The organism is Rathayibacter sp. VKM Ac-2762 (genome assembly GCF_009866585.1).
GTDB lineage: Bacteria > Actinomycetota > Actinomycetes > Actinomycetales > Microbacteriaceae > Rathayibacter.
The window spans coordinates 955,235-1,070,577 of the sequence record NZ_CP047419.1 but is presented as its reverse complement, the minus strand read 5'-3'; the positions used below and the strand labels follow the sequence as shown (position 1 = coordinate 1,070,577).

The window sequence follows — 115,343 nt, the reverse complement described above, 5'->3', positions numbered from 1 at the left end:
GATGCCGGAGTTGACCACGAGCGACGAGCCGGCCACGAGCAGGGCGTCGGCGCCCGCGACGATGGCGCGCGCCTCCTCGAACCGCTCGGTCGGGATGAACTCGCCGAAGAAGACGATGTCCGGCTTCAGGATCCCGCCGCAGACCGTGCACTCAGGGACGGTCATCGCCGAGACGTCGTGGACCTCGGCGTCGCCGTCGGGGTTGAGGGAGGAGACGTCGGGGTCGTCGAGCCAGGGGTTGAGCGCCTCGATCCGCTCGGCCACCGCGTCGCGGGCGAAGTACTGGCCGCAGGTCATGCAGCGCACACGGTCCGCCGAGCCGTGCAGATCCACCACACGGCGCGAGCCGGCCCGGACGTGCAGGCCGTCGACGTTCTGGGTGACGACGCCCGTGAGCAGGCCGCGCTCCTCGAGCCGGGCCAGGGCCCGGTGGCCGTCGTTGGGGAGCGTGCTGGTGAAGCGGCGCCAGCCGAGCTGGCTGCCGGCCCAGTACCGGCGGCGGTAGTCGGGATCGGCGACGAACTGGGAGTAGGTCATCGGGCTGCGCACCGGGGCCCCGGCTCCGCGGTAGTCGGGTATGCCCGAGTCGGTGCTCATGCCCGCGCCGGTGACGGCGGCGATGCGGCGCCCGCTGAGGAGTTCGACGGCCTGCTCGACCGCGAGCGCCTCGGGGCCCTCGGCGACCGGTGTCGGACTCGACTCCATCCGCGCCTCCTTCGAGGGCCGTTCGAGCGGCCCCTGGACGAGTTTAGTCCGCGCCGTGCCCTAGATTGCCGGGATGCCGATCGTGCACATCACCGACCTCGACCACCCGCTCCTCGCCGACTACCACCGCCTCACCGACGTGGCGCTGCGGCGGGTGCTGGAGCCGGAGGGCGGTCTGTACATCGCCGAGTCCGCCAAGGTGATCGAGCGGGCGCTCGACGCCGGGCACCGTCCCCGCTCGGTCCTGGTGCAGGAGAAGCGGCTGCCGGACGCGGCCGGGGTGCTCGAGCGTCATCCCGAGGTGCCGGTCTTCGTGACGCCGGATCCGCTGATCGAGGAGCTGACCGGGTTCCACCTCCACCGCGGAGCGCTCGCCTCGATGCACCGTCCGCCGTTGCGGCCGATGGCCGAGCTGCTGGAGGGCGCGCGCCTCGTCGTGATCCTGGAGGACCTGGTCGACCACACGAACGTCGGCGCCGTCTTCCGCGCCGCGGCCGGCATGGGCGCGGACGCGGTCCTCGTGACGCCGCGCTGCGCGGACCCCCTGTACCGGCGCAGCGTCCGGGTGAGCATGGGCACGGTCCTGCAGGTGCCGTGGACGCGCACCCCCGAGTGGGCACCGGCTCGCCGCGCTCTGGAGGAGGCCGGGTTCTCGGTCGCCGCGCTGGCGCTCGCTCCGGACGCGGTGCCGCTCGACGAGTACGCGGCGGCTCGCCCCGAGCGCGTCGCGATCGTCCTGGGCGCCGAGGGGGACGGGCTCAGCCGCGCGGCGCTGGACGCCTCGGACACCGTCGTCACCATCCCGATGCTGCACGGCGTCGACTCGCTCAACGTGGCCTCGGCGAGCGCCGTCGCACTGTGGGCGCTGACCCGCGGGCGCTGACCGCCGGGCTCCGGCGCTCGGCGGCCCGGCGGTGACCCGCCGCTGACGCTCGCGACGCGGGATCGGGGTCGGTGCCGCGCGTCACCCGCCGCGTCCGACGACGGGGCGGCGTCCGGGACGGGTGAGAGGCCCGCCCGTACGATGACGGGGTGACCTCCCCGACCCGATCCGACGACGCCCTCGACCTGTTCGGGGAGCCCGCCGCGCCGGAGCCGCGACCGCGCCGACGGCGCGGGGCGGTCGTCGCCGGTCTCGTCGCCGCGACCGTGCTGGTCGGTGGAGGCGGTGCCTACGCGACCAACGCGGCGACCGCGGAGCTGCCGACGGCGAGCGCCGTCGCGGTGGACCCCGTCTCGAGCACCGTCGACGCGCCCGCTCTGGCCTGGCCGGCCTACGGCTCCGGCGCCGTGGCGGCCGTGGGCATCGACGGGACGGAGGAGGACGGGCTGCTCGCCCGCTACGGCTCCACCGGAACCGTGCCGACGGGGAGCATCGCCAAGGTCGTCACCGCTCTCGTCGTCCTCGCGGCGAAGCCGATCGCAGAGGGGACGGACGGGGAGACCATCACCTTCACGAGCGCGGACGTGCAGTACTACAACGACACCCTGGCCGAGAACGGCTCGAACGCTCCGGTCACCGCGGGTCTGCAGCTGACCGAGCGGGAGGCGCTGACCGCCATGATGCTCCCGTCCGCGAACAACTACGCGAAGTCCCTCGCGATCTGGGCGTACGGCTCGGAGGACGCCTTCCTCGCCGCGGCGCGCGGCTGGCTCGACGGGCAGGGGCTCGAGCGGACCTCCCTCGCCGACACCAGCGGGCTCTCGCCGGCGACGGTCAGCACGACGGCCGAGATGGTGCGCCTGGGCGAGCTGCTGATCGCGGACCCGGTGCTCGCTCCGATCGTCGCGACGCCGACCGCGGTCATCCCGGGGGTCGGCGAGGTCGACAACACCAACTCGCTCCTCGGCCGCTCGGGAGTGGACGGTATCAAGACGGGGACGACCGACGAGGCGGGCTCGTGCCTGCTGTTCTCGCTCGACGCGACCGTCGAGGGCCGGCCGGTCACCCTCGTCGGCGTGGTGGTGGGCGCGCGCACGCACCCGCAGCTCGCCGCGGACGTGCTGACCCTCGTCCCGACCGTCGAGGCGGGCTTCCGGACCGTCCCGCTGACCGTCGAGGGCCAGGACTACGGCACCCTCACGAGCGCCTGGGGGGAGACGGCGACGGCCGAGACCGCGGAGGCGCGGTCCGTGCTGGTGTGGGGTGCGGTCTCGACGACGACCACGGTCGCCCTCGATCCGCTCGAGACCGTCGCCGACGGCGAGCGCGTGGGGACCGCGACCGTCGACGTCAACGGCACCCCGTACGAGCTTCCCCTCGTCGCCGACGGGTCGATCGAGGACCCGGGCTTCGCCTGGCGCCTCGGCCACCCGGCCGAGCTGTTCGGCTGAGCGCGGGGCGAGCCGCCGCCTCCCGGGAGCGGATCAGGCCAGGGGATCCGCGGCCCGGTCGTCGATGATCCGCACGCCCGCGGTCGCGATGTCCTCGGCGACCTCGTCCGGCGTCGCGTTGCCCGGCACGACCGAGCCCGGCTCCGAGGCCGCGGGATCGGTGCTCCAGCGCTCGGCGGAGGGCCGCTTGGCGGTGATGAAGTCGCCGGAGGACTGGTGGCGGACGCGGCGCAGCACCCACGGCACGAGGTACTCCCGCGCCCACTGGATGTCCTCCGTGCGGGCGGCACGCCAGGTGCGGGCGTGCAGCGGCTCCGGGGCCAGGGGGCGCAGGTCGTTCTCGACGTTCAGCGACTCGAGGACCATGCGCGCGACCTCGTGGTGGCCGTGCGGGTTGAGGTGCAGGCGGTCCGGCGCCCACATCCGCACGTCCTGGATCTCCTGGAGGGACCACTGGTCGGCGACGATGCAGTCGTACCGCTTGGCCAGCGCCCGCAGGTTCTCGTTGTAGATCGCGACCTTCCCGCGGATCCGCCCGAACACGGGGGAGAAGCCCACATCCACTCCGGTGAAGAGGACGACGGTCGCCCCGTCGGAGCGGAGCCGGGCGAGGCCCGACTCGAAGCGGGACGCGATGTCGTCGGGGTCGGTCCCCGGGCGGATGACGTCGTTCCCGCCCGCGGAGATGGTGATGAGGTCGGGGCGCAGCTCCAGGGCGGGCTCGACCTGCTCGTCGACGATCTGCTGCAGGAGGCGGCCGCGCACCGCCAGGTTGGCGTAGGCGAAGTCCTCGTTCTGGCTGCCCAGGACCTCCGCCACGCGGTCCGCCCAGCCGCGGTGCCCGCCGGGGGTGCCGGGCTCGGGATCGCCGATCCCCTCGGTGAAGGAGTCGCCCAGGGCGACGTAGCGGGACCACGGATGACGCTGCTCGACCATCCCTCCATCATGCTCCGCACCCGGCCGCCGGTGGCACGGCGCGACACGCCGTGCGCCTCCCGGCGGACCGCGGAGACCGAGCCGCTGTCGGTGGCGTCGGCTAGATTCGGTCCACGTGAACAGTCCCTCGAGCTTCGGTCATCAGGTCGGCACCTCCGCCGCTGAGCACCTGTCCCCGTCGTTCCCGGGCAGGGCGCCGTGGGGTACCGCGAACAAGCTCCGCGCCTGGCAGGCGGAGGCGCTCGAGGCCTACTTCGAGCACGAGCCGCGCGACTTCCTGGCCGCCGCGACCCCGGGCGCGGGCAAGACCACCTTCGCGCTGCGGCTGGCCGCCGAGCTGCTGCACAACCGCACGGTCGACCGGATCACCGTGGTCGCGCCGACGGAGCACCTCAAGCGCCAGTGGGCCGAGGCCGCGCACCGCGTCGGCATCCGCCTGGACCCGACCTTCACCAACCGCATGGGCCGTCACGCCCGCCACTACCACGGCGTCGCCGTCACCTACGCGCAGGTCGCCGTCCGCGCCGAGCTCCACCGCGAGCTCACCCTGTCCGGGCGCACCCTCGTCATCCTCGACGAGGTGCACCACGCCGGCGACGCGCTCAGCTGGGGCGACGCGGTGCGCGAGGCCTTCGAGCCCGCCGTCCGCCGGCTCTCGCTGACCGGGACGCCGTTCCGCTCGGACACGGCAGCGATCCCGTTCGTCAGCTACCTGCCGGACGAGGAGGGCATCCGCACCTCGCTCACCGACTACGCCTACGGCTACGGCCGCGCGCTCGCGGACGGCGTCGTCCGGCCGGTGCTGTTCATGGTCTACGCCGGGCAGATGCGCTGGAAGTCGAAGGCCGGCGACGAGATGGAGGCGCGGCTCGGCGAGGGCAACACCAAGGACATCACCTCGCAGGCCTGGCGGACCGCGCTGGACCCGAAGGGCGACTGGATCCCCTCTGTCCTCCGCGCCGCGAACACCCGCCTCACCGAGGTGCGGCGCGCCGTGCCCGACGCCGGCGGCCTGGTCATCGCGACCGACCACTACACCGCGCGCGCCTACGCCGCGATGCTCCGCGAGATCAGCGGCGAGACCGTCACCGTCGTGCTCTCCGACGAGAAGGAGGCGAGCGACCGGATCGAGGAGTTCGCGAAGGACACCAGTCGCTGGATGGTCGCGGTCCGCATGGTCTCCGAGGGCGTCGACGTGCCGAGGCTCGCCGTCGGCGTCTACGCGACCTCGGCGTCGACTCCGCTGTTCTTCGCCCAGGCGATCGGCCGCTTCGTGCGCGCGCGGCGCCGCGGCGAGACCGCCTCGGTGTTCCTCCCGAACGTGCCCGGCCTGCTCGCGCTGGCGGGCTCGATGGAGCTGCAGCGCGATCACGCCCTCGACCGCAGGACCTCCGACGACGAGGAGTACCCCGAGGCCGATCTGATGGCCGACGCCGAGCGCAGCGAGAAGGCGTCCTCGGATCTCCTGGAGGAGGGCCGCTTCGAGTCGATCGGCTCGGCCGCCACCTTCGACCGCGTCGTCTACGAGGGCGCCGAGTTCGGGATGGAGGTCGAGGTCGAGAGCGAGGAGGAGCTCGACTTCATCGGCCTGCCGGGGCTCCTCGAGCCCGACCAGGTGCGGGAGCTCCTCCAGCACCGGCAGCAGCGGCAGGCCAAGCGCGCCGGCAGCCGCGCGGGGGCGGCGGCCCCGGCCGAGCCGGTGAGCGAGATCCCGGCACCGCTCTACCGCACGCTCAAGGAGCAGCGCAGCCTGCTCAACTCCCTGGTCGGCCTGTGGGCACGGGGGACGGGCGAGTCGCACGGCCAGGTGCACACCGAGCTGCGCCGGCTCTGCGGCGGACCCGCGGTGGCGCAGGCGAGCGTGACCCAGCTGCAGGCGCGGATCGATCTCCTGCGGCGAAGGCTCGGCTCGCACTGATCGCGGTGAGGCGCCCCGGTACGTGGCGCCGCGCTCTCGACGACGGAGCCGATCGCTGCTCCTGCCCGGCCCGGCCGGCCCCTCCGCGTGCGCCGGACAGTCCCTCCGGCGCGTTCTAGCCGATGCACCCGGCGCGGCGCCAGCCCTCCCCGGCGGACCGGGCGCGACCGTACTGTTCGAGCGTGACCCACCGGAACGACCTGCCCGCTCACGCGCCCGCAGGACGAACCGGACGGCGGTTCCGGCCGCCGGTCGTGACCACCGGAGGAGGACCGCGCGATGAGCGCTGACCGTCAGGGGAATGCTCGAGACACGCTCGCTAAGCTGAGCAGTCGGTCCGTCGCGGAAGTGACGGACCATCACCCCCGACGTCGGGCATCCGCAGACCGCACATCGGCGTCTCCCGGACTGCCCGAGAACAATCCCCTGAGGAGTCTCGTGGAGACCTGGCCCGGAACCGCCTACCCGTTGGGCGCGACGTTCGACGGAAGCGGCACGAACTTCGCCCTGTTCAGCGAGATCGCCGAGCGCGTCGAGCTGTGCCTCTTCGAGGAGGACGGCACCGAGACGCGCGTCGAGATCCAGGAGTCGGACGCCTACGTCTGGCACTGCTACCTCCCGCAGGTCCAGCCGGGCCAGCGCTACGGCTTCCGCATCCACGGACCGTACGACCCCGATGCCGGCCACCGCTGCAACCCGAACAAGCTGCTGCTGGACCCCTACGCGAAGGCGATCTCGGGGGAGATCGACTGGGACCAGTCCCTCTTCTCGTACACCTTCGGCGACCCGGACTCGACGAACGACGAGGACTCGGCGCCGCACATGATGATGGGCGTCGTCATCAACCCCTTCTTCGACTGGGCCGGTGACCGCCGCCCGCGCACCTCCTACGACAGCACCGTGATCTACGAGGCGCACGTGAAGGGGCTCACCAAGACGCACCCCGACGTGCCGGAGGAGCTCCGCGGCACCTACGCCGGAGTCGCCCACCCCGCGGTGATCGACCACCTCAAGCACCTGGGCGTCTCGGCGATCGAGCTCATGCCCGTGCACCAGTTCGTGAACGACTCGACGCTGATGGACAAGGGCCTCTCGAACTACTGGGGCTACAACACGATCGGCTTCTTCGCTCCGCAGAACACCTACTCCTCCACGGGCGACCAGGGCCAGCAGGTCCAGGAGTTCAAGAGCATGGTGAAGGCGCTCCACGCGGCCGGCATCGAGGTCATCCTCGACGTGGTCTACAACCACACGGCGGAGGGCAACCACCTCGGCCCCACGCTGTCGTTCCGCGGCATCGACAACGAGGCCTACTACCGCCTCGTCGACGACGACAAGCGCTACTACATGGACTACACCGGCACCGGGAACACCCTGAACGTGCGCCACCCGCATTCGCTGCAGCTCATCATGGACTCGCTGCGGTACTGGGTGACGGAGATGCGCGTCGACGGCTTCCGCTTCGACCTCGCCTCGGCGCTGGCACGCGAGTTCTACGACGTCGACCGGCTCTCCACCTTCTTCGAGCTCGTCCAGCAGGACCCGGTGGTCTCGCAGGTGAAGCTGATCGCCGAGCCGTGGGACGTCGGGCCCGGCGGCTACCAGGTGGGCAACTTCCCGCCCCAGTGGACCGAGTGGAACGGCAAGTACCGCGATACGGTCCGCGACTTCTGGCGCGGCGAGCCGTCGACGCTGGGGGAGTTCGCCTCACGCCTCACCGGCTCGGCCGACCTCTACGCGCACTCGGGCCGCTACCCGGTCGCCTCGATCAACTTCGTCACGGCGCACGACGGCTTCACCCTCCGGGACCTCGTCTCGTACAACGAGAAGCACAACGACGCCAACGGCGAGGACGGCAACGACGGCGAGTCGCACAACCGCTCCTGGAACCACGGCGTGGAGGGGCCCACGGACGACCCGCGGGTGCTCGCGCTCCGGGCGCGCCAGCAGCGGAACTTCCTCGCGACGATGCTGATCTCCCAGGGCGTCCCGATGATCCTCCACGGCGACGAGCTGGGCCGGACCCAGAACGGCAACAACAACACCTACGCCCAGGACAGCGAGCTGACCTGGATCGACTGGGCGCACGCCGACCGGCCGCTGCTCGAGTTCACCGCGGCGCTCATCCGCCTGCGCGCCGAGCACCCGACCTTCCGACGCATGCGCTTCTTCGACGGCCGCCCCGTCCTGCGCGGCGACGGCGAGCCCCTGCCCGACATCGTCTGGTTCACCGCTGCCGGCACCGAGATGTCCCCGTCCGACTGGGACTCCGGTCTCGGCCGATCGGTGGGCATCTACCTCAACGGCAACGGGATCCGCGAGCGCGACCAGCGCGGACGCCCCGTCACCGACGACAGCTTTCTCCTGTACTTCAACGCCGACGACGTCGACGTCGAGTTCGCGATCCCGAGCGACGAGTACGCGCTCGAGTGGAGCGTCCTCGTCGACACCGCCGGCGCCGAGGCGGACTCGATCCCGCGTCCGGCGGGGGCGATGCTCACCGTCCAGGCGAAGTCGCTCGTCATCCTCCAGGAACACAGCACCCCCGAGCCCGAGGTCGACCACTCGGTCGCCGCCTCGCTCGCGTCCCTGGCCGCCACCTCGGCCATTCCGATCGTCTCCTCGACCGGACCCACCAGCCCCCACGCCGAGTCGACCGACTCCGCGACCGCACCCTCGACAGGAGCCTGACGTGCGTCTGCCCGCCTCCACCTACCGCCTCCAGATCCGGTCGGCGTTCGACCTCGACGACGCCGCCCGCGTCGCCGACTACGTGCGCGCGCTCGGAGCGGACTGGCTGTACTTCTCGCCGCTGCTGAAGGCCGAGCCCGGCTCGGACCACGGCTACGACGTGGTGGACCACACCGAGGTCGATCCCGATCGCGGTGGCGCGGCCGGCCTGGCGAACGCCTCGGCCGCGGCGCGGGCGGAGGGCCTCGGCGTCCTCATCGACATCGTCCCCAACCACATGGGCGTCGCGACCCCGAGCGAGAACTCGTGGTGGTGGGACCTGCTGAGGAACGGGACGTCCTCCCGCTACGCCACCGCCTTCGACATCGACTGGGAGGCGGGGGGCGGGAAGCTGCGCGTGCCGATCCTCGGCGACGGTGCGAGCGAGGGAGACAGCGACAGCGAGCTCGACGCGCTCGAGGTCGTCGGCGACGAGCTGCACTACTACGAGAACCGCCTGCCGATCGCGCCCGGCACCGCCGAGCCCGGCGACTCCGGCCGCACGGTGCACGAGCGCCAGAGCTACGAGCTCGTGAACTGGCGCCGCGCCGACGCCGAGCTGAACTACCGCCGCTTCTTCGCGGTGAACACCCTCGCCGCCATCACGGTCGAGCGGCCCGAGGTGTTCGACGCCTCGCACGCCGAGATCGTCCGCTGGTTCACCGAGGGGCTCGCTGACGGCCTGCGCGTCGACCACCCGGACGGCCTGGCCGACCCGGGCGGATACCTCGACGACCTGGCCCGCGCGATCGGCGGCGCCCCGGTCTGGGTCGAGAAGATCCTCGAGGGCGACGAGGAGCTGCCGCCGCACTGGGCGACCGTCGGCACCACGGGCTACGACGCCCTGGCAGACGTCGACCGCATCCTGGTCGACCCCGACGCCCGCCCCGTGCTGGAGGGCCTCGACGCCGAGCTCACGGGGAAGGGCGCCCCGCTGCAGTGGGCCGACCTCATCCACGACACCAAGCGCGGCATCGCCGACGGGATCCTCCGCTCCGAGGTCCTGCGGCTGGCCCGCCTGATCCCCGGCATCGAGGGAGCGGACGACGCGCTGGCGGAGCTCCTGGCGACCTACCCGGTCTACCGCAGCTACCTCCCCTACGGAGCGGAGCACCTCGAGCACGCCCGCGTCGACGCCGTGCGCCGCCGTCCCGAGATCCGCGCGACCATCGACGAGGTCGCCGCGGCGCTCGGCGAGACCGGCACTCCGGTGTCCGTGCGCTTCCAGCAGACCTCCGGCATGGTGATGGCGAAGGGCGTCGAGGACACGGCGTTCTACCGCTTCAGCCGCCTCACCTCGCTGAACGAGGTCGGAGCGGACCCGGACGAGTTCGCGATCGACCTGGTCGAGTTCCACCGCCGCCAGGCCGTGCGCCAGGCCTCGTTCCCCGCCTCGCTCACCACGCTCTCGACCCACGACACGAAGCGCGGCGAGGACACCCGTGCCCGCATCACCGCACTGGCCGAGGACCCGGAGGCGTGGGCGGCGACGCTCCGCGAGCTCCACGACCTCGTCGGCTTCGGCGACGGCCCGATCGAGCACCTGCTCTGGGAGGCCGTCGTGGGGACCTGGCCCGCGAGCCGCGAGCGCCTGCACGCCTACGCCGAGAAGGCGTCGCGCGAGGCCGACGACTCGACGCACTGGACCGCTCCTGACGAGCAGTTCGAGAAGCGGATGCACGCGGCGATCGACGCGGCGTTCGACGAGCCCGCCGTCCGCCGGCTGGTCGAGCAGACCGTCGAGCGGGTGTCGGCCGCCGGCTGGTCGAACGGCCTCGCCGCGAAGCTCGTGCAGATCACCGCCCCGGGCATCCCGGACGTCTACCAGGGCAGCGAGCTCTGGGAGACCTCCCTCGTCGACCCGGACAACCGCCGCGAGGTCGACTTCGGGCAGCGTCGAGCGCTGCTGGAGCGGATCGACGGCGGCTGGAAGCCCGCGATCGACGCCGAGGGAGCCGCGAAGCTCCTCGTCACCTCACGCGCCCTCCGGCTCCGCCGCGACCGCCCCGAGCTGTTCACCCGCTACGCCGCCGTCCCCGCGATCGGGCCCGCCGCCGAGCACGCGATCGCTTTCGACCGCGGCGGCGCGCTGACCGTCGCGACCAGGCTCCCCGAGGGCCTCGCCGCTTCGGGCGGGTGGAACGGCACGGTCGTGGTCCTGCCCGGGCACCCGATGGAGGACGTCCTCACCGGCCGCACCTTCGCGGGAGGAGTGACTCCGGTCGCCGAGATCCTCGCCGACTACCCCGTGGCACTGCTCGCCCCGGTCTCCTGACCGGTTCCGCACCGCACCGCAGACCGATCCGACCCCTCCTGGAGACAGCAGTGATCAGCACGACTCCCTACCGCTACGCACTCCCGACGACCGGGCCCGAGCGGTTCGACGTCTGGGCCCCCGAGGCCTCGACGGTCGAGCTCCTTCTCGGCGACGACTCGTCGCTGACGATGACCCGCCACGGAGACGACGGATGGTGGCGGGCGCCCGCGTCGGCCCCGGCCACCGGCGAGGTCGACTACGGGTACCGGGTGGACGGCAGTGGTCCGCTGCCGGACCCCCGCTCGCGCCGCCAGCCGAAGGGCGTGCACGAGCTCTCGCGCACGTTCGACCCCTCGGCGCACGAGTGGGGCGACTCCGCCTGGACCGGGCGCGAGCTCGCCGGCGCCGTCATCTACGAGCTGCACCTCGGCACGTTCACACCCGAGGGCACCCTGGACGCGGCGGCGGAGCGCTTCGAGCACCTGCGCTCGATCGGCGTGGACTTCATCGAGCTGCTGCCGGTCAACGCGGTGAACGGAACGCACAACTGGGGCTACGACGGCGTCCTCTGGTACGCCGTGCACGAGCCGTACGGCGGACCCGAGGCGTACCAGCGCTTCGTGGACGCCGCCCACCGCGCCGGCCTCGGCGTGGTCCAGGACGTCGTCTACAACCACCTCGGCCCGAGCGGCAACTACCTGCCGGAGTTCGGCCCCTACCTCAAGAACGAGAAGGCCAACACCTGGGGCAGCTCGATCAACCTGGACGGCGAGGGTTCGGACACCGTCCGCGGGTACATCATCGACAACGCTCTGATGTGGCTGCGCGACTACCGCGTCGACGCCCTGCGCCTGGACGCGGTGCACGCCCTCTCGGACGAGCGGGCCGTGCACGTGCTCGAGGAGATGGCGAGCGAGGTGGCCGTGCTGTCGGCCCACGTCGGGCGCCCTCTGACGCTGATCGCCGAGTCCGACCTCAACGACCCGACGCTGATCACTCCGCGGGAGGCGCACGGCTACGGGCTCGACGCGCAGTGGAGCGACGACTTCCACCACGCGGTCCACGTCGCGCTGACCGGGGAGACCACGGGCTACTACGAGGACTTCGCGCCGCTCGGCGCCCTCGCGAAGGTGCTGACCCGGGGCTTCTTCCACGACGGCACCCTCTCGACGTTCCGCGGCCGTCACCACGGCCGTCCGGTGGACACCGAGCACATGCCGACCTGGCGCCTGGTGGTCTGCAGCCAGAACCACGACCAGATCGGCAACCGGGCGGTCGGCGACCGTCTGACGGCGTCCCTCGACGAGGGCCGTCTCGCGATCGCCGCTGCTCTGACGCTGCTGGGCCCTTTCACTCCCATGCTGTTCATGGGCGAGGAGTGGGCGGCGTCGACCCCGTGGCAGTTCTTCACCTCGCACCCGGAGAAGGATCTGGGCGAGGCGACGGCGAAGGGCCGCATCGAGGAGTTCGCGAAGATGGGCTGGGACCCGGAGGTCGTGCCCGACCCGCAGGACCCGGAGACGTTCCTGCGCTCGCGGCTCGACTGGTCCGAGGTCGGGGAGGGGCGTCACGCCCGCACCCTCGAGGTGTACCGCGAGCTGGCGGCGATCCGCCGCCGCTACCCCGAGCTGACGGACCCGCGCTTCGGGTCGCTCCGCGTGGAGTTCGACGAGGAGGCCCGCTGGCTGACTCTCGGCCGCGGTCGGGTGACCGTGGCGATCAACGTCGGCGAGTCCGCCGCCCGCATCGCCCTGCCGGAGGTGGCGGAGACGCTGCTCGGCGTCGGGGAGTACGCGGTGCAGCCCGGGGACACCGAGGTGGACCTCGGCGGTTCCTCGCTGCTGGTGACGCTGAGCGCCTGAGCGCCTGAGGTCAGTGGCGGCCGGCTGTTCAGGTGGCCGGCCGCCGCTGTCCTGAACGGCCGCCTCGGGCCCGAGCGCTCAGAGCGTGACCGCGGCGTACTCCGTCGCGGTCACGACCCGCACTCCCTCGTCGTGGACGAGCAGGAGCGCGCGGAGGGGGATGGCCCGCTTGTGGCACGCCGCCGCCAGGTGACGGGCGAGGACCCGATCGGTCTCGCCGAGGAAGGCGCGCCCGGGACGTTCCAGGGCGAAGGCGAGAGAGCCCACGTCCTGGTGCGCCACGGCCTTGGCGAGGGTGGCGACGATCCGCTCGGTCTTCTCCTCGTCAGGGTGCACGGGGAATCCGTCCACCGGGTAGAGGATCGGCAGCTGCACGCCGTCGCGGTCGAGGAAAATCGGCCACAGGGCCCGGCGGTAGGCCGGTCCGATCAGCGAGGAGACGCGCTCGCGCAGCTCGCGGTCGTTCAGGAGCGGCGCATCGAGGTGCGGAGCGGGAGCGGCGTGGTCGAGAGTGGTCATGGTGTCGCTTTCTCGTGGGCGAGCGGGCGGTGCCGCTGAGGGGTCATCGGAAGTTGCGGGAGGTGGTGCGAGCGCCGACCGTGAGGGTCTCGAACCTGTCGGCGAGGAGGTTCGTCACCCCCTCGTCGGAGCGCTCAAGGATCCCCCTGACCAGCAGGGCGGGTGCCTCGCGGGCCACGCGGCGGTAGCGGTTCCATACTCCGACGGAGCAGATCACGTTGAGGATCCCGTGCTCGTCCTCGAGGTTGAGGAAGGTCACTCCACCGGCTGTGGAGGGACGTTGGCGGTGGATCACGACCCCGCCGACCTCGATCCGGGTCCCCGAGGGGATGCCGGGGAGATCGGCCGAGGAGCGGGCGCCGCGGCGAGCGAGCCCCTCGCGGAGGTGGCGCAGCGGATGGTCGTCGGGCGAGATGCCGGTGGCCCAGAAGTCGAAGACCACGCGCTCCTGAGGGGAGAGCATCGGCAGGAGCGGGGGCTGCACGACGACCGTGGAGCCGGCGAGGAACTCCTCGCGGTCGCCTGCGGCGGTGCCGGCCTCCCAGAGCGCCTGCCGACGCTGCAGACCGAGCGAGTCGAAGGCGCCCGCGGCGCCGAGGGCCTCCAGCTGAGCCGCGGTCGTGCCGACCCGACGCGAGAGGTCGGCCATGCTCGCGTAGGGTCCGCCGCGTTCGCGCTCGGCGACGATGTGCTCGGCGAGCGCGGTGCCGATGCCCTTCACCCCTGCCAGCCCGAGCCGGATCACGAAGCCGCTGTCGCGCCTGTGGTCGTCCGTGTGGAAGTGCTCGGTGCGGTCGAACAGTCCCGTGGGCGGCTGATCGGCGCGGAGGCAGTCGTCGCTCCCGTAGGCGGCGCCGCCCCTACGGGGTGCGGGGGCGTCCTCCTTCGCCTCGAGCCCGGGAGGCGCCAGGGAGCGGTTGACGTCGGGCGAGACGACCTCCACTCCGTGACGTCGGGCATCGGCGACCAGGGTGTGCGGGGCGTAGAAGCCCATGGGCTGCGCCCTCAGCAGCGCGGCGGTGAACGCGGCGGGGTAGTGCAGGCGGAGCCAGGCGCTCGCGTAGACCAGCAGGGCGAAGCTGATCGCATGGCTCTCGGCGAAGCCGAAGTTCGCGAAGGCCTGGATCCGGAGGTAGATGTCGTCCGCGACCTCGCCTGTGATGCCGTTGCGGGCCATCCCCTGGTAGAGCCGCTCGCGGAGGGTCTCGATCTTCTCGGTCCCGCGCTTGGACCCCATCGCCCGGCGCAGCAGGTCGGCGTCCTCCGCGTTGCAGTCGCCGACGGCCACGGCCACCTGCATGAGCTGCTCCTGGAAGAGCGGCACGCCGAGGGTGCGCTTGAGCGGCGTCACGAGGAGGGGGTGCTGGTACGTCACCGGCTCCTCGCCGAGCTTGCGGCGGATGTAGGGGTGGACCGCACCGCCCTGGATGGGGCCGGGGCGGATGAGCGCGACCTCGATCACCAGATCGTAGAAGCGGCGCGGCTGCAGCCGGGGGAGGGTGCCCATCTGCGCCCTGCTCTCGACCTGGAACACCCCGATCGAATCGGCGCGGCAGAGCTGGTCGTAGACGCCCTTCTCCTCCCGGGGGAGGGTGGAGAGGTCCCACTTCTCGCCGACGTGCTCGGCGACGAGGTCGAACGTGTACTGCAGGGCGGCGAGCATCCCGAGCCCGAGGAGGTCGAACTTGACCAGGCCCATCCAGGCGCAGTCGTCCTTGTCCCACTGCAGGACGGTGCGGTCCTCCATCCGGGCGGGCTCGATCGGGCAGACCTCGCCCACGGGCCGGTCTGTCAGCACCATGCCGCCGGAGTGGATGCCCAGGTGCCGGGGCGTGCCCAGCACCCGGGTGGTCAGGGCGACCACGTCCTCGGGGATGTCGTGGTCGGTGCTCTCGGTGACGGACCCCCACCGCTCGACCTGCTTCGACCAGCCGTCCTGCTGCCCGGCGCTGTATCCGAGGGCCTTGGCCATGTCGCGCACGGCGAACTTGGGCCGGTAGGTGATGACGTTGGCGACCTGGGCCGCGTTCAGACGTCCGTACTTCCGGTAGACGTACTGGATCACCTCCTCGCGTCGCTCCGAGTCGAAGTCGACGTCGATGTCGGGCTCCTCGTCGCGGATGCTGGAGAGGAACCGCTCGAACGGCAGGTCGTAGAAGATCGAGTCGACCGCCGTGATGCCCAGGACGTAGCAGACCGCCGAGTTGGCGGCCGAGCCGCGTCCCTGGCAGAGGATGCCGTTCCGCTTGGCGTAGTGGACGATGTCGTGGACGATCAGGAAGTAGCCCGGGAAGTCCTTCTGCTCGATCACCGCGAGCTCCTTCTCGAGGCGCGCGAGGACGTCGGCGTCGGCGCGGGGGTACTTGGCCGGCACGGCCTCGCGTACGAGCTCGCGCAGCCAGCTCATCGAGGTGTGCCCCTCGGGGACCTCCTGGCGCGGCAGCCGGGGCCGGACTCGGCCGAGCTCGAAGGCGATCTCGTCGGCGACGCGCACCGTGTTCTCCACGGAGCCGGGGTAGCGGCCGAAGCGCTCGGCCATCTCGGCGCCGGAGCGCAGGTGGGCGCCGCCCGCTGCGGGGAGCCAGCCGTCCATCTCGTCGAGGCTCCGGCGTGCTCTGACCGCGGCGAGGGCCGTCTGGAGGGGGCGCTCCTCCGGCCGGGCGTAGTGCACGTTCCCGGTGGCGACCGTCCGCAGCCGGAGCTTCTCGGCGATCGCCGCCAGCTGGTCGTTGGCGCGCGAGGCGAGGGGATCCCCGTGGTCGTACAGCTCCACGAGGACGTTGGCGGGACCGAAGAGCCGGACGAGCTCGCAGACCTCCTGCTCGGCCGCGGCCACTCCTGCGGCGGCGAGCGCTTGACGGACCGCTCCCTTGCGGCAGCCCGTCAGCACGATCCAGTGGCCGTCGGCGGCGCGCGCGAGCTCCTCGAGGTCATAGCTCGGCTTGCCCTTCTCGGCTCCGGCGAGCTGGGCGGTGGTGATCGCACGGGCGAGGCGGTGGTAGCCCTCCTCGCGGCGCGCGAGGACGAGCAGGTGGGTCCCCTCCGGATCGGCGACCCCGTTCTGAGGCGAGGTGAGCCCGATCGAGAGCTCGGCTCCGAAGGCCGTGCGGACGGCGTGCCCCTGCGCGGCCTCGGCCATCCTCACGATGCCGTAGAGGCCGTCGTGGTCGGTGAGCGCGAGAGTGTCGATGCCGAGCCGGACCGCCTCCTCGACCAGCTGCTCCGGCTTGCTCGCCCCGTCGAGGAAGCTGAAGTGGGAGTGCGCGTGCAGCTCGGCGTAGGGCACCGGATGAGCCGGCGGCCGGACGTCGTCCCCTGCCACGTAGGCGGGGCGCTTGTGCGACCAGGCCGGGCTGTCGCCGCCGTCGCCCCGGACGACCGTGCCGTCGGCGCGCTTGCCGCTGGAGAGGCGGCGCTCGAACTCCGACCAGGGGATCGGCGGGTTGTTCCAGCCCATCGGGGCTCCTTCGGTGCTCGTTCGCGGTGGTGGAGGGATGCTCCGGTTCAGTCGTAGCGGGCCTCTGCTGCCCAGACCCCGTCGAGGCAGAGCAGCAGCCAGGCGACACCGGCGGCGTCGACCACCTGGAAGCGGTCGTAGCGGACGGCGGTGCTCGGATCCCACCAGCGCTCGTCGATCGGCCAGGGACCCGCCCATCCGGCGAGGGGCTCCAGGCGTGCCTGAGAGGTCCCGGGGGTGAAGTAGGCGGGCACGGAGCTGAGGGCGCCGCGCTCGTCGACCGCGACGGGTTCGCCCCTCGGTCCGCGGACCAGCACGGCCGCGGGCTCCGCGAAGACCGTCGGCGGGAGGGGCGGCGGCAGGGAGCCGGGCCAGGGCAGGGTCCTCGGCCGTGCGTCGCCCGGCTCCCGGTCGCCCCAGGGGATCAGGTGCTGGCGGTCGCGGAGGGATCGACCCCCTCCGATCGACGCGGTCATCACGGCCTCGTGCCCGAGCATGCTCTGCACGCGGCTCAGCCCGTGGTGGACGCGCTCCTCCGGAGCGGTGCCCCAGAGACCCTGCTCGTGGTTGCCGATCGCGTCGACCGCCTCGGGCTCGACGCAGAGCCGCGAGATCGGCGCTCCGAGACCGGTGTCGATCTCCCCGCTGCCCTGCAGCTGCCAACGGACCCGGTCGAGCACGTCGCCCGGGGTGAACCATCTCGGGTGCAGCCAGCTCCGGGAGAAGACCTCACCGCGCTCGCTGACGACCTCGATGCGGATGGCGGTCGCGACCAGCCGTGCGCGGGTGAGCCCGGCGACGAACTCCTCCGCGGGGACGCGGAAGGCGAAGGCGGCCTGGTCGATGCGGTCCAGAGGGGGCTCGAACTCCATCGCCCGGTCGAGGCGCTCCGGCGGGAGCCGGGGCACCACCGTCTCCGACTCCGCACCGGCGGCGAGGAGGTGCGCGTGGGCACCCTCCGGTCCGAACCGGGCGGCGACGTCCTCGCGAGGGAGGGCGGCGAAGGCGCCGAGGGTGCGGACGCCGAGTCTGCGCAGGAGCGCCACCAGGTCGTCCCCCCGGCGGGGAGCACGGGCAGGGGCTGCGACGGACTCGGTCTCGAGGGCGTCGAGCGGGAGAGGGGCGAGGAAGCCTGCCGCTGCTCCTGGGGGCACGACGGCGACGGGGCGGCCGGAGTGCTTCGCGGCGAGCTCGGAGGCGAAGAGCCCGTCGGCGATCCCGATGCGGGCGTCGGGGAGACCCAGCTCGGCCAGCCGTTGCAGGATCGCCTCGGCCGCGCTCTGCTCGCTCCCGTAGTAGCGGCGCGGACCGCGGGCACGGATCGCGCACAGACCGGGCCGGATCAGCTGGACGCCCGGGGTGATCTCCTCGAGCGCCTGGATGAGCGGCTCGAACGCCCGGTGGTCGAGCACCGGGTCGTACGGGAGCACGGCGAGACCCGTGCAACGGGACTGCGCCTCGCGCACGCGCATGCCCCGCCGGACCCCCTCCGCCCGGGCAGCGGGGGAGGAGGCGAAGACCAGGCTCTTCTCCGTGAGGGCCAGGGGGTGCTCGGCGCCGAGGCCGGCGTCGGCGGCGGCCGCGAGGAGGGGCCAGTCGGGGCACCAGACGAGGATCGTCCGCCGCAGCTCGGGTGCGCTCGCCATCTCAGACCGCCCGCTCGTGCAGGCGGCCGTGCTCGACCCGGGAGCCGAAGGCGCTCTCGACGCCGGGCATGCTCATCCGCACCGTGCGCACCCGGGTGCCGGCCCGGCCGACCACATCGACCATCGCCTCCCGGGAGCGCAGGTAGCCGTGGCCGTCGCCGAGCCCCTCCCAGCGGCTGCTGCGGATGCTGAGCCGCGCCTCGGCCTGGGGCCACTCGCCGAGGACCACGAGCGCGGCACCCCGCTGGCGCAGTCGTGCTCCCAGACGCGAGACGTCGGTCGAGGAGACGGAGGCGGGCGGACGGGTGAGCACGACGGTCAGCACATCGACCAGAGCGGCGGTGACGGTGAGCCAGTGCTCGGCCGGTGCGGGCACGAGCACCAGGCGCTCGAGGTCGATCCCCATGCCTGCCGCGGCCTCGGCCCCGAACTCCGGGACGCCCACCACGCCGCACCACGAGCCCTCGGCGGACGGGCCGGCGAGCAGCCCCATAGCCAGACTCATCGAGCCCTCCACCGAGTAGGCGGCACCCTGCTTGAGCGAGCCGCCCGGGAGCACGGAGGAGAAGGCCGGCAGGGTGGCGAGGCTCCTGGTCTCGAGGGTGGTCGCCTGCATGTCCCGGATGCGGGACTGCAGCTCCTTCACCGACGCGAGCTGCCGCAGAAGGGGCTCTGCGGCCTCGGCCGTCTCCGCGGAGACGAGGGATGAAGGGGGGCTCATCTGCCCATGTTCGAACATGTGTTCGAGTATGTCAATCGCCACCGACATCCACCGGCGAGCCGCACGGACCCTTCCGCGACCGCCCGGCGAGGCGCACTGAGGAGGAGGTACCAGACGTCCCGGGCAGTCTCGCATCCGCCCCCGACATCCCCGTCCGGGGGCGTTCTCCACCGGGTCTCGGCGAGGAAGGGCCTCCTGCCGCGCCTCTACCATGGGAGCCATGTACGACGCCCTGCCCGACCCCGCCGACTCCGACGCCACCGCCCCGGCCGCGCCGCGCAGAAGGACCCTCGTGGTCAAGATGGGGTCCAGCTCGGTCACCAAGCAGTCGGGTCCGGATCCCGTTCTCCTGGCCAGCGCGCTCGAGAGCGCCTTCGCCGCCCGCGCGCTGGGCTGGGACGTCGTGCTGGTCTCCTCCGGCGCCGTCTCCTCGGGCCGGGCGCTCTTCGCCCGCTCGCAGGAGGAGCCGATCAGCGCCCGCCTGGCGGCAGCGGTGGGCCAGACCGTCCTGATGGGCTTCTACCGCTCGGTGGCCGAGCTCTCGGGCGCCCTGGTCGCGCAGATCCTCATCGGCGAGTCCGACCTCGCCTCTCCCCGGCAGATGGCACACGTAGCCGAGGCGATCCGCCACGCCCTCGACGCCGGAGTCGTGCCCGTGGTCAACGGCAACGACACGATCGACTCCGCCGGCTCGGACAACGACGGCGTCGCCGGCGGATTGGCGATGCTCCTCGGCGCGGACCTGCTGCTGCTGCTCACCGACGTCCCAGGCGTCTTCGCCGGCAGCATCGCCGAGGGCGTGCACCTCGAGGAGCTGGGCATCTCGGAGCTGCGCCGCATCGGCGTGCAGAAGGGCGGTACCGGCCGAGGGGGCATCCGCTCCAAGCTGCGGGCCGCCGAGCTCGCCGCGCACAACGGCGTCTCGACCAGGATCGCCGGGGCGCGCACCCCCGAGGTCATCCTGGGCGCCCTGGGAGGGCCGGGCCCGGGCACCCTCGTCCGCGCCGTGCACGCGCATCCGCCCGTGGAGCAGCGCTGGATCTCCGGAGTGGCCACCGGCCGCGGCCGCGTCGAGATCAACCTCGAGGCCGAGCGGAGCATCGGAGCCGGCTCGAGCCTGTTCGCCTCGGGCATCAAGCGCGTCTCCGGCGAGTTCGGCGGCGGCGACGTGATCGAGGTGCGCGCCCTCAGCGGAGAGCTCCTCGCGCGCGGCGTCTCCCGCGTCTCCTCGCGTCTGCTGACCCTGGTCCGCGCACTCCGGGTCGACGAGATCGCTCGCGTCTTCGTGGCGGTCCTCGGGCATGCCGCCACGACGGCGCCGTCGGCGAGTCCGGAGGGGGAGGAGAGGCCGCAGCTGACCCGCGCTCTGGAGTACGCGCGCACTCTCTCCTCCGAGCACGCGCGGGCCGTCGCGATGGAGATCGTCTCCCTCTTCCCTGCCGAGAGCATCTCGGCCCTGCTGGGACAGGGCGCGGGGGAGGGCGAGCTCGTCGAGCGCTACACCCGCCTCGTCCGCACCCTCGCCATCGTGGAGAACGAGAACCTGGCCGTCTTCCGCTCCTGACCGCCGGTGGCGCGCCACTTCTCAGTGCAATTCGCGCCTTCGCGTCATGATCGCTGTTCTCCGGTGTCTTCCTGGTGATGGCGCCGCTCCTGGGCGCCCCCGACGGAACGGATCATCGATGAGCGTCCCCACTTCCACAGCCGGCCACTTCCGCGAGTCCGACATCACGCCCGAGAGCTTCGAGACCGAGAGGCTCGAGCGGCGGCTCGCCCTGCTCGAGGCCTCGATCGCCCAGGGGGAGCGGGCACTGCTGAGCCGGGTCGACCCGAGCAGCGGAGCTCCCCTCCCAGGCGCCTGCGGGGGGCACCGAGCCCAGCTGGTCAGCAATCTGACGACGGAGCGGGCCCTCGCCGACCGCATCCGGGAGATGCTCGCCGCTCGGAGCTGACGGGGTGCGTACGGCACGATGGGGCCATGGTCACCATCACCGTCGCCGGTCTCGCCCAGCACTTCCACCCCGCCGAGCGGGGCACCGTCCGCCTCGAGATCCGGCGCGAGTCGCGATCCCGGCCCCAGGCGCTCGCCGAGGTCACCGCCCTGCACGCGCGGGTCCGTGAGGAGGCGGCCGCCGAGCAGGCGTCCGGCGCCGCCACCTGGTGGTCCTCCGATCAGATCTCGGTCTCCTCGATCCGCCGGTACATCAAGGACTCGGACGTCTCGCAGCTGTTCCACGTCGCGGCCGCCGGGGTCCGGGTGAAGTACCGGGACTTCGCGGCTCTCGGGCGCTGGGTCGGCTCGATCTCGGAGGTGCCGGGCGTACAGATCTCGGGGGTCGACTGGGACGTGACGGCGGCGCGACGGGCGGGCATCGAGCGCGAGGTCCGCGCCGCTGCCGTGCGCGACGCGCGCGAGCGGGCCGAGGCCTACGCGGCGGCCCTCGGCCTGACCGAGGTGCGGGTGCTGACCCTCTTCGAGCCGGGACTGCGCCCGCACACGCGCATCGAGGGCGGCTCGGCGATGATGAGCCGCGCCAAGGCGTTCTCCTCTCCTGAGGAGCCGCTGGCCCTCAAGCCGGAGGACATCGAGGTCACCGCCTCGGTCTCCGCCGACTTCGAGGCGCACTGACGCGGAGACGCGACCGGGCGCCCGGTTCCGCTGCGGACGGAGAGCGCCTGCCTGCACCTGCGACCCGCTGATCGTCTGCATGGCGACCCCGAGAGTCGCCCCGAGGCGACCGACCATCCGCTCCATGACGACCCCCTCCGCCCCGATCAGCGGGCACGCGACCACCATACGTGTATTGAGGACTCCTCGGGAGCGCTGTCGCGGTTCGGCGACCGCCGTGCACACCCTCCGGGAATAGCGGGGGACCCCCGGGCGCTGAGGCAGGCATGGTCTCGCGCATCGGCTTCCTCTCCTTCGGCCACTACCAGTCCGTCCCCGGGTCTCAGACCCGCTCTGCTCGCGACGTCCTCCTCCAGACGATCGAGCTCGCGGAGGCGGCGGAGGAGATCGGCATCGACGGCGCCTACGTCCGCGTGCACCACTTCGCGCCGCAGCTCGCCTCGCCGTTCCCGCTGCTGGCGGCGATCGCCGCGCGCACCCGCCGCATCGAGATCGGCACCGGGGTCATCGACATGCGCTACGAGAACCCGCTCTACATGGCGGAGGAGGCGGCCGCCACCGACCTGATCTCCGACGGCCGGCTCGAGCTCGGGGTCAGCCGGGGATCGCCCGAGACGGCCCTGCGCGGGTCCGAGGCGTTCGGCTTCGTCCCCCCGGAGGGGATGACCGACGCCGACCTCGCCCGGCAGAAGGTGCGGATCCTCCGGGAGGCGCTCGCCGGGGCGCCGGTCGCGCAGTCCGATCCTGCGATGACGCGCCAGTCGCTCCCGCTCTCGATCGAGCCGCGCTCGCCCGGCCTCGAGGACCGGATCTGGTGGGGTGCCGGCAGCTTCGCGACCGCGCGCTGGGCGGCCGAGCAGGGCATGAACCTGCAGTCGTCGACCCTGCTCCTGGAGGAGGAGGGCGTGCCCTTCGACGAGCTGCAGGCCCGCCAGATCCGCGAGTACCGCGCCGCGTGGAGCGAGGCGGGCTGGGAGCGCACCCCGCGCGTCTCCGTGTCGCGCAGCGTTCTTCCGATCACGACCGATCTCGACCGGCTGTACTTCGGCGGCCGCGGCGAGCAGGACCAGGTCGCCACCCTCGAGGGCGTCCGCGCCCGATTCGGCCGCAGCTACACGGGCGAGCCGGACGCCGTCGCCGCCGAGCTCGCTGCGGACGCCGCCGTGCAGGAGGCGGACACGCTGCTGCTCACCGTTCCCAACCAGCTCGGGGTCGAGTACAACGCGCGGCTCCTGCGCACTGTCGTGGAATCGATCGCTCCGGCTCTCGGCTGGTCGCCGGCGACAGCAGGCGTCTGACGCCGAGGCACGGTCTGTGCCGGAGGGCCCTGCGGTGCAGGAGCGCCCGTGCGGTGCAGGAGCGCCCGTTTACTGCAGGAGCGCCCGTTTACTGCAGGAGACGCCCCGCCTCTTCGGGAAAGAGCGGGGCGTCTGCTCTCTCCGCCCGCCGCATCCCTCCCACCGACACGAGGAGGGAGGTGCCGGAAACGACGGAACCCCCCGCCTCTCCGAGGAGAGACGAGGGGTTCCGATCAGTGTGTCCGAGGGGGGACTTGAACCCCCACGCCCTATACGGGCACTAGCACCTCAAGCTAGCGCGTCTGCCATTTCCGCCACCCGGACGAGTGTTTCCTTCGACCTGCGTTTCCGCGGCCGAAGAAGACATTAGCACGGTTCCGGAGCCTCTCACGCCACCTCCCGGCCCACCGGCCTCCGCGCGCCGTCGAGCCCGCGCCGGTACCGTTGCCCGCATGTCCGACAGCATCGACAGCGCGCCCGTGACCGACAGCACCCTCGACGAGACGGCGCTCATCGCGCGCGATCTCATCCGCTTCGACACCAGCAACTACGGCGACGGGAAGGCGGAGCCGGAGCGCCCGGCCGCGGAGTACGTCGCGGCGAAGCTGCGCGACCTCGGCCTCGAGCCGGAGCTGATCGACTCCGACCCGGGACGCACGAGCGTCGTGGCGCGGGTCGCGGGGGAGGACCGCGAGCGCGGCGCCCTCGTCGTCCACGGGCACCTCGACGTGGTGCCCGCCATCGCCGACAACTGGAGCGTCGACCCGTTCGGCGGCGAGATCAAGGACGGCATGCTCTGGGGCCGCGGCGCGGTCGACATGAAGAACATGGACGCGATGATCCTCGCCTCGCTCGGCGACATCCTCCGCGAGGGGCGGCGCCCCTCCCGCGACCTCGTCATCGCCTTCTTCGCCGACGAGGAGGCGGGCGGCGTGCGGGGATCGGGATTCCTGGCCCGTGAGCGGCCCGAGCTGTTCGCCGGAGCGACCGAGGCGATCAGCGAGGTCGGCGGCTACTCGATCGAGCTGGCCGGCAAGCGCGCCTACCTCGTGCAGACGGGCGAGAAGGCGCTGATGTGGCTGACCCTCCGCGCGCACGGCACGGCGGGGCACGGCTCGCAGATCAACTCCGAGAACGCCGTCACCCGGCTGGCGCAGGCGATCGCCCGCATCGGAAGCGAGGAGTGGCCCACCCGCCTCACCGACACCACGCGCGAGCTGCTCGACGAGGTCGCCCGCCTGCTCGGCCACGACCCTCAGCGCAGCACTCCGGAGGAGCTGGCACTCGCCACCGGCACCGCCTCGCGCTTCATCGCCGCGACGCTGCGCACCACCGCCAATCCGTCGATGCTGTCGGCCGGCTACAAGGCCAACGTCATCCCGGACACCGCGGAGGCCACCATCGACGTGCGCGTCCTCCCCGGCGAGGAGGATGCGGTGCTCGAGCGCCTGAAGGTCCTCGCGGGCGAGCACGTCGAGATCCTCGTCCAGCACCGCGACATCGGACTCGAGGTGCCCTTCGCCGGCCCCCTCGTCGAGAGCATGGCCGCCTCGATCCGCCGGTTCGATCCGGGCGCCGAGGTCCTCCCGTACCTGCTCTCCGGAGGCACCGACAACAAGGCGCTCTCGACGCTCGGCATCACCGGATACGGGTTCGCGCCGCTCCAGCTGCCGTCGTCCCTGGACTTCCCGGCGCTGTTCCACGGGGTCGACGAGCGCGTTCCACTGGACGCACTAGTGTTTGGCAGGAAGGTCCTGACCGATCTCCTGCTGAGCTCCTGACGGCGCCGCGGACCGGGTCAGCACCGACCGATCCCGACCGACTGCTGGCCGACGACGCCCCAGCCCTCCTCGAAAGTGACGCATGGGCCTGCTCGACGCGCTGATCCTGGGACTCGTCCAGGGTCTGACCGAATTCCTCCCCATCTCCTCCAGCGCCCACCTCCGGATCGTCAGCGAGCTGCTGCCCGGTCTCGGCGGCCGCGACACCGGAGCCGCTTTCACCGCGATCACGCAGCTGGGCACCGAGACCGCCGTCATCATCTACTTCTGGCGCGACATCGTGCGGATCGTGTCGCACTGGGCGCGCTCCCTCGTCGGCCGGATCCCGCGCTCGGACCCGGACGCACGCATGGGCTGGCTCATCATCCTGGGCAGCCTTCCGATCATCGTCCTCGGCCTCGTCTTCCAGGACGCGATCGAGACGACCCTCCGCTCCCTGTGGGTGGTGGCCACCACCCTCATCCTCTTCGGAATCCTGCTCGGCATCGCCGACGCGGTCGGCGCGAAGAAGCGCCGCCTGCGCGACCTGGGCGTCCGCGACGGCCTGATCTTCGGAGGCGCGCAGGCGCTCGCCCTGATCCCCGGCGTCTCGCGCTCGGGAGGCACCATCACCGCCGGCCTCTTCCTCGGCTACGAGCGCAAGGCGGCGGCGCGCTACTCCTTCCTCCTCGCGATCCCCGCGGTGTTCGGCAGCGGTCTCTACCAGCTGTACAAGAGCATCAGCGACCCGGTCGTGCTCCCGAACCAGGTCCAGGTCGGCGGGCTCGAGACCCTCGTGGCGACCATCGTCGCGTTCGTGGTCGGCTTCGTCGTGATCGCGTTCTTCATGAGCTATATCTCCCGCCGCAGCTTCCTCCCGTTCGTCGTGTACCGCATCGTGCTCGGCGTCGTCCTGATGGTCGCGCTCGCCACCGGCCTGATCGCCGCCTAGATGCGCGCCTGGACCGCCGCCGACGTCCCCGCCCTGCCCGGCCGGGGGAGCGCACCGCGCCTGCACGACACGGCGACCGCGGGCCCCGTCGAGCTCGACGCGCCCAGCGGAGTCGCGAGCCTCTACGTCTGCGGCATCACGCCCTACGACGCCACCCATCTGGGGCACGCGTCGACCTACCTCGCCTTCGACACGGTCCAGCGCGTCTGGCTCGACGCGGGCTACACGGTCGAGTACGCCCAGAACGTGACCGACGTCGACGACCCGCTGCTCGAGCGTGCGACGGCCACCGGTGTCGACTGGCGCGACCTCGCCGAGGAGCAGGTCGAGCTGTTCCGCGGCGACATGGCCGCCCTGCGCGTCCTGCCTCCGCAGCACTACGTCGGAGTCACCGAGACCGTGGATCCCATCGCGGAAGCGGTCGCCCGCCTGGAGCGCGACGGCGTCGCCTACCGCGTCGCTGCTCCAGACGCGGCGGAGGAGGGCGCGAGCGACCTCTACTACGACATCGCCGCGGCCGAGAGCGCCGTCTGGCACCTGGGCAGCGAGAGCCGGCTCGACGCGGAGTCGATGGCCCGCTTCTCGGCGCTGCGCGGGGGCGACCCGGAGCGCGCCGGCAAGCGCGACCCCCTCGATCCGCTGCTCTGGCGGGCCGAGCGCGCCGGCGAGCCCGCCTGGGACGCCGAGGTCGGCCGCGGCCGTCCGGGCTGGCACATCGAGTGCTCGGTGATCGCCCTCGACCGGCTCGGACCCGAGTTCACCCTGCAGGGCGGCGGGAGCGACCTGGTCTTCCCGCACCACGAGTTCAGCGCAGGCCACGCCGCTTCGCTGTCCGGCCGTCCTCTGGCCCGCGCCTACGCGCACGCCGGGATGGTCGCCTACCAGGGCGAGAAGATGAGCAAGTCGCTCGGGAACCTGGTGCTGGTCTCCCGTCTGCGGAGCGAGGGCGCGGACCCGCGGGCGATCCGCCTCGCGCTCCTCGCGCACCACTACCGCTCCGACTGGGAGTGGCTGCCCGAGGACCTGCCGTCGGCCGAGGCGCGACTGGCGCGCTGGGAGTCGGCCCTCGCCGCCGTGGGACCGCGCTCGGCGCTCGAGGTGCTGGCGCAGCTGCGCGAGGCGCTGGCCGACGACCTCGGCACTCCGGCCGCCCTCGCCGTCGTCGACGCCGCACTGACCGAGGGCGTGGACGACCCGTCGCTCCTGCGCGACGCGGTCGACGCCCTGCTCGGGGTGCGCCCGGCCTGAACCCCGTCAGGCTCGAGTCCCGTAAGCCTCGAGTCCCGGACGGCTCGAGTCCCGAACGGCTCGAGTCCCGTCAGGGCGGCCGGGAGGGTCATCGGTCGGGAACAGTCCAGTGATCGACGACCGTCTCGGACGAGCGGGCGCCGGCGGAGGCTACGGCCGCCAGGGCTCCTCGCCGGAGCGGCCGTCGCCGCGGCGGCGCAGGTAGCGCTCGAACTCCTGGGCGATCGCCTCGCCGCTCGCCTCCGGCGAGTCGACGGTGTCGCGCGCCTGCTCGAGCTGGGCGATGTACGACGCCATCTCCTCGTCCTCGGCGGCGAGGGCGTCGATGCCGCGCTCCCACTCCTCCGCCTCCTCGACGAGGTCGCCGCGGGGGATCGCCAGGCCGACGACCTCCTCGAGCTTCTCGAGCAGCGCCAGCATCGCCTTGGGCGAGGGCGCGTTGTGCACGTAGTGCGGGACGGAGGCCCAGATCGAGACGGCGGGGATGCCGACCTTCTGCGCGGCCTCGCCGATCACGCTGAGGATGCCGACCGGCCCCTCGTAGCTGGAGCGCTCGAGCTCGAAGGAGCTCCGCAGCTCCGCGTTCTCGCTCGAGGCGAAGATCGAGATCGGCCGGGTGTGCGGGACGTCGGCGAGCATCGCGCCGAGGAAGACGACGGCGGAGATGTCGATCGCGAGCATGGCGTCGACGACCTCGGCGGCGAAGCTCTTCCAGCTGCGCGAGGGCTCGGTGCCGATCATGAGGTACAGCGCGCTCTCGGCGTCGACCGAGGTGTCGGCCGGGCCGAAGATCTGGGTGCCGGGCCAGGCGAGGCTGCGGCGGCCGTCCTCGCCGATCGAGAGCATGGGGCGGGTGTACTGGAAGTCGTAGTACTGCTCGGCGTCGACGGCGAAGAGGGGCACGTACTCCCCGGCGTCCTTGACCAGCCGCAGCGCGCCGCTGGCGGCGTCCCCGGCGTCGTTCCAGCCCTCGAAGGCCACGACCAGGACGTTCCCCGTGATCACGTTCATAGGCAGGATCTCCGCGTTCGGCTCGATGTGCGGGGAGCGCACACCGCGCCTGTCCCTCCGTCCAGGATAGGACCGCCCCCGGCCGCGCCCGTCCCGTCCGGCGGGATCGGCCGCGCTGTTCGCTCTCGGCCCGCGGCCGGGGAGGGGCGCGGCCCTGCCGGTACCATGGTCGCTCGTGACTCCCGAGACCTCCGCCCGGCCGCTGTCCTCCGAGTCGCTCGGAGGAGCGTCCGCCCCCGCCGCCGTCCTCTGGGACATGGACGGGACGCTCGTCGACACCGAGCCGTACTGGATGGCGTCGGAGCACGCGCTCGTCTCCTCCTTCGGCGGAGTGTGGACCCACGAGGACGCGATGGGACTCGTCGGCTCGGGCCTGCCCGCCGCCGCCCGCATCCTGCAGGGCAAGGGCGTCGACCTCTCCGTCGACGCGATCATCGACCGGATGACCGACGAGGTCGTCGACCAGCTGGCCGTGAGCATCCCGTGGCGACCGGGCGCGCTCGAGCTGCTGCGCGCGGTGTCCGAGGCGGGTGTGCCGCAGGCGCTGGTCACGATGTCGATCTCGCGGATGGCCGCGGCCGTCGTGGACCGGATCCCGTTCCCCGCCTTCGCCGCCGTCGTCAGCGGCGACATGGTCGAGCGCAGCAAGCCCCACCCCGAGGCGTACCTCCTCGCCGCGAGCACCCTCGGCGTCGACATCGCCGCCTGCGTCGCGATCGAGGACTCCCTCACGGGCCTCGGCGCGGCCGTCGCCTCCGGAGCCGCGGCGATCGGCGTCCCGCACCAGCTGGAGCTGGACCCCGCCGCCCCCTACGCCCTCTGGCCCACCCTCGCGGGCCGCACCGTCGCGGACCTCGCGACGGTGTCCTCCGAGCACCGCGGCTCCGGCCCGGCCACGACCGAGACGGAGGCCCGCCGATGACCGGTGAGGCACTGCAGCATTCCGGACCCTTCCGCGCGGGGGACCGCGTCCAGCTGACGGGACCCAAGGGGCGGATGAACACCATCACGCTCGTTCCCGGCAAGGTGTTCCACACGCACCGGGGCGGCATCGAGCACGACACGGTGATCGGGCTGCCCGACGGCTCGGTGGTGACCAACACCGTCGGCGTCGAGCACCTCGCGCTGCGCCCTCTCCTCGCCGACTTCGTGATGTCGATGCCCCGCGGCGCGGCGATCGTGTACCCGAAGGACGCGGCCCAGATCCTCGCCCTCGCCGACGTCTTCCCCGGCGCCCGCGTGGTCGAGGCCGGTGTCGGCTCCGGCGCGCTCTCGCTCTGGCTGCTGCGGGCGGTGGGTCCGACCGGCCGGCTGTCGTCGTTCGAGCGGCGCGAGGAGTTCGCGGATGTCGCACGGGCGAACATCGAGACCTTCCTCGGCTACACGCCCGACAACTGGAGCGTCACCGTCGGCGACCTCGTCGAGGCGCTGCCCGGCACGGTCCCGTCCGGCGAAGCCGACCGCGTCGTGCTCGACATGCTCGCGCCCTGGGAGTGCCTCGACGTCGCCGCCGAGGCTCTCACGCCCGGGGGAGTGCTCCTCTGCTACGTGGCCACCGTCACGCAGCTCTCGCGGACGGCGGAGGCGATCCGCGCCTCGGGCCTGTTCACGAACCCGTCGTCGAACGAGACCATGGTCCGCGGCTGGCACGTCGAGGGCCTCGCGGTCCGGCCGGACCACCGGATGATCGGCCACACCGGCTTCCTCATCACCGCTCGCCGGCTCGCTCCGGACACCGTGCTCCCCGAGCTCAAGCGCCGCCCGTCGAAGACGGACTTCAGCGACGAGGACGTGGAGGCCTGGACCCCCGGCGCGCTCGGCGAGCGCGCCGTGAGCCCCAAGAGCCTGCGCAAGCGGGTCCGCGAGTCCGCCACCAGCGCCGAGCTCTCCCGGGCCCGCGGGTTCGGCGAGGAGACCGCGGAGCCCGACGACGAGGGCATCCTCTAAGCTGTTCCCGGCCTCCGGGCCGTCTCCACCTCGGGCGTCACCGCTCCCCTTCTCTCGAATCGAGGACCCGTGCGCAGGACCACCGCGCTCATCGCCGGCATCGGCATCGTCGCCGCTCTCACCGGATGCACCGCGTCCTCCTCGCAGGCGGACTGCGACGCTCCGTTCTCCTCCGGCGACTCCTCGGCGGCGGTCAGCGCCACGGGCGACTTCGGAGCGAAGCCGGACGTCAGCGTCCCGACGCCGCTGAAGGCGGACGGCACGCAGGTCAGCACCCTCATCGAGGGCTCGGGCGCACCCCTCGAGAAGGGCCAGCTCGTCACCATCGACTACACCCTGGTCAACGGAGCGGACGGCACGGTCCTCGAGACCTCGCCCTACGACGGGTCGAGCACCGCCCGCTTCGGCGTCGGCGGAGCCGGGCTCGTCGGCCTGAACGAGGGCCTCCTCTGCACGCAGGTCGGCTCGCGCGTCGCCATCGCGATCGCCCCCGAGGACGGCTTCGGCCAGTCCTCGTCGCAGCTCGGCATCTCGGAGGACGACACGCTCGTGCTCGTCGCGGACGTCCGCGAGGCCTCGCTGGCCCGCGCGAACGGCGCCGTCCAGCCCGCGCCCGACGGCTTCCCGACGGTGACGCTCGGCGACGACGGACGCCCGGGGCTCGCGAAGCCCTCGGGCGACGCGCCGTCCGACCTCCGCATCGCCCAGCTCAAGAAGGGCGACGGCGACGTCGTCGCCGAGGGCGACCAGGTCGTCGTGGCCTACACCGGCTGGCAGTGGAGCGACGGGAAGGTGTTCGATTCCAGCTGGGAGAAGGGCGCTCCCGCCGTCTTCACGGCCGCCGACGGCTCGACCACCCAGGGCGGAGTCATCGCCGGATTCGCCGACGCCCTCATCGGCCAGCCCGTCGGATCCCAGGTCATCGCGGTCATCCCGCCGGACCAGGGCTACGGCGACCAGGGCTCCCCCCAGGGCGGGATCCCCGGCGGCGCGACGCTGATCTTCGTCGCCGACATCCTCGGAAAGGTCTGACCGAGCCCGGCCCTAGACTGGAGGGCGTGCCTTCCGACGCCCCGTCCTCGAGCCGCGTCCCGGCCGAGGAGCGTTTGTTCAACCTCGTGCTCGCGCTCGTCGCGGCCGAGAACGGACTGACGAAGGCCGACGTCCTCTCCACGGTGCAGGGCTACCGGCAGCGGGTCGGCCGGGGCGACCGGACCTCGCTCGAGCGCCAGTTCGAGCGCGACAAGGACGACCTGCGCGAGCTGGGTATCCCGATCGAGACGGTCGACGCCCCGGGCGACCCGGGCAACACCCAGACCGTCCGGTACCGCATCGCGAAGCGCAGCTACGACCTCCCGGCCGACCTGACCTTCGATCCGGAGGAGCTCGCGCTGCTCCGCCTGGCCGGGGCGGTCTGGCGCGAGGGGACGCTCTCGGCGGAGTCGCGGCGCGCGCTGATCAAGCTGCGCTCGATCGGGGTCGAGTCCGTCGACCCCGTCATCGGCATCAGCCCCTCGATCCGGGTTCGCGAGTCCTCGTTCGAGCCGCTCAACGCCGCGCTCGACCGCGGCCAGGTCGTCCGCTTCCCCTATCTGAAGCCCGGCGGCGAGGAGCCGCGCGTGCGCACCGTGCAGCCCCGCGCCCTGGTGAACCACCAGGGGCGCTGGCACCTCCACGGTTGGGACGAGGGCGCCGAGGGCACGCGGACCTTCCTCCTGTCGCGGATCGTCGGGCCGGTCGCCTCCACCGGCCGCACCGCGCCTCCCGCGGAGGGGGACCACGCGGCGACCGCTCTCGCCCAGCTCGACGAGATCCTGCAGCGCAACAGCGCGCTCCTGCGCGTCGCCCCCGACTCCGACGCCGCCCTCCGTCTCGGCGGGCGTGCCGAGGCCGAGGGCGAGGGCCAGGGCCTGCTGCGCCTGCACTACACCGACCCGGACGTGCTCGCGGACGAGCTCGCCGGTCACGGTCCCGAGGTGCGGGTGCTCGAGCCGGAGGAGCTCCGCCGCCGCGTCCTCGACCGCCTCCGCCGCACCCTGGACGACCATGGAGGGGATCCCCGTGGCTAGACCCCGCTCCCTGCAGGCGCGCGACCGACTGGCCGTCCTCCTCTCCCTCGTTCCCTATCTGCTCGACCGGGGTCGCGTCTCCGTCGCCGAGGTCGCCGCGCACTTCGAGATCCCGGAGGAGGAGGTGCGCCGCGCGGTGCGCCTCATCGCCGTCTCGGGCATCCCCGGCGAGACCGCGCAGTACCAGGCGAACGACCTCTTCGACATCGGCTGGGACGACTTCGAGGAGAACGACCACGTCGTCCTCACCCACCAGGTCGCGATCGACGACTCGCCGAGGTTCTCGGCGCGGGAGGCCGCCGCCCTCATCGCCGGCATGCAGTACCTCGCAGCGCTGCCCGAGAACCAGGGCAACGACCGGATCGCCTCGCTGATGGGGAAGCTCGCGCGCGGCGCCTCCTCGGCCCCGAGCGCGGTCGCGGTCTCGCGCGGCACGGGCGCGGACAGCGCTGTGGCGCTCCTGCGGACAGCGATGGGCTCGGCGACGCAGGTCGCTTTCGACTACCGCAGCGCCCGCGGCGAGACCGAGTCCCGGCTCGTCGACCCCTTCGTGCTCGAATCGGTCGACCGGGACTGGTACCTGCGCGGATGGGACCACCTCCGCGAGGGCGTCAGGACGTTCCGGGTCGACAGGATGCGCTCCCTCCGCGACACGGGGACGCCGATCGTCCGGCGTCGCAACGAGGTGACCCTCTCGGAACGGCTCTTCGAGGCCTCCGCCTCCGATCTCGTCGTGGACCTGCGCGTCGCCCCCAGCGCCGTCGTGCTGCTGGGCGACTACGCGGCCGACGCCGAGTTCCCCGATCCCGTGCCGGGGGAGGAGGACCACGGTGTCCTCGTCCGTCTCCGCGTCGCCCATCTGGAGGGATTGACGCGCCTGGTGGCGTCGTTGGCGGGTCTCGTCACCGTGGTGGCACCCCCCGAGGCGCGCTCCGCGGTGGCGCACTGGGCGGCCTCCGCGCTCGCCGCGAACGAGGGGGAGCCGTCGTGACCTGGTGGTCGTGGATCCTGATCTGGCTCGGCCTCGCGCTGGGCGCTCTGGCGATGCTGGTCCTCTTCGCCCTCTCCTACTGGCGCAAGGGGAAGGTGCTCCTCGGACAGCTGTCCGAGGTCACCGCGAAACTCGAGACACTGAGTCCTGGAGTGACGGACGACCTGCCGCCCCGGCCGCCCTCGTCGCTGTTCGCCGATCGCGACGACGTGAGGCGTGCGCACGAGGGCCGGCGTGACGCACGTCGCGACAGGATCGATCTCCGCCGGTCAGGACGGGTCGAACGGGGTAAGCTCCTCGTACACCGCAACCGACAAGTGAAGTGAGTCTGCAATGTTCGCTGGCCTCCAGGGGTGGCACCTCCTCATCATCCTCGCCGTGATCCTCCTCCTGTTCGGTGCGCCCAAGCTCCCGCAGCTGGCCCGTAGTGTCGGGCAGTCGATGCGGATCTTCAAGAGCGAGGTCAAGACCATGAAGGACGAGGACGGCACCGAGCGCCGTGAGTCGACCGAGGGGACCACCGGCACCGTCGCCGGATCCACCGGCACGACCACCGGCACCGGCACCACCACGCCGCCCGAGTCCCCGCTCAAGTAATGACGTCCGTGGCACCGAAGAAGCCACGGACGAAGCGGACGAAGAACCCCGACGGGCGCATGTCGCTCGGGGCGCACCTCGTCGAGCTTCGCAACAGGCTCTTCAAGTCGGCGATCGCGATCGTCATCGCGTGCGTCGCGGGGTGGTTCGTCTCGGAGTGGGTCTTCGAGGCCCTCAAGGCTCCGATCTCCGAGGTGGCCTCCACCCAGGGCAAGGAGGCGATCCTCAACTTCCCGACGATCGCCGGTGCCTTCGATCTGCGGCTGCAGATCGCCATCACGGTGGGCATCGTCCTGGCGAGCCCGGTCTGGCTCTACCAGATCTGGGCGTTCCTCGTCCCGGGCCTGACCCGCAAGGAGATGCGGTACGGCCTCGGCTTCATCCTCACCGCCATCCCGCTGTTCTTCGCGGGCTGTGCGGCCGGCTGGTTCGTGTTCCCGCACATCGTGGAGCTCCTGACGAGCTTCACCGGCAGCAACGCGGCGAGCTTCCTCGACGCCAAGATCTACTACGAGTTCGTTCTCAAGCTCGTGCTGGTCGTCGGCATCGCCTTCGTGCTGCCCGTCTTCCTGGTGCTCCTCAACTTCCTCGGCATCCTCCCCGGCATGCTGATCCTCAAGTCGTGGCGCATCGCGATCATGGCGATCGTGCTCTTCACGGCGATCGCGACCCCCGCGGCCGACCCGATCTCGATGTTCCTCCTGGCCATCCCGATCATCTTCCTGTTCTTCCTCGCCTGCGGGATCGCGATCCTGCACGACCGGCGCGCCGCCAAGCGCCAGCTGGTGTTCGACGGCAGCCCCTCCGACCTGCCCGCGTGACCGGACCGTCTCCCGCCGAGCGGTTCGCCGCGTTCCGGACGCGCCAGGGCCACGCGAGGGTCGAGGCGTTCCGCTCGACCCTCGCGTTCGACCTCGACCCCTTCCAGTACGAGGCCTGCAGCGCTCTCGACGACGGCCACAGCGTCCTCGTCGCCGCGCCCACCGGCGCCGGCAAGACGGCGGTGGCCGAGTTCGCGATCCACCTGGCCATGCAGGACCCGACGGCCAAGGTCTTCTACACGACGCCGATGAAGGCGCTGAGCAATCAGAAGTTCCAGGAGTTCGTCGAGGACTACGGAGCCTCCGAGGTCGGTCTGCTGACCGGCGACTCCAACGTCAACGCGCGCGCCCGCATCGTCGTGATGACGACCGAGGTGCTGCGCAACATGCTGTACGCCGACTCGGACCTCCTGCGCGACCTCGCCTACGTCGTGATGGACGAGGTGCACTACCTCGCCGACCGCTTCCGCGGCGCCGTCTGGGAGGAGGTCATCATCCACCTCCCGCAGCGCGTGCGGCTGGTCTCGCTCAGCGCGACCGTGTCGAACGCCGAGGAGTTCGGCGACTGGCTCCAGACCGTCCGGGGCGAGACCGAGGTCATCGTCTCCGAGGAGCGGCCCGTCCCGCTCGACCAGCACGTCCTGGTGGGCGGCAAGCTGGTCGACCTCTTCGACTCCTCCGGTCGGGCGGCGACGAACCGGGTGAACCCCGAGCTCGCCCGCATGGCCCAGGGCGGCTCCCGGGTCGAGCGCGGCGGCAGGGGCGGCCGCAACGGCCGAGGCGGTCGCGGCCGCTACCCAGAGCAGCGCACCGAGGAGCTCGTGCTGCGCTCGGAGGTCGTCGAGATCCTCCGCGGCAAGAACCTCCTCCCCGCGATCTTCTTCGTCTTCAGCCGTGCGGGCTGCGACCAGGCCGTGCGCCAGGTGCTGCGGTCGGGCGTGCGCCTCACCGAGCGCCACGAGCGCGACGAGATCCGCGCGATCGTCGAGGAGCGGTGCCGGACGATCCGCGACGAGGACCTCGCGGTGCTCGGCTACTGGGAGTGGCTCGACGGACTCCAGCGGGGCGTCGCCGCGCACCACGCCGGGATGCTCCCCGCCTTCAAGGAGGTCGTCGAGGAGCTGTTCCTGCGCCGGCTCGTGCGGGTGGTCTTCGCGACCGAGACGCTCGCGCTCGGCATCAACATGCCGGCCCGCACGGTCGTCCTCGAAAAGCTCGAGAAGTTCAACGGCGAGGCGCGCGTCCCGATCACACCGGGGGAGTACACCCAGCTCACCGGCCGGGCGGGCCGACGCGGCATCGACGTCGAGGGCCACTCGGTGATCCAGTGGCGCGGCGGGATGGACCCTCAGGCGGTCGCGTCCCTCGCCTCCCGGCGGACCTACCCGCTCAACTCCAGCTTCCGCCCCAGCTACAACATGGCCGCGAACCTGATCGAGCAGTTCGGGCGGGTGCGCACGCGCGAGATCCTCGAGTCGTCGTTCGCGCAGTTCCAGGCCGACCGGTCCGTCGTCGATCTCGCCCGCCGGGTCCGCCAGCAGGAGGAGTCGATGGCGGGCTACGTCACGGCGATGCAGTGCCACCTGGGCGACTTCGAGCAGTACGCGGCGATCCGCCGTGAGATCGGCGACCTCGAGCGCCGGGGCGCGGTGCGCGGCGAGTCGGCCTCCCACGCCGAGCGCGAGAAGCGCCAGGGACAGCTCACGAGCCTGCGGCGTCGGATGAAGGCGCACCCGTGCCACGCCTGCTCCGACCGCGAGCAGCACGCGCGCTGGGCCGAGCGCTGGTGGAAGCTGCGCCGCGAGACCGACGAGATCGAGCGCCAGATCCGCTCGCGCACCGGCGCCGTCGCCCGCATCTTCGACCACATCACGGACGTGCTGCTCGAGCTCGGCTACTTCCGCCGGGACGAGGTCGGCGAGCTCTCGCTGACGCCCAACGGTCGCACGCTCCGCCGGATCTACGGGGAGCGGGACCTGCTCGTCGCCGAGTGCCTCCGGAAGCAGGCGTGGACGGAGCTCGATCCGGCCGGCCTCGCGGCGATGGCGTGCTGCCTGGTCTTCGAGCCGCGACGCGAGGAGGGGACGCTCGGCGAGCAGTTCCTGCCCCGCGGCGCGTTCCCCGAGGCGCTGGAGAGGACCCAGCTTCTGTGGGCCCGGCTCGACGACGTCGAGCGGGAGCACCGCCTGCCGGGCAGCAACCCGATCTCGACGAGCCTGGCGCTGTCGATGAACATGTGGGCCAAGGGCATGCCGCTCGACATGGTGCTCCGCGAGTCCGACATGGCCGCCGGCGACTTCGTGCGCTGGGCGAAGCAGACCATCGACCTCCTCGACCAGCTCTCCGTCGTCGCCGAGGGCAAGGTCGGCCGCGCGGCCCGGACCGCCCTCGACCTGGTCCGCCGCGGCATCGTCGCGTACTCGACGGTCGCATGACGCCGATCGCTCCTCCGCCCGACGGGCGGACCGTTCCGCTGTGGGTGGCGCTGCCCCTCGCCGCCCTCGGCGGCGCCGTGCTCGACCGCGGCTTCCCCGACTCCGACGTCTGGCCGCTGGCGATCGTGGGCGCCGCGGCGATCCTGTTCGCGCTGGCGGGGCGCGGCTTCTGGAGCGGGAGCCTCGTCGGCCTCGTCGGCGGAGCGGTCTTCTGGGGCGTCCACATCGAGTGGCTGACCCTCTACCTCGGCCCGGTCCCGTGGGCGGCCCTCGCCGGCCTGCAGGCGATCTTCTTCGCGCTCTCCGCGGGGCTGATGGCGGTCGTCTCCACGCGCGGCCACCGCGTCTGGACGGGACCGCTCGGCCGGATGGTCGGCCTCCCCGCCCTCCTGGGGGCGCTCTGGATCGGGCGCGAGTCGATCACCAGCGTCTGGCCCTACGGCGGCTTCGCCTGGGGCCGCCTCGCGATCTCGCAGTCCCTCGGCCCGCTCTCCGGTCTCGCGGCGTGGATCGGCTTCGCCGGCCTCGGCTTCGTGGTGGCGTTCCTCGCGGCCGTGCTCGCGCAGGCCGTCCGCGAGATGTCCGTCCCGGCCTCCGCCCGGGTCAGCGCTCTCGCGGGCTTCGCGATCGTGGCGCTGGTGTTCCCCGCCTGGCCGGCACCGACGGAGGGCACGACCCGGATCGCCGCCGTCCAGGGCGACTCCGATGCGGGCCTCTTCTCGCAGAGCTACCGCGGGCAGATCCTCGAGGACCACACCTCGGCGACGCTGCCGATCCTCGACCAGGACGTCGACATGGTGGTGTGGCCCGAGAACGGCGTCGACATCGATCCGACCCGGAACGCCCAATCGGCCGCCGTCCTCGACTACCTCAGCCGGACGATGGACGCGCCGTTCATCGTGGGCACGATCACGAACCCCTCGGACGACGTCTTCTACAACAGCTCGCTGCTCTGGAAGGCGGGGGAGGGGGCGACGCAGGTCTACGACAAGGTGCATCCCGTCCCGTTCGCCGAGTACATGCCGGACCGCGCGTTCTGGCGGATGTTCGCTCCGGACCTGGTCGACCTGGTGAGCCGGGACTACTCGATCGGCACCCGTCCCAACGTCTTCGACGTGAACGGCGTCCTCGCAGGCATCGCGATCTGCTTCGACATCTCGGACGACGCGCTGACGAACGCGATGGTCGACGGGGGAGCCCAGGTCATCCTCGGGCAGACCAACAACGCCGACTTCGGCCGGACGGACGAGAGCGTCCAGCAGCTCGCCATCGCTCGCCTGCGGGCCATCGAGACCGGGCGCAGCGTGGTCAACATCTCGACCGTCGGGACGAGTGCGATCATCGGGCCGGACGGCGCGACGATCGACTCCCTGACATGGTTCGAGCCGGGTGCCATGGTGGACGAGGTCCCCCTCAGCTCCACCACGACCCCGGCTCTGGTGTGGGCGCGAGACCTCGGCTGGTACTTCCTGGCCGCCGGTCTCATCGGCATGGTCTCGTTCGTCCTCAGGACGCGCGAGCCGCGACGCCGTTACCGCTGACCGGCGCTACGCGCCGATCTTGTGCTCGCCGCGCCTGGCGCGCAGATAGGCGAGCCGCTCCTCGAGCAGCTCCTCCAGCTCCGCGCGGGTCCGACGCTCGAGCAGCATGTCCCAGTGGGTGCGCGGAGCCTTCTGCTCGCCCTTGTCCACGACGACCGGCTTCGAGTCCACCATCAGAGTGGCCTCGTGACCGCAGGAGCGGCACTCCCAGGTCTCCGGTGCTTCCGCGTCGGCCGAGAACACCATGTCGGTGTCGTGGCCGCAGTTCGCGCAGTGGTACTCGTACGTCGATCGCGGGGAGAAGACGACGCCTTCTTCGCTCTGCAGGCTCTGGGATCCGAGCCGCATTCCTCGCAGGCTTCGATCTGCCATTGTGTGGTCTCCTCTCGCTGTGCTTCCCCAGTGTCAACGTCGTACCTGGAGGTGGTCTTCCCGTCCCTGCCATTGCCAGAGAATCCTCAGGTCGGAGGCGTATTCCGCGGCTCCTGAGGGCGTGGCCGACGGGCGCTGAGGAAGGCGTCGACGGCCGCTCGGGCGAGGTCGGTGCGGTCGGTTACGAGCCCGTCGATCCCGAGCGCGAGGAGCTGCTCCATCCGCTCCGGATCGTCGATGGTCCAGAGGTGGATCTCGCAGCCGGTCACCCGCAGCCGGGCGAGGATCCGCGGCTCGGCGACGCGGAGGCCGAGCGCGCGCTCGGGCACCTGGAGCGCGTCGATGCCGCGGAGAGCGAGACGCACGGGGAGGGCGGCGCCGAGGTGGGCGGCGACCAGGGCGACGACGAAGCGGACCGCCGACGCCGAGGTCGCGGCGCCGGGAAGACGGCGGAGGGCCGCTGCTCGACGGATCTCGGAGAACGAGGTGATCAGGACGCGCTCCGCGGCGGCGGCGCCGGACACCGCCGCGACGACCGGGTCGATCGCGTCCCGCGACTTCACGTCGACATTGAAGCGCGCGCGGGGGAGTGCGGCGAGGGCCTGCTCGAGAGAGGCGAGCCGGGCGCCGCCCGCCAGTCGGAGGTCGGCGAGCTCCTCCCACCGGGTGGCGGCGACGACGTGGCGGCGGCCGGAGTGGTCGATCACCTCGGCGTCGTGGACGAGCACGGCGACCCCGTCGAGGGACGCGCGCGCGTCCGTCTCGAGGAGGTCCGCACCCGCGGCGAGGGCGCGCTCGAAGGCGGCGAGCGTGTTGCCCTCGGCCTGCGGGCCGAACCCGCGATGCGCGATCGCCCGGGGGGTCGGCCCACTCAGGACGAGGGGTCGCTCGGAGGCGCGCATCGCGGACCGGATCCGCGGCTCAGACGGCCGGCGGCGGGGGAGTGGGCGCGGAGTCCGGGGTTCCGTCGGTCGTCGCGGCCGCCACGGGGGCGGACGTGTCGGATCCGGGCACGACAGGCGTGGAGCCGACGGACCCCGATGCGGCAGGCGCGGACGCCGCAGGCGCCGACGGGGGTGCCGCGTCCTGCGGGCGGACCGCCGGGGCGGACTGGCCGCGCTGGCCGAGCGCGCCTCCGATGCCCTTCAGCGCCTCGGTGAGCTCGCTCGGGATGACCCAGAGCTTGTTCGCGCTGCCCTCGGCGATCTTGGGGAGTGTCTGGAGGTACTGGTAGGCGAGGAGCTCGCTGTCGGGGCGGCCCTCGTGGATGGCGTGGAAGACGGTGGTGATCGCCTTGGCCTCACCCTCGGCCCGCAGGACCGCCGCCTTCGCCTGGCCCTCCGCAGCGAGGATCGCGGCCTGGCGCTGACCTTCGGCGTTCAGGATCTGGGACTGCTTGGTGCCCTCGGCGGTGAGGATCACGGCTCGACGGTCGCGCTCGGCGCGCATCTGCTTCTCCATCGAGTCCTGGATGGAGAGGGGCGGGTCGATGGCCTTGAGCTCCACGCGTCCGACGCGGATGCCCCACTTGCCGGTGGCCTCGTCGAGGACGATGCGCAGCTGCCCGTTGATGTTGTCGCGGGAGGTCAGCGCCTCCTCGAGGTTCAGGCCGCCGACGACGTTGCGGAGCGTGGTGGTGGTCAGCTGCTCGACCGCGCCGAGGTAGTTGGCGATCTCGTAGGTCGCCGCGCGGGCGTCCGTCACCTGGAAGTAGACGACCGTGTCGATCGAGACGACGAGGTTGTCCTCCGTGATCACGGGCTGGGGCGGGAACGAGACGACCTGCTCGCGCAGATCGATCAGCGGGCGGACCCGGTCGATGAACGGCACGACGAGATTGAGGCCCGGCAGCAGGGTCTTGTGGTACTTGCCGAGGCGCTCCACGACCCCGGCGGTGGCCTGGGGGATGATGCGGACCGCTCGGAAGAGGACGACCAGGGCGAAGAGGACGACGGCGGCGACGACGACGATCGTCACGACGGAGGACGGTGTCACGGTGTGCTCCTTTCGGCGGGGACGACGACCGCGGTCGCGCCCTCGATGGCGGTGACGACGACTCTCTCGCCGACTCCGAGTGTGCGGTCCTCGACGAGCGGGGACAGGCGGACGGTCCAGGTCTCGCCGTTGGCGAGCTTGACCTGGCCGGCTCCGGGGCCGGCGAGGACGACGCTGCCGGAGAGCCCGAGGAGAGCGTCCGCTCCGCTGGGGGTGGGATCGCCGCCCCGCTTCAGCAGCCGCAGCAGCGGCGGCCGGACGGTGAACAGCAGGAGGGCGGCGAGGACGGCCGCGACGGGGACCTGGACCCAGAAGGGAGCCCCGACCAGCCCGGTCAGCAGTCCGCCGATGCTGCCGACGGCGAGCATCAGGAACGTGAACTCGAGAGTGATCATCTCGACGATCACGAAGATGAGGATCAGCGCGAGCCAGAGGATCCACGCGTACTGGGTGACAGCGTCCATGCTGTGTGCTCCTTCCCCTCGACGAGCATTCCCAGGCTATCAACGCCCCCCGGACGAGGGCTGGGAGAGGGGGTGCGCCGACGGTCTCGAGGCCCTTGGTAGACTCCTCCGTCGGGCCGTGGCCCGTCATCGTGCCCGATCCGGTCTCCGAGCCGGCGTCCTGGAGGAATACCCGTGTCCAATCCCCTCGCCCCCGGCTCCTTCGACGGCAAGCGCGCTCTCGTCACCGGGTCGTCCCGCGGCATCGGCGCCGACACGGTCCGCTACCTGGCCGAGGCCGGAGCCCGCGTCGTCGTCAACTACCGCTCGAAGGCGCCGCGCGCCGACAAGCTCGTCGCGCAGATCGTCGAGGCCGGCGGCACCGCCATCGCCGTCGGCGCCGATCTCACCGACGCAGACTCGCGCGCCGAGCTCTTCTCGCGCATCGAGAAGGAGTACGGAGGACTGGACGTGCTCGTCCTGAACGCCTCCGGCGGCATGGAGAGCAACATGGGGGAGGACTACGCGATGGTCCTCAACCGCGACTCGCAGGTCGCCGTGCTCGACGCGGCGCTGCCGCTGCTCTCCGAGGGCTCTCGTGTCGTGTTCGTCACGAGCCACCAGGCGCACTTCATCCGGACCACGCCCACGATGCCTGAGTACGAGCCCGTCGCGCTCTCCAAGCGCGCCGGCGAGGACGCCCTGCGCGAGCGGATCGGTGAGCTCGCCGAGCGCGGGATCGAGTTCGTCGTCGTCTCGGGCGACATGATCGAGGGCACCATCACCGCGACCCTGCTGGAGCGCGCGAACCCGGGCGCGATCAGCTCGCGGCGCGAGTCGGCCGGGAAGCTCTACAACGTGCAGGAGTTCGCGGCCGAGGTCGCTCTGGCGGCCGTCGAGTCGATCCCCGCGGACAACACCCGACTCGTCGGCGACATCTCCGACTTCGCCTGATCCTCTCCAGGGGCTGACGCCGGCGCACGGGTCTGCTCTCCTCGACGGATGACCCCGGTGGACGGCAGCGGACCGGCATCGGGGGAGTCCGATGCCGTCGTGGGTGAAGTCCGTTCGTCGGCGGACGCCGGGCGGCGTGAGCATCCTTCTCGATGCAGCCGCGGTGATGGTGAACCTGCGGGAGCGCTCGCAGGGCCGCTGACGCGCGTTACCGCAGGCGCCCGAGAGGATCGGGCCGACGACGGCGTCCGCGGCACGATGACCGTCGATCCGCAGCTGCGGCTGGTCACGCGCTTCGACACTCCGACCGAGACGTGCTGGTACGAGGACGTCGAGGCGTGGGTGGAGCATTCCCCGATCCGCTGATGACGTTCCGGACCGTCGGGCGGCCTCAATCCCGGTCCGTCCGGCCCTTCCGCCGTTATCCGATAATGCACATTATGTCAGTTCGACCGAAGCCCCGGTCGGCAGGATGGCGATCGACTCCCCTCATCGCTCCTGCGACAGGATGTCACCGGTCGCCGTCGAGCTCCGGTGACAGACCGGGCGCTTCGACGGTGAGGCCTCGGATCACCGCGGCGACGACCATGCGCTGCGTGAGTTCGGCGCTGGTGTCCACGGGCCACTGGCTCACCGACCCGACGTGCGCCGCGACGACCGCCTTCGCCAGGACGGCGGACTCGACGGCGGGGACGCGGCCGTGCACGGCGGCGAGGGCGGCGAAGCGCTCGCCCAGCTCGCGCGAGACGCGGTCGTCGTCGATCATCATCCGCTCGGCGAACTCCGGGTCCGCGGCAGCGCGTGCCAGGAGCACCGACCGCAGGGAGAACCACTCGCGGCTGGACGGGAGCGCGTCGAGGAGGGAGCGTACGGCGCTGTCGAGGGTCGCCGCGCGGTGCTCCTCCTGCAGCTGGACGTCGAGGGCCTCCTGCAGGCTCCCCCACACTCTCGCGGCCTGCTCCTCGTGGAGTGCGAGGAAGAGCTGGTCGACACCGGCGAAGTTCGAGTAGAACGCGCCGCGGGTGAAGCCCGCCTGCGCGCAGATGTCCTCGACGCGCTGGCCGATGGTGCCCGTGCTCTCGAAGAGCTCGGCGGCCGCGGCGAGGAGACGTCGTCGCGTCTCGCTCCTCCGCCGGACCGGAGCCTGCTCGCCTGTGACCACGCCCCCAGCCTATTCGGATCCTTGCGCTGAATGGGCCTTTTCAGTACGTTTCGTTTCCAATGCATACCGTATCGAGAACTGGAACGCCCGAACCTCGTCGGCGACGGTCCCCGCGGCTGCCGACCGCGACCGTCGTGCTCATCGGGGCGGTCCTCGCCTGGCTGAACCGGGTGGAGTGGTGGGGGTGGCTCGTCGTCGCGGCGGCCGCGGTCCTGATCGCGGCCGTCTCGAGGAGCTGGCGGCACCGGCACTGGATGCTGCGTACGGCGGCCTGGGTCGCGTCCGCAGGGCTCGTCGGAGCCGTCGCCCTCGCCGCGGGTCCTCTCCCGGCGACGCGGACGCTCGCCGGTCCGCACACCGCCCCGGTCACGACCCGGCAGGGCGACGTCGTCGGTGTGCACGACGCCGCGGCCGGGGTCGACGCCTTCGCGGGGATCCCCTACGCCGCTCCCCCGGTCGGCCCGCTGCGCTGGGAGGCGCCCCGCCCGGCCCCGCAGCGGTCGGCGACCCTCGTGGCCGACGACTTCGGCCCCTCCGCCGTTCAGCCGGAGCCGACGTTCCTCTCCCGAGCGGCGACCCGCGTGCTCGACCTGCCGCTGGAGGAGACGCTCCTCGGCGGGTACGCGACGGACGAGGACAGCCTCCGCCTGAACATCTGGACGCCGGCCGGCGGGGCGGGCGACTCCAGCCCGGTCCTCGTCTACCTCCACGGCGGCGCGTTCGTCTCGGGGTCCGGCGCCCTCCCCGCCTACGACGGCGCGGCGCTCGCCTCCCGGGGCGCGGTGGTCGTCACCGTCGCCTACCGTCTGGGCGTCCTCGGTTTCCTCGCCGGTGATGTGCTCGGCGGCGGCATCCCGGGGAATCAGGGACTGCTCGACCAGGTCGCCGCTCTGCAGTGGGTGCAGGACAACATCGCCGCTTTCGGCGGGGACCCGGGGCGGGTGACGGTCGCCGGCCAGTCCGCCGGCTCCGGCAGCGCCTGCATCCTCGGGGCCTCGCCCCTCGCGGCCGGCCTCCTCCACGGGATCATCGGCGAGAGCGGAGGATGCCTGGGGTCGGCGGGAGACCGCGAGGACGGCGACCTCTACGACGACGCCGCCACCGCACGGGAGGCGGCTGCGCGCCTGAGCGAGGCGTTCGGCGGGGCGAGCCTGGCCGAGATGCGGGCCCTGCCGGCCGAGCGCATCGTCTCGGCCGCCGCGGGCCTCTCGCAGCACTGGTGGCCCTCGATCGACGGCGTCGTCCTCCCCGACACGCCGCTCGCCGTCTACGAGGCCGGTCGGCAGAACGACGTCCCCCTCCTGCTCGGCAGCAACTCCGACGAGACCTCGCTCGATCTGCTGGGAGGCGTCGACTCGGATCCGGACGCCTACGAGCAGGAGGTGCGCCGGGAGCACGGAGACGACGCGGACCGCTTCCTCGCGCTGTACCCGGGTTCCGTCGAGGACCAGGTCGTCGACTCCCGGCTGCGCGCCGGCAGCGACCGGACGATGACCGCCCCGATGCGGCTCTGGGCGCTGACGGCCGCCCGGACCGGGCGGGCGCACGTCCACGCCTACATCTTCACGCGCACTCCCCCGGAGAGCGGACTCGAGCGGTTCGGCGCGTACCACGGCGCCGAGGTGATGTACGCGTACGGGAACCTCGGGGCGGACGGCGACGCCGACTACACGGACGTCGACCGCCGGCTCGAGCAGGAGATGACCGCGCGCTGGCTCGCGTTCGTCTCCCACGGCGATCCGGACGCCGCCGGCCGCGAGCGGTGGCCGGCCGTCCAGGAGGATCCGGACAGCGTGCTCGAGTTCGGCGACGTCGTCCGGGTCGCCGGGCGCCCGTCCCCCGACGCGGTCGACTTCTGGCTCGCGGGGACGGGCTGAGGCGGGGCGCTCCTCGCGGCGGAACCCTCCGGTCAGCGGGGAGCCTCCGCTCAGAGCTGCCCGACGAGGTGCGCCTGCCGGCCGTCGCGCGCGAAGACCGGGATGACGGCCAGCGGCGCGTCGGCGACGATCCACTGCCCGCCCTCGTGCTCGGCGCCCGTCGAGAGCTCCGTCCAGCGCGCCCCGGCGGGCAGGTAGACCCGTCGGGAGACGTCTCCGGCGTGCGTGACCGGAGCCACCAGCAGGTCTGAGCCGAAGAGGTACTGGTCGGCCAGATCCCAGGCCTCCGGGTCCCCCGGGAACTCGTGGAACACCGCGCGCAGCACGGGCTGGCCCAGCTCGTGCGCCTCCCGCATCGCCTCGCGCGTGTACGGGCGCAGGGCCTCGCGCAGATGCAGCAGGCGGGTGAGGATCGGCGTGGCCTCCTCGCCGAAGCTCCACACCTCGTTCGCGGCTCCGGTCGCGGCGCGGCGGCTCCCGTCGGCGGCCGTGACCGGGGCCGACGGCGCGCGGTCGCCGTGGAGGCGCATCACCGGGCTGAACGCGCCGAACTGGAACCAGCGCACGAGGAGCTCACGGAACTCCGGATCCGACGGGTCTCCCCCGGCGAATCCTCCGATGTCGGTCGTGAACCACGGGATCCCCGCGACGCCCATGTGGATGCCGGCCGTGATCTGGTGGCGCAGGTCCGCGAAGGTCGAGTGGATGTCGCCCGACCACACGAGCGCGCCGTAGCGCTGGCTGCCCGCCCACGCGGTGCGGACGAGGTTCACGATCGCGGTCTCCCCGCCCTCGCTCTGCCCCTCGAAGAAGCCGCGGGAGAACGCCTGCGGGTAGAGGTTGCCGACCTGGACGGCGGGGCCGGCGGCGTAGCGGTAGTTGTCGAAGTCGTAGACGCCGTACTCGGGCTCGGCCTCGTCGAGCCAGAAGAGCCGGATCCCGTGCTCGCCGTAGTTGCGCCGGCACGCCTCCCAGACGAACCTCCGGGCGGCGGGGCTCGTCGCGTCGTAGAACGCGCTCGGACCCTCGAACTGCATGTGCAGGTCCAGGCCCCGCTCGGCCTTGACGAGGAGGTTCCCCTTCTTCATCGCGATGTAGTTCTCGGACTCGACCGACACCTGCGGCCAGACCGACACCATCAGCTCGATCCCGAGCTCGCGCAGCTCGGCGACCATGGCGGACGGATCCGGCCAGAACTCCTCCTCGAAGCGGAAGTCGCCCATGTGCGGCCAGTGGAAGAAGTCGGCCACGATCACGTCCATCGGCAGGCCGCGGCGCCGGTGCTCGCGGGCGACCTCGAGCAGCTGCTCCTGGTTCCAGTAGCGCAGCTTGCACTGCCAGAAGCCGAGGCCGTGCTCGGGCATCATCGGGACGTGCCCGGTCGCGTCGGCGTAGGCCCGGGTGATGTCGGCCGGGGTCTCCCCCGCGGTCACCCAGTAGTCGAGCTGCTGGGAGGACTCGGCGGACCACTCCGTGCGGTTGGCCGCGAAAGTCGCGCGGCCGATCGCGGGGTTGTGCCAGAGGAACCCGTAGCCGCGGCTCGACAGCACGAACGGGACGCTCGACTGGGAGTTGCGGTGCGCGAGCTCGAGCGTGCAGCCCTTCAGATCGAGGATGTCCTGCTGGTACTGCCCCATCCCGTACAGCTTCTCGTCGGGGGACGTCTCGAACAGCGCGGTCAGCCGGAAGTCGCCGCCCAGGTGCGGACGCTGCTCGCGGGCGCGCAGCTTGAGCGCTCCCCCGCTCCCGAGCTCCCGGAAGAGCAGCTCCCCCCGACGGTCGTAGAAGGAGAGGGAGCAGGAGAGCTCGTGGTAGCCGGTCTGGTACCCGTAGCCCTCCTGCTGCTCGAGGACGACGGTGATGCCGCCGGCGCGCAGCGTCGCCCGCGGTCCCTCGATCGAGACCTCCGGCGCGTGGCGCTCGGGGGCGATCAGCGCCCAGTCGGTGTCGAGGACCTCCCCGGACCGGCGGGCGCGGACCCGGACGCTGTCCCTCCCCCACGGCTCGACGACGACGGTCTCGCCGTCGCCGCGCCAGACGAGGCGGTCCCCCTCGAGCGCGAACGCGTCGGTGTCCATGTGCTCCTGCTTCCTCGAGTCGGGCACGGCGCTCAGTCCTTGACCGCGCCGGCGGTGACCCCGGCGGCGACGTAGCGCTGGGCCACGATCAGCAGCACGGCGGCCGGGATGGAGGCGATCACGGCGGTCGCCATGATCCCGTTCCAGTTGGTGGTGGTCGATCCGATGTAGCGGTAGAGGCCGAGGGTGAACGGCACGATGCTGTTGCCCGAGGTGAGCGAGTTCGCGTTGAGGAAGTCGGCCCAGGCGAACAGGAACGAGAACAGGCCCGCGGTCACGATCGAGTTCCGGCTCAGGGGGATGACGATCGAGACGAAGGAGCGCCAGTTGCTCGCACCGTCGATCCGCGCGGCCTCGATCAGCTCGTCGGGGATGCCGAGCATGAAGGCCCGGAGGATGATCACCGCGAACGGCACGGAGGCGGTCGCGTCGGCGAGGATCAGGCCCGGATAGGTGTTGAGCAGCCCCAGCGCGTTGTAGATCGCGAACAGCGCGGTGACCAGGACGATCCCGGGGATCATCTGGGCGAGGAGGAACACGAACATCACGACGCCGGTCCCCCGCACCCGGAACTTCGCCATCGCGAAGGCGGCGGGCAGGGCGATCGCCAGCGTCAGGATCACGCAGCCGATCGAGATCACGAGGCTCGTGATGAGGTTCGGCAGCTGCGTCGAGAACGCCTGCACGTACCCGTCGAGCGTCGGGTCGCCGGGGAACAGGCTCGGCGGGGTCTGGATCAGGTTCTGCGGCTTGGTCAGCGAGACGTTGACCATCCAGTAGAGCGGGAAGAGGAGGAAGCCGCAGAGCACGATCGCGATGACCACGTCGATCCCGCGGCGCAGCCCTGTGGTGTGCCGGTTCATCCGAGGTCCTCCTTGCGCTGGGCGCGGATGTAGATCACGCCGAAGACGAGGGCGACGATCACGAGGATCTGGCCGGCCGCCGCTCCGACTCCGAACTGCAGGTCGGTGAAGGACTGCTCGTAGGCCCACGTCGCCAGGGTGTGCGAGCTGTTGGCCGGGCCTCCCTTGGTGAGGATCCAGATGACGTCGAACACCTTGATCGTGTAGACGAGGCCGAGGAGGAGCGTGACGGAGGTCACCGGTCGCAGCAGCGGCCAGGTGATGCTCCAGAAGGACCGCCAGCGCGAGGCGCCGTCCAGTGCCGCGGCCTCGTAGAGGCTCTCGGGGATGCCCTGCAGGCCTCCGTGCAGCAGCACCATGTTGAACGGGATGCCCAGCCAGATGTTGGCGATGATGACCGCCCACAGCGAGACGGACGGATCGGTCAGCCAGCCGACCGGCGTGCCGATCGCGGCGTTCAGGATGCCGAACTGCTGGTCGAAGATCCAGCGCCAGGCCGTCGCCGAGACGATCAGCGGCAGGAGCCACGGCAGCAGGATGAGGGAGCGGAACGTCGCCGAGAGCGGGAACCGGCGGCTGAAGAACAGCGCCAGGGCCATGCCGATCGTGAACTGGCCCACCAGCGAGACCACGGTGAAGACCACGGTGTGCCAGGCGATGCTCGCGAAGATCGGATCAGTGACGACCGTGACGTAGTTGTCGAAGCCGACGAAGGGGGCGATCCCGGTCACGAAGGACGACGGTCCGAAGTCCTGGAGGCTGAGGACGACGCCGCGGATGATCGGGTAGACGAAGAAGACGGCGAGGAAGATCACCACGGGCGCCATGAAGGCGGCGGCGGCGAGGCGGAGGTGGGAGCGGGGTCGGCGGCGGGCGGGCGGCCTGGTGGCCGCCCCGCCCGCGACCGGCGCCGTGAGCACGGCGGGGTCGGTCATGCGGCCGCTACTTCAGGCTCGCCGCGGCGTCGTCGAGGGCCGCCTGCGGCGTCTTCGAGCCGGTCAGCGACTCCTGGATCGCGGTCCAGAGCGCCTTCGAGGTGTCCGGGTAGGCGACGCCGAGGTCGCTGGTGCGTCCCTGCGCGACCGAGATGGCCTCGACCCACGGCTGGAGCGCGGGGTCCTCGGTCGCCTGCTCGGCGGCCGCGTCGGCGTACGGCATGATGTACGACTGGCCGGCCGCCCAGGCCTTCAGGCTGTCGGGCTGGATGACGCACTGCGCGAACTCCGTGGCGAGGGTCTGCTTCGCGGCGTCGGAGGCGACCACCTCGACGAACTCGCCGCCGAGCGGGCTCGGTGCCGCTCCCCCGTCCTTCGCCGGGATCGGCACGACGCCGTAGTCGATGCCCGCCTCGTCGAGGGCGGAGAGCTGCCAGGTGCCGTTGACCATCATCCCGAGCTTGCCCGCGAGGAACTGGTCGCGGACGTCCTGCTGGTTGGCGTTGACGTTCGCCTGCGAGGCCGAGCCGCTCTTCACCAGGTCGGTCCAGAGCGCGAGCGCCGAGACGGCGTCGTCGGAGGAGATGTCCTCGAGGGTCGCACCGGAGCCCCAGAAGAAGGGCAGGAACTGGAAGGTGCCCTCCTCGGTGCCGATCGCGGAGAAGCCGAGCCCGGTGACGTCGCCCGCGGTGAGGGCCTTCGCGGCGGTGGTCAGCTCGTCCCAGGTCGTCGGCGGAGTGACGCCGGCGGCCTCGAAGAGCGCCTTGTTGTAGAAGAGCGCGAGGGTGTTCGAGCCGATCGACGAGCCGTAGGTCTTCCCGTCCAGCTGGCCGGCGGCGAGCACGTTCGGGAGGACGTCGCTCGTGTCGAGCCCGGAGGCGGCGTTGTCGACGAGCAGGCCGGTGTCGGCGAACTTCGCGACGTTGGGGTTGTCGAGGACGACCAGGTTCGGCGTGGTCTTCGACGCGGCCGACTGCAGGAGCTTGGTGGTGAGGTCGGGGTCGGAGGTGCGCTCGAGGGTGATCCCGGTCGAGGCCTCGCAGCCGGCCAGGAGCTGGCCGTAGGGGGAGGACGCGTCGTACTGGGTGAAGCTGTCCCAGAGGGTGAGCGACTTCGACGAGTCGTCGCCCGCTCCCTGTGCGCTGCACGCGCTGAGGGCGACTCCGGCGATGAGGACGAGGGAGGCGGCGCCTGCGGCCCGTCGGATGCTGTTCTTCACGGTATTCCTCTCTGAATACGGTCGGGACGAGCGGAGCGCTCGCGCCGGGAAGACCCTCCGGGGGCGCCCGCTGAGGCGGTCCGTCCGGAAGTCGTGGCGAGCCTAACCGAGTCGGAGAACCGGTTCAATAGATTTCGGAGAACCGGTTCACCGATCGTCCGCGGAACGCCCCGGGCGACCCGGTCGTCGTCAGCCGCGCGCCCGCCGCCACGACGGGACGACGCCGCGGCTGGTGCCCGGGGAGAAGGGCGCGGTGGTGCCGAGGTCCACGACCACCGCGGGCAGCAGCTCCGTCACTCCCGGAGTCGCGGTGCCGGCGAGCTCGTCGAGCACCAGGTCGACCGCCCGCGAGACCATCTCGTCGCCGGGCAGGTCCACCACGGTGACCGGCTGGTCGGCGTGCCGCATCACCGCCTCCGGGGCGATGGTCATGATCGAGCAGTCCTCCGGGACGCGCAGGCCCAGGCCGCTGAGGCGCTGCAGGAACGGCTCGAGCACGCCCGGCCCGTGCGTGACCACGGCGCTCAGGCCGGGGAGCTGCTCCTGCGCCTGCTCGAACCAGTCGTCGACGTCGTCGGTGCTGGGGATGACGGCGCCCCGCACGCCGCGCAGGCGGCACTGGTCGAGGAAGCCCTCGCGGAACCGCAGGGCGAAGGCGTAGCCGCTCTCGTAGGCGTCGGGGCCCATCCCGAGGACCGCGATCTCGACGTGCCCGAGGTCGGCGAGGTGGTCGACGGCGACCCGCGCCGCGCCGTCGAAGTCGAGGTCGATCGCGCTGAACGGGCTGCCCTCGCCCGGGTAGCCGACCAGCGCGGTCGGCAGGCCGATGCTCGCGAGGACCGGCAGCCGGGGGTCGTCCCGGCGGATGTCCATCACGACGAGCGCATCGGCGAGGACGTCGCGCGCGAGCTCCCCCTCGCCCGTGCCCATCATCAGCAGGTCGAAGCCGCGGGCGCGGGCCGCGTACATCGCCGCCCGCACGAAGCGCATGAAGACGTCGACATCGGTCTGCCGCGACTCCGGATCGACGGAGGCGAAGAAGCCGAGGATGTTCGTGCGCCGCAGCGCCAGGGCCCGCGCCATCGGGTCGGGCCGGTAGCCGAGCCGCTCCACGCTCGCGAGCACGCGCAGGCGGGTCGCCTCCGGGAGCTTCTTGTTGCCGGAGAGCACGTAGGACACCGTGCTGCGGGCCACCCCCGCATCGGCCGCGACGTCGCGAATGGTCACCATGGGCTCAGCGTAGTGAGGGCCCGGCGACGGGAGGGCCCGCCGGCGACCCCCTCGACCGGCGGGCAGCAGCGTGCATACCAGGGCGGTCCGGCCGTCCCGCCGTGGGGGGAGAGCCGTCCGCCGCGAGCCGCGCGACGGCGCCGACGGACGCAGGCCGCGGACGAGCAGTCGGTCACGGTTGCGCGTGTATCGACGGGCACGTACGGTCGTCGGGTGCCTCGTCGCGAGCCGCGACGTCGGTGCGGCCGCCACACCGGCCGATCCAGCGGCTCGCGGTCACGGGGGCCCCCCGCACGGAAGACGGACTCCTGCGCTCCAGCACCGGTACTGCGTCCACGACGCAGCAGCTGCTCTCGCACTGACGTCCCCCGTGCCCGCCCCTCAGGGGCGAGCCCCTGCTCCCTCGGAGCCCGGTGGTCGTCGTGCGCCGACACCGACCACTGGAGCACCGTGCCCTCCTCGTCCCGCACCACCCCGCCCGCCGTCGTCCTCCACGACTGCACGTTCGCCTGGCCCGACGGCTCCGTCGTCCTCGACCGCGTCACCGCTGCGTTCGGACGCGGGCGCACCGGTCTCGTCGGAGCGAACGGCGCCGGCAAGTCGACCCTCGTCCGCCTCGTCACCGGCGGCCTCTCCCCCACCGCCGGGAGCGTCTCGACGACGGGACCCGTCGACCTGCTGCCCCAGCGCCTCCGGCGAGGGCCCGACGACACCGTCGCCGATCTCCTCGGGATCCGGCATCGCCTGGACGCTCTGCACGCGATCCTCCGCGGCGACGCGGATCCGCGGCACTTCGAGGTGCTCGCGGACGACTGGGACCTCGAGGCCCGAGCGCTCGCCGCACTCGGCGACGCCGGTCTCGACCTGGAGGAGGCGGACCTGCTGCGGCCGGTCGCGACCCTCTCCGGAGGGCAGGCCGTCCTCTCGGCCGTGACCGGCGTCCGGCTGCGCGGCGGGCCGATCGCCGTGCTCGACGAGCCGACGAACGACCTCGACCGGCGCTCCCGAGGGCTTCTGCTCGACCTGGTCGACCGGTGGCGCGGGACGCTCGTGCTCGTCAGCCACGACCGGGAGCTGCTCGAGCACGTCGACGAGATCGCGGAGCTGCGCGACGGGGCGGTCCGCACCTCGGGCGGGACGTTCTCGGCGTTCGAGGAGCGGCTCGCCCTCGAGCAGGCGGCCGCGGAGCGCGATCTGCGCGACGCCGACCGGCTTCTCCGCGCCGAGCGGCGGCAGCGCATCGAGGCCGAGACGACCATCGCCCGCCGGGCGCGGGCGGGGGCGCGATCGGCGGAGTCGATGCCCGCGATCCTCGCGAACGCGCGGAGAGGACGAGCCGAGGCGACCGCGGGACGGCTGCGCTCCGGGCACGGGGCCGCGGAGGCGCGGGCGCGCGAGCAGGTCGACGCAGCGTCGCGGGCAGTGCGGGAAGACGACCGGGTCCGCCTCGACCTGCCGGACCCCGGGGTCGCGGCCGGGCGCCGTCTGGCGGAGGTGACGGTGCGCGGCCGGACGACGGTGCTCCAGGGGCCGGAGCGGATCGCCGTGGTCGGCGCGAACGGGACGGGGAAGACGACCCTGCTCGAGCACCTCGTCGGGGCGCCGGGTGCGCGGGAGCATCCGCTCGCCGGCACCACGGCCCGAGCGCTGACGGAGCGGGTCGGCTGGCTCCCCCAGCGCCGCGAGGGACTCCTCGACGAGGAGGCCACCGTCCGGGAGCACGTCTCCCGGGCCGCGCCGGATCGTCCTGCGGTCGAGCTGCGGAACGCCCTCGCGCGGCTCCTGGTGCGCGGCGACGTGGTCGATCGGAGGATCGCGTCGCTCTCGGGCGGCGAGCGGTTCCGCGTCGCGCTCGCCGGGCTCGTGCTGGCGCAGCCCGCTCCGCAGCTGCTCGTGCTCGACGAGCCGACGAACGACCTCGATCTCGCCACGACCGACCACCTCGTCGACGTTCTCGCCGCCTGGCGGGGCGGCCTGGTCGTCGTCAGCCACGACGAGGCGTTCCTCGACCGGCTCGGACTCCACTCCCGAGTGGTGCTCGACCCGGAGTGACGGCTGGTCCCCCGGCCCCCGGCGGTTCTGGCCTCGACCGGGCCCCTGCCGCCGGGGAGACTGGCCGGGCCCCTCCCGCCCCCAGCGAACGGACCGACGTGCTCACCGGACTCAGCGCCTTCCCCCTCACACCGCTCCGCGACGACAGTCTCGACGAGCGGTCGTTCGCCGCTCTCGTCGAGCGGCTCGCGCGGGCGGGAGTCGACTCGATCGGCGCCCTGGGCTCGACCGGCTCGGCTCCGTACCTGGACCGCGGCGAGCGCCGGCGCGCAGCAGAGATCGCCGTCCGCGGCGCCGGCCCGGTGCCGGTCGTGGTCGGGATCGGGGCGCTGCGCACCTCGCAGGTGCTGGCGCTCGCCGAGGACGCGCAGAGCGCCGGGGCGAGCGCGGTGCTCCTGGCGCCGCTCGGCTACCAGCCGCTGACGGACGAGGACGTGCTGGGGCTCTACGAGGACGTGACGGCTCAGCTCTCGGTGCCGCTCGTCGTGTACGACAACCCCGGGACGACGCGCTTCTCCTTCTCCGACGACCTCTACGGGGCCGTCGCCCGGCTGCCGCAGGTCGCCTCCCTCAAGATCCCCGGCGTGCCGGAGGGACCGGGCGCCGCGGCGGCGCGCGTCAGCGAGATCCGGGCGCGGGTGCCGGAGGGGGTCACTGTCGGGGTCTCGGGGGACGCCGCGGGTGCGCGCGGGCTGCTCGGCGGCTGCGACGCCTGGTACTCGGTGATCGGCGGCATCTTCCCGCGGACGGCGCTGTCGATCGCCCGGGCGGCGCAGTCGGGCGACGAGGCGGCGGCGATCGCGGGATCGGCACGCCTGCAGCCCGTCTGGGACCTCTTCGCGGAGCACGGCGGCAGCTACCGCGTGGTCGCGGCGATGGCGGAGCAGCTCGGTCTCGCCGAGGCGCGCTGCCTCCCGCGTCCGGTCCGCGGGCTCGGTGCACGGGCGCGGGCCCGGGTCGCGGAGGTCCTGGCGGAGCTGGGGCCTGTGCTGGAGTGATCCGCGGGCGGGTCGGCGGGAGGACGGCTCGGGCGGCGTGGTCGTTCCGGACAGCCGGCGAGCGCGAGGAAGCTGGGAGCCTTCACACCGGGGGGCCGGACCGGTGTGGGGAAGTGCTCCCGAACGGAGCGAAAGGGTCGGAATCGGCGGGGCGGGCGATCAGGAACGGGCCTCTCCTTCGCTTCCGGAGCGCCTCGATCCGCCGCCGATGCGGTCGCCGAGCCGCCGACCGTTCCGCCCCTGCGGCGTCGTCCCTCCGCCGTCCCGCGACTGGCGCGCATCGACGGGTCGTCCGGCCGGTCCTCCGGCTACCGTTGTGGGCACACCCCCCGCCGACCCGGACCGCTCCGCCGACCTCGTCGGCCCGCGGTCCCTGCACGAGGAGCTTCCGTGTCCCCCGACGATTCCGCAGGACCCCCCTCTCGAACTCCCGGCCTCCGGCGGCGCACCGTCGTCGGCGGCGCCCTCACGGGTGCTCTCGCTCTGGGCGCGGCGACGCTCCCGGCCGCCTCCGCCTCCGCCTCCCCCGTGCCCGGCCTGCCCGGGGAGAGGACCCGCACGATCAACGTGAGGACGAAGAACCGCGGCGTGCTCTACGACGTCCTCACGGTCTCGATCGCGGGCGACCTCGCGCGGATCTTCGTGCCGCAGACGGTGAAGCCGCGGCAGGCCGCGGCGGTACCGGTGATCTGGTTCATCCACTCCGCGCAGGCCGACCACACCTCGCTGTCCAGCGTCTTCGCGTACCCGGCCGAGCTCGCCGTCGAGCGGGGCGCCATCGCGATCTGCCAGACGCTCGGCGGAACGATCTGGACCAACGACATCGCGCAGAAGCACCAGCGGAACGGCTACGCCTACCTCTCCGGCCAGTTCCCGATCGCCGCGAGCTACCTCTGGGCGATGTCGGCCGGCGGTGCGCTCGCCTGCGAGGACTACGGCGCGCGGGTCTTCCCCGGCATCAACGGCGTCTACCTGGTCAACGGCGTCTACGACCTCCGCGACACCCACGACCGCACGACGCGGGGCCGCTTCTCGATCGGCGGTGCCTTCGGCGGCAGCACCGCTCAGATCGACTCCCACAACCCGAAGCGGCTGCCCGCCTCCGCCTGGGCCGGCGCGAACATCCGCGCGGTGGTGTCCGACACGGCCCACCCGGACCCGAGCGTGCCGCCGGCACTGCACGGGCTCGCCCTCGTGAAGAAGGCGACGGCCACGGCCAGGGAGGCGACCGTCCGGACGCACGCGCTCGGCCACAACGCGCCGTCGTGGGTGAACCAGGACGGCATCGACGCGATCTTCCGCTGGCACGCCGGGCTGGCCGCCGCACCGGCGCCGTCCGCGACGCCGACCCCGACGAAGACGCCCGTCGTCCGCCCGTCCACCGCGGGCCGCTGGGACTTCGACCAGGCGGACGCCCCGTACGCGGGAGGGTCGGGGTCCCCGTTCCGCCCCCGCTGAGCGGTCAGGACGCGACGGCGTCCCTCGGGGAGCGCCGACCATCCCGGGCCCGCGGCGCGGCGATCGCGCGGGGGCGGGCCCGCCGCGCGACCGGGAGAGCACCCCTCCACGGAGCTCCGCAGCGCCCTCTTCCGGACAGGGCCGCTAGAGGACATTGTCAGCGGCGGGACGGCCGTGCCACGGTTCGAGGACGGCCGATGGGGGCCGTCCCGATCGAAGGCAGCACATGCGCTCCAGCACCGTCCCTCGTCCGCCCGCCGTCGAGGACGGCACGTCGCAGCCGCGGGATCCAGGAGCGGCGCGGCGGCTCCGGCGGGGTCTGCTCGGGCTGATCGCGGCCGTCGCGCTCCTCGTCGGCACCGCCGTTCCTCTCGCGGCGGTCGCCGCTCCGTCCGTCCCGGTCCTCGGGGTGGCGGCCTGGGGAAGCAGCACCGATGGGAAGACCTCGGTCCCGGCCGGGGTCGGGGGCGTCCTCTCCCTCGCCGCGGGTCGGACCCACAGCCTCGCCGCGAACGGCGACGGCGGGGTCGTCGCCTGGGGCCGCGGGTCGTACGGGCAGACCAGCGTCCCCGACGGTCTCACGGGGGTCGTCGCGGTCTCCGCCGGCGACTACAGCAGCCATGCGCTGAAGAGCGACGGGACCGTGGTCTCCTGGGGCTACGACGGCGACGGGCAGGTGTCGAGGAGTGCCGCGCTGACCGGGATCGTCGCGATCTCGTCCTCCCGCGACAACAGCCTCGCGCTCGGCAACGACGGCACCGTCACGTCGTGGGGCAGCAACGGGCTGGGCGAGGGCCTGGTCCCGGCCGGCCTCGGAGGCGTCACGGCCATCGCCGCGGGCCAGCGCCACAGCCTCGCCGTGTCCGGCGGGAGGGTGGTCGCCTGGGGCTGGGACCTCTACGGGCAGACCGACGTCCCCGCGGGGCTTGAGGGCGTGGTGGCCGTCGCGGCGGGAGAGACCCACAGCCTCGCGCTGAAGGAGGACGGCACCGTCGTCGCCTGGGGCGCGAGCTCCGACTCGGTCGTCGTCGACTACGGCCAGACCACGGTGCCGGAAGGCCTGTCCGGGGTCGTGGCGATCGCCGCCGCGTCCGACTACAGCCTCGCGCTGAAGGGCGACGGCACGATCGTCGGCTGGGGCCGGAGCTCGGCCGGGCAGCTGCAGTTCCCCGCCGGCCTCGCCGGCACGACGGCTCTCGCCGCCGGACCCGATCACGTGCTCGCCCGGGGCCCGCGTCCGGTCCTGACGGCGGATGCTCCTCCCGCGTCCGGGCCGCTCGGAGCGGCCGCCTCGTACACCTTCGCGGCCGACCGCCCCGCCTCGTTCGCGGTCGCCTCCGGCTCCCTCCCCGACGGCCTGTCCCTCAGCGCGTCCGGGGTCCTCTCCGGCACGCCGACGACCGCGGGCACGTCCACCTTCGCCGTCTCCGCGCGGAACCCCTTCGGCGCCACCGTCGGGGCCCCGCACACGTTCGCCGTGGCGGAGACGACGGTCGCGCCGACCCTGGCCGGCGACCCGCCCGCCGCGACGGTGGGCACCCCGTACGACTTCGACTACAGCGTGACGGGCACACCGGCGCCGACGGTCTCGCTCGTCTCCGGAACGCTCCCCGCCGGCCTGAGCCTCGATGATCGTGGCGGCCTGACCGGAACGCCGACGACCGCCGGCCGCTCCACCTTCACCCTGCGGGCTTCAAACGCTGCGGGGAGCGCGGAGACCACCAGCACCGTCGTCGTCTCCCCCGCCGCCGCTGCACCGGCGATCTCCGGCACCCCCGGGCCGGGCGTCGTCGGCACCCCCTACGACTTCGGCTACACCGTCTCCGGCTTCCCCGCGCCGTCGGTGGCCGTCTCCTCCGGTGCGCTCCCGTCCGGCCTCACCCTGACTCCGGCCGGGCGCCTGACCGGGACTCCGTCCGCGCCGGGCACCTTCACGTTCACGCTGGCGGCCCGCGCCGGCACCGCCTCCGCGGAGACCACCAGCACCGTCACCGTCTCGTCGCCGACGGTCGCGCCGACCCTCTCCGGGACGGTCGCGGCCGGCGTCGTCGGCTCGGCCTACGACTTCCGCTACGCGGTGAGCGGCACGCCCGCTCCGTCGGTCTCCCTGGTCTCCGGCGCACTGCCCGCCGGACTCACCCTCGACGCGACCGGGCGCCTCTCCGGGACGCCGACCACGGCCGGGACCACCACCTTCAGCATCCAGGCCGCGAACTCGGCGGGCACGGCTCGGGCGACGAGCACGCTGACGGTCTCCCCGAAGCAGGTCGCGACGAAGGCCGATCTGCGCGTCGACCTCTCCGGCCCGGCCTCGGCGGTGAAGGGGAGGACGCTCACCTACACCCTCATCACGACGAACGCCGGTCCGGCTGCGTCTGGGTCGGTCTTCTCGCAGGTCGTCCTGCCCGCGGGTGTGCAGTTCGTCTCGGCGACAGGCTCGTACACCAGGGTCGGGAACGTCGTGGTGTTCCAGCGGGCCGGCCTGGCGGACGGGCGGACCGTGTCGGAGAAGATCACGGTGAGGGCGGCTGTCTCCGGCACGGCGACCGCGCTGGCGGCGGCGTTCTCGACGAAGACGCCCGACCCGTCCATCCGCAGCAACGCGGACACGGCGAGCACGACGATCCGCTGACCGCGGGAGCGTGACGGCGGGCGGTCCCTCGCGGGCCGCCCGCCGTTCTCGATGCGGGAGCGTCGAGGTCCGCCGCGTCCGCGCCTCGTCTTCGACCGCTAGCCGGCCCGAGGGCGGTAGAAGCGCACGACCGGGAGGGCAGCCGTCGGAGCCTCGCGCACGACGATCTCGAGGCGCTGGACCAGGGCCGGGACGGTCGGCGTGGTCTCGAGCCGGCACTCGAGCTCTCCGTCGCGGCCCGGCAGGAGGAAGGCCGCCTGCGCCGCGGAGGCGCTCCAGAGCAGCCGCTCCACCAGCGGCCTCGCGGTCGGGTCCTCGGCGAGCCCGCCGATCTCCGCGATCGCCGTGGCGAGGCGGCGGGCGCGCACGTCGGCCGGCACATCGCTCAGCAGGTTGGGGCTGAACAGGGCGCCGCTGCCCGGCTCCCCCGCCCGGGTGAGGTCTCCCGCGACGATCGCGGCCTCGACGGCGGCGGCCGCGGCGAGCGTCGACGGGAGGAGGGTGATGGTCCGCGCCGGAGGAGCGGTGTCCTCGAGGGCGGCGCGGAGGAGTCCCGTCGCGGCGGCGGCGAGCTTCGCCCCGTTCGCGGTCGCGAAGACCACGGCCCCCAGGCCCGACTCCAGATGCCAGCGCATGTTCGACGACCAGCCCGGCAGGCCGCCGGAGTGGTGGGCGATCCCGCCGAAGCGGACGTCGTGCTCGACGACGAGGCCGAACCCGTAGGCGGAGCCGTCGAGCGTGCTCTCGACGGCGCGAGGGCTCAGCGCGGGGACCGGCGTCCAGCCGCGCTGCATCTCGCGGCGGGAGGCGCGGCTCAGCACCGGGTCGTCGTCCGCGCCGTCCTCGCCCTCGAACGCGGAGGAGAGCCAGCCGCTCCAGCGGGCGATGTCGCCGACCGTGCTGAACATGCTCGCGGCGCAGGCGCCCGCTCCGGTGCCGGTGACGGGGCGGGGCACCCAGGTCGCTCCGTCGTCGAAGGTGCTGAAGCCGGCCGCCAGGTCTGTGCCGTCGGGGTAGTCGCCGCTGTCGTAGCGGGTGTCGTGGAGGCCGAGCGGCTCGAGGATCGTCCGCGTCGCGAAGGACGGGAAGTCCTCCTCGGTCACGTTCTCGACGAGCACGCCGAGCAGCCAGAAGCCGATGTTGGAGTACTGGTAGACCTCACCCGGCCGCTCCGTGAAGGTCAGCCCGCGGCCGACGACCTCGAGGAACTCCTCCCGCGTCAGAGCCATGACGTCGTCGGCCCAGCCGTTGTCCTCCGGGAGCCCCGAGCAGTTGCTGAGGAGCATCCTGACCGTCACGGGCAGCGGCCGGCCCGCGGTGTCGAGCGGGTCGGTGAACTCCGGCACGTGGTCGGCGACGCGGTCGTCGAGGCGGAGCAGCCCGCGGTCGCGCAGGATCAGCACCGCCGCCGCCTCGAAGCTCTTCGACATGGAGGCGATGCGGTGCACGGTCCCGGGCCCGGGAGCGTCGCCGTCGAGGCGGTGCTTCCCGCGGCCGTGGTGGACGAGCAGCCCGCTGCGGTCGAACAGGGCCCAGCTCACCGAGGGGGCCGGCGGCGCCTCCTCGTCGAACCACCGGGCCAGCCGGTCCTGGAGCGGCGGGGAGAGGAGCGTCGGCCGAGGGAGCGTCATGCCCTCATCCTCCCGCACGCGGCACAGGCCGCCGCGTTCCCGCGGGTCACCGCGGGAGGACGCCGTCGGGGCTCAGCCAGTCCGGGCGGCTCCCCTCGACCGCGTCCAGGACGTCCTCCTGCGTGCCGGTAGCCGTTCTCCGCGGCGACGATGATCCGGTCGTCGACGGGAGCGGAGGGACCCGCCGTGCATCCGGCGAGCATCCCGATCAGCAGCACTCCCCCGGCGATGCGCGCCCCTCTCGAACCCGTCCGCCCGCTGTCGAGCGTCGCGGCGACGGCCGCTCCGGCGGGCTGACGGGTCCCGGCGAGAGCCCGAGCGACCGCCGGCACCTGCGAGCCGGACGAGGAACTTCTCAGGTCCTCTTGCGTGTCGGAGGCGCGGGAACCTAGTTTTGTCGAACCGGTTCGAAGCACTGTTGCTCCGACCCCGGACCGACGCCCGCCGTCGTCCGGCCGGCTGTCCCCACAGAAAGTGACCAGCGTGACAACGATGTCCTCCCCGAGGCGCGGCACCCGCTCCCTCGCCCTCGCGCTGAGTGCCGCGACACTCGCCGCCCTCGCCGTCGCTCTCCCGAGCGCCGAGTCCGCCTCCGCGGCCGACACCACCGTCCCCGCCGACGCGCTCATCCTCCAGTACGACTTCGAGCAGGGGCAGGTGTCAGGATCCACGGTCGCCGACCTCTCGCCGAAGAAGCTCGACGGCACCGTCGTCAACAGCGCGAGAGCGACGTACGTCGCGGGTCGGAAGGCCGGTACGACCGCGATCGACCTTCCCGGGGGCGCGGCGGACTCGACCTCCGCGCCGTACCTGACCGTGCCGAACGGGCTCTTCCAGGGCGTGACGCAGACCACCGTCTCCGCCTGGACGAAGTGGTCCGGCACCGGAGGCTTCCAGTGGCTGTGGTGCCTGGGCATCAGCCCCGACGCCGCGTCGGCCTTCGCTCCGTCGTTCGACGGCGGCAGCGCCCGCGCGATCATCAAGCAGCTGAAGGACGGCGGTGAGACCGGGGTCTCCAGCTCCTCGCCGCTGCAGAAGGACCAGTGGGTCAACGTCACCGCGACGATGGACGGCACGACCGTGACCCTGTACCTCAACGGTCTGCAGGTCGCGACGGCTCCCGCCTCCGTCGATCTCGCGAAGCAGCTCTACTCCGCCTCCGCCTCCAAGAGCGGCAACATCGGCCGGGCGCTCTGGAACGTGCACCCCTACTTCGACGGAGCGATCGACGACTTCCGCGTCTACGACCGGGCTCTGACCGCCGCTCAGGTCCGGGGTCTGGCGGGCGACGCCGCGCCGGCCGTCACCGGCGTTCTCTCGACGAGCGTCGCGGTCACCACCGGCATCGGCGTCGCGCCGGCCCTGCCGGGGGTCCCCGCCACCTACTCCGACGGCGTGAACCGCGACGCCCCGGTCACCTGGGAGAGCGTCCCCGCCTCCGCGTACGCGAAGCGCGGCACCTTCACCGTGAAGGGCACCGTCACCGGCCTCGGCACCGCGGTCACGGCGACCGTCACGGTGCGCGCCCTCGACGAGATGACCATCGACCTCGGCACGAGCACCGGCGAGTTCATGGGCGGCGCGTCCGGCACCCTCTACGGGGTCTACGGCGAGGGCCTCCCCTCCGACAACCTCCTCGAGGGGATCGACCTGCGCACGGTCTCGACCAAGGCGCAGGACGGGCCGCAGCATCCGGGCGCCGACGCGCTCAGCGTCGCGAAGGCCGTCGCCGACACCTCGGACGGCGACACCTACATCTACATGACGGACATCTACCGCGGCTTCCCCTACGAGTGGCCGGGCAGCACTCCCCAGGAGAAGCTGGCCGACTACCAGGCGAAGATCGCCACGCAGGTCGACCAGGTGCTCGCGCTCCCCGAGGAGTACCAGGACAACATCGTGTTCGTGCCGTTCAACGAGCCCGAGGGCAACATGTTCGGCAACGGGAAGTGGAGCTACGACGGGAAGAGCTGGCTGGAGGACCCGACCGCGTTCTTCGCGGCCTGGGACAGCACCTACGCGCTGATCCGCGACAGGATGCCCGACGCCCGCATCGCCGGACCGAACACCAGCGTCCTCTACGACCAGGTCCGCGGATTCATGACCCACACGCTCGAGCAGGACACCGTCCCCGACGTGATGACCTGGCACGAGCTGAGCGCCCCGGGTGAGATCCGCACCAACGTCGACCGCTTCCGGGCCTGGGAGGACGAGCTGTACGCGGGCACGTCCTACGCCGGGAAGCACCTGCCGGTGAACCTCAACGAGTACGCCTTCAACTACCACACCTCCGTGCCCGGCCAGATGGTCCAGTGGATCAGCGCGCTCGAGGACAAGAAGGTCGACGGCGACATCGCCTACTGGAACATCGACGGCAACCTCTCCGACTCCGCGGTGCAGGCCAACCGCGCCAACGGCCAGTGGTGGCTCCTCAACGCCTACGCATCGATGACCGGCGACACCGTCGCGGTCACGCCGCCCAAGCCCGGCCAGAGCTACACCCTCCAGGGCGTCGCGACCCTCGACACCGCGGCCAAGCAGGCGAGAGCCCTCTTCGGAGGCGTCGGCGGCTCGCAGAAGGTCGCGTTCGAGCGCATCCCGGCCGCCACCTTCGGCTCGGAGGTCCACGTGGAGGTCAGCGAGATCCGCTGGACCGGCCAGGTCGGCGACTCGGGAGCCCCGCAGACGGTGAAGGAGTTCGACGCGTCCGTCGTGGACGGCGCCCTCTCGCTCGACTTCGGCGGATCCCTCCCCGCACTCGACGTCGACTCCGCCTACGAGGTCGTCCTGACCCCGGGCGCCAACGCGTCGTCGCCGTCCGCCTCGCCCGTCGACTTCCGCCAGAAGTACGAGGCCGAGGACGCCCGCTACACCGGATCGCGGAATCTCAACGGACCCGAGGGCTCGCCGACCAACGTCGGCGGCTTCTACACCTCGGGCGGACGCAACGTCGGCGGGATCCGCACCGGCGGCGACCTGAAGCTCGACTTCGCGGTCACCGTCCCGAAGGACGGCGAGTACGACCTCAGCGTCTTCGCCAACTCCCTCAACACCTACGCCGCCAACGCCCAGCAGGGTCCGATCAACGCGTTCCTGAGCGTCGACGGCGCTGCGGAGCAGGAGATCCTCCTTCCGCTGGCCTACAAGTTCGTGGTCTGGGACCACGCGGACACGAAGGTGAAGCTGACCGCCGGCACCCACACGATCTCGCTCGCCGCGAAGAACCTCGCCGGCACGAAGTCGACCGTGGGCGACGCGATCGTCGACAAGATCGAGCTCTCCCTCCCCAGCGCGGCCGCCGCGACCTCGATCCACGAGGCCGAGACCGGCACGCTCGAGAACGGAGCGACGGCCGACTACTCCCGCGCCGGCGTCTCCGGCTCGGGCACGGCGACGCTCACCAGCGGCGCCTCCACCACCGTCTGGGGCTACTCCGCGAAGGACGCGCCGTCCTCCGTGACGGTGGACACCCTGGGCGGCGGCACCGGCGACCTCTACGTCAACGACGTGAAGGTCGGGCCGGTGGGCGCGAGCTCGACCCGCCAGGTCTTCCTCTCGGGCGGCGTGAACAAGATCGAGGTCGTCGGCACGAGCGGCACGCTCCTCGTCGATCGGATCGTCGTCGGAGCGAGCGCGAACCCGCCCGCGACGACGAGCTACGAGGCGGAGGCGGCCACGATCACCGGCCCCGCCACGGTCCGCGACCTGTCCTTCGCGTCGGGCGGCAAGGCCGTCGGGAACATCGGCGGCGGACGCGACGGCGACTCGACCCTGACCTTCGGCGACGTGAAGGCCGAGCAGGACGGGACCTACGCGCTCACGCTGCGCTACTCCAACGAGGAGCAGTCCCCCGCGACGCACTACAACCCCGACCCGCTCGCCCGCCACGCGGACATCACGGTCAACGGAGTGACGCAGCGCGTGCTCTTCCCGCACACGTTCCACCAGAACCAGCTGTGGGACCTGAGCGTGCCGGTCACGCTCAGGAAGGGCTCGAACACCATCGCGATCACCTCGAAGGAGCTCCCGGGGTTCGACGGGACGACCTACCTCTCCGACACCTTCCCCGGCGTCCTGCTCACCTCGCAGTACGCGCCCAACATCGACAGGATCTCGGTCACGCCCTTCGTCGGGCGGACCACGAGCCTGACGGTGACCGGCACGGCGGCCTCGCGCTGCACCGCGGGGAAGGTCACGATCACGGGGACGGCGACCAACACCAGCGCGGTCGCCGCTGACATCACGATCGGCTCGGCCTGGGGCACGAAGACCTTCACCGGGGTCGCTCCCGGCAAGACGGTCTCGGCCGCCTTCAGCACCCGCGCTGCGAGCGTCGGAGCCGGCGCTCTCGACGTGCGGATCGCGGGGACGGTCGACGGCGCTGCCGCGAGCGGATCCACGGCACCGGCCTACGGTGCGGCGCGCTGCGGCTGATCCGTCCAGAACGCCCTCTACGCGGCCGGGCACCTCGTGCGCCCGGCCGCGTCGGCGTGTCGTCGGGACCGGACGTGGACGAGCGCGCCGTGGACGAGCAGAGCGCCGGAGTCGCAGCGTCCGGTCCTCGGGCCGGGGACGCGGCGCCCGAGTTGCATGCGCCGCGCCGCACTGCCACTCTCGACACGGTTCGAGCGGGGGTGGAGATGGCCACGATCGGAGACGTCGCGAAAGCGGCAGGGGTCTCTCGCAGCACGGTGTCGTACGTCCTCTCCGGCAAGCGCAGCATCTCCCCCGAGACGCGCAAGCGCATCGAGGACGCGATCGCCGAGCTCGACTTCACCGTCAACGCCGGAGCACGGGCGCTCGCGACGCGCCGCACCATGGCGCTGGGACTGCTCGTCCACTTCGACCCGGACGAGTTCGCGCCCGCGATGGTCGAGTACGTGCTCCCCATCACGGCCCGCGCCCGCGAGCTCGGCTACGACGTGCTGCTGGCCACCGAGGCCGACGGGGCGGCTGCCGTCCGCCGGCTCACGGGCTCCGGGCAGGTCGACGGACTGATCCTCCTGAGCGTCGCGGACGACGACGACCGGCTGCCCGTTCTGCGCGCCTCGCGGCGGCCCGGTGCCGCCCTCGGCGTGCCCGCGGACGCCTCCGGGGTGGACGTCTTCGACCTCGATTTCGGCGACGCGGCCCGCCTTCTGATCGAGCACCTGGGCGCCCTCGGGCATCGGAGCATCGGTCTCATCACTCCTCCTGAGCGCGTCTTCGACCGCGGGGGCACCTATGGGCTCCGGTTCCGCGAGTCGGCTCTCGAGACCGCCGGTCGGCTCGGGATCGAGCTGGTGCTGCGCCCGGCCGCCACCGCTGCCGACGCCGTCGAGCCGATGGTCACGGCGTTCCTCGACGACAACCCCGGTCTCACGGCGCTGGTCGTCCACAGCGACCGGACCATCGCGATGCTTCCCGCGATCCTGGGCCGACGCGCTGTCGCTGTGCCCGGGCAGCTGTCCATCGTGAGCCTGTACTCGGCCGAGTTCGCCCGCGACTTCTCGCTCCCCTACAGCTACGTCGAGACGGGTGCCGCCGAGCTTGGCGCGCACTTGGTCGACACGCTCGTCGAGCGGATCGAGCAGCCGTCCCGCGGCGAGGAGCCGTCGATCCGCCTCCTGCCCGCGCGTCTCGTCGACCGCGGGAGCGCCCGCGCGGTCTGAGGACCGCTCCGGAGCCCCCGAGGCCCTGTCAGAATCGCGAGGCGACCTCGTAGAGGACCTCGTCGTCGCCCGCGTAGACGCCGTCGCGCCGCGGCCAGTGCGCGATCACGTCCGTGAAGCCGAGCTCCTCCGCCCGGCCGGCCATGTCCTCGAACCGGGCGACGCTCTCGAGGGAGTAGTCGCTCCCGGAGTCGAGCGAGAGGTGGCGCTCGACGGTGCGCGGGTCGCGCCCGGCCGCCTCGAGCGCCGCGTCGAGCCGCCGGGAGAGGGACGCGACCGCCCGCCACCACTCCTCGCTCGACACTCCCTCCGGGCCGGTGGTGACCCAGCCCTGCCCGCGCTCGGCGACGAGCGCGAGGCCCTTCGGCCCGTTCGCGGCGAGGACGAACGGGACGCGGGGGTGCTGCACGGGCTCGCCCACCATCCGCGCCGAGCGGGCGGTGAACCACTCCCCCTCGAGGTCCACGCCGCTCGAGCCGGGCTCCTCGAAGCGCAGCAGCGCGTCGAGGGCCGTGACGAACTCGGTGAAGCGCTCGTGCCGCTGCCGGGGCGAGTAGTCGGGCTGCCCGAGCACGCGCGCGTCGAAGCCCGTGCCGCCCGAGCCGACCCCGAGGATCGTCCGACCGCCCGAGATCTCGTCCAGCGTCGCGATCTCCTTCGCGAACGGCACCGGGTGGCGGAAGTTCGGGGAGGCCACGAACGTGCCCAGGCGGAGCGTCTCGGTCACCATCGCGGCAGCGGTGAGGGTGGGGACGGTCGCGTGCCACGGCTGGTCGGCGAGGGAGCGCCAGGAGAGGTGGTCGTAGGTCCACGCGTGGTCGAAGCCCAGGCCCTCGGCCGACTGCCACTTCCGGCGGGCCTCGGCCCACGGGTCCTGCGGGAGGATGACGATGCCGTGTCGCATCGTCCGAGTGTACGAGCGCCGTCGGGTCAGAGCGCGGCGGGCGGCACCGGGGGTGGATCGGGCACCTCGTCCACGACCGAGCGCGGGACCATCAGGGTCGGCATCCGCACGCGCAGGCGCAGCGGTTCCCGCTCCGACGCGCCGAGCAGCTCGCGGGCGGCGCTCCGCACCTGCCGGGCCAGCGCCGGGTGCACGGCCCTCGGATCCTCGAACGCGGCGACCAGCTCGCGCAGCACTCGGGTGGTGCTCCGCGGGTCGCCGTCCTGCCTGGGCATCGGATCGGCCCCTCACTCTCGGCACGGCCGTCAGGGTCCCGGCGGTGCAGCGGATGTCTCGCGCCGACGGTAGGGCCGGGGACGGCGCCGTGGCACTGAGGTTGACAACGGGAGGACCCGGCGGATCGCGGTGCGCGGGGTGCGATCCGGGCGAGGGCGGTCCTGCTGGGGATCGACGGCCACCGCCGGGAGAACCCGCTTCCACGATCGCGCCCGTCCGGTCGCGGCTACTCTCGGGGCGTGATCACGACGACGGAGCGGGTGGACGACTGGGTCGAGGGCTGGTGCCGGGCACGCGGCGTGCAGCGCGTCCGCGAGGACGGGGCATGGCTGGTCGATGTCGGAGCGGAGTCGCGCACGCGGGAGCGGATCCTGGTCGATCCGTCGCCCTCCGCGCTGCAGGCGGGCGCCGAGCGGGTGGCCGGGCCCCGGGAGTGGCTGACGGTCATCGGCCTGGGCGACGACGCCCGCCTCGCGCCCGCCGCCGGGCTGGAGCTCGTCGCGGGCGACGAGAGCCTGATGGCGGCGCTCCTCGGCCCGGGCCGCACCGCCGAGGGTGCCCTGCTCGAGGGAGCCGTGCTCGAGGCCGCCGACGGAGTGGCGAGCGTCCGGCTGCTGGTCGACGGAGTCGTCGCCGCTCAGGGCACCGCCGCCGTGCACGGGACGGTCGCGGTCCTGGACCGGATCGAGACCGATGCGCGGTTCCGCCGACGCGGGCTGGGACGGCGGGTCGTCGACGCCCTCACCGCCTGGGCCCGGTCCGAGGGCGCACGGAACGGTCTCCTCGTCGCCAGCACGGACGGCCGCGCCCTCTACCTCACCCTCGGCTGGGAGGTGGTCGCGCCGGTGCGCATCTGGCGCGGGGCCGCACTCCGAGATCCGGGACAGGGCTGCGCGGCCGCCGGCCGATGGATTCCCGATCCGCCCCTCCGGAAGCGCACGTCCGCGTGAGTGCGGAATCCCGCGCAGCGGACACAGGCGGCGGAGAACGGCGGAGCAGCAGTGGAGCGGCCGCCCGCAGATCCGAATTCAGCCGATAAAATCATCCTCGAAAGAGGGACACCGGCTATTGCTCACACGGCCTTGTCCGAGAAGCGGATCATCCGCTTCTCGGACTCGTGTCACCGCCCTCGGGTCGTCACCCGAGAGCGCCCTTCTCGGCCGAGTAGAGCTGCTTCACCTGCTCCGCGGTCAGCGCCCGGTCCCACACCCGCAGTCGGGCGAGGGAGCCGGCGAAGCGGTTGATCATCGTGCCGTCCCGGCCGACCGCTCCGACCACGAAGTCGCCCGGAGCCGCGTTGAGGCCGTCGGGGTAGACGTAGGGGTTCTTGGCGTAGGTCGCGCCGAGCTTGTCGGTGTACACCGGGTACGCGGTGGCGGCGCCGTCGAGGTACGAGACCGCGACTGCGCCGTCGTACGTCCCGACGTGCAGCTGCCACACGCCGCGCGTGATCCGGCGGGGCTCCACCGAGTAGTCGCGCGAGTACGGGTAGCCGGGCGTCGGCCCGCCGAGCTTCGAGACGTGCATGCACACGCGCTCCCAGCCGCCGTACTCGGGGAGGTTGTTGAACAGCGCGTAGGAGCGCAGCGGCCCGACCGTCGACTCCTCCCAGACGCCCGCGATGCAGGCGCCGTCCGCGTCGGAGTTGAGCACCCACACCGCGATCGTCACCTGGCCGGTCGAGGCGCCCAGGTTGAGCGGGCCGACCTCGCCCTTGGGGACGACCAGGTGGTCCGTCGTCCCGTTGAGGGCGACTCCGGTGCCGAACGGCGTGGCGACGGCGCGGGCGGAGGAGCCCGCACCCTGCCGGAGCGCCGGAGCGCCCGCGACGGCCGAGGCGAAGGGGGCGGCGCTCTCGGCGAAGGACCACTCCGCGATCGGCGTGGGCACGGTGACCATGGGGACCGGAGCGGCGTCGCCGACCACGAACGCGTCGAGGATCAGGTTGGTGCCGCTCGAGGAGGGATTGCGGCCGCTTCCGCGGCGGATGGTCACCGTGTGCGGCCCGGCCGCGAGCTGTCCGCTGCTCCAGACCGTCTGCTTCGACCGCGTCGCGGCGCTGTAGCGGTCGACGGACGCGACCTTGACTCCGTCGAGCTCGACGTCGTTGATGCCGGACGAGCCGGTGAGGCGGCTGATCCAGCTCACACTGGTACCGGTGAAGGCGAGGGTGGCGGAGGCGCCCGCGGTGGTCGAGTAGGCGATGCTGCCGCCGCTGTCCGTGCTCGCCTTCAGCGTCGACCAGGTGCCGGTCGTGACGATCGGGGCGGCGCCGTTCTCGTAGGTGCCCGCTCCGGGCAGGGTCGTCGCCGGCGGAGGCGTCGCGTCGCCGACCACGAAGGAGTCGAGCAGCAGGTTGCTGCCGGTCGAGGCCGGATTGCGGCTGCTCCCCCGGCGGATCGTCAGCGTGTGCGGCCCGGCCGCGAGCTGTCCGCTGCTCCACACCGTCTGCTTCGAGCGGGTGGACGCGCTGTAGCGGTCGACGGACGCGACCTTCACGCCGTCGAGCTCGACGTCGTTGATCCCGGAGGACGACGTGAGTCGGCTGATCCAGGCGATGCTCGTGCCGGTGAAGGCGAGCGTCGCGGAGGCGCCGGAGCTGGTCGAGTAGGCGATGCTCCCCCCGCTGTCCGCGGTGGCCTTCAGCGTCGTCCAGGTGCCGGTGGTGACGATCTGCGCGGCGCCGTTCTCGTAGGTGCCCGCGCCGGGCAGCGTGGACACGGGCGGCGTCTCGGGCTCGGGCTCCGTCTGCGGCACGGGGCCCTCGGCGATCCAGCGCTGGAAGGTGTCGAGCATCTCCTTGTTGGTGAAGCTCGGGACCTTGTGGCCGTCGGTGCCCTCCCCCGGGTGGGTGCGCACCGTCGCCTCCTTCGCCAGGGGCAGAGCCGCGGCGTGGAGGGCGGCGCCGTGCAGGGCGAAGGGCACGACCTTGTCGTCGGGAGATCCGGTGATCCTCAGCCGGGCGCCGCGCCACACCGACGCGGGCAGCCGCGCCGGATTGGTGGCGGCGATCGCCGCCGCATCCGCGTACTCGGGGCCGATCTTGTCCGGCTCGCTCGCCGCGCGCTCCTCCATGTCGTAGGAGCTGCTGCAGAGGTACGCGCCCCGGATGTTCGGCACCATCCGCTTCCCGTAGGCCCAGGCCAGGAGCGGCCCGCCTCCGGAGTCGGAGCGCAGGAGGCTCGCGTCGATCCGCCACACCGACGAGGCCCAGGCGGCGACAGCGGCCTGGATCTCGATCGCCCGCGGGCTCGACCAGATGCTGCCGCCGTAGGTCGGGCAGATGCTGACGATGCCGCGGTCCACGGCGAGGTCGGCGGAGTAGGCGAACGCGCTCGAGAGCGCCGTGTGGGTGCCGTTGCGGGCGTGGTAGTACCAGAGCATCGATGCGCCCCTGGTCTGCGACGGAGGCGTCGCGTGCGGCACGAACAGGCGCGCCCGGTCCCCCGCGACGACGACGTCGATGATCTCGTAGCGCTTCCCGCCCGTCTTCGACGTGGCGGTGGACAGGCGCGAGACCTCGCCGGGCAGTCGGGGCACAGCGGTGAGGTCGCCGGCCGCGAGGGCCGGCGTCGCGAACGCGATCGCGCCCGCGCCGGCGACGGATCCGGCGAGGATCGTGCGGCGGGAGAGAGCGGAGAGGGCCTTGACGCCCGATCGGGAGCCGGTGCGGGAGGAGTCGGCGGAGTCGCCGACGGCAGTGTCCTGAGGAGTCACGGAAGAGAGAGCCTTTCCGATCGTCACCGTTCCGGGTACACCGATCGAAAGAGGAGGAGAAGGCGTTCAGTGAACGAGCGGCAGTGCTCGCGCTGCTGATGCGGATCACCTTCTCCTCGAGAAGGAAAGGGAAGCCGGATCAGGCTAACAGAGGGGATGAGAAAGGGTTCAGTATTTCTACCCACCGCTTTATCAACCGGAAGAGAACGCACCAGGAATCGCTTATCCGGCCGCTTATCGTCCCTTTTCCGGTGACACGACGCGTGCCGGACACCGCCGTCTGGCAGGATGCCCCCGTGTCGGAGACGGGTCGGCTGCAGCGGGGCGGCGCCCTCCCCGTGCTCCTCGTGTTCCTCCGCCTCGGGCTGACCTCGTTCGGCGGGCCGATCGCGCACCTCGGCTACTTCCGCGAGGAGTTCGTGGTGCGCCGCGGCTGGCTGACCGATCGCGCGTACGCCGACCTCGTCGCGCTGTGCCAGTTCCTCCCCGGACCCGCGTCCAGCCAGGTCGGGATGGCGGTCGGCCTGCAGCGCGCGGGGATCGCCGGACTGGTCGCCGCGTGGTGCGGATTCACGCTCCCCTCGGCGATCGCGCTGGTCCTCGTCGCCGGACTCGTCGCCGGTGCGGGCGACGTCGCCTCCGCCGGCTGGCTCCTGGGCCTCCAGGCGGCGGCGGCCGCGGTCGTCGCACAGGCCGTGCTCGGGATGGCGCGCTCGCTCGCACCGGACCGCCGACGCGCGACGATCGCCGGTGCGGCGGCCGTCGCCGTGCTCCTCGCCCCGGAGCCCGCGCTGCAAGTGGCGGTGATCGCGGCGGCGGGCCTGGCCGGCGTCCTGTGGCTCCGCCGTGAGGAGGCGGCTCCGGACGAGGGCCCGGGCTTCGCGGTCCGGATCCCGACGGCGCTCGCGGTCTCGGCCCTCGCCCTCTGGGGGCTCCTCCTGGCCGGCCTCCCCCTGCTCGCCGCTCTCACCGACGAGGGAGCGGCGGGTCTCGCCTCCGTCTTCTACCGCGCGGGCGCTCTGGTGTTCGGGGGCGGCCACGTCGTGCTGCCTCTGCTGGAGGCGCAGACGGTCGGCGCCGGCGCGGTCGGGCAGAGCGAGTTCCTGGCCGGCTACGGCGCGGCGCAGGCGGTGCCGGGCCCGCTCTTCACCTTCTCCGCGTTCCTCGGCGCGGTGGGCGCGGGGACGCCGGACGGTGTCGCGGGGGCGGCGATCGCGCTGGTCGCGATCTTCCTGCCGGGCGCTCTGCTCGTGGTCGGCGTGCTCCCGTTCTGGCAGCGGCTGCGGCACCTGCCGGTCGCGCAGAGGGCGCTGGCCGGCGTGAACGCCGGCGTGGTGGGACTGCTCGGCGGCGCCCTCTACGACCCGGTGCTGACCGAGGGCATCGGCTCGACCGGCGCTCTGGCGCTCGCGATCGGCGCCTTCGTGGCGCTGACGCGCTGGACCGTGCCCCCGTGGATCGTCGTCCTCGCCGCCGCGGGCCTCGGCGCCCTGCTCCTCTGACTCCCTCCGGGGACGACGATCCGGACCAGCCGTGGCAGTCTGGACGCATGAGGGCTCGGGGGACGACAGCGGCAGTGGCGACGACGGCAGCGGCGGGGCTCCTGCTGCTGGGCGGGTGCACCGCCGGCGGCGGGGCCGAGGCGGGCGCCACGGCGTCCGCGCCCGCCTCGCGGACGCCGAGACCCGCCATCACCGACCTGATCACTCCGAGCCCGACCCCCTCCGCTCCGGCGACCGCCGAGCCGGTCGGAACCGTCGTCGACGCCGGGCCGGTCGGCGAGGGAGTCCCCGCCACCGTCTCGGGCACCGGCCCGGCCGACGTGTCGTTCCAGCGGCAGGGCGAGTTCGCGGTCGTCCTGAGCCTGGACTGCTCGGCCTGCACCGGCACGGCGATCGTCACCGCCGCGGGCCGGATGACGCCCTTCGGCGAGGCCGCCGCCCCGATGACGGGGTCGTTCCTGACCGGGATCTTCCGCGACGACCCCGTCGAGCAGCAGGTGATCGTCCGAGCCGACGGGCCGTGGACGCTCGGCCTGCAGAGCTGGAACGACCTCGCGACGGTGAGCGGTGCGCAGTCCGGCACCGGCCCGGCCGTCCTGTTCTTCTCCGACGACGTCCCGCGCGTGACGGTCGACTACACGCCCGCGGGTCCGGACGACTCGTTCTCCGGCCGCGTGTTCACGACCTCCGATCAGCCGCAGCTGTTCGGCGACTCCGTCGCCTTCTCCGAGGTGTTCGAGGCCGACCTGCCCGGCGTCATGGCCGTCCAGACCGAGGGGACCTGGACCGTCACGCCGACGCCCTGACCCGGGGTCGCGTCGCGCCGGCCGCGGAGTGAGGGAACGGGCGCCCTTCGGCCCAGACCCGCTGCACGCGGAGCGATGCGTCGAGCAGGACGACGTCGGCGCGGTACCCGGGGGCCAGCAGGCCGAGGTCGCCACGGCCGAGCACGCGGGCGGGAACGGCGGTGAGGGCGGCGACGGACGCCTCCAGCCCGAGCCGGCCGGGCCCGACGGCCCGCCGCAGGGCCTCCTCCTGCGTGAGCGTGGATCCGGCGAGCACAGCGGTGCCCGCGAGCCGGGCGACTCCGCCGAGCACCTCGACGTCGAGCGGGCCGAGGCGGTGCGCTCCGTCGCCCGCCCCGGCCGCCGCCATCGCGTCGGTGACGAGCGCGATCCGCCCGGGAGCCGCCGCGAACGCGAGCCGCACCACCTCGACGTCCACGTGCCGGCCGTCGAGGATCAGCTCGAGCGCGACCCGCTCGTCTCCCAGGGCCACCGGGATCGGGCCCGGGGAGCGGTGGCCGATCCCGGGCATGGCGTTGAACGCGTGCGTGACCAGCCGGGCTCCGTGGTCGAACGCGGCCCGCGCCTGGTCGGCGTCCGCCTCGGTGTGGCCCACCGCGACCACCGTGCCGGCGCCGGCGAGCCGCTCCACCGCGGCGAGGGCTCCCGGCAGCTCGGGCGCGAGCGTGATCTGCGCGAGGCGTCCGCGGGCGGCGTCCAGCAGCCGGCCGACCGCGCCGGAGGAGGGGTGCACGAGAGCCGCGGGGTCGTGCGCTCCCCCGCGCGAGGGCGCGAGGAACGGGCCCTCGAGGTGCGCGCCGAGCACGAGCGGGTCGGCGGCCGCGAGGGCCGAGACCGCGTCCAGAGAGGACTCCAGCTGCTCCAGCGGCGCCGAGACCAGGGTGACCAGCGAGCGCGTGGTGCCATGGGAGCGGTGCAGCGCGAGGCCCGCGCGGATCGCCTCCGCTCCTCCGTCGAAGCCGTGGCCGCCCCCTCCGTGCACGTGCAGGTCGATGAAGCCCGGGACAGCGGTGAGGCCCCGCGCGTCGTGCAGCTCCGCCCCCTCCGCCTGCGCCTGCCAGCCGGTGCCGGTGCCGGTCGCCGTGATCGCGCCGTCCCGCGCGAGGAGCCAGTGGTCCTCCACCGTCCCGGCCGCGTCGACCTTCCGTGCGCTGTGGATGATCAGCGCGGCGTGCGCCATGCGGTCGTCTCCTGGGTGTCGGTTCCGGATCGGCGGGGACTCCGCTCCCTCCCGACGATGGCACAGCCCCTGCCGGTCGAGCCGGTCCGACACCGATCACTGCGCCACCCGAACGCATTCCGCGCCTCCGCGTCACGAACAGGGACCTCGCGCGTCTCCTGTGCATGCCTCCCCTGGACACCCGAACCCCCACCCCTCGCCTCGCCGCCTCCCGCCGGCCGCTCGACGTCGTCGCCATCGCGGCGGCCGCCCTCGTCAACGAGCGCTACCTCGATCGGCGCTTCACCGTCCACCACCTCGCCGCCGAGCTGCGGATGCCCGCCCTGCTGCTGCGGCTGCGGTTCCGCCGCTGCTACGGGCTCGGCCTCGACGAGCACCTCGCCCTCCGCCGACTCGAGCTGGCCGCCGTCCTGATGGCGAGCACCCCCGTCGCTCTCGGCGGCCTCGACCGCATCGCCCGGGGCTCCGGCTACCGGGGCACCGCCGAGCTGGACCGCGACCACCGGAGGCACCGCCGGTCCTCCGCGCTGGCCGCCTGGTTCCGGGCCGCCCCGCGTCCCGAGCGCGAGCACCGGCCCGGCATCCGGCCCGAGGAGGAGCTGCTCGCCGCAGCGCCGGGTGCCGCGACGCCGGCCCGCCCCAGCAGCATCCGCTCGGCACCGGTCACCCCGCTGAGGCGCCGCGCCTGAGCCCGGCCGCGGAGCGGTACAGTGCCACGATGCGCACCTCCGGAACCCGCCGATGACGGCCGTCCGCTACGTCGCGATCGGCGATTCCTTCACCGAGGGCGTCGGCGACGAGCGGCCGGACGGCACCCCGCGCGGCTGGGCCGATCTGACGGCCGCGGGATGGGCGGCGGCCACGGGCGAGCGGATCGAGTACGCCAATCTCGCGATCCGGGGCCGGCTCATCGCGCCGATCCTCGCCGAGCAGCTCGAGCCCGCGCTCGCCCTGGGCCCGACCCACCTCTCCTTCAACGGAGGCGGCAACGACATGCTGCGCCCGCGCGCCGACATCGAGCGGATCGCCGACGCCTACCTCCGCGTCCTCGAGCGCTGCGACGAGCAGGGCGTCGTGCTGATCGCCCTGGCCGGCGCCGACCCGTCGCCGCGGCTCCCGCTCGGCTCGCTCATCCGCCGCCGCGGGGACGCGCTGACCGACGCCGTCCTGCGCCGGACGAGCCACCGGACCGACGTGGTCGTTGCCGACAACTGGCACGACCCCGCTTTCGCCGATCCGGCGCTGTGGTCGGAGGACCGCCTGCACCTCGGCCCGCGGGGGCACCGGCGGGTGGCCGACCGGGTCCTGCGGGCGCTCGGGCTCACGCCGCCCGCCGCGCTGCCCGACGCTCCCGAGTCCGGACTCCGGCGCGGCGGAACCGTGCAGTACTACCGGCAGCACGTCGCGCCGTGGGTGCAGCGCAGGCTCACCGGCACGTCCTCCGGGGACGGCCGCGCCGCGAAGTACGCGGGCTTCGTGCCGATCGACCCGGTCTGACGCCTCCTCCGAGGAGCACGGCCCTCGTTCGACGCGCAGGGATCGCCCCGTGAGGCGGTCAGCGGCGACCACTCGTGGCCGCTCGACGACGTCGAGCGCTCAGTGCCAGCCGTACCGCGCCGAGAGCACCCGGGCGACGGCGTCGTACCGAGCACGCTCCAGAGCTGCTCCTTCGCGACGCATCCCGGCGGGGTGCACGCGGAACACGCGCTCCGGGTCGACCCAGCTGGGGCGCCCGTCCGGGTCCCAGCCGCCGGTCCCGACGGCCAGGTAGTCGGAGTGCTCCTTCGAGCTCAGCCGCACGGCGAGCACTGTCCCCGACTTCTCGACCGCGAGCACGAGCACCGGGCGGTCCTTGCCGCGGCCGTCGTCCTCCTCGTACGGCACCCAGGTCCAGACGACCTCGCCCGGGTCCGGGTCGCCGTCGGGCGTGGGCGCGTAGCCCAGGCGGACCCCGCGGAGCCGCGACGGGTCGACCTCGACGGTGCGGCCCACTCCGCTCGCGCCCGGGGTCGGCGCCGTCGTGCTCAGGTACGGGCGCTGCGGGCGGGGCCCGGCGTCCGGCCGCGGGGCGACCGCGCGGCCGAGGAGTCGGAGGAGCAGGGACACGACCGAGCGCGAGGAGGGCACCCCGGAACCCTAGCCCGGATCCGCGGCCGCCCGCCCGCGGGGGCGCGCCCGGCGGTCGCCCGTCCCGGACGCGCCGACGGGGTGCCGGCTCCGGAGAGCCGGCACCCCGTCGGGTGCTGCGGAGGAGGGGGTCAGTCCGCCAGGACGTAGCCCGCCTCTCCGTGGATGGCCGTGTCGATGCCGGCGATCTCGTCCTCGTTCTTCACGCGGAAGCCCATCGTCTTCTGGATGATCCAGCCGATGAGGAGCGTCATGACGAAGGAGTAGGCGAGGACGGTGAAGGCCGCGAGGGCCTGCTTGCCGAGCTGGCTCGCGTCGCCGGTGAGGAACAGGCCCACGCCGGTGCCGAAGAAGCCGATGTAGAGCGTTCCGATGAGGCCGCCGACCAGGTGCACGCCGACCACGTCGAGCGAGTCGTCGTAGCCGAGGCGGTACTTGAGGTCGATCGCCAGGGCGCAGACGGCTCCGGTGATGACGCCCAGGACGATCGCCCAGAACGGCGACAGGCTGGCGCACGCCGGGGTGATCGCGACGAGGCCCGCGACCGCGCCCGAGGCGGCGCCGATCGAGGTGGGCTTGCCGTCCTTGATCTTCTCGACGACGAGCCAGCCGAGGATCGCGGCGGCCGGAGCGGCGATGGTGTTGAGGAAGGCGACGGCCGCGATGCCGTCGGCGGCGAGCTCGGAGCCGGCGTTGAAGCCGAACCAGCCGAACCACAGCAGTCCGGCGCCCAGGAGCACGAACGGCGGGTTGTGCGGCTGGTGCGCGCCCTTGGTGAAGTTGACGCGCTTGCCGAGCACCAGGGCGAGGGCGAGGGCCGCCGCTCCGGCGTTGATGTGGACGGCGGTGCCGCCCGCGAAGTCGATCGCGCCGACGCCGTAGGCGATCCAGCCGCCGTCGACGACGGTGGCGTCGTCGCCGAGGGTGAAGTTGAAGACCCACGAGGCGACCGGGAAGTAGACGACGGTGGCCCAGACGCCGGCGAAGACCATCCAGGCCCCGAACTTCGCGCGGTCCGCGATGGCGCCGGAGATGAGCGCGACGGTGATGATCGCGAACGTCGCCTGGAACGCGGCGAAGGCCAGCGTCGGGTAGGCCGACGTCTGCTCGCCGAGTGCGTCGTTGTAGATGCCCTGCAGGCCGATCTGGGCGGTGTCGATGCCGAGGACGCCGTCGATGCCGACGAAGGTGTCGGTCCCTGCGGGGCCGGACGGGCCGTTGCCGAACGCGATCGCGTAGCCGTACAGGACCCAGAGGACCCCGATGAGGCCCATGGCTCCGAAGCTGAGCATCATCATGCTGATGACGCTCTTCGCACGCACCAGGCCGCCGTAGAAGAAGGCGAGCCCGGGGGTCATGAGCAGGACCAGCGCGGCTGCGATGAGCAGGAACGCGGTATTGCCTTGATCCATTGTTGAACCTCTCGTGAGTGTGCAGAGAAAAGCCCGGAGCGAGGACGCTGCGTCGGAGCACGGCCTGGAGACACGCGGGTGTCGGGTCACCTCGGGTAGCCGACAGTCTGGTGGCGCGAGGTTTCGTCCCGTGAGGCACCGCGTTTCGCGGAGGTTACGGCCGAGGCCCCTGTGTAAAAAGCGCGTTACGGCGCGCTGGCGGACGGCACGACGACGACCCCGGGAACGCCGGGAGGAGAGCGGATCCGCCCCTAGGAGCGGGGCGCCATCGAGGTGAGCGCGATGAGCCGCGACATCGAGCGCAGGTACTTCTTGCGGTAGCCGCCGCTCAGCATGTCGCCGCCGAAGACCTCGTCGAGGGGCGTCCCGGAGGCGAGGACCGGGATCTGCGCGTCGTAGACCCGGTCGATGAAGGCCACGAGGCGCAGGGCGTCGGTCTGGTCGGTCAGAGCGGTGACGCCCCGGAGCACGATGGTGTCGACGCCGTCGATCACCTTGATGTAGCGGGAGGGGTGCACGGTGCCCAGGTGGTGCACGGCGTTCGCGAACGGGTCGTCGGTGACGACGGAGCCGGCGGGGGCGGCCGCGACGAGAGCGTCGATCTCCTCGTCGGTGCGCACAACGGCGTGGCCCTCGATGTCGCGGCGCCGGTAGTCGGTGCCGTCGATCCGCATCGTCTCGAAGTGGGCGGCCATCGACTGGATCTCGCGGAGGAAGTCCGCCGCGGCGAAGCGCCCCTCGCCCAGCGCGTTGGGCGGGGTGTTCGAGGTCGCGGCGATGCGGGTCCCGGAGGCGACCAGCTCGCCGAGGAGCCGCGTCATCAGCATCGTGTCGCCCGGGTCGTCCAGCTCGAACTCGTCGATGCACAGCAGCGCAGAGCCCTTGAGGAGCGAGACGGTCGCCGCGTAGCCGAGCGCGCCGACGAGTGCGGTGTACTCGATGAACGTCCCGAAGTAGGTGCGGCCCGGCACCGCGTGCCAGATCGCCGCGAGCAGGTGGGTCTTGCCGACGCCGAAGCCGCCGTCGAGGTACACGCCCGGCTTGACCGCGGGGGCCTTCTTCCGGCCGAAGCCCAGGAAGCCGCCTCCGCCTCCCCTGGATCCGCCGCCGGCGGCGAACGCGCGGAGAGCCTCCACCGCGTCGGCCTGCGAGGGGTACTCCGGGTCGGGACGGTAGCTCTCGAAGGTGGCGCCCTCGAACTGGCGCGGGGGCACCAGCGTCGACGCGATCTCGTGCCCGCTGATCTGGGGCGAGCGGGCGGTCAGGCTGCTCGTCGATCGGACGTCGTCGGGGCTCACTCGCGTCTCGCATCCTGCGCACGGCGGGGTCCGTGCGCTCAGTGGCGGCGGCCGCACCGGGCACGGAGCCGCCGCGGTTCTGTGTCGAACTCTTACGGCGCCCTCCGTGCGGCGTCGTCCGCGGACGCGTACTGTCGCTGAAGGGCGGGCTCCAGCGTAGCCCGCCGTGGAATCACGCCCGCGCTCCGCGCACCATCCTGGAGGTCCTTCTTGTCCGTCGAAACCGATCCGTCGCCGAAGTTCGCCTCCTACGCGCACCCCGAACGGCTCGTCAGCGCCGACTGGCTCGAGCAGCGCCTCGGCACTCCCGGTCTCGTCGTCGTCGAGTCCGACGAGGACGTCCTGCTCTACGAGACCGGCCACATCCCCGGCTCCGTCAAGATCGACTGGCACACCGACCTCAACGACCCGGTGCAGCGCGACTACATCGACGGCGCCGCGTTCGCCGCGCTCGTCGGCGGCAAGGGCATCGCCCGCGACACCACCGTCGTCGTCTACGGCGACAAGAACAACTGGTGGGCCGCCTACGCGCTCTGGGTCTTCACCCTCTTCGGTCACGAGGACGTCCGTCTGCTCGACGGCGGCCGCGACAAGTGGCTCGCGGAGGGCCGCCCGACGACCACCGACGCCTCCTCCCCGGAGCCCGCCGAGTACCCCGTCGTCGAACGCAGCGACGCCGAGATCCGCGCCTTCAAGGACGACGTCCTCGCGCACTTCGGCAACCCGCTGATCGACGTCCGCTCCCCGGAGGAGTTCACCGGGCAGCGCACCACGGCGCCGGCCTACCCGGAGGAGGGCGCCCTGCGCGCCGGTCACATCCCGAGCGCGCAGAACGTGCCGTGGGGCAGGGCCGTCGCCGAGGACGGCACCTTCCGCCCCCTCGACGAGCTGAACGGCATCTACCGCGAGGGCGCGGGGCTGAAGGACGGCGACTCCGTCATCGCCTACTGCCGGATCGGCGAGCGCTCCGCCCACACCTGGTTCGTGCTGACCCACCTCCTCGGCTTCGAGGGCGTCCGCAACTACGACGGCTCCTGGACCGAGTGGGGCAGCGCCGTCCGCGTCCCGATCGTGCAGGGCGCCGAGCCCGGCGAGGCCCCCGCGGCCCGCTGACGCGTCACGACGGAGGCCGGGAGCGCCGATCCGCCCGTCGACGGGCCGGATCCGGGCTCCCGGCCTCCGCTGCGACCGCCCGCCGCCCCTCCCCCGATGAGACACTGGACCGGATGACCGACACCACGCTCCCCGACGCTCTGCGCGACATCCGCGAGGAGTTCCTCGCCCTCGAGAAGCCGGAGCGCCTGCAGCTCCTGCTCGAGTTCTCGAACGAGCTCCCCGACCTGCCCGAGCGCTACCGCGACCACCCGGACCTCTTCGAGCGCGTGGAGGAGTGCCAGGCGCCCGTCTTCATCGTCGTCGACGTCGAGGGCGGGATCGTGCACCTGCACGCCACGGCTCCCCGCGAGGCGCCCACGACGCGCGGCTTCGCGTCGATCCTGGCGCAGGGCCTGGCCGGGCTCACCCCCGAGCAGGTGCTCGCCGTCCCCGACGACTTCCCGCAGACCATCGGCCTCTCGGAGGCGGTCTCGCCGCTGCGCCTGCGCGGCATGACCGCGCTGCTCGGCCGCACCAAGCGGCAGGTCCGCGCGCACCTGGCCGCATGATCCTCCGGCCGCTCGTCCCCGCCGGTCCGCCGATCGTGATCGGCGAGGAGGGCGCGCGAGCGGCGGTCGCGGACGCCTGGCGTCCCGACGAGGCGGTGCGCGTGCGCCTGAACATGATCGCGAGCGTCACCGGCTCCAGCACCGGCTCCGACGGAACCAGCGAGACGCTCACCAACCGCGTCGACCGCACGATCCTCGGAGTCGTCCGCGAGCAGGCCGACGTCGTCCTCGTCGGAGCCGCCAGCGTCCGCGCCGAGGGCTACCGCGTCCCCCGGCGGGTCCCGCTCGCCGTCGTCTCCGCCTCGGGCGATCTCGCCGGGCACCGCCTGGAGCTGCAGGAGGGCTCCCGGGTCCTGCTGCTGGTGCCGGAGTCGCGCGGCGCGGTGGAGGGGCTCCCCGCCGGCGTCGAGGTCGTCCCGGTCCCGTCCTCCTCGGAGCGGATCGGCGTCGACGAGCTCCTGGAGGCTCTCGCCGGGCTCGGCCTGCACCGCGTCGTCTGCGAGGGCGGCGCCTCGCTCTCGGGCCAGTTCCTCGCCTCGGGCCGGGTCGACGAGCTGTGCCTCACCACCTCGCCGCGCGTCGTCCTGCCGGGCCTCCCGGTCGCGACGGGCACGGCCGTCGTCGACGACGCCTACGCCCTGACGCTCCTGGCCGCGGACGATTCCGGGGCCGTCTACGCCCGCTGGAGCCGCACGCGCTGAGAGCCGCCCACCCGGCGTGCCTCCGCGTCCCGGGCGCGTCGGAACCCTAGTCTGCGACCGTGCCCGAATTCCCAGCGTCGTCCCAGCTCCCCGAGGAGTTCCGGGTCGCGACGGAGTCGATCCGCGCCGCTTCCACGCGCGCCGAGCTCACCGTGTCCGAGATCGCCTCGCCGTCGGGTCTCGCGCCCTGGGCCCTCGCCCTGTCGGGCGACGTCGCGCCGCACGCGCACGGACGCGACTCCGAGCTGGGCACGGGGCGCTTCATCCTCCTCTACGACCCCGAGGAGCCCGAGCAGTGGGGCGGCCCCTTCCGTGTCGTCTGCTTCGCCCAGGCCCCGCTCGAGGTCGAGATCGGCACCGATCCGTTCCTCGCCGAGGTCGCCTGGTCCTGGCTCATCGACGCCCTCGGGGCGCGGGGCGCCTCCTATTCCGCCGCGTCCGGCACGGCCACCAAGGTGCTCTCCACCGGTTTCGGCGAGCTGGCCGCTCAGGGGGACGGTGCGCAGATCGAGATCCGCGCCTCCTGGAGCCCGGATGATGCGCAGCTCGCCGCTCACGTGGAAGGGTGGGGGGAGCTGTTGTGCATGCTCGCGGGTCTCCCGCCCGTATCGAGCGACGGTGTGACCCCGCTCGCCTTCCGACGGAACAACCGTGACTGATTACCGTGTCCTCTCCACGCCCGACGAGTTCCTCGCCGCGGTCGACGCCCTCGCCGCCGGCGAGGGCCCCGTCGCCGTCGACGCCGAGCGCGCCTCCGGCTTCACCTACTCGCAGCGCGCGTACCTGATCCAGGTCTACCGGCGCGGTGCCGGCGCGTTCCTCTTCGATCCCCCCGCCATCGGCCGGATGGACGCCCTGCAGGCGGTCATCGGCCAGGAGGAGTGGGTCCTCCACGCCGCCAGCCAGGATCTCGCCTGCCTGCGCGAGGTGGGCCTGGACCCGGTGCGTATCTTCGACACCGAGCTCGCCGCCCGGCTCCTCGGACTGCCCAAGGTGGGCCTCGGCGCCGTCGTCGAGGACCTCCTCGGCATCCACCTGGCCAAGGAGCACTCGGCCGCCGACTGGTCGACCCGCCCCCTCCCCCAGAGCTGGCTCGTCTACGCCGCGAAGGACGTGGAGCTCCTCGTGGACCTCCGCGACCGCATGGAGGAGATGCTCATCGCCGCGCGGAAGACGCGCATCGCCCGCGAGGAGTTCGAGGCGACGCTCGCGCGCGCCCCGAAGGCGGTCCCGCCGGATCCGTGGCGCCGCCTCTCCGGCATGCACTCGCTCCGCGGCCCGCGCCCCCTCGCCGTGGCGCGCGAGCTCTGGCTGGCCCGGGACGCGTTCGCCCGCGAGCGCGACATCGCTCCCGGCCGCCTGATCCCCGACTCCTCGATCATCGCGGTCGCCCGCAACATCCCGACCAGCATCGGCCAGCTCTCGGGCCGCCGCGATTTCACCGGCCGCGCCAGCCGCGGCGAGGTCGAGCGCTGGTGGGCCGCGATCGAGCGCGGGACGACGACCGAGGACCTGCCGAGCCCGACCCGCCCGGCCGCCGACACGCTCCCCCCTCCGCGCGCGTGGGGCGATCGCAACCCGGCCGCCGACGCGCGCCTGAAGGCGGGACGCGCCGTGGTCACCGAGATCGCGGAGCTGCTCTCGCTCCCGGTCGAGAACCTGCTCACGCCGGAGCTGCTGCGCCGGGTGGCCTGGAACCCGCCCGAGCCGCTGACCGCGGAGTCGGTCGCCGCGGAGCTCACCCGCGCCGGCGCCCGCGCCTGGCAGGTCGAGGCCACATCGGGCTCGATCGCCACCGCGTTTGTCGAAGCGGCCCAAGCGCCGGCCGAGGGCACCGAAACCCCTTCGTAGGAAGCGGCAAAGGATTCCGGCTGCGCGGTGCCGGTTCCTACGATCGACGGCGACCGTGAGTTCCTGGGAGGCATTGTGGCCGAGAGATCCGAAGTCGTGTTCATCGACGGAGTCCGTACTCCGTTCGGGCGTGCCGGCGAGAAGGGCATGTACTGGCAGACCCGAGCCGACGACCTCGTCGTCAAGGCGATGATCGGTCTGCTGGAGCGCAACGGCGCGCTGCCGAAGGAGCGGGTGGACGAGGTGGCGATCGCCGCCACCACCCAGCAGGGCGACCAGGGCCTGACCCTCGGCCGCACGGCGGCGCTGCTCGCAGGGCTGCCGAAGTCGGTGCCCGGCTTCGCCATCGACCGCATGTGCGCCGGAGCGATGACCTCGGTCACCGCGACCGCGGGCGGCATCGCGTTCGGCGCCTACGACGTGGTCCTCGCCGGCGGCGTGGAGCACATGGGCCGGCACCCGATGGGCTTCGGCGCCGACCCCAACCCGCGCTTCCTCTCCGAGCGCCTCGTCGGCGAGGACGCGCTCAACATGGGCCGCACGGCGGAGCGGATCCACGACCGCTTCCCGCACCTGACGAAGGAGCGCGCCGACCACTACGCCCTGCGGAGCCAGCAGAAGCTCGCCGCCGCGTACGCCGCCGGCAGCATCCAGCCGGACCTCGTCCCCGTCGCCACGCGCAGCGCCGCGGGCTGGGGCCTCGCGACCGCCGATGAGGCACCGCGCCCCGAGACGACCCTCGCGGGCCTCGCGGGCCTGCGGACCCCGTTCCGCCCCCATGGCCGGGTGACCGCGGGCAACTCCTCCGGGCTCAACGACGGAGCGACGGTGTCGCTCCTGGCCAGCGCCGACGCCGCGCAGGAGCTGGGCCTGTCCGCGAAGATGCGGATGGTGAGCTTCGCGTACGCCGGTGTCGAGCCCGAGATCATGGGCATCGGCCCGGTCCCCTCGACCGAGAAGGCGCTCCGCAAGGCGGGCCTGGGCATCGAGGACATCGGGCTCTTCGAGCTCAACGAGGCGTTCGCCGTGCAGGTGCTCTCCTTCCTCGACCACTTCGGCCTCGACGACGACGACCCGCGCGTCAACGAGTACGGCGGAGCGATCGCGATCGGCCACCCGCTCGCCTCCTCCGGGGTCCGGCTGATGATCCAGCTGGCCCGGCAGTTCGAGTCGCACCCCGAGGTCCGCTACGGCGTGACGGCCCTCTGCGTCGGCCTCGGCCAGGGCGGCACGGTGATCTGGGAGAACCCGCACTACGACGGCAAGCGCGGACGACGGAAGGGACGCTGACCCATGCTCGACGGATTCGAGAACCTCGTGGACCTCGCCGAGGGCGAGGTCGTCACCCACTCCTACGTCCGCGACGTGCCGCTGCCCAGCGGCCGCACGCTCGCCCTGATCACGCTCGACAACGACCGCGACCACACCCGCCCCAACACCTTCGGGCCGGCGTCGCTCTTCGAGCTGGCGGACGTCCTCCTGGCGCAGAAGGAGCGCGCCTCGCGCGGCGAGATCCAGGCGGTCGGCATCACCGGCAAGCCGTTCATCCTCGCCGCGGGAGCCGACCTCAGCAAGGTCGGGGCCATCCCGAGCCGTGAGCTCGGCCGCCAGCTGGCGCGCCTGGGCCACCGCACGCTGGGGATGCTGGCAGAGCTGGGCGTGCCGTCCTTCGCCTTCATCAACGGCCTCGCCCTGGGCGGCGGCACCGAGATCGGCCTGAACGCCGACTACCGCACCGTCGACTCCTCCATCCCCGCGCTCGGGCTCCCCGAGGTCTTCCTCGGCATCATCCCCGGCTGGGGCGGCGCGTGGCTCCTGCCGAACCTGATCGGCATCGAGAACGCCCTCAAGGTCGTCGTCGAGAACCCGCTGAAGAACAACCGCACGCTCAAGGGCCAGGAGGTGTTCGACCTCGGCATCGCCGACGCGATCTTCCCGCCCGCCGCCTTCCTCGAGGACTCGCTCCGCTGGGCCGACGGCGTGATCGGCGGCTCCGTGAAGGTGGAGCGGCCGAACGCGCCCGGCAAGCTGGAGCGGCTGGTCAAGTGGGACGTCGCGATCTCGATCGCGCGCAAGCAGCTGGAGTCGCGGATCGGCACGGTCGCGGCGTCTCCGTACCGCGCGCTGGAGCTGCTCAAGGCCGCGAAGAACACCACCCGCGAGGAGGGCTTCGCCGCCGAGGACGAGGCGCTGGCCGACCTGATCTCGGGCGACCAGTTCCGCGCGAGCATCTACGCGTTCGATCTGGTGCAGAAGCGCGCCAAGCGTCCCGCGGGAGCGCCCGACAGGGCGCTGGCCAAGCCCGTCACCAAGGTCGGGGTGGTCGGCGCGGGCCTCATGGCCTCGCAGTTCGCGCTGCTCTTCCTCCGCCGCCTCCAGGTGCCGGTGGTCATCACCGACCTCGACCAGGAGCGGGTCGACAAGGGCGTCGCGGGCATCCGCGCCGAGATCGACGCGCTGCTGGCGAAGGGACGCGTCTCCCCCGACGACGCGAACCGCCTCCGCGCGCTGATCACCGGCACGACCGACCGCTCCGACTTCGCCGACGCCGACTGGGTGATCGAGGCGGTCTTCGAGGAGCTGTCGGTGAAGCAGGACGTGTTCGCCGACATCGAGCGCTACGTCTCGCCCACGGCGGTGCTCGCGACCAACACCTCGTCCCTCTCCGTCGAGCGCATCGGCGAGCGGCTGGAGCACCCCGAGCGCCTCGTCGGCTTCCACTTCTTCAACCCGGTCGCGGTCATGCCGCTGATCGAGGTGGTCCGGACGCCGCACACCGACGACGAGACCCTCTCGACGGCGATGGTCACCGCCGCGAAGCTCAAGAAGAACGCCGTCATCACGCGCGACACCCCGGGCTTCGTGGTGAACCGCGTGCTGGCGAAGGTCCTGGGCGAGGCGATGCACGCGGTCGACACGGGCACACCCTTCGAGGTCGTCGAGCAGTCGCTGGCTCCGTTCGGCCTGCCGATGACCCCGTTCGAGCTGCTCGAGCTGGTGGGCCTCAAGGTCGGCGCGCACGTGCTCGACACCCACCACGCCGCGTTCCCCGACCGCTTCTTCGACAGCCCCAACCTGCACCGCCTCGCCGAGCTCGGCCGCGTCTTCGAGCGCGACGCGAAGGGGCGTGTGAAGGGCGTCGACAAGCGCGCGGTCGCGATCGTCGCCGGGGGCACGGAGCCGATGACGGCCGAGCAGCTGCGGCTGCGCGTTGAGACGGGTCTCGCGGACGAGGTCAAGCGGATGCTGGACGACGACGTCGTGCACGCCGCGGAGGACATCGACCTCTGCCTGATCCTCGGCGCGGGCTACCCGTTCCAGATGGGCGGGCTCACGCCCTACCTCGACCGGGTCGGCGCGAGCGAGCGGGCGTTCGGGGACACGTTCCACCACCCCGCGATCCGCGGCGTCGACTGATGCGGAGTGCAGTGACGCGGAAGGGGCGCCGGATCGGATCCGGCGCCCCTTCCGCGCGTCGCCTGAGGGACGGGTCCCGACGGCCGATCAGTCGCTGCGGGCGTCGTCCCGGGCCTCGACCTCGTCCGGGAGCGGACGGGCGACCGGGATCTTGCTGCCCAGCACCTGCGCGACGACGTCGCGAGCGATGTGCTGGGGAGTGAGTCCGACGTCCTCGAGGATCTCCTCGCGCTTGGCGTGGTCGAGGAACTGGTCGGGCAGCCCGAGCTCGGTCACCGCGGTGTCCACGCCGGCCTCGCGCAGGTCCTGGCGGATGCGCGTGCCGATCCCGCCGACGCGCACCCCGTCCTCGATCGAGACGACGATGCGGTGCTCGCGGGCGAGCTCGATGATGCTGGTGGGCACGGGCACGACCCAGCGGGGGTCGACGACGGTGGCTCCGATGCCCTGGGCCGCGAGCCGCTGAGCGACCTCGAGACCCATCGCGGCCATCGGCCCGACCGTGACCAGCAGCACGTCCTTGCGCTCGGCGCGGGCGAGCACGTCGACCCCGTCGCCGAGGCGCTCGACGGCGTCGATCTCGTCGCCGACGCTCCCCTTCGAGAAGCGCACCACGGTCGGCGCGTCGGTGACGCCCACGGCCTCGCGCAGCTCCTCGCGCAGACGCACGGAGTCGCGCGGAGCGGCGAGGCGGATGTTCGGGACGACCTGCAGGATCGCCAGATCCCACATGCCGTGGTGGCTCGGACCGTCGGGCCCGGTGACTCCGGCGCGGTCCAGTACGAAGGTGACGCCCGCGCGGTGCAGTGCGACGTCCATCAGCACCTGGTCGAAGGCGCGGTTCACGAAGGTGGCGTACAGCGCGACGACCGGATGCAGCCCGCCGAAGGCGAGACCGGCGGCCGAGGTCACGGCGTGCTGCTCCGCGATGCCGACGTCGAAGACGCGCTCCGGGTACTTCTCCGCGAGGCGGTCGAGACCGACGGGCCGGAGCATGGCGGCCGTGATGCCGACGATCGTCGGGTCCTCGTCGGCCAGGGTGACGATCTCCTCGGCGAACACCGAGGTCCACGATCGGGCCCCGGCCGCGCTCAGCGGCTCGCCCGTCTCGGGGTCGATCTGCCCGACGGCGTGGAACTGGTCGGCGAGGTCGTGCACGGCCGGACCGAAGCCCTTGCCCTTCTGGGTGATCGCGTGGACGATGACCGGCTGGCCGTAGTCCTTCGCCTGCTGGAGGGCCTCCTCCATCGCCGTCAGGTCGTGTCCGTCGATCGGCCCCAGGTACTTGATGTCGAGGTTGGAGTAGAGCGCCTCGTTGTTGATGAAGCGGCTGAGGAAGCCGTGGAGCCCGCCGCGCACGCCGCGGTAGACGGCGGCGGCGGGGCCGCCCAGCCGCTCCGAGACGGCCCGGGAGCCGCGGTGCATCGTGCGGTAGGTCGGCCGCGTGCGGACGCCGTTGAGGAAGCGGGCCATGCCGCCGATGGTCGGGGCGTAGGAGCGCCCGTTGTCGTTGACCACGATGACCAGCCCGCGGGAGTTGTCGTCGCTGATGTTGTTCAGCGCCTCCCAGGTCATGCCGCCGGTGAGGGCGCCGTCGCCCACGACCGCGACGACGTGGCGGTCGGTCTGACCGGTCATCGTGAAGGCGCGGGAGATGCCGTCCGCCCAGGACAGCGAGCTGGAGGCGTGCGAGCTCTCGACGATGTCGTGCGGCGACTCCCTCCGCTGCGGGTAGCCGGCGAGGCCGCCGCGCTGCCGGAGCTTCGAGAAGTCCTGGCGACCGGTGAGCAGCTTGTGGACGTAGGACTGGTGGCCGGTGTCGAACACGATCGCGTCGTGCGGCGAGTCGAAGACCCGGTGGATCGCGATGGTCGTCTCGACGACGCCGAGATTCGGCCCCAGGTGGCCGCCGGTCTTCGAGACCTCGCGCACGAGGAAGTCGCGGATCTCCTGCGCCAGCGTCTCGAGCTCGGCCGCGGTCAGGCGATCGAGATCGCGAGGACCGCCGATGGTCTCGAGAACAGCCATGCGCGCCGCCTTCCGGGGTCGTGAGCGAGGTGGGGACGTCTCCCGAGTCTACGCACGGGGCCCCCGGGAACGCGTGTGCGCCTCCCCCGCAGGGAAGGCGCACACGCTCTGCGGCTGATCTAGACGAGCGAGCGCAGCACGTACTGCAGGATGCCGCCGTTGCGGTAGTAGTCCGCCTCACCGGGGGTGTCGATGCGGACGACCGCGTCGAACTCGACGGTCCGCTTGCCCTCGGCCGAGTGCTCGGTCGGCTCGGCGACGACGTGGACCGTCTTGGGGGTGACGCCCTCGTTCAGCTCCTCGATGCCCGAGATGCTGATCGACTCGGTGCCGTCGAGGCCCAGCGACTCCCAGCTCTCGCCCGCGGGGAACTGCAGCGGGACGACGCCCATGCCGATGAGGTTCGAGCGGTGGATCCGCTCGAAGCTCTCGACGATGACCGCCTTGACGCCCAGCAGGCTCGTTCCCTTGGCCGCCCAGTCGCGCGACGAGCCGGAGCCGTACTCCTTGCCGCCCAGGATGACGAGCGGGGTGCCCTCGGCCTGGTAGTTCTGCGACGCGTCGTAGATGAACGACTGCGGGGCGTCCGGCTGAGTGAAGTCGCGGGTGTAGCCGCCCTCCACGCCGTCGAGCAGCTGGTTGCGCAGGCGGATGTTCGCGAACGTGCCGCGGATCATCACCTCGTGGTTGCCGCGGCGCGAGCCGTAGGAGTTGTAGTCCTTGCGGTCGATGCCGTGCTCGTCGAGGTAGCGGCCGGCGGGGCTGTCGGCCTTGATCGAGCCGGCGGGGCTGATGTGGTCGGTCGTGACGGAGTCGCCGAGCTTGGCGAGCACGCGGGCACCGGCGATGTCGGTGACCGGGGTCGTCTCCATCGTCATGCCGTCGAAGTACGGGGGCTTCCGCACGTAGGTCGACGACTCGTCCCACTCGAAGATCGAGCCCTCGGGGGTCTGCAGCGCGCGCCAGCGCTCGTCGCCGTCGAACACGCCCGCGTACTGCGTGTCGAACATCGACTTGTCGATCGACGAGTCGATCGTCGCCTGCACCTCGGCCGCGTCGGGCCAGATGTCCTTGAGGAACACGTCGTTGCCGTCGGAGTCGGTGCCGAGCGCGTCGACCTCGAAGTCGAAGTTCATCGAGCCGGCGAGCGCGTAGGCGATGACGAGCGGGGGGCTCGCCAGGTAGTTCATCTTCACGTCCGGGTTGATGCGGCCCTCGAAGTTGCGGTTGCCCGAGAGCACGGCGGTCACGGCGAGGTCGTTGTCCTGCACCGCGGCCGAGATCTCCTCGAGCAGCGGGCCGGAGTTGCCGATGCAGGTCGTGCAGCCGTAGCCGACCGTGTAGAAGCCGAGCGCTTCGAGCGACTCGGTCAGGCCGGCCTTCTCGTAGTAGTCGGTGACGACCTTCGATCCGGGCGCCAGCGTGGTCTTGACCCACGGCTTGGCCTTCAGGCCCTTCTGCGCCGCGTTGCGGGCCAGCAGGCCGGCCGCGAGCATGACGGACGGGTTCGACGTGTTGGTGCACGAGGTGATCGCCGCGATCGCGACGGCGCCGTGATCGATCGTGAAGGTCCCGCCCTCGCCGAGCTCGACCGTGGTCGGCTTGGAGGCGGTCGCCGGCGCGTGCGAGCGGTGGGTGTGCTCGTGGCTGCTGTGCTCGTCCTGCGGCTGCAGCTCTCCGGGGTCGGAGGCGGGGAACGACTCCGCGATGGTCAGGTCGACGATGTCGTGCGAGACGTCCGCGTAGTTGGTGAGGTCCGACTCGAACTGCGTCTTGGCGGACGAGAGCTCGATCCGGTCCTGCGGGCGCTTCGGGCCGGCGATCGAGGGGACGACGGTGCCGAGGTCGAGCTCGAGGTACTCGCTGAAGACCGGCTCGACCGCGGGGTCGTGCCAGAGCTTCTGCAGCTTGGAGTACTGCTCGACGAGGGCGATCTGCTCGTCGCTGCGGCCGGTGAGGCGCAGGTAGTCGAGGGTCACGTCGTCGATGGGGAACATCGCGGCGGTGGAGCCGAACTCGGGGCTCATGTTGCCGATGGTGGCGCGGTTGGCGAGCGGCACCGCGGCGACACCGGCCCCGTAGAACTCGACGAACTTGCCGACCACGCCGTGCTTGCGCAGCATCTGCGTGATGGTGAGCACGACGTCCGTCGCGGTCACGCCGGTCGGGATCGAGCCGGTGAGCTTGAAGCCGACGACCTTCGGGATGAGCATCGAGACGGGCTGGCCGAGCATCGCGGCCTCGGCCTCGATGCCGCCGACGCCCCAGCCGAGCACGCCGAGGCCGTTGACCATCGTCGTGTGCGAGTCGGTGCCGACGCAGGTGTCGGGGTAGGCGCGCAGCGCGCCGCCCACCTCGCGGGTCATGGTGACGCGGGCCAGGTACTCGATGTTGACCTGGTGCACGATGCCGGTTCCGGGCGGGACGACCTTGAAGTCGTCGAAGGCGGTCTGGCCCCAGCGGAGGAACTGGTACCGCTCGCCGTTGCGCTCGTACTCGAGCTCGACGTTGCGCTCGAGCGCGTCCTCGGTGCCGAAGAGGTCGGCGATGACGGAGTGGTCGATCACCATCTCGGCGGGCGCGAGCGGGTTGATCCGGTTCGCGTCGCCGCCCAGGGCAGCGACGGCCTCGCGCATCGTGGCGAGGTCGACGATGCAGGGCACGCCGGTGAAGTCCTGCATGACCACGCGGGCCGGCGTGAACTGGATCTCGGTGTCGGGCTCCGACTCCGGGACCCACTCGCCGAGGGCGCGGATGTGGTCGGCGGTGATGTTCGCGCCGTCCTCCGTGCGGAGGAGGTTCTCGAGCAGCACCTTGAGGCTGAACGGGAGCTTCTCGTGACCGGGGACCCGGTCGATGCGGAACACCTCGTAGTCGGTCGAGCCGACCTTCAGGGTGTCTTTCGATCCAAAGCTGTCTACCGCGGACACGTCGCCCTCTCCTTCGCTGACTGCAGCTTCCGCCGACGGGCGGAGCCGCTCTCCGTCCTCATCTTGACGACCGCGCACAGCGGCCTGCCACCAAGGAGGACCTAACTCCTCGACGCCGAAGCACCCGGTCGACCTCGCCGCGACGGTGCGGGGAGGCGAGCGCTATTTATCTCGACGTCGAGACAATTCTACGCACGATCCGGAGCATCGCCCGCATCGGCGCGCTCGCCGGATCCGCGGTACTCGGCCCGGACGGCGAGCACGGTGACCACCAGCAGCGGCGCGTACAGGGGCAGGCCCAGCGCCAGCTTCCAGATGCCCAGCGCCGTGGTGTCCTCGGCGAGGAACAGCGGGTACTGCACGGCCAGGCGCAGGAGGAAGAGCCCCGCCCACGCGAGGGTCAGGGCGCCGAAGAGGCGGCGCTTGCGCCGATCGGACCGCCAGGAGGTGCCGTCCCCCATCAGGAAGCCGGCGGCGACGCCGATCAGGGGCCAGCGCACGAGGACGGAGAGGAGGAAGACGAGCCCGTAGACGAGGTTCGTGAGCAGCCCCAGGGCGAAGTTGTCGACGCCCCGCCCGGTGAACAGCGCCAGTGCGGCCGAGACCACCACGGCGAGCAGCCCGCCGACGGCCTGGATCACCGGCGTCCGGCCGAGCACCCGCGCCACCGTGAACGCCACGGCGAGCCCGACGGATGCGACCAGCGAGAGCACCAGCTCCGAGGTGACCGTGTAGAGCAGGACGAAAGCGATGCCGGGCACGACGGCCTCGAGGATCCCCCGGACGCCGCCCATGGTGCGCAGCAGTGCCTTCCCGTCGAACGGCTCGCCGTCGGCGACCGCGCCGAGCCCCGAGCGGCGGGCGGCCTGCGCGATCGCGTCGCCGACCTCGGGCCGGACCGGCTCCTCCGATCGGGCCGGGTCCTCTGGCCGCACCGGCTCCATCCCGGTCAGCTCGCGCTCTGCTGGGTCTGGCTGCCGGTCGGCACCTTCAGCGGGATCAGGTCGCGCGGAGGCATCGGGCCGCTGCCGCGGACCACGACGATGCTGCGGAAGAGCTCCTCGACCGAGGCGGCCGCCTGCTCGTCGACGGCTCCGGCTCCGGCGATCACGCCGCGGAGGAACCAGCGCGGACCGTCGACGCCGACGAACCGGGCGACGCGGGTCTGGCCGCCGGCGATCGGGAGCTCGGCGACGAGCTCCGGACCGAAGACTCCGTCGCGCTCCGTCGTCGATCCGCCCTGACGGCCGATCTGCTCGGCGATCTGGCCGCGGATCTCGTGCCAGAGGCCCGAGGAGCGCGGCGCGGAGAAGGGCTGCACCTGCAGCGTCGACCCGGCGTAGTCGAGGCCGACGGCGATGACGCGCTTGGTCCCCTCCTCGACCTCGAGGCGGATGTGCATGCCCTCGCGGGGAAGCACTTTCACCCCGCCGAGGTCGATGTAGGGGCGGACCGGGTTGGCCTCGCGCTCGTCCAGGGGCCCGGCCTCCGCGCGGTCCTCCGGCGCCGACTTCTCGAAGTCCTGCTGGACGGGCTCGGCGGCCTCGCCGGCCGTGGGCTGGATGTCGCTCATGCGCTCTCCTCGTGGATTCTGGTCTCCTGGGCGCCGGCGGCGTACCCGGTGGATCCGAAGCCGCCCGTGCCGCGGACCGACTCGGGAAGCTCGTCGACGGCCGTGAACCTCGCCTGGACGACGGGGACGATCACGAGCTGCGCGATCCGGTCCCCCGCCGAGACGCGGTACGTCTCGCGGCTGTCGGTGTTCAGCAGCGCCACCCGGATCTCGCCGCGGTAGCCCGCGTCGATCGTTCCGGGGGCGTTGACGACGGTGATGCCGTGCGCGAAGGCCAGCCCGCTGCGGGGGACGACGAAGCCGGCGTGGCCCTCCGGGAGGGCGACGGCCACCCCGGTGCCGACGGAGGCGCGCACACCGGGGGCGAGTACCACGTCCTCCGTCGAGTGGAGATCGGCTCCCGCGTCGCCCGGACGGGCGTAGGAGGGGAGCCGGTCCGCGGTGATCGGGACGTCGACGGTTGCAGGCACGTGACGAGGGTAGACCAAACGTCTGATCCAATAGGGTCATGCCGTCCTACCGAGAGAGGCTGTGGCCCGCGCCCTGGCTCTTCGTCGCCACCGCCCTCGTCATCCCCGCCAGCATCCTGGTGTTCGCGCCCATCGACCTCGCGGTGGGGGTGATCGTCGCGGTCGTGCTGTACGCGGGCACCGTGCTGTCGCTGCTGGCCCTCTCCCCCGTGATCGAGGTGGCGGAGGGGGAGCTGCGCGCCGGCCGCGCGCACATCCCGCTGGACCTCGTGGGCGAGCCGTCCTCCTACTCGGGGGACCAGGCGTTCGCCGAGCGTGGGACGCGCCTGGACGCGCGGGCGTACCTGGTCATCCGCGGCTGGGTGAAGGACGTGGTGCGGGTCCCGATCGAGGATCCGGCCGACCCGACGCCGTACTGGCTGGTCTCCACCCGCCGCCCGGACGACATCGTCGCCGCGATCCGGGGATCACGGCGACGGAGCGGTCGTCCTTCGGAGCCGGGAGGCGCTTAAGCGGCGCACTCCAGGCAGATCGGTCCGAGCTTCTCCTCGTGGTCGATCTGCGAGCGGTGCTTCACGAGGAAGCAGCTCACGCACGTGAACTCGTCCGCCTGGGGCGGAAGGACCACGACGTCCAGATCGAGGTCGGACAGATCGGCACCGGGCAGTTCGAATCCGCCCGGGTTGTCGGCGTCATCGACGTCGACGACTCCGGACATCTTGTCGGGGACTCGCTCCTTCAGGGCCTCGATCGACTCGGAGTCGTCATCGGTCTTGCGGGGGGCGTCGTAGTCCGTAGCCATTCCCATCCACTTCTTATTTCTGCTGTTCAACAAATCGGCGGGGTCAGTGTGCATCACGACGCATCGATTCGCAAACCACCTCGAACGGCTCTTGACACCCGCTCGCCCCGCCTCCTTCCGCACCAACTTTCGACCCGCCCGGGGTATTCCCGGCCGATCGCCCGGGCGCGTGGCATCCTTGCCCGGTCCGCGTCCAGAAGGAGGATCCCCACGATGATGGAACTGAAGGTGATCGGCGTCGAGGGCGGATCGCTCGTCCTCGTGTCCGAGGGCGGCGAGCGCTTCTCGGTCCGCATCGACGAGACGCTGCAGAGCCAGCTGCGGCCGCGGGTCCACACCCTCCCGCCGCGCGAGAAGCGCGTCTCCCCCCGTGAGATCCAGGCCCACATCCGCTCCGGGCTCTCCGCCGAGGAGGTCGCCGAGCTCACGGGCGCCGACCTGGGCTACGTCCAGCGCTTCGAGGGACCCGTCACAGCCGAGCGCGAGCACATCGTCGCGTCCGCTCTCGCCGTGCGCGTCTACACGACCACCGACCCCGATCCCCTCGAGGAGGGCACGCCCTTCGGCGACGTCATCCGCGACCGCCTCGCGTCGCTCGGCGCCGAGGGCGAGCAGTGGTCGAGCTGGAAGGAGGAGGAGGGCTGGGCCGTCAAGCTCCTCTTCCGCTCGGACGAGATCGACCACGACGCCCGCTGGCGCTTCGACCCGCGAAAGGCGCTGCTGTCGCCGCTGACCTCCGAGGCGATCACGCTCTCGCAGCAGGGCGAGATCCGGCCGACCCTCATCCCGCGCCTGCGCGCCGTCATCCCCGCCGCCGTCGACGAGCTCGCCACGCGCTTCGACCCGGAGTCCGCGGAGGCGCCGACCCGCTCCGCCCGGGCCGACCACCCCACGGCAGGCCGCCCCGCCGCGATGCCGCACGCCCGACCGGCCGCCGTCCGCCCCTCCGACACGGAGCCGCAGCCGGCCCTCTCCGAGACCCCGCGCCCGATCTCGACGCTCCCCCGCCCCGTCACCAGCACGACGGAGCAGCGCGAGCGCAACCTCAACGACACCGCCGACCTGCTCGACGCCCTGCGTCGCCGCCGGGGCGAGCGCGATCACGCCTCGAGCCTCCGCGTCCGCGAGGAGCCGGAGCCCGAGGCCGAGGCCGCTCCTCCCGTCGAGAAGGCACCGGAGCCGCCGCGCACCGCTCCCCCGGTCCCCGAGCAGCCGTCGGGCGTGCGCGGGAGCCTCCGCCGGGGGCGGGCGTCGATGCCGAGCTGGGACGAGATCGTCTTCGGAGCGCGCAGCGACGACTGACCCTCCGCCGGCGCGGCTCCGCCGGGGCGGACGGTGCCCCCCGTCCCTCCGGCCCGGCTCAGGCCAGCGCGCCGAAGCGGAGGAGCGGCACCTGCGTCTCCTCCGGCGTGAGCGACCCGTGCTGCCCGATCATCGAGCGGCCGGAGGAGTCGTCCGCCGCGTAGTAGGCGATGGTCCTCCGTGCCGCGACGAACACGTCGCCCATCCGCTCGGCCGCCGCCGGTGAGACCTCGCCGAACCAGCCGCTCGCAGCGACCTCGTCGCGTGTCGCGATCCAGGCGCGTGCGCCCTCCGCCTCGATCCAGCGCCGCGCCACCTCCTCGGGGTCCACACCCGGCTCGAGGTGCAGCTGCAGGCAGCGGGGCTCTCCGCCGAGGTGCCGGACGCCCTCGAGCAGCGGTCCCCGCTCGACGAGCACGTGCGAGGACGCCGGAACGTCCACGATGCCGTGGTCGGCGGTGACCAGCACGCTCTCGCGGGCGGAGAGCCCGCGGACCGCTCCGCCGACCTCCCCGTCCAGGAGCTCGAGCGCTGCCGTCCACTCCGGCGACTCCCAGCCGCGCGCGTGCGCCGCCTGGTCGAGCTCGGGGACGTAGAGGTACACGAGCTGACGGCCGCCCTTGTCGAGCAGGGCGCGCGCCGCCGTGAAGCGCTCGGCGACGCCGCCGGCGGAGTGGTACTCCGCGCCGCGCAGGATCGCCCGCGTGAGACCGGAGCGGGCGTACCGCGCGGGGCCGATCACTCCGGCCCGGACACCGGCGGCCGAGGCCTGCTCGAAGACCGTGGGGTGGGGCTGCCACGTCTCGGGCACCATGCCCTCGTCCCAGCCGGAGAGCTGGTTGACCAGGCGGTCGGAGGCGCGGTCGAGCACGCGGTAGCCGACCATCCCGTGCCCGCCCGGGCGCAGGCCCGTCGTCAGGCTCGCCAGGGCCGCCGCGGTGGTCGTCGGGAAGCCCGAGACGAGCGTGGTGGCGCGGTTGAGGGCCGGAGCGAGCGTGCGCGAGTGGCCCCCGCGCTGGCGGAGATTCGCGGCACCCAGGCCGTCGACGAGGACGATCACGATCCGCTCGACGCGGGGCGAACCGAAGAGGCCGGGGCGGCCCAGGAGCGCGTCGAGGGCGCCCGGCAGGACGTCGGCGAGGCTCCGCCGCCCGTCGGGGGCTGGCGGTAGCATGTGGGTCATCGCGCCCAGTTTCGCACAGCGCCGCCGTCCCCGCCGGGCCGGTGCGGCGGAGCGTGCGCGTGAACGGGAGGGCCGGTCCCGTCCGCGAGGCGCCGTCTCCGCTCCGCCCGTCCCGTCGAGCGCCGCAGGGCGGTGCAGTCCCCCGCCGCCGCCCCGCGCCCGCCACCGAATCGAGTCATGAACGCTGCAGCCCCCTCCTCCGGATCCTCGCTCACCGAGCGCATCGAGGACGTCGACGTCTCGGCCGAGATGGAGGGGTCCTTCCTCGAGTACGCGTACTCGGTCATCTACTCGCGGGCCCTGCCCGACGCCCGCGACGGGCTCAAGCCGGTGCAGCGCCGGATCCTCTACATGATGAGCGAGATGGGGCTGCGGCCCGATCACGGCCACGTGAAGTCGGCCCGCGTGGTCGGCGAGGTGATGGGCAAGCTGCACCCGCACGGCGACGCCTCGATCTACGACTCCCTCGTCCGCCTCGCCCAGCCGTTCACGATGAGGGTCGCCCTCGTCGACGGGCACGGCAACTTCGGCTCCCTCGACGACGGCCCGGCCGCGGCCCGCTACACCGAGGCCCGCCTCGCCCCGGCCGCCACGGCCATGACCGAGCACCTCGGCGAGGACGTCGTCGACTTCGTCCCGAACTACGACAACTCGCACGACCAGCCCGAGGTCCTCCCCTCCGCGTTCCCTAACCTGCTGGTCAACGGGGCCAGCGGCATCGCCGTCGGCATGGCGACGAACATGGCGCCCCACAACCTCGTGGAGGTGATCGGGGCGGCCCGGCACCTGATCGCCCACCCCGACGCGTCCCTGGACGACCTGATGTCGTTCGTCCCGGGACCGGACTTCCCGAGCGGTGGCACGATCGTCGGCCTCGCCGGCGTGCGCGACGCCTACGCGACCGGCCGGGGCGGCTTCAAGACCCGCGCCCGCGTCTCGGTCGAGAGCATCACCGCGCGCAAGTCCGGCCTGGTCGTCACCGAGCTGCCCTACCTCGTCGGCGCCGAGAAGGTCATCGACAAGATCAAGGACGGCGTCCAGAACAAGAAGCTCAGCGGCATCTCGGACGTCACCGACCTGACGGACCGGGACAACGGCCTCCGGCTCGTCATCGGGATCAAGACCGGCTTCAGCCCCGAGGCCGTCCTCGAGCAGCTCTACCGCTATACGCCCCTCGAGGACGCGTTCTCGATCAACAACGTCGCGCTGGTCGACGGCGGCCCGCGCACCCTCGGCCTGAAGGAGCTGCTGCAGGTCTACATCGGCCACCGGGTGCAGGTCGTCACCCGGCGGACCCGCTACCGACTGCGCAAGCGCCAGGAGCGGCTGCACCTGGTCGAGGGCCTGCTCATCGCGATCCTCGACATCGACGAGGTCATCCAGCTGATCCGCGGGAGCGACGACACCGCGGCGGCGCGGGCCCGGCTGATCGAGGTCTTCGACCTCAGCACCCTGCAGGCCGACTACATCCTCGAGCTCCAGCTCCGCCGCCTCACGAAGTTCTCGCGCATCGAGCTCGAGACCGAGCGCGACACCCTCCTCGCCGAGATCGCCGAGCTCGAGGCCCTCCTCGCCAGCCGATCACGGATCGACGAGCTGGTCTCGGACGAGCTCGACGAGGTCGCCCAGCGCCTCGGGACCCCGCGGCGCACCCTGCTCACCGAGGCGCGTCCCTCCGTCGCCACCACCGGGCGGAAGGCCGCCGCGGTGCTCGAGATCGCGGACGTGCCCTGCCGGGTGCTGCTGAGCACCACCGGCCGCATGGTGCGGGTCGACCGCGACCCCGAGGCCGCTCCCCACCCCGCGCGCGCCACGCGCCGCTCGAAGCACGACGCCGTCCTCAGCGTGCTCGACACGACCAGCCGGACGGAGATCGGCGCGGTCACCAGCGCCGGTCGGCTCCTCCGCTTCTCGCCGGTCGACGTGCCCGCCGTCCCCTCCTCCTCGGTGCAGCTGGGCGCGGGCGTGCGCATGAGCGACTACCTCCCGCACCTGGCGAAGGACGAGCGGGTGCTCGCGCTCGTCGCCCTCGACGACGAGCGGCCGATCGCGCTCGGCACCCAGCAGGGCGTCGTCAAGCGCGTCGCGCCGGGCGAGCTGCCCAACCGCCCGGACATCGAGCTCATCGCCCTGAAGCCGAAGGACGCCGTCGTGGGCGCGGCCGCGTCGGCGGAGGAGGACGAGCTGGTCTTCGTCACCGGCGAGGCCCAGCTGCTGCGCTTCTCCGCGTCCGCCGTCCGCCCTCAGGGCCGGACCGCCGCGGGGATGGCCGGGGTCAAGCTGGCCGAGACCGACGACGTCGTGCACTTCGCCGTCGTCGCCGCCGAGGACCGGGACGAGGCCGTCGTCGCGACGGTCGCCGTCGACAGCTGGGCCCTCTCGGGGACCGACACCGGCAGTGCGAAGGTCTCGCCGTTCTCGGAGTTCCCCGCCAAGGGCAGGGCCACCGGCGGAGTCCGTGCGCAGCGCTTCCTCAAGGGTGAGACCGCCCTCGGAGTGGCGTGGGTCGGCCCCGGTCCCGCGCACGCGCTCGAGGCCGACGGCTCGGTCGCCGCGCTGCCCGACTCCGGGATGAAGCGCGACGGCTCCGGCGTGGCGCTCGCGGCGCCGATCGCGACGATCGGAGCGGCGCCCGAGGTGTTCTGAGCCCCGCGGCTCAGACGTCGATGCGGTCCCGCGACAGCGACTCGGACCCGCGGACGATGAACTCCTTGCGGGGTGCCACGTCGTTGCCCATCAGCAGCTCGAACACCCGGCCGGCGTTCTCCGCGTCGGCGACCCGCACCCGGCGGAGGGTGCGGCGGGAGCGGTCCATGGTCGTCGTGGCCAGCTGGTCCGCGTCCATCTCGCCGAGCCCCTTGTAGCGCTGGATCGGGTCCTGGTAGCGGCGGCCCGCCTTGCCGAGGGCCGCGAGCACGCTCTGCAGCTCCTTCTCGGAGTAGGTGTAGATCGTCTCGTTCGGCTTCTTCCCCGCGTTCATCACCACGAGCCGGTGCAGCGGAGGCACGGCGGCGAAGACGCGCCCCGCCTCGACGAGCGGCCGCATGTAGCGGAAGAAGAGCGTGAGCAGCAGGGTGCGGATGTGGGCGCCGTCGACGTCGGCGTCGCTCATCAGGATGATCTTCCCGTAGCGGGCGGCCGAGAGGTCGAAGGAGCGGCCGGAGCCGGCTCCGATCACCTGGATCATCGAGGCGCACTCGGCGTTCGAGAGCATGTCGGCGATGCTCGCCTTCTGCGTGTTGAGGATCTTCCCCCGGATCGGCAGCAGGGCCTGGTACTCGCTGTTGCGGGCGAGCTTGGCGGTGCCGAGGGCGGAGTCGCCCTCGACGATGAAGAGCTCGCTGTTCTCGACGTCGCTGCTGCGGCAGTCGACCAGCTTCGCCGGAAGGGAGGACGACTCCAGCGCGTTCTTGCGGCGCTGCGTCTCCTTGTGCGCGCGGGCCGAGATCCGCGACTTCATCTCGGCGACGACCTTCTCGAGGAGCTGGGACGTCTGCGCCTTGTCCTCGCGGCGCGTCGAGGAGAACACCGCGCCCAGCGTCGAGGCGATGGTGGAGGCGACGATCGCGCGGACGGCGGGCGTGCCCAGCACCTCCTTCGTCTGGCCTTCGAACTGCGGCTCAGGGAGCCGCACGGTCAGCACGGCGCTGAGCCCGGCGAGGACGTCGTCCTTCTCGAGCTTGTCCGAGCCGACCTTGAGGCGGCGGGCGTTCGCCTCCACCTGGGAGCGGAGCAGCTTCAGCAGGCCCTGCTCGAAGCCGGTCTGGTGCGTCCCGCCCTTGGGCGTCGAGATGATGTTCACGAAGCTGCGCATCACCGTCTCGTAGCCGGTGCCCCAGCGCAGGGCGATGTCGACCTCGCAGGTGCGCTCCACCTCGGTGGGCACCATGGCGCCGCCGGGGGTCAGCACCGGCACGGTCTCGGTGAAGGTGCCGGAGCCGGTGAGGCGCAGCACCTCGGTCACGGGGGCGTCGGGGGCGAGGAACTCGACGAACTCCGAGATGCCGCCGTCGTAGCGGAACATCTCGGCGCGGCGCTCGTCCGCCCGGTCGTCGACGATGTCGATCGTCAGGCCGGGGACGAGGAACGCGGTCTGCCGGGCGCGCGTCACCAGGTCGTCCGTCTGGAACGAGGCGCCCTTCGTGAAGATCTGGCGGTCGGCCCAGTAGCGCACGCGCGTTCCGGTGACGCCCTTGGCGACCTTCCCGACGACCGTCAGCTCCGACCCGTTCTCGAACGGCGTGAACGGAGCGTCGGGGGTGGGCTCGCCCGCGTCGGCGAAGCGCCCGGGCTCCCCCCGGTGGAACGACATCCGGTAGGTGCGGCCGTTGCGGTCGACCTCGACGTCCAGGCGCTCCGAGAGCGCGTTGACCACGGAGGCGCCGACGCCGTGCAGACCGCCGGACGCCGCGTAGGATCCCGAGCCGAACTTGCCGCCCGCGTGCAGCTTGGTGAACACGACCTCGACTCCGGAGAGCCCCGTCTTCGGCTCGATGTCGACCGGGATCCCGCGCGCGCGGTCGCGCACCTCGACGCTGCCGTCGGCGTGCAGGAGCACGCTGATCTCGGTCCCGTGCCCGGCCAGCGCCTCGTCGACGGAGTTGTCGATGACCTCCCAGAGGCAGTGCATGAGGCCGCGCGAGTCGGTCGATCCGATGTACATGCCGGGCCGCTTCCGGACCGCCTCGAGACCCTCGAGGACGGAGAGGTGGCGGGCGTTGTAGTCGGTGGAGGCCATCCGCCCAGTCTACTTTCGGGAACCGCTCCGGCCGCGGTGGCGCGGCACCCGGCGACAGCACGATGGCCGCTCGGCGCGGGACCCCTACGCGCAGAGCGAAATGCCGACCGATCGACTCCGTGCGGAAACAATCGCGTGCTTGGATGGGTTCCACTAAGCAGAGATCGAAGACCGAGTGCAGGAGGCCAAGTCATGTCGACCACAGCAACCCAGAACGGCGTGGACGAGCTCGCCGGTGCCCACCAGCTCTCCGCCGCCGACCGCTGCGACAGCTGCGGTGCCCAGGCGTACATCCGAGTGGTCGTGAACAACGGAGAACTGCTGTTCTGCGCACACCACGGGAAGAAGTACCAGGAGAAGCTCTCCAGCATCGCCCAGAGCTGGCACGACGAGTCCGCCCGACTCTTCGAGGAGCAGCGCCCCTAGCGCGTCCCCGATCAGCCCGGACGGCGCGTCAGCGCCCTACCGACCGACACCGAGCCGCTTCGCGATCACATCGCGAGCGGCTCGTGCCGTTTCATCGACCAGGCGGAGACGCTCGTCCGACGGGGAGTAGGCGTCGCCGAGGGCGCGCCGCAGGATCGCGTCCGCGAGCGAGGGGTTCTTCGCGAGGACGGGGCCGTGCAGGTGCGTGCCCAGAAGGCCTCCCACCGCGTAGCCCTCGTGGCCGGCGCCGTCGCCGGTGCCGTGCAGCACTCGGCCGAGCGCGTGCTCGAGCGGGATCCCGGTCATCCGGCGCTCGTGGTTCTCGAAGCCGACGAGGACGCCGCCCGGCGTCTCGACGAGGAGGTCGTCGGTCGCGCGCTCGCCCGTGACCGAGTCTCCGGGGAACAGTCCGATCCCCCGGGCGCCGCCCGCGGCCGTGCTGATCGAACCGGCCAGCATCTCCCAGCCGGCCCCGACCGCGACCACCTGGGTGCCCTGGTCGACCCAGGCCCGCAGCGTCGGCGCGATCTCGTGGAGGAATGCCAGGACGCCCGGGAGGTCCTCGTCCGCTCCCGTCCCGGCGACCAGGACGTCCGGACGGACCTCGGCGTCGGAGGCGGTCGCCAGCGGCACCACCTCCGCCTCGACGCCCGACCAGCGCGCCCGAGCCGCGAGGACCCGGGCGTTCGCCGCGTCGCCGTTGCTGTCCAGGACGTCGGGAGCGAGCACGGCGATGCGGAGGGTGGTCACGCGGTCTCCTCGCGGTTGGTGACGAGCTGCAGGTGCGCACGGGTGCGGCGCATCGAATCGGCCGAGAAGACGATGGTCTTCCGGCCGGAGGCGGGGGTCGGCAGAGCGAGGAACGCGTCGAGCGCGCGACCCAGGTCCTCGTCGACGGAGTCGACGCGCACGCCGTCGTAGCGCAGGTGCAGCGCCGCCTCGTGCGCCTTCGACCCCGAGACGACTCTGACGTGCCCGAGCACGGAGGTGTCCACGGGCCAGAAGTAGGAGGGGTCTCGGACGTCGGAGCCGATCGCGAGCATGATCTGCTCGGTCCCCTCGGGGATCTCCGCGATGTTCAGGCGGTAGCTCGCCGGGTTCTGGACCAGGACGAACTCGACCTCGTGGCCGCGCACGGTGACGATCTCGCCCCGCCCGAAGACGGGGTCGATGCTCGAGAGCGCGGAGGCGGCGAGGGCCGGGTCGAAGCGCTCAGCGAGCACGGCGCGGGCCGTGGAGACGGCCGCCGCGGCGTCCACCGCGTAGTGGACGCCCCGTGCGGGGAGCCGGACCTCGAGCGGGTCGCCGTCGCTGATGATGCGCGCGGCCGCTCCCGTCGTGCTCTCGACGACGGTGGTCGCACGGTCGGTCCCGGCCTCCGCCTCTGCGGCGTAGCCGAGACCGCCGGACGCGGAGTCGCGGACGGAGGAGGAGACGCCGTACCAGCGGATCCGCTCGCCGGGGAGGGAGGTCGCGACATCGGCGACGTGGCGGTCGTCGGCGTTCAGCACGACGGGACCGGTCGCGCGGGAGGCGATGGTGCCGAGCATCCGGGCGACCATGGCCGGATCGAAGAAGCGGTCGATCTGGTCGACCACCACGTTCGTCAGCAGGACGACGCGGGGGCGCATCCGGGGCGCGAGGCGCGCGCCGTGACCCTCGTCCATCTCGAGGACGGCGATGTCGGCGTCGATCCGTCCGCGGAGGTCCGCCTGCTCCAGGAGCGCGGAGGTCAGCCCCTGGGCGATGTTGGCCGTCGAGGGGTTGGTGAAGACCCGGAGCCCGTGCGCGCGGAGCACCGCGACCAGCATCTTGGTCGTGGTCGACTTGCCCGCCGATCCCGTGACGACCACGAGGCCGTCCCGGAATCCGTCGAGCACCGCGGGCAGGAATCCGGGCGCGACGCGGTTCACCACGAGTCCGGGCACGGCGGATCCCCCGCCGGGCTTCCGGACCCGCGCGGCGAACCGGGCGGCCCTCCCGAGGAGGACCGCCGGCGCGTAGCGGATCACCGGCCTACTCGAGGTAGTCGCGGAGCGACTGCGAGCGGGACGGGTGGCGGAGCTTGGCCATCGTCTTGGACTCGATCTGGCGGATGCGCTCGCGCGTCACGCCGAAGGTGTCGCCGATCTGGTCGAGCGTCTTCGGCATGCCGTCGCCGAGGCCGAAGCGCATGCGGATCACGCCGGCCTCGCGCTCCGAGAGCGAGTCGAGCAGCGACTCCAGCTGCTTCTGCAGCATGGTGAAGCCCACGGCGTCGGCCGGGACGACCGCCTCGGTGTCCTCGATGAGGTCGCCGAACTCGCTGTCGCCGTCCTCACCCAGGGGCGTGTGCAGCGAGATCGGCTCGCGCCCGTACTTTTGCACCTCGATGACCTTCTCGGGAGTCATGTCGAGCTCGCGCGAGAGCTCCTCGGGCGTGGGCTCGCGGCCCAGGTCCTGGAGCATCTGGCGCTGCACGCGGGCCAGCTTGTTGATGACCTCGACCATGTGCACCGGGATGCGGATGGTGCGGGCCTGGTCGGCCATCGCGCGGGTGATCGCCTGGCGGATCCACCACGTGGCGTAGGTCGAGAACTTGAAGCCCTTGGTGTAGTCGAACTTCTCGACCGCACGGATGAGGCCCAGGTTGCCCTCCTGGATGAGGTCGAGGAACTGCATCCCGCGACCGGTGTAGCGCTTCGCGAGGCTGACGACGAGCCGGAGGTTCGCTCCGAGCAGGTGGCTCTTCGCGCGCTGGCCGTCCTTCGCGACCCAGCGCAGCTCGCGGACGAGCTCCGGGCTGAGGTCGGTCGAGTTGGCGAGCTTGTCCTCGGCGAACAGGCCGGCCTCGATGCGCATCGCGAGCTCGACCTCCTCGGCCGCGTTCAGGAGCGCGACCTTGCCGATCTGCTTCAGGTAGTCCTTGACCGGGTCGGCGGTGGCACCGGTGATCGCGGTCGAGTAGACCGGGACCTCGTCGTCCTCTCCGCCGAACGACAGGACGAGCGCACCGCTCGGGAGCGGCTCGGCCGGAGCGGCGACGGCAGCGGCGGCCGGGGCCTCCGGCGTCTCCGCGTCGTCCTTGGCGTCGGTCTCGGTGTCCTCGGCGACGACCTCGGTCTCCTCCTCCTCCGCTGCCTCGTCGGGCTCGACGGCGTCGGTCGGCTCCTCCTCGGTGTCGGCGGGAGCGGCGGCCTTGGTCGTGGCGCGCGAGCGGGTCGTCTTGGCCGCGGTGGTCTTGGCCGCCGTGGTCTTCGCCGCGGGCTTGCGCGTCGCGGGCTTCTTGGTGGTCGTCGTCACGTCGTCGTCGACGGCGTCGAGCGTTGCGGTCTTGGTAGCTCTGGTGGCCATGGCGGCACCTCTCCATCCGTTGCGTCCCGGGGGCGGGCGGCGCGGGAGGGCGTCGTCCGTCGGTGGGCATTACGAGGACCCATGTCAAGTCGAGGACGTCGCACGCCCGACGTGGGCCTGGTGCTCCTCGACCCGAACGGGTCCTATTGACAATTATTGCACGTCTGAGTAGTGCAGCCGTGCGGTGCGGTGCGAGTGGGGCTCGATCCGGCGGGATCCGGGCCGTTCCGCTGGGACATCGCGTCTGCAGAAGGGCGGATCGACGGGGACGACCGTCAGCGCCCCGCGCGGCCGCGGCGCATCCGGTCACTCAGTGCAACCCAGAGAGGGGCCACGGTTATTCCCTCGTCCTCGGCCAGGCGGCGGCGGGTCCGGCGGCGCGCGACGACGAGTCCGACGACTCCGGCGCCGACCACCACGTACTGCACGCACCACGCCAGGCGGAAGTGCTCGAGCGAGTAGGTCTGCTCCGAGGAGGCGCCGGGACCGGCCAGTGCGTCGAGGATCAGGCCGATCGCGAACATCATCGTGAAGCTGGCCAGGAACCCGCCCACGTTGACGACTCCGTTCGCCGCGCCGAGGCTCCGCGAGGGGTTGAACGTGCGGGCGAAGTCGAACCCGATCATGGAGCCGGGGCCGCCCGCTCCGACGACGATCAGGAGCAGCACCACGAGCCAGTACGGCGGGACGCCCGGCCAGAGCAGCACGACGGTCCAGGCGACCGCCATCGCCGAGACGATCCCGAGCACGAGGTTGCTGCGGCGCATGGGGTGGCGGGCGGTCAGGACGCCGAGTACGGGCCCGACGACGATCCCCGCGATCACGACGATCGTGAGGGTCGGCGCTGCGACGGTCGGCGGCAGGCCGATCGCGTAGACGAGGAAGGGGTAGCCCCAGAGGAGCGTGAAGACCGTGCCGGAGGACTGCGTGACGAAGTGCGACCAGAAGCCGAGCTGCGTCCCCGGCCGGCGCAGGCTCACTCCGAGCTGCGCGATCGTCGCCCGGAGCGTCGGAGGCACCACCGTGATCGGCTCGGTGCGCGGCGGGACGTCGGCGACCAGGAGGAGCACGCCGAGGAAGGACACGGCCCCGAGGCCGGCGGCGCTGAGGAACGCGGGCTCCCAGCCGAACGTGTGGAGGATCGCCGCGAACGGGAGTGCGGAGAGGATCTGGCCCACCTGGCCGATGTTGCCGATCCACTGCGAGAGCTGCGGCACGATCGGTCCGCTGAACCAGGTCACCGTGAGGCGGATCACGGAGGTGAAGATCGCGGCGTCCCCGGCTCCCAACAGGATCCGCCCGACGATCGCGACGCCGATGCTCGGCGCGATCGCGACCACGACCTGGCCCGCCATCATCAGGGCCGTGCCCGAGAGGATCAGGGTCCGCGGGCCGAACCGGTCGATGAGGATCCCGACCGGGATCTGCATCCCGGCGTAGACGATCAGCTGGACGACGGCGAGCGACGAGAGGACGGCGGCCGCCACCCCGAACCGCTCCGCGGCGTCCACTCCTGCGACGCCCAGCGTCGTGCGGTCCAGGACCGCCACGAGGTAGGCGAACGCTCCGGCACCGAAGACGAACCAGGCTCGACGATCACGCACTCGTCCGATCCTACGGCCGCTCAGGAGGCGGTGGGCTCCTCGCCCGGGCGGCGGATCGCGAGGAACTTCTCGAGCTCGGCGGCGATCGCGTCGGCGCTGGGCACGAAGCCGTCCTCGTCGGTGAGCGGCGAGCGGAGGCTCGTCCCCTCCATGTAGGTGTCGTGCCGCGCCTCGAGGGCCGAGACCAGCTTCTGCAGCTCGTCGTTGCCGCCGACCTGCTCGTCGACCTTGCCGAGGAACTCCCGCCCGCTCTCGCGCAGGCGGTCCGTCGGGAAGATGAGGCCGGTCGACGCCGAGATGCTCTCGAGCGCCGCGACCGCCGCCTGCGGGTACTCGGTGTCCGACAGGTAGTGCGGGATGAGCAGCGCGAAGCCGACCACGGTCAGACCGCGCTCGTAGAGGCGCAGCTCGAGCAGGTGGAGGACGTTCGAGGGCACCTGCGTGTGCGGCTTCCAGACCGACATCGCCTCGATCAGGTCCTCGCGGTTCCCGCTCACGGTGACGCCGACGGGCCGGGTGTGCGGCACGGGCATCGGGATCGCCTGGACCCACGTGGTCGAGGCGACGTCGAGCCGCTCGAGGAGGGAGACCACCGCGCGGGTGAACCGCTCCCACTGGAAGTCGGGCTCGAAGCCGGTGAGCAGGAGGAACGGCTGGTGCAGCTCGTCGTGCGCGAGCGAGAGCCGGAGCATCGCAGGACGGTAGTCCGTCAGGTGGTCCTGGTCGAACGTGATGATGGGGCGGCGGGCCCGGTAGTCGAGCAGCTGATCCTGGTCGAAGACCGCGACCTCGCGGTGCTCGAGGGTCTCGAAGAGGTACTCCCCCAGCTGCCCCACCGCTCCCCCGGCGTCGGCCGAGCCGGTCAGGCCCGCGACGAGGTGCAGCCCGCGCGGGATCTCGGAGAGGTCGCCCTCGATCTCGAACAGGTCTTCCGGATCCAGCATGCGTCCAGTCTAAACGGGGGTCCCGGCGCCCCGGCCGGGTCCGCTGAGCCCTCAGCGAACAGCGCCTAGCATTGCCGCCATGCCCCTCTCCTCTCTCGAGTACTCGACCGTTCCCGCCTCCGACATCGACACCGACGCCCTCGTCCTCGGCGTCGCCCCGGGACCCGATGGTCCCCGGCTCGTCGGCGCGGAGGGCTTCGAGGAGCTGGCCCCCGCGCTGACCGCGCTCGGCGCGACCGGCGCCGCCGAGACGCTCGTGCGCGTGCCGTCCTCGGTCCGTGCCGGAGTGATCGTCCTCGTCGGACTCGGCTCGGCGGAGCCCGACGACACCGCGCTGCGGAACGCCGCGGGCGCCGCCGTCCGCCTGCTCGCGGGGTCCGCCTCCGTGGCCCTCTCCCTCCCCGCCGGCTCCGACGGCACGCTCGCCGCGGTCGCCGAGGGCGCCGCGCTCGGCTCCTACTCCTTCACCGCCTTCCGCGGCAGCACCGCCGCCGCGGCGAAGGCGCCCGTCGAGCACGTCGTCCTGCTGGGCGGCGGCGAGTCGGCCGACCCCGCCGTCCTGGACCGGGCGCTCGTGCTCGGCCGCGCGGTCGGCACGGTGAAGGACCTCGTCAACACTCCCCCGTCGCACCTCTACCCGCAGACGCTGGCCGAGGCCGTGCAGACCGGCGCAGAGGGACTGCCCCTCGAGGTCACCGTCTGGGACGAGGAGGCCCTCGCGGAGGAGGGTTTCGGCGGCATCCTCGGAGTCGGCAGCGGCTCCTCCCGCCCGCCCCGCCTCGTGAAGGTCGCCTACGCGCCCGAGGGCGCGAGCACCCACCTCGCCCTGGTCGGCAAGGGCATCACCTTCGACAGCGGCGGACTCTCGCTCAAGCCGCCGGCCTCGATGATCGGGATGAAGACCGACATGGCGGGCGCGGCGACCGTGTACGCCGTCGTGCGCGCCATCGCGGAGCTCGGCCTCCCGCTCCGCGCGACCGCCTGGCTCTGCATCGCCGAGAACCTCCCCTCCGGGACCGCGATCCGCCCGGACGACGTGCTCACCGTACGCGGCGGGACCACGGTGGAGGTGCTGAACACCGACGCCGAGGGCCGACTGGTGCTCGCCGACGGCCTCGTCGCCGCCAGCGAGGAGCAGCCCGATGCGATCATCGACGTCGCGACGCTGACCGGCGCCTCCGTGGTCGCCCTCGGCAACCGGACCGTCGGCGCTCTGGGCGACGACGAGCTGGTCTCCCGCGTCCTCGACGCCGCCCGCGCGGCGGGAGAGCCCTTCTGGCAGATGCCCCTCCCCGCGGAGCTGCGACCGCTGCTCAACTCGGACATCGCCGACATCGCGAACGTCAAGCCGGGCAACACCGCCGGCGGCATGCTCCTCGCCGGCCACTTCCTCCGCGAGTTCGTCGGGAAGCGCGGCGAGGGCGAGGACGCGACCACGATCCCGTGGGCGCACCTCGACATCGCCGGCCCCTCGAGCAACGGAGGCGGCGGCTACGGCTTCACCGGAGCCGGCGCCACGGGGGTCTCGGTGCGCGCGCTGATCGCTCTGGCCGAGGGCTTCGCGAGCGCGTAGTAGGGTCGACGGGGCGGGAGATCCCGCCTCGTCCCCCCTCCCGATCCGCTCGGCGCTCAGCGCCGGAGCCGGTCGGCCGGGAAGCGGGACCGCACGTCGCGAGGGAGTCACTGGGTGTCGGAAGAGCGCTACGACCTGGTCGTGCTCGGAGGTGGCAGCGGCGGGTACGCGGCGGCCCTCCGGGCGACGCAGCTCGGTATGAGCGTCGCGCTCGTGGAGCGCGACAAGCTCGGCGGCACCTGCCTGCACCGCGGGTGCGTGCCCACCAAGGCCCTGCTGCACGCCGCCGAGCTGGCGGACGGCGCCCGCGAGGGAGAGAAGTACGGCGTGCTCTCGAGCTTCACCGGGATCGACATGGCGGGCGTCACGCGCTACCGCGAAGGCGTCGTCGCAGGCAAGTACAAGGGGCTCCAGAGCCTCGTGTCCTCGCGCGGCATCACGGTCGTGACCGGCGACGGCCGCCTCACCGCGCCGGGCACCGTGACGGTCGGCGAGCACGTGCTCCACGGCGGGTCGGTCGTCGTCGCCACCGGGTCCGCCTCCCGCACCCTCCCCGGGATCGAGATCGGCGGCCGCATCCTGACGAGCGACCAGGCTCTCGAGCTCGACCACGTGCCCGCGAGCGTCGTCGTCCTCGGCGGCGGAGTGATCGGCGTCGAGTTCGCGAGCGTCTGGCGCTCGTTCGGCGCCGAGGTCACGATCGTCGAGGCCCTCCCCCACCTCGTCCCCAACGAGGACGAGAGCGTCAGCAAGCAGCTGGAGCGCGCCTTCCGCAAGCGGGGCATCGCCTTCCAGCTGGGATCCCGCGTCGCGTCGGTCTCGCAGAGCGAGGGCGGCGTCTCCGTGTCGCTCGAGAGCGGCGCAACGGTGGAGGGCGAGATCCTGCTGGTCGCCGTCGGCCGCGGCCCGGTGACCGCGGGCATCGGCCTCGAGGAGGCCGGGGTCCGCCTCGACCGCGGCTACGTGCTGACCGACGAGCGCCTGCAGACCTCCGTCCCCGGCGTGTACGCCGTGGGCGACATCGTGCCGGGGCTCCAGCTCGCGCACCGGAGCTTCCAGCAGGGGATCTTCGTCGCGGAGGAGATCGCCGGTCTGGGGCCGCAGGTCGTCAGGGACGTCAACGTCCCGAAAGTGACCTACAGCGACCCCGAAGTGGCCTCCGTCGGCCTCGGCGAGGCCCGCGCGATCGCCGAGTACGGCGCCGAGCGCGTCGCCGTGTACGACTACGGCCTCGGCGGCAACGCCCGGAGCACGATCATCGGGACCACCGGCTCCGTGAAGGTCGTGCGCCTGGTCGACGGCCCCGTCGTCGGCGTGCACATGGTCGGAGCCCGCGTCGGCGAGCTGATCGGCGAGGCTCAGCTCATCGTGAACTGGGAGGCGCACCCCGAGGACGTCGCGCCCCTCGTGCACGCGCACCCCACTCAGAACGAGGCGCTCGGCGAGGCGCACCTCGCTCTGGCCGGGAAGCCGCTGCACGCCCTGTAGAACCACTGCGGTGCGGCGACCCGCCGCTTCCGCATCAGTAAGCTGGACATCGAAACACAAGCGTCTTAAGGAGACAGGCTCATGAGCGAATCCGTCAGCCTCCCGGCACTCGGAGAGAGTGTCACGGAAGGAACGGTCACCCGCTGGCTGAAGAACGTCGGGGACCGCGTCGAGGTGGACGAGCCCCTGCTCGAGGTCTCGACCGACAAGGTCGACACCGAGATCCCGTCGCCCGTCGCGGGAGTGATCGAGGAGATCCTCGTCCAGGAGGACGAGACCGTCGAGGTCGGCGCCGAGCTGGTGCGCATCGGAGACGGCTCCGGAGCCGCGTCGGCGTCCGAGCCCGAGGCTCCCGCCGAGGAGGCCCCCGAGGTCCAGGCCGCCGAGACCGAGGCCACTGACGAGGCGACCCCGTCGGTGGACGCCGAGAGCGACGCCGAGGCTCCCGCCCCGGCCGAGCCCGAGCCCGCCCCGGCCGCCGAGAAGCCCGCCGCCCCCGAGGCCGCGGCTCCCGCTCCGTCGGCTCCCGCCCCGGCCGCCGCCGCGCCGGCCCCCGCTGCCGCCGCGCCCGCCGCCTCCCCGGAGCCCACCGACTCCAACCCCGGCTACGTCACCCCGCTCGTGCGCAAGCTCGCCGGCGAGAACGGCATCGACCTCTCCACCCTCACGGGAACCGGAGTCGGCGGCCGCATCCGCAAGCAGGACGTCCTCGACGCGGTCGAGGCCGCCAAGTCGGCTCCGGCCGCCCCGGTCTCGGCGCCCGCCGCCGCAGCCGCCAAGGCCGCGCGCACCCCGCTCGAGACGTCGCCCCTCCGCGGCACCACGCAGCCGATGTCGCGCCTGCGCAAGGTCCTCGCGCAGCGCGCCGTCGAGTCGATGCAGACGAGCGCCCAGCTCACCTCGGTCATCGAGGTCGACGTCACGGCGGTCGCCCGCTTCCGCGACTCGGTCAAGAAGAGCTTCCAGGAGAAGACCGGCGCCAAGCTGTCCTTCCTCCCGTTCTTCGCCCTCGCGGCGGCCGAGGCGCTCAAGGCCTACCCGGTGATCAACTCGACCCTCGACGGCGAGTCGATCGTCTACCCGGACCACGAGAACATCAGCATCGCCGTCGACACCGAGCGCGGCCTGCTGACCCCGGTCCTCAAGAACGCGTCCGAGCTGAACCTCGCGCAGATCGCCTCCACCATCGGAGACCTGGCCGAGCGCACCCGCAACAACAAGCTGAAGCCCGACGAGCTCGCCGGCGGCACCTTCACGCTGACCAACACCGGTTCACGCGGGGCCCTGTTCGACACTCCCGTCGTGTTCCTGCCGCAGACCGCGATCCTCGGCACCGGCATCGTCACCAAGAAGCCGGCCGTCGTGCAGGTGGACGGTGCTGACGCCATCGCGATCCGCTCGACCGTCTTCCTCGCGCTCTCGTACGACCACCGCACGGTCGACGGAGCCGACGCGGCGCGCTTCCTGGTCGCGATCAAGGAGCGCCTCGAGGAGGGCTCGTTCGAGAACGACCTCGGCATCTGAGGCGCTCCCCCTGAGCGCGCCTCTCACGAGGCCGCTCCGGTGTAGACGTCGCGGATGAGCCAGCCGGCCTCCGTCCTGATGATCAGGACGGAGGCCGCTGTCGTCCCCGGGGCCGTCCTGAGGTGCACGACCGCCGATGCCCCGTTCACGTCGACGAGGACGGCCGACGCCTCCCCCGTCGCCGGGACAGCGGAGGCGGGGCCGTCCGCTTCGTCGCCGAGCGGCGAGTCCGCCGTGACCAGCCCGCGGGCGCACTCCCTGTCCCCGCACGCGCGCACCGCGTCGATCAGCACCTCCGCCGCCTGCTCGGCGTCGAGCGCGGCCGCCGCGACCGGAGCGGGCGGTGCCGCGGTCGCCACCGCCGGCGGAGTCGACCGAGCCGGAACGGGCGCGGCTGCGGTCGACGCCTCCGCATCCTGCACCTGCCGACCGGGCCCGCCCGCGAGCGATCCGGCGAGCACCGCTCCCAGCACGATCGCCGTCCCGACGGAGAGCGGTCCCCGACGCCGGACGACGAACGCCCGGAGGCGGTCCTGCCAGCCGTCGAGCGGATGGACCCGCCGGTGCCGGGCAGCCGGAGCAGGCACCGCCTCCCGACCCCGTGCACCCGCGCCGGACGTCGGCAGCGCCCGCACCGCCTCGCCTATCCCCTGCGGATCAGCGAGTCCGTAGAGGTTGCCCTCCAGCGCCAGCAGGTCGCGGTGCCGCACGAGGGCGGCGACCGGCAGCTCCGGGCAGAGCCTCCCGAGGCGCTCCAGAACCTGCTGCAGCGCGTCGCGCGCCGCACGCGGGGTGTCGACGGCGGGCGTCGTCAGCAGCAGCAGGGGCCGACCCTCCTCCGTCAGGCCGATGTCGTCCGTCGTCGGAGCCAGCCATGCTCCCTCGAGGGCGGCCGAGCGGACCGCGCCCACCACGGGGGCGAGGAGGGTGACCGCGGCGCCGAGTCCGATCCCCCGCTCGACCCGCAGGAACCTCTCGAGCGTGGCGACGACGGGAGGGGCGGTCGAGACGATGCACCTCCTCGGAGACGACTCCACCCGGACGATGCGCTCGCGGTGGCGGTGCTCGGCGAGCCGAGCCACCGGCGACGCCTGCAGCGCCTCGGCCTCCCGCGGCCGCATCGTCCGCTCGGCCGGCGGTGCGGCGTCCGGCGCAGGCGTCCGCCGCCTCCCCGTCCGCACTCCGCCGATCCTCCGACCCTGGACCGTCCCGCTGCTCGTCATGAGGCGAGCCTGACCGCACGTCGAGGCGGAGGACGCCCACCGATCCCGATCGGTGGACGGATCGGCGCACGTGCCCTCTGTGGAGGAGCCGGATCCGCGTCCGGGGTCCGCCGCCGCGCTCCTGCTCGGTATCCTTGACGTCATGGCACGCAGCACGGAACCGTCGACGAAGGCGGTCAAGGAACCCGGACGTCTCAAGCAGATGTGGCAGGTGTTCCAGATGACCCGCCGCTACGACAGCAGCGCCGTCTGGATCATCCTCCTCGCGCTCCTGCTCCCGATCCTGCTCGGCGTGCTCCTCGGCATCCTCCTCGGCAACGGCAACGGCTTCGTGATCGCGCTGTGGATCATCGTGGGCGTGATGGCCGGCCTGGTCGCCGGACTCGCCGTGCTCTCGCGTCGCGCCGAGCGCGCCGCCTACGGGCAGATCGCCGGGCAGCCCGGCGCGGTCGGCGCCGTCCTGCGAAGCGGACTGCGCGGCACCTGGACCGGCGGGGAGATGCCCGTCGCCGTCAACGGCAAGACCCAGGACGCCGTCTACCGCGCGGTCGGCCGCGGAGGCGTCGTGCTGATCGCGGAGGGCCCCGCCTCCCGGACCAAGCGCATGCTCGAGGACGAGCGGCGCAAGGTGTCGCGGATCCTGCCGAACGTCCCCGTCACCTTCGTGCACGTCGGCTCCGACGCCGATGCGACTCCGCTGCACAAGGTGCCGAGCCGCCTCTCGAAGACGAAGAAGGTCCTCACCAAGGCCGAGGTCCTCGCGGTGAAGAACCGGCTCTCCTCGCTCAACACGTCGCTGCCCATCCCGAAGGGCGTCGACCCCTTCAAGGTGCGCCCTCAGCGATCGCGCTGACGCACGACGCGACAGGCCGGTCGGGATATCTCCCGGCCGGCCTGCTTCGTCTGCGGCGCGAGTCAGTAGCGGACGAGAACCGTCCCGGCCACCTTGTCGTGGAAGCCGCGCTGGTCCGAGTCCCAGACGAGCGCCGGCACCAGCACGGCCAGCAGCACAGAGCGCACGATCGGGCGCCACACGCCGACCCAGCCCCCGCCGAGACGGATGACGCGCATCCCGAGCAGGCGGTGCCCGATGCTGCCGCCGATGGTGGGGATGAAGACGACCTGCAGCAGGACGAACAGCAGCAGGCTCGCCCAGCGGTCGTAGTCGAAGAACGCGAGCGACAGCAGAGCGGCGACGGCGAAGTCGACGGCCAGGGCGGCGATGCGGCGGCCGGACCGTCCGACCGAGAGGCGGCCCTCTCGGGGGAGGCCGAGACGCTCCCCCGGGTACGAGCTCGGGGCGGCGTCGGCGAAGGTCCTGCGGTCGGCGGCTGGCATCCTCCGATCCTATCCGCGGCGTCTAGGAGCGGACCGAGGAGCGGGTGGTCCGGCAGTCGACGTGGAGCCCGACCC

The 115,343-nt window shown here is 72.5% G+C and carries 92 protein-coding genes and 1 tRNA gene (1 of these 93 cut by a window edge); 52 read left to right on the top strand and 41 right to left on the bottom strand.

Annotated elements, in window-relative coordinates:
• A protein-coding gene (locus GTU71_RS05035; protein WP_104250355.1) for a Sir2 family NAD-dependent protein deacetylase crosses the window boundary here: on the bottom strand, positions 1-705 show its 5' portion. 165 nt of this gene lie to the left of the window's left edge; the window shows 705 of its 870 coding nt (coding positions 1-705); it begins with the start codon at positions 703-705; the stop codon falls past the left edge of the window.
• Between the two features lie 73 nt (positions 706-778).
• On the opposite strand from GTU71_RS05035, the gene GTU71_RS05030 reads away from it, so the two are divergent.
• Entirely contained in the window at positions 779-1,588 is an 810-nt protein-coding gene (locus GTU71_RS05030) for an RNA methyltransferase (RefSeq protein WP_159939424.1), read from the top strand.
• Between the two features lie 149 nt (positions 1,589-1,737).
• Entirely contained in the window at positions 1,738-3,039 is a 1,302-nt protein-coding gene (locus GTU71_RS05025) for a serine hydrolase (protein ID WP_159939423.1), read from the top strand.
• Between the two features lie 33 nt (positions 3,040-3,072).
• On the opposite strand, the gene GTU71_RS05020 is transcribed toward GTU71_RS05025, so the two are convergent.
• Positions 3,073-3,975, bottom strand: coding sequence for an SGNH/GDSL hydrolase family protein (locus GTU71_RS05020; protein ID WP_159939422.1), 903 nt, complete (start codon positions 3,973-3,975; stop codon positions 3,073-3,075).
• A 115-nt stretch (positions 3,976-4,090) separates the two neighbouring features.
• On the opposite strand from GTU71_RS05020, the gene GTU71_RS05015 reads away from it, so the two are divergent.
• The 4 genes from GTU71_RS05015 to treZ all read left to right on the top strand — a co-directional run bounded on the left by GTU71_RS05015 (position 4,091) and on the right by treZ (position 12,742).
• Positions 4,091-5,893, top strand: coding sequence for a DEAD/DEAH box helicase (locus tag GTU71_RS05015; RefSeq protein ID WP_104232616.1), 1,803 nt, complete (start codon positions 4,091-4,093; stop codon positions 5,891-5,893).
• Positions 5,894-6,331: 438 nt separating this feature from the next.
• Complete coding sequence (gene glgX, locus GTU71_RS05010) at positions 6,332-8,584, top strand: glycogen debranching protein GlgX (protein WP_104237465.1); 2,253 nt, start codon at positions 6,332-6,334, stop codon at positions 8,582-8,584.
• Position 8,585: 1 nt separating this feature from the next.
• On the top strand, positions 8,586-10,898 hold the full coding sequence (gene treY, locus GTU71_RS05005) for a malto-oligosyltrehalose synthase (protein WP_159939421.1): 2,313 nt from the start codon (positions 8,586-8,588) through the stop codon (positions 10,896-10,898).
• Between the two features lie 50 nt (positions 10,899-10,948).
• The gene (treZ, locus tag GTU71_RS05000; protein ID WP_244230644.1) at positions 10,949-12,742 is read left to right on the top strand and encodes a malto-oligosyltrehalose trehalohydrolase; all 1,794 of its coding nucleotides are present in this window, start codon (positions 10,949-10,951) and stop codon (positions 12,740-12,742) included.
• A gap of 78 nt (positions 12,743-12,820) precedes the next feature.
• On the opposite strand, the gene GTU71_RS04995 is transcribed toward treZ, so the two are convergent.
• From GTU71_RS04995 to GTU71_RS04980, 4 genes are read right to left on the bottom strand one after another with little or no spacing between them, the layout of a single operon-like run.
• Entirely contained in the window at positions 12,821-13,261 is a 441-nt protein-coding gene (locus tag GTU71_RS04995) for a hypothetical protein (RefSeq protein ID WP_159939420.1), read from the bottom strand.
• A 43-nt stretch (positions 13,262-13,304) separates the two neighbouring features.
• Entirely contained in the window at positions 13,305-16,718 is a 3,414-nt protein-coding gene (locus GTU71_RS04990; protein ID WP_159939419.1) for an error-prone DNA polymerase, read from the bottom strand.
• 47 nt (positions 16,719-16,765) lie between these two features.
• Positions 16,766-18,364 carry a DNA polymerase Y family protein gene (locus GTU71_RS04985; RefSeq protein WP_159939418.1) on the bottom strand — a complete coding sequence of 533 codons (1,599 nt, stop codon included), beginning with the start codon at positions 18,362-18,364 and terminating at the stop codon, positions 16,766-16,768.
• Between the two features lies 1 nt (position 18,365).
• Positions 18,366-19,085 carry a hypothetical protein gene (locus GTU71_RS04980; RefSeq protein WP_104246819.1) on the bottom strand — a complete coding sequence of 240 codons (720 nt, stop codon included), beginning with the start codon at positions 19,083-19,085 and terminating at the stop codon, positions 18,366-18,368.
• 220 nt (positions 19,086-19,305) lie between these two features.
• Between GTU71_RS04980 and proB the strand changes: the two genes are divergently transcribed.
• The 4 genes from proB to GTU71_RS04960 all read left to right on the top strand — a co-directional run bounded on the left by proB (position 19,306) and on the right by GTU71_RS04960 (position 23,012).
• Positions 19,306-20,649 carry a glutamate 5-kinase gene (gene proB / locus GTU71_RS04975; protein WP_159939417.1) on the top strand — a complete coding sequence of 448 codons (1,344 nt, stop codon included), beginning with the start codon at positions 19,306-19,308 and terminating at the stop codon, positions 20,647-20,649.
• Positions 20,650-20,767: 118 nt separating this feature from the next.
• Positions 20,768-21,037 carry a hypothetical protein gene (locus tag GTU71_RS04970; protein ID WP_104250347.1) on the top strand — a complete coding sequence of 90 codons (270 nt, stop codon included), beginning with the start codon at positions 20,768-20,770 and terminating at the stop codon, positions 21,035-21,037.
• Positions 21,038-21,063: 26 nt separating this feature from the next.
• Positions 21,064-21,714 carry an SIMPL domain-containing protein gene (locus GTU71_RS04965; RefSeq protein ID WP_159939416.1) on the top strand — a complete coding sequence of 217 codons (651 nt, stop codon included), beginning with the start codon at positions 21,064-21,066 and terminating at the stop codon, positions 21,712-21,714.
• Positions 21,715-21,980: 266 nt separating this feature from the next.
• Positions 21,981-23,012: an LLM class flavin-dependent oxidoreductase gene (locus GTU71_RS04960; RefSeq protein ID WP_104283654.1), complete on the top strand. Its 1,032-nt coding sequence runs from the start codon at positions 21,981-21,983 to the stop codon at positions 23,010-23,012.
• Positions 23,013-23,251: 239 nt separating this feature from the next.
• Here the strand turns inward: GTU71_RS04960 and GTU71_RS04955 are convergent.
• Positions 23,252-23,336: transfer RNA gene (locus GTU71_RS04955), tRNA-Leu, on the bottom strand.
• A gap of 128 nt (positions 23,337-23,464) precedes the next feature.
• Here GTU71_RS04955 and GTU71_RS04950 point away from each other — a divergent pair.
• From GTU71_RS04950 to mshC, 3 genes are all read left to right on the top strand, one after another.
• A complete protein-coding gene (locus GTU71_RS04950; protein WP_181127737.1) occupies positions 23,465-24,793 on the top strand; it encodes a M20/M25/M40 family metallo-hydrolase in 1,329 nt (442 codons plus the stop codon).
• 82 nt (positions 24,794-24,875) lie between these two features.
• Complete coding sequence (locus tag GTU71_RS04945) at positions 24,876-25,724, top strand: undecaprenyl-diphosphate phosphatase (protein WP_104222008.1); 849 nt, start codon at positions 24,876-24,878, stop codon at positions 25,722-25,724.
• The gene (gene mshC / locus GTU71_RS04940; protein ID WP_104222010.1) at positions 25,725-26,972 is read left to right on the top strand and encodes a cysteine--1-D-myo-inosityl 2-amino-2-deoxy-alpha-D-glucopyranoside ligase; all 1,248 of its coding nucleotides are present in this window, start codon (positions 25,725-25,727) and stop codon (positions 26,970-26,972) included. It begins immediately after the preceding gene.
• Positions 26,973-27,122: 150 nt separating this feature from the next.
• Here mshC and GTU71_RS04935 read toward each other — a convergent pair whose 3' ends face one another.
• Positions 27,123-27,983 (bottom strand): PAC2 family protein, encoded by an 861-nt coding sequence (locus tag GTU71_RS04935; RefSeq protein ID WP_104222142.1) that lies wholly within the window; start codon positions 27,981-27,983, stop codon positions 27,123-27,125.
• 175 nt (positions 27,984-28,158) lie between these two features.
• Between GTU71_RS04935 and GTU71_RS04930 the strand changes: the two genes are divergently transcribed.
• The 10 genes from GTU71_RS04930 to lnt all read left to right on the top strand — a co-directional run bounded on the left by GTU71_RS04930 (position 28,159) and on the right by lnt (position 38,384).
• Entirely contained in the window at positions 28,159-28,905 is a 747-nt protein-coding gene (locus GTU71_RS04930) for an HAD family hydrolase (RefSeq protein WP_258068331.1), read from the top strand.
• Positions 28,902-29,930, top strand: coding sequence for a tRNA (adenine-N1)-methyltransferase (locus tag GTU71_RS04925; RefSeq protein WP_104222012.1), 1,029 nt, complete (start codon positions 28,902-28,904; stop codon positions 29,928-29,930). Before GTU71_RS04930 ends, GTU71_RS04925 begins: the two co-directional genes overlap by 4 nt.
• Before the next feature lie 69 nt (positions 29,931-29,999).
• Positions 30,000-30,962, top strand: coding sequence for an FKBP-type peptidyl-prolyl cis-trans isomerase (locus GTU71_RS04920; RefSeq protein ID WP_104283653.1), 963 nt, complete (start codon positions 30,000-30,002; stop codon positions 30,960-30,962).
• Between the two features lie 74 nt (positions 30,963-31,036).
• Entirely contained in the window at positions 31,037-31,999 is a 963-nt protein-coding gene (locus tag GTU71_RS04915; protein ID WP_244230643.1) for a WYL domain-containing protein, read from the top strand.
• The gene (locus GTU71_RS04910; RefSeq protein ID WP_244230642.1) at positions 31,992-32,990 is read left to right on the top strand and encodes a WYL domain-containing protein; all 999 of its coding nucleotides are present in this window, start codon (positions 31,992-31,994) and stop codon (positions 32,988-32,990) included. Before GTU71_RS04915 ends, GTU71_RS04910 begins: the two co-directional genes overlap by 8 nt.
• Positions 32,987-33,316, top strand: a complete 330-nt coding sequence (locus tag GTU71_RS04905; RefSeq protein WP_104232604.1) for a hypothetical protein — start codon at positions 32,987-32,989, stop codon at positions 33,314-33,316. Before GTU71_RS04910 ends, GTU71_RS04905 begins: the two co-directional genes overlap by 4 nt.
• Before the next feature lie 7 nt (positions 33,317-33,323).
• A complete protein-coding gene (gene tatA, locus GTU71_RS04900) occupies positions 33,324-33,587 on the top strand; it encodes a Sec-independent protein translocase subunit TatA (protein ID WP_104222022.1) in 264 nt (87 codons plus the stop codon).
• 59 nt (positions 33,588-33,646) lie between these two features.
• Entirely contained in the window at positions 33,647-34,408 is a 762-nt protein-coding gene (tatC, locus tag GTU71_RS04895; RefSeq protein WP_104232683.1) for a twin-arginine translocase subunit TatC, read from the top strand.
• On the top strand, positions 34,405-36,843 hold the full coding sequence (locus tag GTU71_RS04890) for a DEAD/DEAH box helicase (protein WP_104222026.1): 2,439 nt from the start codon (positions 34,405-34,407) through the stop codon (positions 36,841-36,843). The genes tatC and GTU71_RS04890 overlap by 4 nt, the downstream gene beginning before the upstream one ends.
• Positions 36,840-38,384, top strand: coding sequence for an apolipoprotein N-acyltransferase (gene lnt, locus GTU71_RS04885; protein ID WP_159939415.1), 1,545 nt, complete (start codon positions 36,840-36,842; stop codon positions 38,382-38,384). Before GTU71_RS04890 ends, lnt begins: the two co-directional genes overlap by 4 nt.
• 6 nt (positions 38,385-38,390) lie before the next feature.
• Here lnt and GTU71_RS04880 read toward each other — a convergent pair whose 3' ends face one another.
• The 4 genes from GTU71_RS04880 to GTU71_RS04865 form a co-directional block, all read right to left on the bottom strand.
• Complete coding sequence (locus GTU71_RS04880; protein ID WP_068207052.1) at positions 38,391-38,756, bottom strand: RNA polymerase-binding protein RbpA; 366 nt, start codon at positions 38,754-38,756, stop codon at positions 38,391-38,393.
• Positions 38,757-38,842: 86 nt separating this feature from the next.
• Entirely contained in the window at positions 38,843-39,658 is an 816-nt protein-coding gene (locus GTU71_RS04875; protein ID WP_159939414.1) for a glycerophosphodiester phosphodiesterase family protein, read from the bottom strand.
• 19 nt (positions 39,659-39,677) lie between these two features.
• Positions 39,678-40,751 carry an SPFH domain-containing protein gene (locus GTU71_RS04870; protein ID WP_159939413.1) on the bottom strand — a complete coding sequence of 358 codons (1,074 nt, stop codon included), beginning with the start codon at positions 40,749-40,751 and terminating at the stop codon, positions 39,678-39,680.
• Entirely contained in the window at positions 40,748-41,215 is a 468-nt protein-coding gene (locus GTU71_RS04865; RefSeq protein ID WP_104222034.1) for an NfeD family protein, read from the bottom strand. Before GTU71_RS04865 ends, GTU71_RS04870 begins: the two co-directional genes overlap by 4 nt.
• Positions 41,216-41,389: 174 nt before the next feature.
• On the opposite strand from GTU71_RS04865, the gene GTU71_RS04860 reads away from it, so the two are divergent.
• Positions 41,390-42,148, top strand: a complete 759-nt coding sequence (locus GTU71_RS04860; RefSeq protein ID WP_104351254.1) for an SDR family oxidoreductase — start codon at positions 41,390-41,392, stop codon at positions 42,146-42,148.
• 48 nt (positions 42,149-42,196) lie between these two features.
• Positions 42,197-42,514, top strand: coding sequence for a hypothetical protein (locus GTU71_RS04855; RefSeq protein ID WP_159939412.1), 318 nt, complete (start codon positions 42,197-42,199; stop codon positions 42,512-42,514).
• Positions 42,515-42,659: 145 nt separating this feature from the next.
• Here GTU71_RS04855 and GTU71_RS04850 read toward each other — a convergent pair whose 3' ends face one another.
• A complete protein-coding gene (locus GTU71_RS04850) occupies positions 42,660-43,310 on the bottom strand; it encodes a TetR/AcrR family transcriptional regulator (RefSeq protein ID WP_159939411.1) in 651 nt (216 codons plus the stop codon).
• Positions 43,311-43,444: 134 nt separating this feature from the next.
• On the opposite strand from GTU71_RS04850, the gene GTU71_RS04845 reads away from it, so the two are divergent.
• A complete protein-coding gene (locus GTU71_RS04845; RefSeq protein WP_208543610.1) occupies positions 43,445-45,187 on the top strand; it encodes a carboxylesterase family protein in 1,743 nt (580 codons plus the stop codon).
• A gap of 50 nt (positions 45,188-45,237) precedes the next feature.
• Here GTU71_RS04845 and GTU71_RS04840 read toward each other — a convergent pair whose 3' ends face one another.
• The 5 genes from GTU71_RS04840 to GTU71_RS04820 all read right to left on the bottom strand — a co-directional run bounded on the left by GTU71_RS04840 (position 45,238) and on the right by GTU71_RS04820 (position 51,512).
• Positions 45,238-47,292, bottom strand: a complete 2,055-nt coding sequence (locus GTU71_RS04840; RefSeq protein WP_244230641.1) for a TIM-barrel domain-containing protein — start codon at positions 47,290-47,292, stop codon at positions 45,238-45,240.
• A gap of 5 nt (positions 47,293-47,297) precedes the next feature.
• Positions 47,298-48,128 (bottom strand): carbohydrate ABC transporter permease, encoded by an 831-nt coding sequence (locus GTU71_RS04835; RefSeq protein ID WP_104222044.1) that lies wholly within the window; start codon positions 48,126-48,128, stop codon positions 47,298-47,300.
• On the bottom strand, positions 48,125-49,063 hold the full coding sequence (locus GTU71_RS04830; RefSeq protein WP_104225253.1) for a sugar ABC transporter permease: 939 nt from the start codon (positions 49,061-49,063) through the stop codon (positions 48,125-48,127). The genes GTU71_RS04835 and GTU71_RS04830 overlap by 4 nt, the downstream gene beginning before the upstream one ends.
• 7 nt (positions 49,064-49,070) lie before the next feature.
• Entirely contained in the window at positions 49,071-50,282 is a 1,212-nt protein-coding gene (locus GTU71_RS04825; protein WP_104222048.1) for an extracellular solute-binding protein, read from the bottom strand.
• A 189-nt stretch (positions 50,283-50,471) separates the two neighbouring features.
• Entirely contained in the window at positions 50,472-51,512 is a 1,041-nt protein-coding gene (locus GTU71_RS04820; protein ID WP_104222050.1) for a LacI family DNA-binding transcriptional regulator, read from the bottom strand.
• A gap of 450 nt (positions 51,513-51,962) precedes the next feature.
• Here GTU71_RS04820 and GTU71_RS04815 point away from each other — a divergent pair, with 450 nt between their 5' ends.
• From GTU71_RS04815 to GTU71_RS04800, 4 genes are all read left to right on the top strand, one after another.
• Entirely contained in the window at positions 51,963-53,564 is a 1,602-nt protein-coding gene (locus GTU71_RS04815; protein ID WP_159939409.1) for an ATP-binding cassette domain-containing protein, read from the top strand.
• Positions 53,565-53,662: 98 nt separating this feature from the next.
• Positions 53,663-54,562, top strand: a complete 900-nt coding sequence (locus tag GTU71_RS04810) for a dihydrodipicolinate synthase family protein (protein WP_159939408.1) — start codon at positions 53,663-53,665, stop codon at positions 54,560-54,562.
• 390 nt (positions 54,563-54,952) lie between these two features.
• The gene (locus tag GTU71_RS04805) at positions 54,953-56,020 is read left to right on the top strand and encodes a hypothetical protein (protein WP_159939407.1); all 1,068 of its coding nucleotides are present in this window, start codon (positions 54,953-54,955) and stop codon (positions 56,018-56,020) included.
• A 226-nt stretch (positions 56,021-56,246) separates the two neighbouring features.
• Entirely contained in the window at positions 56,247-58,652 is a 2,406-nt protein-coding gene (locus GTU71_RS04800) for a putative Ig domain-containing protein (RefSeq protein ID WP_159939406.1), read from the top strand.
• A gap of 98 nt (positions 58,653-58,750) precedes the next feature.
• Here GTU71_RS04800 and GTU71_RS04795 read toward each other — a convergent pair whose 3' ends face one another.
• Positions 58,751-60,283 carry a serine hydrolase domain-containing protein gene (locus GTU71_RS04795; RefSeq protein WP_159939405.1) on the bottom strand — a complete coding sequence of 511 codons (1,533 nt, stop codon included), beginning with the start codon at positions 60,281-60,283 and terminating at the stop codon, positions 58,751-58,753.
• Between the two features lie 492 nt (positions 60,284-60,775).
• Between GTU71_RS04795 and GTU71_RS04790 the strand changes: the two genes are divergently transcribed.
• Together GTU71_RS04790 and GTU71_RS04785 are read left to right on the top strand one after the other, a co-directional pair.
• Complete coding sequence (locus tag GTU71_RS04790; RefSeq protein WP_159939404.1) at positions 60,776-64,717, top strand: LamG-like jellyroll fold domain-containing protein; 3,942 nt, start codon at positions 60,776-60,778, stop codon at positions 64,715-64,717.
• A gap of 206 nt (positions 64,718-64,923) precedes the next feature.
• Entirely contained in the window at positions 64,924-65,934 is a 1,011-nt protein-coding gene (locus GTU71_RS04785) for a LacI family DNA-binding transcriptional regulator (protein WP_159939403.1), read from the top strand.
• A 28-nt stretch (positions 65,935-65,962) separates the two neighbouring features.
• On the opposite strand, the gene GTU71_RS04780 is transcribed toward GTU71_RS04785, so the two are convergent.
• Both GTU71_RS04780 and GTU71_RS04775 read right to left on the bottom strand, forming a co-directional pair.
• Positions 65,963-66,838, bottom strand: a complete 876-nt coding sequence (locus GTU71_RS04780) for an LLM class flavin-dependent oxidoreductase (protein ID WP_104222066.1) — start codon at positions 66,836-66,838, stop codon at positions 65,963-65,965.
• A gap of 26 nt (positions 66,839-66,864) precedes the next feature.
• Entirely contained in the window at positions 66,865-67,113 is a 249-nt protein-coding gene (locus GTU71_RS04775) for a hypothetical protein (RefSeq protein ID WP_146079249.1), read from the bottom strand.
• Between the two features lie 240 nt (positions 67,114-67,353).
• Here GTU71_RS04775 and GTU71_RS16265 point away from each other — a divergent pair, with 240 nt between their 5' ends.
• Positions 67,354-68,064 carry a GNAT family N-acetyltransferase gene (locus GTU71_RS16265; protein ID WP_208543609.1) on the top strand — a complete coding sequence of 237 codons (711 nt, stop codon included), beginning with the start codon at positions 67,354-67,356 and terminating at the stop codon, positions 68,062-68,064.
• Positions 68,065-68,251: 187 nt separating this feature from the next.
• On the opposite strand, the gene GTU71_RS04765 is transcribed toward GTU71_RS16265, so the two are convergent.
• A complete protein-coding gene (locus tag GTU71_RS04765; protein WP_159939402.1) occupies positions 68,252-70,831 on the bottom strand; it encodes a LamG-like jellyroll fold domain-containing protein in 2,580 nt (859 codons plus the stop codon).
• A 296-nt stretch (positions 70,832-71,127) separates the two neighbouring features.
• Between GTU71_RS04765 and chrA the strand changes: the two genes are divergently transcribed.
• Positions 71,128-72,333, top strand: a complete 1,206-nt coding sequence (gene chrA / locus GTU71_RS04760) for a chromate efflux transporter (RefSeq protein WP_244230640.1) — start codon at positions 71,128-71,130, stop codon at positions 72,331-72,333.
• Positions 72,334-72,407: 74 nt separating this feature from the next.
• A complete protein-coding gene (locus GTU71_RS04755) occupies positions 72,408-73,139 on the top strand; it encodes a hypothetical protein (RefSeq protein WP_104225243.1) in 732 nt (243 codons plus the stop codon).
• Here GTU71_RS04755 and GTU71_RS04750 read toward each other — a convergent pair.
• Positions 73,123-74,319 carry an amidohydrolase family protein gene (locus GTU71_RS04750; RefSeq protein ID WP_159939401.1) on the bottom strand — a complete coding sequence of 399 codons (1,197 nt, stop codon included), beginning with the start codon at positions 74,317-74,319 and terminating at the stop codon, positions 73,123-73,125. The two genes, GTU71_RS04755 and GTU71_RS04750, sit on opposite strands and share 17 nt — an antisense overlap.
• A gap of 164 nt (positions 74,320-74,483) precedes the next feature.
• Between GTU71_RS04750 and GTU71_RS04745 the strand changes: the two genes are divergently transcribed.
• Both GTU71_RS04745 and GTU71_RS04740 read left to right on the top strand, forming a co-directional pair.
• Complete coding sequence (locus tag GTU71_RS04745) at positions 74,484-75,008, top strand: hypothetical protein (protein ID WP_104328701.1); 525 nt, start codon at positions 74,484-74,486, stop codon at positions 75,006-75,008.
• A gap of 52 nt (positions 75,009-75,060) precedes the next feature.
• Positions 75,061-75,816, top strand: a complete 756-nt coding sequence (locus GTU71_RS04740; protein ID WP_159939400.1) for an SGNH/GDSL hydrolase family protein — start codon at positions 75,061-75,063, stop codon at positions 75,814-75,816.
• 99 nt (positions 75,817-75,915) lie between these two features.
• Here GTU71_RS04740 and GTU71_RS04735 read toward each other — a convergent pair whose 3' ends face one another.
• The 3 genes from GTU71_RS04735 to zapE all read right to left on the bottom strand — a co-directional run bounded on the left by GTU71_RS04735 (position 75,916) and on the right by zapE (position 79,156).
• Positions 75,916-76,446: a type II toxin-antitoxin system PemK/MazF family toxin gene (locus tag GTU71_RS04735; RefSeq protein WP_167299028.1), complete on the bottom strand. Its 531-nt coding sequence runs from the start codon at positions 76,444-76,446 to the stop codon at positions 75,916-75,918.
• 131 nt (positions 76,447-76,577) lie between these two features.
• Complete coding sequence (locus GTU71_RS04730) at positions 76,578-77,858, bottom strand: ammonium transporter (protein ID WP_104222080.1); 1,281 nt, start codon at positions 77,856-77,858, stop codon at positions 76,578-76,580.
• A gap of 251 nt (positions 77,859-78,109) precedes the next feature.
• Positions 78,110-79,156: a cell division protein ZapE gene (gene zapE, locus GTU71_RS04725; RefSeq protein WP_159939399.1), complete on the bottom strand. Its 1,047-nt coding sequence runs from the start codon at positions 79,154-79,156 to the stop codon at positions 78,110-78,112.
• Positions 79,157-79,366: 210 nt separating this feature from the next.
• Between zapE and GTU71_RS04720 the strand changes: the two genes are divergently transcribed.
• From GTU71_RS04720 to GTU71_RS04690, 7 genes are all read left to right on the top strand, one after another.
• A complete protein-coding gene (locus GTU71_RS04720) occupies positions 79,367-80,269 on the top strand; it encodes a sulfurtransferase (RefSeq protein ID WP_159939398.1) in 903 nt (300 codons plus the stop codon).
• A 113-nt stretch (positions 80,270-80,382) separates the two neighbouring features.
• Positions 80,383-80,820 carry a SufE family protein gene (locus tag GTU71_RS04715; RefSeq protein WP_104222086.1) on the top strand — a complete coding sequence of 146 codons (438 nt, stop codon included), beginning with the start codon at positions 80,383-80,385 and terminating at the stop codon, positions 80,818-80,820.
• Positions 80,817-81,521 carry a dihydrofolate reductase family protein gene (locus GTU71_RS04710; protein ID WP_104222088.1) on the top strand — a complete coding sequence of 235 codons (705 nt, stop codon included), beginning with the start codon at positions 80,817-80,819 and terminating at the stop codon, positions 81,519-81,521. The genes GTU71_RS04715 and GTU71_RS04710 overlap by 4 nt, the downstream gene beginning before the upstream one ends.
• 59 nt (positions 81,522-81,580) lie before the next feature.
• Complete coding sequence (locus GTU71_RS04705; protein ID WP_159939397.1) at positions 81,581-82,180, top strand: DUF3000 domain-containing protein; 600 nt, start codon at positions 81,581-81,583, stop codon at positions 82,178-82,180.
• Entirely contained in the window at positions 82,173-83,372 is a 1,200-nt protein-coding gene (locus tag GTU71_RS04700) for a ribonuclease D (protein WP_104222092.1), read from the top strand. The genes GTU71_RS04705 and GTU71_RS04700 overlap by 8 nt, the downstream gene beginning before the upstream one ends.
• 75 nt (positions 83,373-83,447) lie before the next feature.
• A complete protein-coding gene (locus GTU71_RS04695) occupies positions 83,448-84,662 on the top strand; it encodes a thiolase family protein (RefSeq protein ID WP_159939396.1) in 1,215 nt (404 codons plus the stop codon).
• A gap of 3 nt (positions 84,663-84,665) precedes the next feature.
• Entirely contained in the window at positions 84,666-86,789 is a 2,124-nt protein-coding gene (locus tag GTU71_RS04690) for a 3-hydroxyacyl-CoA dehydrogenase NAD-binding domain-containing protein (RefSeq protein WP_159939395.1), read from the top strand.
• Positions 86,790-86,876: 87 nt separating this feature from the next.
• Here GTU71_RS04690 and dxs read toward each other — a convergent pair whose 3' ends face one another.
• From dxs to dut, 5 genes are all read right to left on the bottom strand, one after another.
• Positions 86,877-88,817: a 1-deoxy-D-xylulose-5-phosphate synthase gene (dxs, locus tag GTU71_RS04685; protein ID WP_104222098.1), complete on the bottom strand. Its 1,941-nt coding sequence runs from the start codon at positions 88,815-88,817 to the stop codon at positions 86,877-86,879.
• A 119-nt stretch (positions 88,818-88,936) separates the two neighbouring features.
• A complete protein-coding gene (gene acnA, locus GTU71_RS04680) occupies positions 88,937-91,747 on the bottom strand; it encodes an aconitate hydratase AcnA (RefSeq protein WP_104222099.1) in 2,811 nt (936 codons plus the stop codon).
• A gap of 188 nt (positions 91,748-91,935) precedes the next feature.
• Positions 91,936-92,691: a DUF3159 domain-containing protein gene (locus GTU71_RS04675; RefSeq protein ID WP_159939394.1), complete on the bottom strand. Its 756-nt coding sequence runs from the start codon at positions 92,689-92,691 to the stop codon at positions 91,936-91,938.
• A 5-nt stretch (positions 92,692-92,696) separates the two neighbouring features.
• Positions 92,697-93,320: a DUF3710 domain-containing protein gene (locus GTU71_RS04670; protein ID WP_104248032.1), complete on the bottom strand. Its 624-nt coding sequence runs from the start codon at positions 93,318-93,320 to the stop codon at positions 92,697-92,699.
• Complete coding sequence (gene dut / locus GTU71_RS04665; protein WP_159939393.1) at positions 93,317-93,790, bottom strand: dUTP diphosphatase; 474 nt, start codon at positions 93,788-93,790, stop codon at positions 93,317-93,319. Before dut ends, GTU71_RS04670 begins: the two co-directional genes overlap by 4 nt.
• A 38-nt stretch (positions 93,791-93,828) precedes the next feature.
• Here dut and GTU71_RS04660 point away from each other — a divergent pair, with 38 nt between their 5' ends.
• Positions 93,829-94,302 (top strand): DUF3093 domain-containing protein, encoded by a 474-nt coding sequence (locus tag GTU71_RS04660; protein WP_159939392.1) that lies wholly within the window; start codon positions 93,829-93,831, stop codon positions 94,300-94,302.
• Here GTU71_RS04660 and GTU71_RS04655 read toward each other — a convergent pair.
• Positions 94,299-94,592: a DUF4193 domain-containing protein gene (locus GTU71_RS04655; protein ID WP_055792269.1), complete on the bottom strand. Its 294-nt coding sequence runs from the start codon at positions 94,590-94,592 to the stop codon at positions 94,299-94,301. The two genes, GTU71_RS04660 and GTU71_RS04655, sit on opposite strands and share 4 nt — an antisense overlap.
• 213 nt (positions 94,593-94,805) lie before the next feature.
• On the opposite strand from GTU71_RS04655, the gene sepH reads away from it, so the two are divergent.
• Positions 94,806-95,894: a septation protein SepH gene (sepH, locus tag GTU71_RS04650; protein WP_159939391.1), complete on the top strand. Its 1,089-nt coding sequence runs from the start codon at positions 94,806-94,808 to the stop codon at positions 95,892-95,894.
• A gap of 58 nt (positions 95,895-95,952) precedes the next feature.
• Here the strand turns inward: sepH and GTU71_RS04645 are convergent, their stop codons facing one another.
• Positions 95,953-97,077, bottom strand: coding sequence for a nucleotide pyrophosphatase/phosphodiesterase family protein (locus GTU71_RS04645; RefSeq protein WP_244230639.1), 1,125 nt, complete (start codon positions 97,075-97,077; stop codon positions 95,953-95,955).
• A 177-nt stretch (positions 97,078-97,254) separates the two neighbouring features.
• Between GTU71_RS04645 and GTU71_RS04640 the strand changes: the two genes are divergently transcribed.
• On the top strand, positions 97,255-99,723 hold the full coding sequence (locus GTU71_RS04640; protein WP_159939390.1) for a DNA topoisomerase (ATP-hydrolyzing): 2,469 nt from the start codon (positions 97,255-97,257) through the stop codon (positions 99,721-99,723).
• Positions 99,724-99,733: 10 nt separating this feature from the next.
• Here GTU71_RS04640 and GTU71_RS04635 read toward each other — a convergent pair whose 3' ends face one another.
• On the bottom strand, positions 99,734-101,815 hold the full coding sequence (locus GTU71_RS04635; RefSeq protein ID WP_104225230.1) for a DNA topoisomerase IV subunit B: 2,082 nt from the start codon (positions 101,813-101,815) through the stop codon (positions 99,734-99,736).
• 192 nt (positions 101,816-102,007) lie between these two features.
• On the opposite strand from GTU71_RS04635, the gene GTU71_RS04630 reads away from it, so the two are divergent.
• On the top strand, positions 102,008-102,241 hold the full coding sequence (locus GTU71_RS04630) for a hypothetical protein (RefSeq protein WP_068212876.1): 234 nt from the start codon (positions 102,008-102,010) through the stop codon (positions 102,239-102,241).
• A gap of 36 nt (positions 102,242-102,277) precedes the next feature.
• Here the strand turns inward: GTU71_RS04630 and GTU71_RS04625 are convergent, their stop codons facing one another.
• The 5 genes from GTU71_RS04625 to GTU71_RS04605 form a co-directional block, all read right to left on the bottom strand.
• Complete coding sequence (locus GTU71_RS04625) at positions 102,278-102,991, bottom strand: cobyric acid synthase (RefSeq protein ID WP_146084816.1); 714 nt, start codon at positions 102,989-102,991, stop codon at positions 102,278-102,280.
• Positions 102,988-104,253 (bottom strand): MurT ligase domain-containing protein, encoded by a 1,266-nt coding sequence (locus tag GTU71_RS04620; RefSeq protein ID WP_104345198.1) that lies wholly within the window; start codon positions 104,251-104,253, stop codon positions 102,988-102,990. The genes GTU71_RS04625 and GTU71_RS04620 overlap by 4 nt, the downstream gene beginning before the upstream one ends.
• A 4-nt stretch (positions 104,254-104,257) precedes the next feature.
• Positions 104,258-105,574: an RNA polymerase sigma factor gene (locus GTU71_RS04615; RefSeq protein WP_104232561.1), complete on the bottom strand. Its 1,317-nt coding sequence runs from the start codon at positions 105,572-105,574 to the stop codon at positions 104,258-104,260.
• 275 nt (positions 105,575-105,849) lie between these two features.
• A complete protein-coding gene (locus tag GTU71_RS04610) occupies positions 105,850-107,178 on the bottom strand; it encodes an MFS transporter (RefSeq protein ID WP_104255036.1) in 1,329 nt (442 codons plus the stop codon).
• A 20-nt stretch (positions 107,179-107,198) separates the two neighbouring features.
• Entirely contained in the window at positions 107,199-108,122 is a 924-nt protein-coding gene (locus tag GTU71_RS04605; protein ID WP_104238748.1) for a PAC2 family protein, read from the bottom strand.
• Between the two features lie 79 nt (positions 108,123-108,201).
• Between GTU71_RS04605 and GTU71_RS04600 the strand changes: the two genes are divergently transcribed.
• The 3 genes from GTU71_RS04600 (at position 108,202) to sucB (ending at position 112,707) form a co-directional block, all read left to right on the top strand.
• Complete coding sequence (locus tag GTU71_RS04600; RefSeq protein ID WP_104283619.1) at positions 108,202-109,695, top strand: leucyl aminopeptidase; 1,494 nt, start codon at positions 108,202-108,204, stop codon at positions 109,693-109,695.
• Positions 109,696-109,809: 114 nt separating this feature from the next.
• Positions 109,810-111,183 carry a dihydrolipoyl dehydrogenase gene (gene lpdA, locus GTU71_RS04595; protein WP_159939389.1) on the top strand — a complete coding sequence of 458 codons (1,374 nt, stop codon included), beginning with the start codon at positions 109,810-109,812 and terminating at the stop codon, positions 111,181-111,183.
• 81 nt (positions 111,184-111,264) lie between these two features.
• Positions 111,265-112,707 carry a 2-oxoglutarate dehydrogenase, E2 component, dihydrolipoamide succinyltransferase gene (gene sucB, locus GTU71_RS04590; protein ID WP_104325722.1) on the top strand — a complete coding sequence of 481 codons (1,443 nt, stop codon included), beginning with the start codon at positions 111,265-111,267 and terminating at the stop codon, positions 112,705-112,707.
• Positions 112,708-112,730: 23 nt separating this feature from the next.
• Here sucB and GTU71_RS04585 read toward each other — a convergent pair whose 3' ends face one another.
• A complete protein-coding gene (locus tag GTU71_RS04585; protein ID WP_159939388.1) occupies positions 112,731-113,930 on the bottom strand; it encodes a hypothetical protein in 1,200 nt (399 codons plus the stop codon).
• 142 nt (positions 113,931-114,072) lie between these two features.
• Here GTU71_RS04585 and GTU71_RS04580 point away from each other — a divergent pair, with 142 nt between their 5' ends.
• Positions 114,073-114,783 carry a DUF4191 domain-containing protein gene (locus GTU71_RS04580; RefSeq protein WP_104223728.1) on the top strand — a complete coding sequence of 237 codons (711 nt, stop codon included), beginning with the start codon at positions 114,073-114,075 and terminating at the stop codon, positions 114,781-114,783.
• A 62-nt stretch (positions 114,784-114,845) separates the two neighbouring features.
• On the opposite strand, the gene GTU71_RS04575 is transcribed toward GTU71_RS04580, so the two are convergent.
• On the bottom strand, positions 114,846-115,268 hold the full coding sequence (locus GTU71_RS04575; protein WP_104223667.1) for an RDD family protein: 423 nt from the start codon (positions 115,266-115,268) through the stop codon (positions 114,846-114,848).
• Positions 115,269-115,343 lie beyond the last annotated feature (75 nt).

Excerpts from the sequence above, each read along its gene's own strand:
- GTU71_RS04585 (WP_159939388.1), bottom strand. The coding sequence starts at position 113,930 with ATGACGAGCAGCGGGACGGTCCAGGGTCGGAGGATCGGCGGAGTGCGG.
- GTU71_RS04660 (WP_159939392.1), top strand. The coding sequence starts at position 93,829 with ATGCCGTCCTACCGAGAGAGGCTGTGGCCCGCGCCCTGGCTCTTCGTC.
- GTU71_RS04945 (WP_104222008.1), top strand. The coding sequence starts at position 24,876 with ATGGGCCTGCTCGACGCGCTGATCCTGGGACTCGTCCAGGGTCTGACC.
- GTU71_RS04655 (WP_055792269.1), bottom strand. The coding sequence starts at position 94,592 with ATGGCTACGGACTACGACGCCCCCCGCAAGACCGATGACGACTCCGAG.
- GTU71_RS04745 (WP_104328701.1), top strand. The coding sequence starts at position 74,484 with ATGCCTCCCCTGGACACCCGAACCCCCACCCCTCGCCTCGCCGCCTCC.
- GTU71_RS04645 (WP_244230639.1), bottom strand. The coding sequence starts at position 97,077 with ATGACCCACATGCTACCGCCAGCCCCCGACGGGCGGCGGAGCCTCGCC.
- GTU71_RS04600 (WP_104283619.1), top strand. The coding sequence starts at position 108,202 with ATGCCCCTCTCCTCTCTCGAGTACTCGACCGTTCCCGCCTCCGACATC.
- dxs (WP_104222098.1), bottom strand. The coding sequence starts at position 88,817 with ATGGCTGTTCTCGAGACCATCGGCGGTCCTCGCGATCTCGATCGCCTG.
- GTU71_RS04670 (WP_104248032.1), bottom strand. The coding sequence starts at position 93,320 with ATGAGCGACATCCAGCCCACGGCCGGCGAGGCCGCCGAGCCCGTCCAG.
- GTU71_RS04740 (WP_159939400.1), top strand. The coding sequence starts at position 75,061 with ATGACGGCCGTCCGCTACGTCGCGATCGGCGATTCCTTCACCGAGGGC.
- GTU71_RS04880 (WP_068207052.1), bottom strand. The coding sequence starts at position 38,756 with ATGGCAGATCGAAGCCTGCGAGGAATGCGGCTCGGATCCCAGAGCCTG.
- GTU71_RS04985 (WP_159939418.1), bottom strand. The coding sequence starts at position 18,364 with ATGGCGAGCGCACCCGAGCTGCGGCGGACGATCCTCGTCTGGTGCCCC.
- GTU71_RS04855 (WP_159939412.1), top strand. The coding sequence starts at position 42,197 with ATGACCCCGGTGGACGGCAGCGGACCGGCATCGGGGGAGTCCGATGCC.
- tatC (WP_104232683.1), top strand. The coding sequence starts at position 33,647 with ATGTCGCTCGGGGCGCACCTCGTCGAGCTTCGCAACAGGCTCTTCAAG.
- GTU71_RS04750 (WP_159939401.1), bottom strand. The coding sequence starts at position 74,319 with ATGGCGCACGCCGCGCTGATCATCCACAGCGCACGGAAGGTCGACGCG.
- GTU71_RS04925 (WP_104222012.1), top strand. The coding sequence starts at position 28,902 with ATGACCGGTGAGGCACTGCAGCATTCCGGACCCTTCCGCGCGGGGGAC.
- GTU71_RS04980 (WP_104246819.1), bottom strand. The coding sequence starts at position 19,085 with ATGAGCCCCCCTTCATCCCTCGTCTCCGCGGAGACGGCCGAGGCCGCA.
- GTU71_RS04715 (WP_104222086.1), top strand. The coding sequence starts at position 80,383 with ATGACCGACACCACGCTCCCCGACGCTCTGCGCGACATCCGCGAGGAG.
- GTU71_RS04775 (WP_146079249.1), bottom strand. The coding sequence starts at position 67,113 with ATGCCCAGGCAGGACGGCGACCCGCGGAGCACCACCCGAGTGCTGCGC.
- GTU71_RS04795 (WP_159939405.1), bottom strand. The coding sequence starts at position 60,283 with ATGACGCTCCCTCGGCCGACGCTCCTCTCCCCGCCGCTCCAGGACCGG.
- GTU71_RS04785 (WP_159939403.1), top strand. The coding sequence starts at position 64,924 with ATGGCCACGATCGGAGACGTCGCGAAAGCGGCAGGGGTCTCTCGCAGC.
- GTU71_RS04635 (WP_104225230.1), bottom strand. The coding sequence starts at position 101,815 with ATGGCCTCCACCGACTACAACGCCCGCCACCTCTCCGTCCTCGAGGGT.
- GTU71_RS04875 (WP_159939414.1), bottom strand. The coding sequence starts at position 39,658 with ATGCGCGCCTCCGAGCGACCCCTCGTCCTGAGTGGGCCGACCCCCCGG.
- GTU71_RS04790 (WP_159939404.1), top strand. The coding sequence starts at position 60,776 with ATGTCCTCCCCGAGGCGCGGCACCCGCTCCCTCGCCCTCGCGCTGAGT.
- GTU71_RS04730 (WP_104222080.1), bottom strand. The coding sequence starts at position 77,858 with ATGGATCAAGGCAATACCGCGTTCCTGCTCATCGCAGCCGCGCTGGTC.
- GTU71_RS04580 (WP_104223728.1), top strand. The coding sequence starts at position 114,073 with ATGGCACGCAGCACGGAACCGTCGACGAAGGCGGTCAAGGAACCCGGA.
- sucB (WP_104325722.1), top strand. The coding sequence starts at position 111,265 with ATGAGCGAATCCGTCAGCCTCCCGGCACTCGGAGAGAGTGTCACGGAA.
- proB (WP_159939417.1), top strand. The coding sequence starts at position 19,306 with ATGTACGACGCCCTGCCCGACCCCGCCGACTCCGACGCCACCGCCCCG.
- GTU71_RS04935 (WP_104222142.1), bottom strand. The coding sequence starts at position 27,983 with ATGAACGTGATCACGGGGAACGTCCTGGTCGTGGCCTTCGAGGGCTGG.
- GTU71_RS04835 (WP_104222044.1), bottom strand. The coding sequence starts at position 48,128 with ATGAACCGGCACACCACAGGGCTGCGCCGCGGGATCGACGTGGTCATC.
- GTU71_RS04640 (WP_159939390.1), top strand. The coding sequence starts at position 97,255 with ATGAACGCTGCAGCCCCCTCCTCCGGATCCTCGCTCACCGAGCGCATC.
- mshC (WP_104222010.1), top strand. The coding sequence starts at position 25,725 with ATGCGCGCCTGGACCGCCGCCGACGTCCCCGCCCTGCCCGGCCGGGGG.
- GTU71_RS04970 (WP_104250347.1), top strand. The coding sequence starts at position 20,768 with ATGAGCGTCCCCACTTCCACAGCCGGCCACTTCCGCGAGTCCGACATC.
- GTU71_RS04960 (WP_104283654.1), top strand. The coding sequence starts at position 21,981 with ATGGTCTCGCGCATCGGCTTCCTCTCCTTCGGCCACTACCAGTCCGTC.
- GTU71_RS04820 (WP_104222050.1), bottom strand. The coding sequence starts at position 51,512 with ATGGTGACCATTCGCGACGTCGCGGCCGATGCGGGGGTGGCCCGCAGC.
- GTU71_RS04630 (WP_068212876.1), top strand. The coding sequence starts at position 102,008 with ATGTCGACCACAGCAACCCAGAACGGCGTGGACGAGCTCGCCGGTGCC.
- GTU71_RS04605 (WP_104238748.1), bottom strand. The coding sequence starts at position 108,122 with ATGCTGGATCCGGAAGACCTGTTCGAGATCGAGGGCGACCTCTCCGAG.
- lnt (WP_159939415.1), top strand. The coding sequence starts at position 36,840 with ATGACGCCGATCGCTCCTCCGCCCGACGGGCGGACCGTTCCGCTGTGG.
- GTU71_RS04965 (WP_159939416.1), top strand. The coding sequence starts at position 21,064 with ATGGTCACCATCACCGTCGCCGGTCTCGCCCAGCACTTCCACCCCGCC.
- GTU71_RS04950 (WP_181127737.1), top strand. The coding sequence starts at position 23,465 with ATGTCCGACAGCATCGACAGCGCGCCCGTGACCGACAGCACCCTCGAC.
- GTU71_RS04865 (WP_104222034.1), bottom strand. The coding sequence starts at position 41,215 with ATGGACGCTGTCACCCAGTACGCGTGGATCCTCTGGCTCGCGCTGATC.
- GTU71_RS04710 (WP_104222088.1), top strand. The coding sequence starts at position 80,817 with ATGATCCTCCGGCCGCTCGTCCCCGCCGGTCCGCCGATCGTGATCGGC.
- GTU71_RS04780 (WP_104222066.1), bottom strand. The coding sequence starts at position 66,838 with ATGCGACACGGCATCGTCATCCTCCCGCAGGACCCGTGGGCCGAGGCC.
- GTU71_RS04575 (WP_104223667.1), bottom strand. The coding sequence starts at position 115,268 with ATGCCAGCCGCCGACCGCAGGACCTTCGCCGACGCCGCCCCGAGCTCG.
- GTU71_RS04830 (WP_104225253.1), bottom strand. The coding sequence starts at position 49,063 with ATGACCGACCCCGCCGTGCTCACGGCGCCGGTCGCGGGCGGGGCGGCC.
- GTU71_RS04800 (WP_159939406.1), top strand. The coding sequence starts at position 56,247 with ATGCGCTCCAGCACCGTCCCTCGTCCGCCCGCCGTCGAGGACGGCACG.
- GTU71_RS05030 (WP_159939424.1), top strand. The coding sequence starts at position 779 with ATGCCGATCGTGCACATCACCGACCTCGACCACCCGCTCCTCGCCGAC.
- GTU71_RS04995 (WP_159939420.1), bottom strand. The coding sequence starts at position 13,261 with ATGACCACTCTCGACCACGCCGCTCCCGCTCCGCACCTCGATGCGCCG.
- GTU71_RS04675 (WP_159939394.1), bottom strand. The coding sequence starts at position 92,691 with ATGGAGCCGGTGCGGCCAGAGGACCCGGCCCGATCGGAGGAGCCGGTC.
- GTU71_RS04990 (WP_159939419.1), bottom strand. The coding sequence starts at position 16,718 with ATGGGCTGGAACAACCCGCCGATCCCCTGGTCGGAGTTCGAGCGCCGC.
- GTU71_RS05020 (WP_159939422.1), bottom strand. The coding sequence starts at position 3,975 with ATGGTCGAGCAGCGTCATCCGTGGTCCCGCTACGTCGCCCTGGGCGAC.
- sepH (WP_159939391.1), top strand. The coding sequence starts at position 94,806 with ATGATGGAACTGAAGGTGATCGGCGTCGAGGGCGGATCGCTCGTCCTC.
- GTU71_RS04615 (WP_104232561.1), bottom strand. The coding sequence starts at position 105,574 with ATGGCCACCAGAGCTACCAAGACCGCAACGCTCGACGCCGTCGACGAC.
- GTU71_RS04690 (WP_159939395.1), top strand. The coding sequence starts at position 84,666 with ATGCTCGACGGATTCGAGAACCTCGTGGACCTCGCCGAGGGCGAGGTC.
- tatA (WP_104222022.1), top strand. The coding sequence starts at position 33,324 with ATGTTCGCTGGCCTCCAGGGGTGGCACCTCCTCATCATCCTCGCCGTG.